Genomic DNA, 115,343 nt, shown 5'->3' with positions numbered 1-115,343 from the left:
CCGGATATGCTCGACCTCTTCGTCACGCCGTTTCTAGTCGTCGTCATTTCGACTTTTGTCGCCCTCTTCCTCTGCCAGCCCGTGGGTGGCTATCTGTCGGAAGCCATCGGCTATGCCGCGACGGAATCCATCGGCACCGGCGGCGCTGTGACGGGCTTCATCCTGGGCGGGACCTTCCTGCCTATGGTCATGGTCGGCATCCATCAGGGCCTGACGCCGATCCATGCAGAGCTCCTGTCGCGCTACGGCGTGACCATTCTCCTGCCCATCCTGGCCATGGCCGGCGGCGGTCAGGTCGGCGCCGCCATCGCCGTCTATGCCAAGACCAGGAACAAGGCCCTGCGCAAGACCATCGCCTCGGCCCTGCCCGTCGGCCTCATGGGCGTCGGCGAACCGCTCATCTACGGCGTCACCCTGCCCCTGGGCAAGCCGTTCATCGGCGCCTGTATCGGCGGAGCCTTTGGCGGCGCTGTCCAGGCGGCTTACATGGTCGGTGCCGCGACAATCGGTATTTCCGGCCTGCCCCTGGCAGCCAGCACGGACAACATCCCCATGTATTTATTAGGACTCGTTACGGCCTACGCTGCCGGCTTCATCGCAACCTGGCTCTTAGGCTTTGACGACCCGAAGGAGGGAGAATAAATGGAAACGGGTATTTCTGTCTATCCCGGTCTGGGCGGGACGATTCAAGAAAAGACGGCCCGCATCGAACGGGCTGCCGCCCTGGGGATGACGCGTCTCTTCACGTCATTCCACATCCCGGAAACGGACCCGGCGGCCTTTCGCAAAGAGCTGCAGGCCGTCTTGGAAACGGCCCGGCAATTTCAGTTCGACATCGTCGCCGACGTATCACCAGCCTCGGCAGCCTGCCTGGGCATGGACCGGTTCGACCCGGAAGCCATCGCCAAACTGGGCATTACGACTGTCCGCTTTGACGACGGTTTCGATGCGGCCAAGCTTGCCATGTACAGCCACCTCGTCCGCGTCCAGGTCAATGCGTCGACGCTGAGGCAGTCCGATTTAGAAGATCTCCAAAAAAACGAAGCCCAAATGGATTACATCGACGGCCTGCACAACTTCTATCCCCGTCCTCACACGGGCCTGGACTTGGATTATTTCAAGGCCCAAACCGACCTGCTCCACGCCTATGGCCTGTCCGTCGGTGCCTTCGTACCCAGCCAGTCCGGCCAGCGGGCGCCGCTGTATGAAGGCCTGCCGACACTGGAAGACCACCGCCATCAGGATGTCAGCCTGGCTGCACGCCATTTGGCGGCCTTAGGCGTCCAGTCCGTCTTCATCGGCGACGATAAGCCGTCGGATAAGGAACTGCGCGACCTGGCCCGGACCGGCCGGGAAGAAACGGACGTCGTCGTCATCAAGGCCAAGCTCCTCAGCCGGGAGCCACACATCCAGGACCTGTTGTCCTATACCTTCACGGCCCGGCCCGACCCGTCGCGGGACGTCATCCGCACCAGCGGCAGCCGGGCCCATCTGGACGGGCGCATCATCGACCCGGACAGTGATATCTTCCGCAGCCTCCACCGCGGCGATATCACCCTGGATAACGCCGATTTCCTGCGTTATATGGGAGAAGTCCAAATCGTCAAATGCGAACTGCCCCCAGAAGAACGGACCAATATCGTCGCCAAAGTCGTTCCGAACGAAGAATTTCTCCTGGACTACATCACGCCGGGCCGGAAATTCCGCTTTGAATTTATCCGCTAGGCTTCTCTTTTTTCGCCAAGAGTATGACCGCTCCCAGAATACAGACGATGCCGGCGGCTCCCGTCAAGGTCAGAGCTTCATGGAAAACGGCGATGCCCACGACCGTCGACGTCAAGGGTTCGACAGACGCCAGGATAGAGGCCCGGCCCGCTTCCATATGCTGGAGGCCGGTCGTATAGAGACCAAAGGGCAAAGCCGTCGACATCAGCCCCAGGAGGGCAAAGAGAAGCCCCGTATAAGGCACCGATATGGCCAGGGACGCCATCATGCCGAAATGACAGAAGGGCAGGAGCCCCAGGGATGCGATGATGAAGGTCCAGACCGTAACCGTCAGCGGTTCATATTTGGCCAGCGCATAATGGCCGAAGACGGAATAAAGGGCATAGCCGAAACCGCTCCCCAGGCCGGCCAGGATGCCAGCGGCCTCGACATGGCCCAGGCCCAGGCCGCTGACCAGGACACAGCCGGCAAAGGCCAGGACCAGGCATAACCCCTTGCGCCGCGTAAATCGTTCATGAAAGAGGAAGATGGAAAACACCATGACGATGCTCGGCGCGGTATAGAGCAAAATGGCCGCGACAGACAACGTCGTCAATTCGATGGCTGTAAAATAGCAGATATTGAAGAAGACGATGCTCCCCAGGCCGGTCCCCAGGAACATCCAGGCATCGCGCCAGGCAATGCGCAGTCTCTCCGGATACCGGCAGAGGATGAGGCCAGTCATGACGACAGCCGTCACCAGGGAACGGCCAAAAGTAATCTGCAGCGGCGACAATCCATACGCCGACAGCTGGCGGGTAAACAAGCCGATGATGCCCCAGCAGATACCCGCTGCGACGACGCAAAGAGGCGCCATACGTTCTATTTTCATCTGTACCACCTTCTAAAAAAAATAGGCCTGGCGAAGGATAAACGCCTTCGTTCGAGCCCTGGTTTTATTATAGCACAGTCTCAGCAGTTGATGATATAATAAAAAAGTAATGTAAACAGAGGTAATCAAATTATGAATCAAGAAATGAAACTCGCCGTCCTCATCGACGCCGAAAATATTTCCAGCAAATACATCGACGTCATCTTATCTGAAGCGAACAATCTCGGCGATGTCATCTACAAACGCATTTACGGCAACTGGACGACGCCCCAGATGGCGTCGTGGCGCAACACCATTTTAGATAACGCCATCCAGCCCGTCCAGCAGTACAGCAACACGATCCGCAAAAATTCGTCGGACTCGGCCCTCATCATCGACACGATGGATTTATTGTACCAGAGCAATCTCGACGGCTTCTGCATCGTTTCGTCAGACAGCGATTTCACCCGTCTGGCCTCGCGCCTGCGGGAATCGCAGAAATACGTCCTGGGCATGGGCGAAAGCAAGACACCCCGTTCCTTCATCTCGGCATGCAATAAGTTCCTCTATCTCGATGTCCTTTGGGAAGAAGCAGAAGAACACGAATCCGAAGTCCAGGAAAACGAAGGGCACGACGAAACACCGTCTCAGGAAACGGCCAGCCATAAAGCAGAAAAAGGGGAAACTCCGGCAGCCCATCCAGTAGGACCGGCTCCCATCCATACGTTGACACCGCCGGAATCACCGACGGCGCATGGCAAGACGCCGGGCAAAGATTTTTCTACGATCCGCCAGGCTTTGATCAAGTTGACCGAAGAAAACTCCGATGACAACGGCTGGATTTTCTCGGGCACCCTGGGAAATCTCCTGAGCAAGCAGTTCTCCGACTTCGACGTCCGCAATTTCGGCTATAAGAAATTCGTCCCCTTCATCGAATCGCTGAAACTCTTTGACGTCAACACCTTCACGGACGAAAAGAACCGCACAGTCAAACACAACTACTTCAAGCTCAAACAGGCACCGAAACGACCGCGGCGCACCTTCCGCCCTTATTATAAACAGCGCGGCCGTTAATCAGTCGATTCACGGAGGATACCTGCCATGGATACGAATACACAAAAGGCGCTGGAATCACTGCGCCGGCGAAAAGTCAATGCATCCATTGCCATCGCAGCCGACCTGGCCAACGACAACTTAAACAGTATCTGCCGCCTGGCATTGGCCTGGATCAGTGACGGCAACGTCCACGGCATTTCCTATTTTATCAAGCCCCGCGAAGGGCCGGTCCAAGCACATAACCTGACCGAAGACATGCTGGCTGACAGCAAGCCTTTCGACGTCGTCTGGGATGAAGACATTGCCTTTCTCCTCAAAGACGCCGTCCTCTCTGCCTACCGCTCGGAACGGCTCTTCCCAGCCATCAAGGCCAGCTACGAAGCATCAGGACGGGAACTGCCCCTGAAGGATGTCTACATCAGGGACTTGAAATTCCTGGCTTCGACGTATATGCCCAACTTGGCCAACGACTCCTTATCGTCGATTCTGCACCGCATGAAGATTCCCGTCGATATGGACAATGCCCTGAGCCGGGCTATGGCCTGCATCTGTGGTCTGAGCTGGCTGGAAAACCTCTATCCCATTTCCAGCTACGGTATCCCTTTATCGGCTATCCTGGCTGGCGCCTTGCAAGGGCAGCCAGAAGAAGTCGTCGAGACGCGGGAAGAACGGGAAGCACGGGAGCAGAAAGAGGCAAAATATGCCAAACTGACGTATTACACCAAAATGCTATTCCTGCCCTTCGTCATCTTCTGCCTGTTCATCACCATTTATTATGTCCACCGTTATGGTGAAGCCGCGCAGTCCAATGTCAACTTCTCCCGCTATTCGACGAGCGGCGTCCCGGAACTGAGCGATTCCGAAAAAGAAGCGCAGCAGGAAAAGACGCGCCTGCCTTCGAGCAGCGGCCGCTACCTCATGATGCGCGGGACCTACGTCATCCCCGACGAAACGACGATACCCACCTTCCTCAAGGCCAGCCACGACCGCGATATGGAAACCATCCGGTCCCTCGTCCGGTCCGATAAAATCCTGGTCTTTGCCAAGCCGACACGTATCCAGATCACCGGTGACAAAGACAAGAACGGCTTCGTCCCCATCCAAATCCTGGAAGGCGATTATGCCGACCGCACCGGATTCGCTCCGGATGACATGATAAGTAAATAAAAAAGGGCTTGTCGCATGACGACAAGCCCTTTTTGAGTTTGAAGTTTGAAGTTGAAAGTTTGATGTGGATGGGACAAAATTTAAAAGCCACCGCCTCAAACATCATACATCAAACTTCAGACATTTAAGAAAAAGGAGTCTCGCATGATGACAGCGTGCGATGGCTCTATTTTTATGGTATAATTTAATTGAAATATAATTCAATGAATTATGTTTCAATGAATTATATTTCAATTAAAAAGGAGGGAATCTTTATGTATCAACCATTTATTGGCAGAAAAGAAGAGCTAGATGCTCTAGAAAAACTATATGAAACAGAGGGATTCCAAATGATGGTCGTTTACGGACGTCGGCGCATTGGTAAATCCACGTTACTTAGTCATTTTATCCGAGGAAAAAAAGCTATCTTTTACACGGCAGCCCGCAATGGTCTCCAACGGAATTTACAACTCTTGAGCCGGCGAGTCCTTGACGTCTTGGCTCCTGACTTAAATACGTTAACCTTTTCAACGTATGAAGAGTTATTCGCTTTTCTCTCCAACAAATGCCAGGAAGAACGCATTATTTTCATTATCGATGAGTTCCCTTATCTTGCAGAACAAGCTCCAGAACTATTATCCATATTACAAAAATATATCGACACCGAATGGATGCAAGGAAATATGTATTTGATTCTTTGCGGCTCCTCTATCAGCTTCATGGAAGAAGAAGTATTGAGCGAAAAAAGTCCTCTTTTCGGCAGGCGGACAGCCCAATTACAGGTCAAACCGTTTTCTTATCGCGAAGCTGCTGATTTCGTTTCCTCCTATACGCCCGCTGAAAAAGCCGTATGTTACGGGATTACGGGTGGTGTCGCAAAATACTTATCCTTACTGCGGGATACGAAATCTTTAGACGAAAATATAGTCAGCTTATTCTTCGCAAAAACCGGTTATATGTATGAAGAGCCATCCAATCTGCTGACACAAGAATTTCGCAATATTACGACATATAACGCCATTATCGAAGCTATTGCATCAGGACGAACGAAACAAAATGCGATTGCAGACCTCACCCATTTAGAGCCATCTACGACAAGTCATGCCATACAAAATCTTATTAAAACAGGAATCTTAAAAAAAGAATATGCTATTACTGATGAACGGAATAAGCGCAAAGTCCGCTATACTTTTGCCGATCACATGTTCCGCTTCTGGTACCGCTTTCTGCCAAATGGCATTGATGCCATTGAACTCGGTCACGGCGACGCATATTATCAACATGTCGTAAAACCAAGTATTTCAGATTATATGGGCGACGTCTTTGAAGATATGTGCCGCCACTATACTTTATATATGGGATTGACAGGAAATCTTCCTTGTATGATAACCCGTGTGGGCAAATGGTGGGGAACGGACCCCCGAAAGAAAGAAGAAACGGATATTGACGTTGTCGGCTTGGATACCATAAAAAAAGAAGCCATTCTAGGAGAATGTAAATTTAAAAATGAACGGCTCGACAAATCCGTCTATGAAGCTTTGCGCAACCGCACAGGACTTATAGACCATCATTATCGAACCGTCCAGTATCTGCTTTTTTCAAAAAGTGGTTTTTCTGATTGGATCCTGACCCATCAAAAAGAAGAAGCTATCATGCCTATTGATTTAATGCAAATGTATACGTCACATTGACAAGATTTTTTGGTAAATCTGGTGGTCCCGGAGTGCTGCCCGTCCGATGCCGATGAGGTCAGCCTGGCCTTTTTCCAGGAAGGTTTCCGCTTCAGCGCCGTCAGCAATGCCGCCAGTCAGCATGACGGGAAGGGTCGTCCCCGTTTTAGCCGCTTCTGCCAGTTCGGCAAAGTATCCCGCTTCCGTATGACCTGGACGGAAGAAGAAGCTCATGCCGCCAGAAAGGCTGAGCATATCGAGGCCGGCAGCTTCAAAAAGCTTCGCGGCTTGGCCGACTTCTGCACAGACAGCGCCGCCATCCATGTAATCACTGCCGCCTAAGCGCAGGGAAAGGACAAAATCTTTCCCCAGGCGACGGCGGATAGCCTGAATGATTTCAACCTGAAGCCGCGTCCGCCCTTCCAGGGTACGGCCCGTATAATCATCGGTCCGCCGATTCGTCAACGGCGAATAGAACTGGTCCAGCAGATAGCCATGGGCTGAATGGATTTCCACGCCATCGTAACCGGCCTGCTGTGCCCGGGCAGCGGCATCGACAAAGGCCTGGATGATGCACTGGATATCGCCTTGCGTCATTTCCCGGGGAAATTCTGGCTGACCGTGGACCGCAGCGGCCCGTGACGGATTGGGAACAGCACTGGCACTGATGACTTCCTGGCCGGTAATAGCCCGATGGGCTGCACTGCCGGCATGGCTGATCTGTGCCAGAATCGGCACGCCCTGCGCATGGACAGCCGCCGTCAGGCGCTGCAGACCGGGAATATCCGCATCAGCCGCCAGCGACACCTGGTTGGCACTGGCCCGGCCGTCAGGCGAAACGAAACTGTGTTCCTGGATGATCAGCCCCGGGCCGCTGCGGGCCATGTCGCCATAATAGGCAATCAGGCCATCCGTTACCTGGCCTTTCGCCGACTTTTCCGTCGCCATCGGCGGCATGACCAGGCGGTTCTTTAAAACAATGGAGCCAACTTTCAGCGTTTCATGCAATAATGGATACTTCATAAAATCCCTTCTTTCGTAAAAATAATTAAAAGCGGTTCGTACATTCAAGAACCCCTCAGTCCGCCTTCGGCGGCCAGCTCCCCTTCGCAGGAGAGCCTTTCGGACCTCAGGAGCTCAATGACGCGGTCAGATCCGCGCCGGATTTGTCAGGCTGGCAAGGAGAAAAACGCAGGCATAGCGGGGCTCTGTCGAGGCTTTTCGACGCAGCCAGCCCGGCAAAGACAAGCGAAGATGACTGCACGAATTGAGCTTCTGCGGTCCGTCAAAAAGCATCCCATTCGGCGAAGCGTTCGTTCATGCGTTTCTTCTTGATTTTCTTGGCTTCCGGTTCGCCTGCGGCAAAGGGCATTTTTCCGGCGGCAATGGTCCGCTTATAAAAGAGTTCTACCGCTTGTTCTTCTGTCAGTCCCAGGCGTTCAAAGATGGCCCGGGCTTTTTCTCTCGTTTCTTCATCCATTCGTTTCATCTCCTTTTCGGCGGTCGTAGCGGTCCTGAGCTTCCTGGTTGATGCCGTCCAGGGTCGCCATGTGACAGACGGCATACATCATAGTCTTCATGAGAGTGACGCCTAAGACGGCCCCTGTCCCTTCCCCCAATGAGAGGCCCGCCTGGATGGGGACTTCGTATTCATCGATGCCGCACAGGCGCAGGGCCTGAGCCATGCCGGGCTCCCGGGAAATATGGGACGGCAAGGCATAATCGCGGACGGCAGGTTTCATGGCAATGGCACAGGCCAGGGCCGTCGCCGTAATGAAGCCGTCGATATAAAAAGGTATTTTTTCATCAACACAGGCCATCATAGCACCGCAGAGTGACGCCAAATCAAAGCCGCCGACGCAGCGCAGGGCATCGGCCGGTGTCTGGAGTTCTTTTTCATAGGCTTTGATAGCTGCAGCAATGACGCGCCGCTTGTGGAAGAGCAGTTTATAATTACCCCGGGCCGAACCAAAACCGGTCAGCCAGGACATCTTTTTCGGAGACAAGGCGGTGAGAACAGCTGCTGACGTCGTCGTATTGCCAATGCCCATTTCGCCAAACGACAGGAGATTGATTCCCTCTTTGGCAGCTGCCTGTACCCGTTCGCGTCCCGTCGCCATGGCTTGTACCAGTTGTTCCCGGCTCATAGCCGGTTCGACGGCGAAATTTTTCGTTCCCCTGGCGATTTTACGGTCTAAGCCGACGGCATCGGCACTGTCGATACCGACATCGACGACTTCATAAGGAATGTCCTGGCTACGGCAAAAACAGGTCACAGCCGACGTTCCTTGGACCATATGGCAGCTCTGCATATAGGTTATATCCGCTAACTGAGCGACGACACCGGCTTGGACAACGCCATTGTCGGCGGCAAAAATGATGTGTTTGGGCCGCAGTTCCCGATGAAAAGTCCCCCAGGCCAGTAAAATCTGCTTGGCCTGCTTTTCCAAAAGTCCCAGGCTGCCCGGCGGCTTAGCCAGATTGTCGATCTGGTGCAGGGCCTGGCGCCGGTAATTTTCATAACTCACAGTCATACCCTCCCTCTTTCCTCGTCTGAATCGATTCTATTGTACCATGATTGCCAAGGATTCGCGAATGACACTAAAAATGAAGAATACTTGTTCATCTTCATGGTGCGGTGGAGACTCGTGACTTTAGTCATGAGAGGAGCCGCACCTCCCCTCCTTTCAATAAAACACAATAGATTTTTAGTAAAAATAGTTCTATAATAATTTTGATGAAGTAATATATATTTAGAAAGGAAGGTGAGAAATAGTGTCTAACCTAACTAAAACGATAAAACTTCGTATACATGCTACTTCTGAACAAGAGTTTCTGTTCCGTCAGATGACGGAACAATACCGTCAGGCTTGTAACTTCGTGTCGCAGTACATCTTCGACAACCGATTTAACATGGCCTACCAAAGTCTTAACAGAGAACTGTACAGGGACCTGCGCAGCCAGTTCGGTCTGAAATCGCAGCTGGCCCAGTCTTCTATCAAGACGACGATTGCCAGATATAAGACGGTAAAACAACAGCTCTTCCAAAATCCTTACAGATATAAGGATGAGAATGGCAACTGGCAACGCATCGCCAAGACATGGGAATGGCTTTGGAAGCCGATATTCTTTACTCGTCCGCAAGCTGATTTGGTCCGTAACCGAGATTACAGTTTCGTGGATGATGGTCAAATCCTATCTATCAATACACTCGGAAAAAGAACCAAATGCACTTTTGAGGGCGAACATTTCGCTGAATACCTTGATGGCGCTTATGACCTTGGAACAGCAAAACTGGTCGAACTCAAAGGGTTATGGTATCTCCATATTCCCGTAACCCAAGCTGTCGAAGATTTTCAGAAAGAAAACGTCCGTCACGTTGTCGGTATTGACCGCGGATTACGTTTTCTTACTGTTAGTTACGACGAACAGGGCAAAACTGAATTCGTCTCTGGTAAGAAGATGGCTACTAAACGCCATAAATTTCAGGAAGTCCGCCGTCAGCTCCAGTCTAAAGGTACAAAATCAGCAAAGCGTAGGCTCAAAGCCATTTCTGGACGAGAGAACCGTTGGATGTCTGATGTAAACCATCAGATTTCTAAGACACTCGTTGAAAAATACGGCAAAGATACGCTGTTTGTGCTTGAAGATCTGACCGGTGTTAGCTTCGAAGAGTCCCATCTTTCAAAAACTGCTAAACAAAATTGCGACCTGCGCAGCTGGGCGTTCTATCAGTTGGAACAATTCTTGACTTATAAAGCTCATGAAAATCGTTCCGAAGTTCTGAAGGTATCTGCTAAGTATACCTCTCAACGTTGTCCCAAATGCGGTACTATCCACAAGGAAAATCGTGACCATCACAAACACTTATATCGTTGCCAGTGTGGTTACAGATCTAACGATGACCGTATCGGAGCTATGAATATTCAGCTCCTCGGAACTATGTGGATTTCTGGAGATAACCATCCTCGTTACAAAAGAATAACAACTGCTTTGGAGTAAACTCCTTAGCAAAGCGGGTGTTGTCAGCCACCCGATGATGTAGGCGGATTTAGGGAGACGTCTTTTGATGCCGTTAGTACCTATGTAGTTCCGACTTACAAGTTCCCGACTTTAGTCGGGAGTAGTTGACCCTGTAACACAGATTTCCTTGAAAAAACGTTTAATTTATGTCAAAATAAAAGCAAGAGTGGAGGTGGCCATCGTGTCCACAATTAAAGACATTGCCAAAGCTGCTGGCGTTTCCATCGCCACCGTTTCCATCGTCTTGAACGGTAAAGGCCGGGAACGGAAAATCTCACAGGAAACACAACAGCGTATATACAAAATTGCACAAGACCTGAACTACGTCCCCAACCAGTCGGCAAAAAAACTGCGGTCGGCTAAAAAGGACAGCTATGCCATTGCCTTCTATTGGGCAACGGACTTCCGTATCAACTACCTGGCCCGTATCACCCTTGGGATCCAGGAAGAAATCATGAAGCAAGATAAGGCGATCCATCTGACCGTCGTCCCATATAAAGTCGATCAACTGCAAAAACAGCTCGACGCGATGCAAAACGAATTTTTCAACGGCATCATCATTGCAAACATGTCGAATAAAGATATGGACTACCTGAATTCCATCCATATCCCTTGCCCGGTCGTCCTCTTTAACCGGGAATCGGACAAGTACAGCAGCGTCACCATGGACAACTATACAATCGGCTGCAACGTCGCCAAGCACTTCATCGATAAGGGCATTTTCGATGCCGGCGTCCTGACTCATGACACGTCGTTCCCGATCATGCGCACGTGGATGCAGGGCTTCCTCGATACGTTCGCAAAGGCAGGACACCCTGTTCCGGAAACGAACATCGTTCTCTGCGATACGTCGTCTTCAAGTGCTGTCGAAGCGACGAAGAAACTCTATGCAGAAAAGCGGATGCCCCGGTCCCTGTTCTGTGAATCCGACGTCCTGGCCCACGGCGTGCTTTACGCCTGTCATGAACTGGGCGTAGCCATCCCGCAGGACATGGAAGTCTTTACCATTGGGATCAACATGGCCGAGTTCAACGACTATGCAATTCCCTCGCTGTCCCGCGTCGACATCCCCATGGGTGAAATCGGCCAGCACTGCCTGCACCTCATGGTCGACCTCATTGAAAAGAAAAAACCGAACCCTACAGTCCAATTCGTAGAAGGAAAAGAAATCATAGGCCAATCGTCACCGCGGTAAGCGGGGTGTAAAAAGGCGCTGTCGCATAAAGACAGCGCCTTTTTGAGTATTAAGTTTACAGTTTGTAGTGAAGTTTTTTAATTTAAATTCCTCTTCTACAAACAATAAAGCAACGGCCCGCTCATACATGATGGCTGAAACCTTCACGCGACGCTTAAACTCCCAACGCTTCCCGCACGATACGAGAGGCGTCCTGGAGTTCGTCATCGCCGAGGGTGCGCAGGGACAAAACGACGGCGTTGTACTGGACGCGGACGATGACGGGCAGGTCGGCGTGACGCAGGCGGCGTTCCATTTCTTCCGGGGTCATGCCATCGGCTTCTATGGCCAGGGCCCAGCCCGGCAGGACGACATCCGGGCAGGCACCGCCGCCGATGCAGTCGTCTATCGGACGCAATGAGACACAGGCCGGCAGGTCATCGGTATGCAGGAATTGTAACAGCCGTTCCGCCCGTTCCTTTATCTCGTCCTCTGTCTGGGCCAGGCAGCGCAGGGTCGGGATCTGACGGGCCGCCGTACCGTCGCGATAGGACTGGAGCGTCCCTTCTAAACCGGCCAGGGTCATCTTATCAACGCGCAGGGCCCGCAGTAAGGGATGGTGTTTCATGGCATCCAGATAGGCCGCTTTTCCGACGATGATACCCGCCTGAGGGCCGCCCAGGAGCTTGTCGCCGCTAAAGGTCACGACGTCACAGCCAGCCGCCAGTACTTCGCCAACTGTCGGTTCATGAGGCAGGCCAAAGGTTTCTAAGTCCACGAATAAGCCGCTGCCGGCATCGTGGAGACAGGGCAGGCCGTGGTCATGGGCCAGTCCGGCCAAGGCTGCCGGCGAGACGCTTTCCGTAAAACCGATGATACGGTAATTACTGGTGTGGACTTTCATGAGGGCCGCCGTATCCTCGCCAAGGGCCCGTTGGTAGTCGGCCAAGTGGGTCTTATTGGTCGTCCCGACTTCACGGATACGGCCACCACTTTGCTCGATGACGTCGGGGATGCGGAAAGACCCGCCGATTTCAACGAGTTCCCCCCGCGAGATGATGACTTCCTTCCCCGCAGCGAGGCTGGACAAAGTCAAGAGGACGGCAGCGGCATTATTATTGACGACCAGGGCATCTTCAGCGCCGGTCAGGTCACAGAGGAGCCCCCGGACATGGTCGTACCGCGACCCCCGCCTGCCCGAAGCCAGGTCATATTCCAAGTTACTGTAGTGGCAGGCCAGTTCGCCAATGTGCCGGGCCAATTCCGGGCTGAAGACAGACCGCCCGAGGTTCGTATGCAGAATGGTCCCCGTCGCATTGATGACCCGGCGCAGATGGCCCCGTCCTTCAGTCTGCAGGCGGGAAACGACAGCCTGGTCGAAGACTTCGCCGGAAAACGGCTGGTCCCACTGGCCGGTCAAGATGGCCTGGCGCCGTTTATCCAGCTCAGCCCGGACGGCATTGCGGACGGCCTGACGAGACTTCCGTTCCTGCCAGATCTGTAAGGCCGGCCGCTGCAATAAATGATCTACATCCGGCAGCTGACGCAGCAGCTGCTGCCGTGTTTCATCCATGGTCAGATTCCCCTTTCCCTTCATATCTCCGAGCCTGCGGTCCGGCCAGGCGCCCGTCACGGACGCGGCAGGTGATTCCGCATCGGTCCATATACTCCAGGATGAGCAGGGCCTGGCTGCGGCTGATGGCCAGGGCATCGCGGAAATCACCCAAAGTCAGGAGATTCCCGGTCTGCAAAGACTGGCAGGCCTTTCGGGCAGCTTCCGTCAGGAACCGCTTGGACAAGACGAAATCTTTCGATAAAAAGACGAGGCTCTTACCACTCAGGGCGTCGGCAACAGCAGGCGCTTCCTTGCCCAGCGCCAGGATTTCCCGTACAGGGACCGGTACATAGCCGCTGTGGTCCAGCTTCTTTTCAATAGCCGACTGCAATTTCCGCTGGGACGGGGAAAAAGTAATTCGGAATTGTTTTGCCGCCACGCATTGTCGGGATAAGCGGCAGACGCCGCCAGCCGTCAACAGCCGCAGCAAGGCCGTCCCGTCATTTTCATCGAGGCCCAGGCGGCTCCGGAAAACCGGCTGGGGAATCCCCGGCTGTAACGGTTTTTCTTTATGATAGGCCAAGAGGACTTGCAAGGCCTTGGCCTGCCAGGCCTTATAGACGTCACGATGGATATAGCCTTGACGGGTCCGGCGGACTATCCCGGCTTGGCGTAAATGGTCCAGAGCGATTTCCACCTTATCCAAAGGCAGGTCCACCGCTCCGGCAATGACGCCGGCCTGTGTAAAGGGGACCTGGCGCAGGCGCAGGAAACCGGCGACGACATCATTTGTCAGGCCAGCATCGCGAGCTTCCAGGCTGGTCACTACGTCATCTTTGAAGCGGCGGTGTTTTTTAGGGTGGGCGTCGAGGATTTCCCCGCCGGCTACGGTATGCATAGGCGAAAAAGTCCGCAAAATGAAGCGGTCCCCGGCCTTTACATAGATTTCATCCGCTTCCAGGCGCAGCTGTAAAAAGCCATCGGTCCCAGGCGCAATCTGTTCGGCCCCTAAGGGCACGATACGGGCCATGACTTCCCGCGTCCCTACGAGGAGGCGCATGCGCTGCCATAAAAAGAGTGGCTCTGCATCGGCCAGACAGGTCACTTTGGCATCGATCATCCGCGTCGCAGCAAAATCCGCTGCCGTACAGAGGACATCGCCGCGATGGATGGCTCCGCTGGAAATGCCCGCCAGGTTCAAGGCCGTCCGCTGCGGCGGCTCTGCCTGCCATACATCCCGATCATGGACCTGCATGTTGCGGATACGCAGGCGACGGCCGCCAGGATAGAGCCAGACCTCACCACCATTAGTCATGGGACCGTCGATGAGAGTACCCGTGACAATCGTCCCGAAGCCCTTGATGGAAAAAGACCGGTCCACATTGAGGCGCCCTGTCCCCCGGGCTGTCTCGCCGGGTAAAGACGCGGCCATTTCCTGGATTTCAGCGACCAGTTCTGTCAGCCCGCGGCCGCTGATGGCATCAGTGACGACGATAGGCGCGTCTTCCGCTGCCGTATCGGCCAGGTTCTGGCGGATATCCTGCAGGGCCAGGCCGAGCAGGGTTTCATCGACGGTATCGGCTTTAGTGACGACGATGATGAATCGATGTACGCCAAGAAGGGTCAAGATGTCGAGATGTTCTTTCGTCTGCGGCATGACCCCTTCGTTAGCATCGACGACGAGCAGGACCAGATTGAGGCCCGGCAGGCCGGCGACCATATTCTTGATGAACTTTTCATGACCGGGTACATCGACGATACCGGCCCGCGTACCATCTGGCAGGTCGAGCCAGGCAAAGCCCAGGTTGATCGTCAATCCCCGTTTCTTTTCTTCGGCTGTCGTATCCGTCTCGATTCCGGTCAAGGCACGGACCAGCGTCGTCTTGCCATGATCGACATGACCGGCTGTGCCGATAACGATATGTCTGGCCATCTTATCATCCCTCTTTACATTTAGTATAGGTGACGCGCAGCCCCCGGCGGCAGGCATGATATAAAGCGGCCCATGCCAGCCCCTTCTCATCGAGGAGGGCTGTCAGGGCCGCTTCATCAGCCAGTTCATAGCGCAGGGAAAAACCGCACGATGCGTCGAGCTTCCCCGGCGTCGGAATGATGCGCACGGCTAGTCCGGCGGCTTTGGCAAGCGCTTCACCTTCCATGGCCTGCCGCGTCGACGGGACCAGGGCGATGCCATACGTTTCCCCAGCCATCAGGCGCCCTGTTTCAGGGCCTGTTCTACGGCGATGGCCAGCTGATCGGCGCAGGAGGTCCCGCGATCGCCACAGGGATTCCCTTTCAAGAGCTTCACAGCCCGGGCCGCATCGGTATCTTCCAGCAATTTGCTCAGGGCCAGGGTATTGCCGGGACAGCCGCCTGCGAAATGGACGTTATGCAATTTGCCATCTTCCAGGCTGAAGGTAATCTGACGGGCACAGGTTCCCTGTGTCGTATAGGAATAATTTTTCATGAGAATCCTCCTCTGGCGCCGCTCCTTATCTGAGCAAAGCGTCTAACTTTTCTTTCAATACATTATCCGGAACGACGCCGATGACGCGGTTGACGACTTTCCCATCTTTGAAAAAGACCAGGTTCGGAATCGTGGCTACATCATACGTCTGGGCTACGCCCGGATTTTCATCGACATTGATCTTGCCGATCTTGATTTTGCCGGCATATTCTTCGGCCAAGTTGGCGATGACCGGTCCCATCATCTGGCAAGGGCCGCACCAGTTAGCGAAAAAGTCGACCATGACCGGCTGACTGCTGTTCAAGACTTCCTGCTGAAAATTATCGGCTGTGAATTTATATTCCATAAGAGATTCCACCTTTCCTTTTGACTATTTGCCTTTTATGACTAATTCCATTATATATTACTATACCAAAGCAGTCAAGTTTTCCCGGCAAATTGCGAAAAAAGCTTACAGCTCTGAAATGTCCTGCAAGGCCTGCACAGCGGCCCGGACATCTTCTTCCGTCGTGAATTGGGAAAAGGAAAAGCGCACCGTTCCCTGGACGGCCGTCCCCAGGGAACGGTGGATGAGGGGCGCACAATGGTAGGCCGGACGCGTCGCCATGTGGTACGTCTGCCAGAGGACGTCGCTGACGACAGCCGATTCTGCCTCGCCCACATTGAGGCTGTAGACGCCGACGCGGGGGCCGGAAAAATCGCCATACAGGCGGATACCGGAAATCGCCTGGACGGCGGGGACGAAAATCCGGGCCAGCTCCTGCTGATGTGCGGCGGCAGCGGCGACGCCTTTGTCCAGGATATATCGAATCCCGGCATCGAGACCGGCAATGCCGGCGACATTGGCCGTCCCCGCTTCAAAGACGCCAGGGATAGCCCCTGGTTGTTCCCGTTCAAAGGAATGGACGCCGTCGCCGCCGGTGATGTACGGCGTCACGACGGCATCGCGGCGGATGACAATGCCTCCCGTCCCGCCGGGACCATACAGCGACTTGTGGCCCGTAAAACAGGCCGCCGTCACGATGCCGTCGGACAAGTCGACGTCAATGGCACCGGCCGTCTGGGACACATCGACGATGAGTCCCAGATGGTGGCGCCGGCAAAAGGCCTTGATGCGGGGCAAATCGAGGACATTGCCGGTGACATTGGAAGCGTGGTTGCAGACGAACCATTTTGTCTGCGGCGTCAGCAGAGCTTCCATCGTATCGTACTGCAAGGCCCCGCTGGGCTGGTCGCTGCCGATGAAAGCCAGGGATACGCCTTCTTTTTCCAGCTGATACAACGGCCGCAAGACGGCATTGTGCTCCCACGACGTCGTCAAGACGCCATCGCCCGGACGGATGAGTCCTTTGAGGACCATGTTCAAAGCCGCCGTCGAGTTGTGCGTGAAAGCGACGTCGTATTCCGGCCCGCAGTGAAACAAGGCCTTCACGTCGTCCTTGGCCTGCAAGACGAGGCCATAGGCCCTGAGGGCATATCCGTGGGCCCCGCGGGACGGGTTGCCGACGGTCCCTGAAGACAGGACCTGGTAAACAGCCTTGGCAACACAATCCGGCTTCTGCGCCGTCGTCGCCGCATTATCGAAATAATACATAAAATCACCTCCCGTGGGATTTGTGGTCCGTGGTCCGTGGCTCGTGGCTCGTGGCTCGTGGTTCGTAGGGGCCGCCCAAAGGGCGGCCCGCCTCTCTATCAGGAGAGACTTTCGTTGATGCGGATTTCCGTGACAGCAAAAAAAGGGCTTGTCGCACAACGGCAAGCCCTTTTCTGTAGGGGCGGGCTCGCCACGTGCGAGCCCCTACAATTGATTCTTAAATTCCGAAACGTGCGAAGATGGTGTCGACGTGGCTGAGCATCTTCTTGACATCGAAGCAGCCTTCGATTTCTTCTGCCGTCATGTATTTCGTGACGTCTTCGTCTTTCTTCAGGTTTTCCAGGAAGTCTTCCCCTTCGAGCCAGCGTTTCATGGCATTGCGCTGTACCCAGCGGTAAGCCTGTTCGCGGACAGCGCCCTTTTCAACGAGTGTGTTGAGGATGATCGGGCTGTAGATGAGGCCGCCTGTGAGGTTGAGGTCTTTCATCATCTTGTCCGGATAGACCAGGAGCTTGTCGATGACGCGGGTGAAGGTCTGGAGCATGTAATCCAGGGCGATCGTGCTGTCCGGCAGGATGACGCGTTCGACAGACGAATGGGAAATATCGCGTTCGTGCCAGAGGGCGACGTCTTCCAGGGCTGCCTGGGCATTGCCGCGGATGACGCGGGCTAAGCCACACATGCGTTCACAAGTGATAGGATTACGTTTGTGAGGCATGATGGAAGAACCTTTCTGCTTGGGGCTGAAATATTCTTCGGCTTCGCGGACTTCCGTGCGCTGGAGATGACGGATTTCCGTAGCCATTTTATCGATGGAGCTGGCGATGACAGCCAGGGTCGTTACGTATTCGGCATGGCGGTCACGCTGCAAGGTCTGGGACGAAATCGGCGAAGGAGCGATGCCGAGGTGTTCGCAGACATATTTTTCAACAAAGGGATCAATGTCGGCATAGGTACCGACAGCACCGGAAATCTTGCCGACGGAAATCGTTTCCTTAGCATGTTTCATGCGGTCGATGTCGCGTTCGATTTCAGCCATCCAGTTGCACAGCTTGAGGCCGAACGTCGTGGCTTCGGCGTGGATGCCATGAGTACGGCCGATGCACGGCGTGTACTTAAATTCAACGGCACGGCGGCGCAATACGGCATGGAAGTTTTCCAAGTCCTTGATGAGGATATCCGAAGCCTGTTTGAGCATGTAGCCAAGAGCCGTATCTTTGACGTCTGTCGAAGTCAGGCCGAGGTGTACATATTTGCCGGCTTCACCGATGTTTTCCGAAAGCGTCGAGACGAAAGCCGCAATGTCATGGTGTGTTTCCGCTTCGATTTCATGGATACGGTCGACAGAAAAAGCAGCTTTTTCGCGAATTTCTTTAGCCGCTTCTTTCGGGATGTTGCCCAGTTCGGCCTGTGCTTCACTAGCCAGGATTTCGACCTGTTTCATCGTATCCCATTCATTGTATTCTGTCCAAATATGACCCATTTCCGGTTTCGTATAGCGTTCAATCACAGTTGATCTCTCCTTTGTAGTTGACATGAGTACGGTAAAAAAACTCACCAGTTTTATTATACACTATCTGAGGCGCCGAAGGTAGCCGTTTTTACAAGTTTTATCGTAATTTCGCCAGAAGCTCCCTTCCTCTTCGGCATGGGAATCTCCCTATGTATTTTTCTGTATTCTGTCGACCAATGCCATCAACATTAAGCAGTCCTTCTTAGCTGCACTGATGTGCCGGGGATTTTTAAAATATTATATCGAGAAATTAGCAAAAACCGCGTCACTCATTGGAGAACGCGGCTTTTTCTTATCGAGATTCTGTTATTTCACAGCCTATTTTTTCAGGATTGTTTTTTTTTACAGTCTTAATATTCAATTTAATTGGTTCTATTTTCTGGATAACAAACAGGATAATTGCTGCAGCAATTGCAATCAAGCCGCCCGCCACGACCAGGGCCATTTGGAAGGAGCCTGTCATTTCCACGATGAGGCCTGTTACTGTGGGTGCTAAAACGCCAGCGATAGCGCCGACAGTATTCATAGCGCCGGTAACCGTTGCCGACATGCCTAAGGGAGAAACTTCACTAGCCATAGTCTGCATCATACCGCCAATCGTAGAAGCCGCCGCTATATTAATGGTCAGGATCAGCATAGCAATCATCGGGTCTTCAACAAACGCTACCGCAATAATGGTGGCTGATAATGCCTGCGCAGCTACAAGTACGCCTTTACGGGCAATGGTCTTACTAAATCCTTTGCGGATAATGAAGTCTGAGATAAAACCGGTCAAAGGTTGTGTAATAAACGCTACGACAAAAGGAAGGGATGCGTAAAAACCCATTTCTAATACAGAGAAGCCCCGTTCCATGACCAGATAAGCTGGAATCCATGTCAAAAACATGAAGTACAAGTAATTGGCGCCAAACTTGGCAACAAATAACCCGAGGATCGTGCGGTTTGTTACTAATTGCAGCCAAGGAACTGGCTGCTTTTCCATCTGCACCTTGCTTTCCACAGATTTGCCAATAACACGACCTTCATTTTCATCATACCAGAAGAACCAAAACAGACAAAATAACAAGCTGCCAACACCCGTAACAATGAAAGCCAGACGCCAGTTGAACTGAGCAATCAGGAAACCGATGACTACGGGAGTCAATGCATATCCTAAGCGGGCGCCGGCCAGATAACATCCTGTCGCCGTTGCTCTTTCCCGACCGGGGAACTGTTCAGCAGCAATTTTAGCCATCGTGGGAAAAACGCCGGCTTCGCCAACGCCAACTCCCATACGGGCTATCATCAGGCCAATAAGATGGGGCATACCCCCGGTAAGGGCAGACGCCACTGACCAGATAGCGGCAGCACCACCTAGTACTTTTTTCGCACCAAATCGGTCAGCTAACCGGCCAGCCGGAATATTGCAGATTGTATAGGACCAAAAGAAAGCCGATAACAACAATCCCATCTGAGTGGGAGCAATGTCCAGTTCGTCCATGATAACTGGGGCCGCCACACTTATGCTGCTGCGATCCAACCCCATGACAACCATACAAACAAACAATACAGCAATTAATTTTACACGATATGTTTTTATTTTAGAAGCATCCTGCATAATGATGCACTCCTCTCCAGGACAATTCCATCATTCTGCAGGAATTCTCCTTCACGTTCTGTTGAAAAAAGGCGGTTGTCCTCGGCCTTACTTTCAATCCCGTTCATAAAAATAATGTTAGGATTGCCTATTAAAAATCAAACATGCCGACCGGTTTCTTATCAGGAACACGGACATCCGTGTATGTCGGTGCTGTCGTATAATCAATATCATGAATCGGCCAGGTCGGTTCTTTGCCTTCATATACTTCTTCGATGCCCATCGCAGAGAAGTACGAAGCCCGGTGGGCCGCTTCCACAGAGTTACCGCCGATGTGCGGATAAATGATGACATTATCCAGTGTCAGCAGTGGATTGTTAGGATCAACTGGTTCATGGGCAATAGCGTCGAGTCCGGCGCCTGCGATAATTCCATTTTTGCAGGCCTGATACAAATCCATTTCATTGACACAAGCGCCACGAGCCGTGTTAATCAGGAAGGCTGAAGATTTCATCATAGCCAGTGTTTCCTTGTTAATCATCTGACGGGTAAGCGGCGTATTCGGCGTATGCACAGATACATAATCACTTTCCTTAAAAATCCGGTTCAAGTCGCGTACGACTTCGACACCTTCCGGAAATTCAGCTGCCCGTTTATACGGGTCGTATGCCAAGACGTTCATTTCCAGCCCTAAAGCCCGCTTTGCTACACGGCTGCCGATATTGCCACAACCAATGATGCCTAAGGTCTTGCCATTAAGAGTTGTTTTGTGAATCTTCAGTTTTGCTTTATAATAGTCTTGAACCCAGGTCTTACGCAGTTTCAAGACATTGCGGCTACATTCAAACATAAGCATGATGGCTGTTTCAGCAACAGAGGTACTGTTCGCTACAGGAGCATATAAAGTCTGTACCCCATTATCATGGCAAGCTTTGACATCCAATGCATCAAAGCCGGCACCGTGACGGGCAATAACTTTCAGATTCGGATTCGCTTCAATGACTTCGCGGGTAATCGGGGTAATACGTACGATCATCGCATCCGGTTTATATTCCTTCATATCTGCCAAGACGTCCGCTGTTTCAAAACCTCTGCCACGGATCAGTGTATGGCCAGCATCTTTCAACAACTGCGCTCCTTCTTCCATGATTTCCTGAGGTAATAAAATTTTCCATGCCATAATGCGTCTCTCCTTTTATAAATCAATTGTAATAATTATATGTAATGTATATCATGTCTTTTGTTTACAACTACATTATATTTTAAAATCATATACAAGTAAAACTATGAATTTTATTATTTTTTACAAAATATTTTTGTGAGCACGTGTTTTCTAATTTTATATTTCCATGAACAACATAAACAAAAATACCGACAAGCAACATCATGTTACTCATCGGTATTTTTGTATCATCCGTTGTATAGATTACGGTTAGGCACGGTAGTAGTCATCAATAATTTCACAGCCTTTAGCTTCCAGGGCTTTATCAACCCAGGATTTATCACGTCGGCCATTCGCAATTTGTTCCAGACTAGCTGCTTCAGTCTCATGCTTCTTCCACGCTTTAGCGGCGATTTCCTTAGCCTGTTTAGGTGGCACAATGACGACACCATCAGCGTCACCAATGACAATATCACCGGGGTTTACGACAACACCACCACAGGAAATGGGCACATTGATTTCACCCGGTCCATCTTTGAAGGGACCTTTCGGCATGACGCCACGAGCATAAACGGGCATATCCAGTTTTTCCAGATCAGCTTTATCGCGTACGGCGCCATCAATGATGACCCCAGCAATACCCAAAGACTGGCATTCCGTCATCATGATATCGCCACAAAAGGCATTGGAGATATCACCATCGCCATCAACGATGATAACGTCGCCTGGCTGAGCCATTGCGATGGCTTTATGCAGTAATAAGTTATCACCAATGCGGGCACGAACAGTAAAAGCAGTCCCCAGCAACGGTTTGTTATTGAACGATTTAATCGCCGAATTCACACAGAAGAAACGGCTCATAACATCGGCAACATTGGCTGCCGGAAGTCCTTTGAATGCTTCTATGAGTTCTTTTTCAGGACGATTGATTTTAGTGAAAATACGAAAACCTACACACATGATGAGTTCCTCCTATATACCAATAATTGATTATATTTTCTAAATATGCGGAATTGATTTCTTATTTACGATCTGGTTCGTAGATGTAATCAGGCGCACAATATACAATCTGTCCATCTTTGATGGTCATCTCTGGCTTCAACTGCTTCGTGCCAACAAATTTTTCACCTTTCCAATCTAAATAAGTTTGATGCAAATCTATCCAGTCAAAGATAGCAATATCTGCATGGGCTCCTTCAGAAAGGCAACCGATAACACCTTCCATCTTCATCAGTTTAGCCGGGCGAGCTGTCGACATTTCTACGACTTTCTGCATCGGGATGCCCATGCAAATATAACGGGACATCAGATTAGGAAGGGAAAAAATAGAACGTCTGTACATGCTGCCGAGAACCAGGTCCGTACTGCACATATCCGCGATGAATCCTTGTTCCATAGCTTTCCTCATAATCGTGAAGTCACCATGTTTGCGGCCTTCAGCAGTATCGAAGATAATACCTCGTTTCCTGGCTTCTATGACACAGTCATAGAGCTTTCCATTATCATCAAGAATTGTATTTTTAGCTCCTTGGTAGACGTGTTCAAAAATATCACCGGGACGAAGTACATCTAATACTTCTTTCGTCGGGACCGGAATATTCGTACAATGGACCTCTACAGGGCAGCCAATTTTATTCGCAATGCGGACGGTCTCTTTCAACGGTTCAATTCCCAAACCCTGAGCCAGTTCTTCGCTTTGCCGGATTTTCAGACCTAATATATTATCTTCATTTTCATGGTAAATGCGATCCATTTTTTCAGGATTGAAATATTTAGGATTGATATTTTCATGATAGCTTGTCGTGACCAAGCCAGCAGAACAAACTTGCAAAAAGCTCTTAATCGTTACTTTACTACGGGCAATAATAGTCTTGCGAAATAAATTGTAATTCGCTACGCCACAGGAGGCATCTACGGCGGCGGTTACACCGGTCGGCAAATAGGCTAAATCTGGATAAATCCCAATTTCCGTACCTTCAGCAAACATATGGGCATGGGAGTCAATTAAACCGGGAAATACATATCGCCCCTGAGCATCAATCACATGTTTAGCTTCTTCGCCTTTTTCGTAACGCGTAATCTTGCCATTATATACTGCAATATCTTTAACTTCATCTACCCCATTAGCCGGGTCGATGACATGTCCATTCGTAATCAAATAATCCAACATAGATTTTCATCCTTTCTACCACAGACCAACCAGTTTCCAATACGGTACACCAATGCCGAACAAAATAACCAAGGACATAGCCACCATCGTCGTGCCAACCCGCCAGAAATCTTTCTGCGGTACATAACCAGAGGCAAAGGTAATCAAACCGGCACCATTGCCATAATGCGTGAGAAGAGCACCCAGGGGCGAGCAGAAAGCGAGCAGCAGTCCAACAACCATCGGGTTTGCCTGAGTTCCCAGGGTCAGGATGAACAATACTGGGTAAAAAGAGGCAACAAACGCACTATTCGATACGAAGAAATAACGAACAGCCAGGCTGACGAATACAAGAACAGCTGTAACGGTCATACCGCTATATACGGACAAGTCAATGATGCCACCAATATAATCAGCCAGCCAGGTGTAAAAACCAGCAGAAGAAAGGGAAGCGGCAATACCATAGAAGGCGCCATACCAGATAAAGATATTCCAAGCCCCTTTAGCAGCGATAACATCATTCCAGTCCAGGACTTTAGTAATCAGGACCAGGGCCAAGAAGACAAAACCTACATACTGCATCTTCAAGTTAACAAACGGAATCATCGGACCAAACATCCATCCAAGGATAGCCAGGATAAAGAGGCCTAACAACGTTTTTTCAGCTGTTGACATGGGACCTAATTCCTGCAATCCTTTAAGAGCCAACGGTTTCACTTCGGAAAGAGATTTCATTTCCGGTGGGTAAATTTTATAGATAACAAGCGGCGCTAGTAAAAGGATCAAGCCAACAGGAACGGCTGAAGCCAGTACCCAGGTTCCCCAGGTCATATTGATACCAAGCATTTCGCTCATAAGAGCTACAGTAATAGCGTTAGTAGCCATCCCCGTAAGGAACAGGGCCGATGTTGTTTGCGAGCTGGCATACATCAAAACTTCAAGGAACGCTCCCAATTTGCGCGGTGCTTTTTCAGCTGTCGAGCCGATGCCTTGGGCAATATTCTGAAAAATCGGATAAATAATGCTGGTACGTGAAGAATTAGAGCCAGTTGCCGGACTCAAGAGCAAGTCTGTGATGACCATGATATATCCCAGCCCCAATGTAGAGTTACCAGCCCGGATCAGCAAATTATAAGCAATTCGTTTTCCCAACCCGGTCTTGATGAACGCTGTACAAACGATAGTAACCGTAGCGATGAACCAAGCCATATCATTGCCATAGCCGCGCAGGAGAATCGAGCTTTTCATAAACATCGAAGCCAGACCAACGATGATCAACGTGACAACCGGTTCCGAGAAGGGCCGGAATACCAGCCCCATCAACAATCCAAGATACAAAGCAACAATATGCCATGTTTCGGCTTCCAACCCTGTCGGCACAGGACCATTCCATATGCCTATCATGACAGCTGCAATAGCTGCTATTTTTAACAATCGTACTTTATCCATGATATATCCTCATTTCTGAAATTAATCGTCTCTATTAAAAATCAAACATGCCGACCGGTTTCTTATCGGGAACACGGATATCCATGTATGTCGGTGCTGTCGTATAATCAATATCATGAATCGGCCAGGTCGGTTCTTTGCCTTCATATACTTCTTCGATGCCCATCGCAGAGAAGTACGAAGCCCGGTGGGCCGCTTCCACAGAGTTACCGCCGATGTGCGGATAAATGATGACATTATCCAATGTCAGCAGTGGATTGTTAGGATCAACTGGTTCATGGGCAATAGCGTCGAGTCCGGCGCCTGCGATAATTCCATTTTTGCAGGCCTGATACAAATCCATTTCATTGACACAAGCGCCACGAGCCGTGTTAATCAGGAAGGCTGAAGATTTCATCATAGCCAGTGTTTCCTTGTTAATCATCTGACGGGTAAGCGGCGTATTCGGCGTATGCACAGATACATAATCACTTTCCTTAAAAATCCGGTTCAAGTCGCGTACGACTTCGACACCTTCCGGAAATTCAGCTGCCCGTTTATACGGGTCGTATGCCAAGACGTTCATTTCCAGCCCTAAAGCCCGCTTTGCTACACGGCTGCCGATATTGCCACAACCAATGATGCCTAAGGTCTTGCCATTAAGAGTTGTTTTGTGAATCTTCAGTTTTGCTTTATAATAGTCTTGAACCCAGGTCTTACGCAGTTTCAAGACATTGCGGCTACATTCAAACATAAGCATGATGGCTGTTTCAGCAACAGAGGTACTGTTCGCTACAGGAGCATATAAAGTCTGTACCCCATTATCATGGCAAGCTTTGACATCCAATGCATCAAAGCCGGCACCGTGACGGGCAATAACTTTCAGATTCGGATTCGCTTCAATGACTTCGCGGGTAATCGGGGTAATACGTACGATCATCGCATCCGGTTTATATTCCTTCATATCTGCCAAGACGTCCGCTGTTTCAAAACCTCTGCCACGGATCAGTGTATGGCCAGCATCTTTCAACAACTGCGCTCCTTCTTCCATGATTTCCTGAGGTAATAAAATTTTCCATGCCATAATGAATCTCTCCTTTGATGAATTAGTATAATCAGTTCATATTTTGTATTTCCTGTTCTCTTGCTTACAACTAGATTATATTTCAAAACTTTCCACAAGTAAAACTATTAAATTTATTATTTTTTACAAAATATTTTTGTAACGGAGATGATATCCATGAACATAGACAGTCTGTACTATTTTGCAGAATTAGCTAAAGATCTACATATAACCCGCACAGCTGAACGCATCCACATCTCTCAGCAAACATTGAGCAACCACATTATTCGTTTAGAGGAATACTACGGTGTTAAACTACTTAATCGGCACCCCAAACTTTCCCTTACCTATGCCGGGTCATTTGTACTTCGTTATGCACAGCAATTAATCCGGGAAAATGAAAACTTACAAGACATCCTGGCTGACATAAAACATTCAAAGCGAGGCCTCATTTATTTTGGAGCCAGTATTTTACGTTCAAACGCCTGCCTGCCTTATATATTACCAATTTTCACCACCAAATACCCGCTGATTGAACTTGAATTAAAAGAAGCGACGACAACCGTTTTGGAAAAACTCGTTCTGGATGGCGATTTAGATCTGGCCATTGCTTTATCTCAATCAGAAAATCCGAACCTCGTCAAACAACACATGATGCGGGACCAGGTATATCTTTGCATCACCGATAGTCTCCTGAAAAAAACATTTCACGAGGATAGCGAAAAAATCAAAAAGAAGTCTCTCCAAGGCGCAAACCTGGCTGATTTTGCCCAATTGCCATTCTGCATTTTACAGAACCGTCTTGGCGAAACCATTCAAAACATCTTTAAAGATGCAGGCATTACTCCCATTACCTATATGACCAGCCAGTATATACAAATCGCTACGGCAGTCGGGGCCAGCGGTGTCGCCGCATTTTTTGCAACCCGCGCCAGTCTCATTAACCAGAAAGAAAATTTTACTGAGCCAGTCAACGCCTTTCCGTTAATTGTAAAAGGTACTCCTTTCGTTCAAAATCTTCAGGTTATCTACCATAAAGATCGCTATTTATCTAAGGCTTGTCTATATTTCAAGGATTTGTTATTACAATATGGTAAAAAGATTGAATCTATGAACATTGAAGAATTAACCGCCATAAAATAAGTATAGCGATGGATTTTGCAGGTTCGATACCTGTGAAATCCATCGCTATGTCTTTAAACAGCAATGTTCTCCAATCTCTCCCGCTACTATAAGCGTAAGAGATTCAATCGATGACGATGGAGTAGTTCTCCCGCCCGGTCACATAGCCGACGACGGCCGCACAGGGAATCGTGTCTTTCAGGGCCCGTTCCAGCTTCGCTGCGTCTTTTTCGGCGACAGCGATGAGCAGGCCGCCCGAAGTCTGTGGGTCATAGAGGACATCCATGAAGCGCTTATCGGCGCTGCCCGTATCAATCCGGCCGGCGACGAAATCACGGTTGCGGTACGCTCCGGCCGGGATCAGCCCCATGGCCGCCATGTCCAGGGCCTCTTTATGATAGGGAATGGCATCGCCTTGAAAATGAATCGTCGTCCCGCTGCCATCGGCCATTTCACAGGCATGGCCCAACAGGCCGAAGCCCGTAACGTCGGTACAGCTGTGGACGTCATAGCGGACCATGATGTCCCGGGCCGTCTTATTGAGCTGGGCCATCTGGTCATAGAGCTGCTGCAGGAGCGGCGCTTCGACGAAATCGCCCTGGGCAGCTGTCATCAAGATACCCACGCCTAAGGGCTTGGTCAGGATGAGGACGTCGCCAGGCCGGGCCGACGAATTGCGCAATAATTTCTGCGGATGAACGAAACCGGTCACGGACAGGCCGTACTTCGGCTCCTTATCTTCGATGGTATGGCCGCCGGTGATGATGACCCCGCCTTCATAGGCCTTTTGGTATCCCCCTTCGAGGATAGCCCGGATGGCTTCGCGGCCCATGGACAAATTGACGCACATGATGTTCATGGCCAGTTTCGCCTCGGCCCCCATGGCGTAGACGTCGCTCAGGGCATTGGCCGCTGCAATCTGACCGAATAAATAAGGATCGTCGACGATAGGCGGAAAGAAATCGACCGTTTGGACGACAGCCAGATCATCGCTCACCTGGTAGACCGACGCGTCGTCGCTCTTATCATAGCCAACGAGGAGGCGGTCATCTTTATGTGTTGGAAGCCCGTCCAACAATTGAGCCAGTGTCCCTGGCCCTAACTTAGCGCCTCAACCGGAGCAGGACGCCATTTGAGTCAATTTCAAACGTTCATCGTTCATGATCGATACCTCACTCTCTATTATATAAAACATGGCGGACTCGGCGGGCGCCCCACATGGGCGCCCCTACAGCCTGCAAACTACAAACTACAAACTACAAACTACAAACTACAAACTACAAACTCATTATACAACATTTATGTAATTCTTACGGCCTGGTTTAGCTCGATTTTAGATTTATCCCTTATACTGTCTTCGTAGTCAAGAATCAGTGATTGAAGACAGGAGGAATTTATCATGACCCAGGAAAAATGGCAAGATACACTCATTTCGATCAAACATAAAGTCCGCACGGCCCGCAATGCCAAAATCGCCGCTGCTTTCTGCGTCGTCTGCGTACTGGCGACGGCAGGCGGCCACTACTACCTGTACCGCCAGCACACAGCCCGTCACGCCGAACGGGTCGAAGCCATGGCCCAGATGACCAAAGCCCAGGCCGAACAACGCAACGTCTCCCTCATCAGCGAAGACCAAGCCTGTGCCGCCGCAGCCCAGGCCATCGGCAAGGACGAAAGCGACCTGGATTTCAAAGAAGTGGCCCTCTTCGATATGAATAGCGCCAAGCACGGTCCTAAAGACGGCCGCAAAGGCGACCGCAAAGACAAAGTAAAAGAGAGAGACCGCAAAGACCATGAAGCAGGACGCCCGCAGGGACCGGAAGGCATGAAGCCCGGCCGTCCGGGTGAAGAAAAAACCGATGCCGCTGCCGGGGCTACGGCCAAAGCCGCTCCGAATGGCCAGGCCGATACACAAGGCGTCCCCCCCATGGCACCGCCCCAGGGCCAGCCTGACATGAAAGGCCAGCCGCCGCAGGGCGCTATGCCGCAGGGCGCTATGCCGCAACGCGCTTTCCACCCCATGTATAAAGTCCGCGTCACATCGGGTTCCGTCCGCTACGACGTCTTAGTAGACGCCACCAACGGCTCCGTCATCCATACAGAAATAGAAGAATAGGCCTCCTTTCAAAAGGGCTTGTCGCACGTGCGACAAGCCCTTTTAAGTGGTTAGGGGCTAGCAGTTAGTGGTTAGCGGATGGTTTTAAATTTAACCACGAGCCACGAACTACTAGCCACTAGCCACGAATCACTCTATAATAAAACTATCACTATGAAAGGATGTCCTGCTTATGCTGCGTATACGTGACATTTCACTGCGGCACCGCCTGCTCGTTGCCAATTTCACGATGGTCTTTGTTCCCATCGCCATCTTGACGGTCCTGGGTTTCCTGCTCATCTCGGGTCTCCGTTTCTCTTCGCCTCACAATGACTTGACGACGTTGTGGCCGGAAAAAGGGCCGGCCCTGTCCATCCAATATACGGTCAGTTCCCTGCGCGTCAAAGCCGAACGGCCCGGGCCGTTAAAGGTCAAGGATATGCGTGAAGACTGCCAGGTCCTGGAGGAGCTGGGCATTGCCACGGCCATCATCCGCAACGACCAGGTCGCTTATGTCACGCCGGGCATCGACTTCCGCAGCCTGGCCGACCGGGTCTTGTGGAAGGCCCATGGCCAGCAGACGGTCATGACCTGGGACGGCGACGGCTTCTTCTTCCGCTATACGTCCCCCCACAGCGGGACAACGGTCATCGCTGCCGGCAACACGCCGTTCATCGCCAAGAGCGGCATCCGTGAAGGCATGGCCAAAAGCGTCATCCAGACCCTGCTCCTCTTCATCGTCGGCACAGCCAGTGCCATCATCATTGCCTGTGGCCTCATCGTGTCCCGCGTCCTGTCCCGTCAGATACTGACGCCTTTGGCGGCACTGCGGACGGCGGCAGCCGAAATCGAAAAAGGCAACCTCGACTATGAACTCACCCTGTCATCGCGCGATGAGCTCGGCCGGACCTGCGAAGCCTTCGACCACATGCGCCGCCAGCTGCGCTCGGCCCGCCTGGCCCAGGAAAAGTATGAGCAGAACCGCAAGGAACTCATCGCCGGCATTTCCCATGACCTGTCGACGCCGCTGACCCTGCTCAAAGGCTATGCCAGCGGGATACTGGTCGGCATCGCCAAAACCGCCGAAAAGCGCCATCATTATGTCGAACTCATCTACCAGAACGCCTGCACCCTGGAAAAACTCGTCGACAGGCTGTTCCTCTTTTCCAAGCTCGACTTAGGCCAGGTTTCCTTTACCATGGAACCAGTTTCACTGCGCGATTATTTCGCCGACTTCACCGCTGAAAATACAGCCCGCCTGGCCGAGCGGGGCCTCATCCTGCATTACACGCCGCCATCCGGGCCGGCCCGGACAGCCATCGACAGGATGCAGTTCCAGCGGGTCCTGGACAATCTGCTGGAGAATGCATTGAAATACAAGCAGTGCCCTACAGTGAACCTGGACCTGCGCCTGGCCGAAACAGGGCATTCCGTCGTCCTGACCGTTGCCGACGACGGGCCCGGTGTCCCGGCAGCCGACCTGCCCCGCCTATTCGACAGTTTTTACCGGACCGATGCTGCCAGGACGGATGTCAAAAAAGGCAGCGGTCTGGGTCTGGCCATTGTCAAACAAATCATTACGACCCTGCACGGCCAGATCCATGCAGAAGAAACGCCAGGCGGGGGCCTGACGGTCGTCATCACCTTGCCACAAATAGAGGAGGCCTATCATGAAACGCATCTTGATCATTGAAGATAATATAGAAATTGCTGAACTGGAACGGGATTTCCTCGAAGCCAGCGCCATCGAAAGCGTCATCGAAACGGACGGGACGAAAGGGCTGGAACGGGCTTTACAGGAGGATTTCGACCTCATCCTGCTGGATATCATGCTGCCTGGGACCGATGGCTTCCACATCTGCCGCCGCATCCGTGAAGAAAAGGAAGTCCCCATCCTGATGGTATCGGCGAAAAGGGAAGACATGGACAAGATACGCGGCCTCGGCCTCGGTGCCGATGACTACATCATCAAGCCCTTCAGCCCGACAGAGCTCGTCGCCCGCGTCAAGGCTCACATCACGCGCTACGAACGGCTGACGGGAAAGGCCCAGCAGAAAGCGGCCGACGGCGAAGTCCTCCGCAGCGGCGACCTGGAAATCTACGTCGACAAACACCGGGTCTACGTCAAAGGCCAGGAAATCTCCCTGACCAACCGCGAATTTGAGCTCCTCGTCTTTCTGGCCAAGCATCCCGGCCTGGTCTTCAGCCGGGACCGCCTGTTCGAACGCGTCTGGGGCCTCGACGCCGAAGGCGATACGGCGACGGTCATGGTCCACATCAACCGCATCCGCGAAAAAATAGAACCGGACCCGGCCAAGCCGATCTACATCGAGACCGTCTGGGGTGCCGGATACCGGTTCAAAGAATGACAGATTACGTTTCTTCCCGCCGCAAAATTTCCTGACCGACAGTTACACCTGCTGCCGACGCCTGTACCAGGCCGCGGGTGATGCCGGCGCCGTCGCCGATGGCAAAGAAATTGGGAATCTTCGTTTCCAGGACGTGGCTCAATTCCAGGCGGTTGGAATAGAACTTGGCTTCTACGCCGTACAACAAGGTATGGCGCGAGTTGGCCCCAGGAGCGACGGCATCGAGGGCTTCCAGCATTTCCTTGATGTCCAGCATATGGCGGTACGGCAGGACCAGCGATAAATCACCTGGTGTCGCATCGGGCATGGTCGGCCGGACGAGGCCCCGCTGGATCCGTTCCGGCGTCGACCGGCGGCCATCGAGGAAGTCGCCCAGGCGCTGGACGATGACGCCGCCGCCGAGGATGTTGGCCAGATTGGCGATGTACTTCCCGTATTTAATCGGTTCATGGAAGGGTTCCGTGAACTTCTTGGAGACGAGGATGGCGAAGTTCGTATTTTCACTCTTCTTGTGGGCATAACTGTGGCCGTTGACCGTGAGCAGGCCATCGTTATTCTCTTCGACGACGAAGCCATAGGGATTCATGCAGAACGTGCGGATCCGGTCGTCAAAGGATTTGCTGAAATAGATGAGCTTCGATTCATAGACGACGTCGGTAATCGTTTCCAGGACTTCTGCCGGCATTTCTACGCGGACGCCGATGTCGACGGCATTGGACGTCAGTTTGAGGCCCATCTTTTCGACTTCATGGACAAACCATTCCGACCCTTCCCGGCCGGGAGCACTGACCAGATAACGGCAGGCATAGAACTGGTCATCGATGAGGACGCCTTTGATTTCGCCTTTCTCTTCCACGATATGGTCTACAGCCGTATCGGCCATGATGTCGACTTTCCCTTCCAGGAAATCGCGCATGTTAGTCAGGATCTGAGCGTTGACGTCGGTCCCGAGATGGCGGATACGGGCCGGGATGAAACGCAGGTCCGCTGCGGCAGCTTTGCGCTTGATGTCGCGGATGTGGTCTTTGTTTTCATCGCCATAGACTTTACGGCCGGCACCGCCGAAACGGCAGTAGACGTCATCGACGTAACGAATCTTGTCCATGAGGTCGGCCTTGGACATGTAGTCGTCGAGGTTGCCGCCGTATTCCGTCGTCAGCGTCAATTTTCCGTCACTGAAGGCACCGGCACCACCCCAGCCACAGACGACATTGCGCATCCGGTCTTTGGGCAGGGCCTTCTTGTTCAGGCTCGTCGCAATGCGCTCCCGTATGTCCTGCCCCTTTTCGACCATGAGAATCTTAAATCCTTTATCGGCCAGTTCCAGGGCCGTAAAAATACCGGCCGGACCAGCCCCGATGATAATGACATCATATGTCTTTACTGCATGCATAATCACACATCCTTTTACGTTTGAAGTTAAAAGTTTGATGTTTGATGTAAATGGTTTTAAATTAAAAAACCGTATTCCCAAACATCAAACGTCAAACATCAAACAAAGAGAGTAAAGGTCCCATCGTTAATGACGAACACCTTTGTACGGCGGCCCTTACCTCCTCACGCTATCATAATGTTGAAAGAAAGTCAACCTATGCTATAATGAGACATAATGCTATAGAAAGGATGATGACTCATGTCTCGTCGTAACCGCCCGGCTGTCCCTGATGATTCCAGCCAGGATTTGAAACGCCAGGAAGGGATTTTCCTCAGCACCTTTGCCCTTATGCTCCTCGTTCTCGTATCCTCATATCTGCCCCTTCCCTTGATCGTCCCCATCGTACTGGCTGTCGTCCTCGTCACCTGGACCATCGCCATGTACGTCAAATTCCACGATTTCTATAAGATGCGCGACCGCGGCCAGCGGACGTGGTGCGTCACCATTTCCATGTACGCCAGCCTCATCCTGACCCTGGCCTGTGCCTGGTACTTCACCAAAGACGCCCCGCTCACAGACGAATACGCCTTGGTCTTCCTCTTCGGCTTCATGTTCTTCACCTACATGGTCTACCGCACCCTGAGCCCGACCATGGTCGTCGGCAACCGCCGCGTACGGTATAAATGATCGTTCGTCGTTGGTCGTTCATCGTTCATCGCTGTAGGGGGCGCCTTTCACTACAAAAAGGGATTGTCACACGAAGGCTTTTGCCATCATGCACAATCCCTTGGTTCACGTCGTTTGCCGTGGGTCGTGGCTCGTTTGCCGTGAAGGTTTAAAATTTTTAACAATCTGCTGTATGCAGATATCATTTTTCTTGCAGCTGCGAGAATTTTCGGCAAACGGACCACGCCAAACGAAATCGAGTAGGAGGGATTTCTGAGTAGAAATCCCGACCTCTCACACCACCGTGCGTACCGTTCGGTACACGGCGGTTTCCTAGTTTTCGCATACTTGCTTGTAATAGCTCGTCATGGTTATGTAGCCAAGGCGGGCTATTTCTTTATTCGTAAGAACTGAGTTCAGCATTGCCGCTGCTCGCCACGGACCTTTTCGGCAGTTAGCCATTTCCAACACTACCCACTTGGGCGCGCCGTATTGGCTTATCATCCGGTGTTTCGTCCGTACCTTCTTCCATTGTTTCCAGTATATGGTTCGTATTTTGCGTCGAATCCATCTGTCAATTTGAATTAGCAGTTCCTTCATATTCGCTAGTTTAAAGTAATTCACCCATCCCTTTATGAATCGTTTCAATAGAAGGGCTCTCACTTCGTTTCCTTTTCCATTGCTTCGTTTCAATATAAACCGCAAACGGTCTTTCATCTTAGTAATGGATTTCGGATGCACCCGGAGTCGGCATTTTCCATTCTTTCGGTAGAAGCCATATCCCAGATATTTAACATAGCGGATGTGGGCTACGTGCGTCTTATTTCGATTCACCTTGAGAAATAATTTCTTCTCAATATATCGAGTGATGCTTTCCAAGGTCCTTTCGGCACTTCTTCTGCTTTTGCAGAGTATCATGCAGTCATCTGCATAGCGGACAAATTTATGTCCGCGCCGTTCCAGCTCCTTATCCAGCTCATTCAGCATGATGTTACTCAAGAGCGGACTCAATGGCCCTCCTTGGGGAACCCCCTGTTCACTTCGTTCGAACATCCCATGCCGGATAACACCAGCATGGAGATATTGGTGTATCAGCGAGATGACCCGGCCGTCTTTTACGCTCCTTGACAGAACTTCTATCAATTTGCTTTGGCAGACATTGTCGAAAAATTTCTCCAAGTCCATGTCTACGACGTAGACATAGCCCTCATCTGCATAGGCCTGGCATTGTTTCAACGCATCGTGGGCGCCCCGTTTGGGACGGAACCCGAAACTGCTATCTGAAAACTGTGGCTCGTAGATAGGCACAAGAACCTGCGTAATCGCCTGTTGTATCATGCGGTCTACGACCGTAGGGATTCCTAATTTCCGGAATTTCCCTTTTTCCTCTTTGGGTATTTCAACCCGACGGACTGGCTGGGGCTTATATTTCCCATTCCGTATTTGCTGAAGGAGGTCCAGGCGATGTTCCCGCAGGTAGGGTAGAAGTTCATCTACACTCATCCTGTCGACCCCGCCGGTTCCTCGATTAGACTTTACCTTCTTATAGGCACCATTTAAGTTGTCTCGTGATAAAATCTGCTTCAACAGACTGTCCGCTGGCAAGCTTGCAATGATGTCGTTGTGTTCAGCAATCCTCGCATGGGCAGACGCTTCCACATATCCCGGTTGTTCCGCAACCTCTTTTTGTGGACAGCCTTCTTGATGAAGTTTTCTGTCTTTCATTCCATGATTGGTTACTTTCATTAACTAACATCTCCTAGGATTCGGCCCTTTCCTCATGGTCTATAGCCCATAAGGTACTATGGCCTCGGCTGACTCCTCATGATAAATCTTATTTCAACCATGATGTCCAATCTATATGGCACCATCATGTCCATGAGGCCTCCCCGGGTAAGAACGCACTCTTTCTCTCCATGTGTCTGCCACATCTACTATTCATGGTTCCGTGTAGCTATGGGACTTCAACCTGTTAGGCGGCCTTATCCCCATGACTAGCCTTATGTGATTTCTGTTCGTCAGACCAGAGATTTGCCTCGACCTTCCTTCAGATTCCATCTCACGATGGACACCCTTGGTTCTGGCTATAGCCTTCCCGCTACCGGGCGGCTTAGGGACTTTCACCCATTAGAGTGCGCCCATGCCGGGCGCACCTACAAAAGGGGCTGTTCGCTTAATGCGACAGCCCCTTTTTTAATTCAGCCAGCAATTACTGCTGCTGAGCACGTTCTTTTTTGTAGAGGTCAGCTGTGATGGCATCGGAGCAGCATACAGCGACGACGTCAGCAACGTCTTCAGACGAGCAGCCACGGGACAAGTCGAGGATAGGTTTATCCAAGCCCTGGACCAAGGGGCCAAGAGCCGTTGCGTTAGCGAAACGCTGAACCATCTTGTAACCGATGTTAGCAGCATCGAGGTTCGGGAAGATGAGGACGTTAGCATGGCCGGCAACTTTGGAGCCCGGTGCTTTGTGTTCGCCAACTTCCGGTACGAGAGCAGCGTCAGCCTGGAGTTCGCCGTCGAAGTCGAAGTCGACGTTGCGTTCTTTCAGGATTTCAACAGCATGGCGTACGTTGTCGACGGATTCGCCAGCGCCAGAACCTTTGGTGGAGTAGGAAAGGAAAGCAACTTTCGGATTGAGGATCTGAACGGTACGACGAGCACGTTCTACGCAGATGCAAGCGATATCAGCGAGCTGTTCCGACGTCGGGTTGGGGATAACGCCGCAGTCACCGAGTACGAGGATACCGTTATCACCATACTGCGGAGTGTTGGTCAAGAGAATGAAAGCGGAAGATACGGTTTTGTTGCCAGGACGGGGGCCGATGACCTGAAGGCCAGCGCGGATAACTTCAGCAGAAGTCGTAGCAGCACCGGATACGCAGCCGTCAGCTTCACCGAGAGCAACGAGGCCAGCTGCGAAGAAGGTGTAGTTGTTGAGCATGATTTCACGAGCTTTTTCCAGGGTCATGCCTTTCTTTTCACGACGTTTTGCGAAGTAAGCGCAAAGTTCGTCCATACGATAGTAAGTTTCAGGGTCGACAACTTCGACACCGGTGAGATCGATCTGGAATTTAGCAGCATCTTTCTTAATCTGTTCCAGTTTACCTACGAGAACGATTTTAGCAAAACCATCAGCCAAAACGCGTTCAGCAGCTTTCAATACACGACGGCTGTTCGTTTCCGGAAGGACGATTTTTTTCTGTGCTTTGGAAACGCGGGCTTTCAAATCTTCTGTAAATCTCATTTGGGTACCACTCCTTGTAAGTTCTTAGAAAATAATTAGGAATATGTCCTTAGGCTAAGGAAAATATCCTATCGCTACCATCCATTATAATACAAAACTTATAGGAATCAAACATATTATTACGCATATATAAAATGAGCAGAAGAAATAGATTATGCAAATTGTGCAATCCGCAGGCTAATGTGATACGTATTTTATATTGTTCACTGTAGGGGACGCCCAAAGGGCGGCCCGCAGACCGCAGGCCGCAGGTCGCAATCCGTGGCGGCAAATCACTCGTCATGGGCAGAACCCCTCAGACGCCTGCGGCGCCAGCTCCCCTTCACAGGGGAGCCACTAGCCACTAACAACTAACAACGCAAAAAGACCTGTCACAAAGTGACAGGTCTTTTTTTCTGGTGGGCGATAACAGGATCGAACTGCTGACATCCTGCTTGTAAGGCAGGCGCTCTCCCAGCTGAGCTAATCGCCCATGGTGTGGTGACCCCTACGGGATTTGAACCCATGTTCTCGCCGTGAAAGGGCGATGTCTTAGACCGCTTGACCAAGGGGCCACGTAATGTGGAATGTGGTGATCCACCCGAGATTCGAACTCGGGACACCCTGATTAAAAGTCAGGTGCTCTGCCAACTGAGCTAGTGGATCATGTTTGGCAGGGGTAGTAGGATTCGAACCTACGAATGACGGAGTCAGAGTCCGTTGCCTTACCGCTTGGCGACACCCCTGTATGGCTCCTCAAGTAGGACTCGAACCTACGACAAATCGGTTAACAGCCGATTGCTCTACCAACTGAGCTATTGAGGAACAATAGCTTCCCGAAGGAAATGGAGCGGAAAACGAGACTCGAACTCGCGACCCCCACCTTGGCAAGGTGATGCTCTACCACTGAGCTACTTCCGCATGACGACTTGTTAAGTATATCACATCGGGATTGATATGTCAACGCTGTATTCCGGCGGGCCTTGCGCCCGTCACAGTACTTGATTATAATACCATGACGTCAGAGATTTGTCAAGAAAAAAATGCTGGCCGCATATGCGGTCAGCATTTTTTCTGTAGGGGACGCCTAGAGGGCGTCCCGCCATGGCAGCGGAATCAGGCGGGCCGCCCTTTGGGATGGCCCCTATGATGAACGGCGAACGATAAACGATAAACGACGAACGAACTACGAAATATCTTCCGCCTGTCCGATGAAGCCGCGGACTACGTTGGGGATGGTCAGGTCTTTCGTACCAGCCCCGTAAGCTACGGTATCATAAACGAAATCTTTCGGGCGGACGCCGGCATGGGCCAGGACTTTCACTAAGGCCGCGCCGGTCGGCGTGACCAGTTCTCCTTTGATGTCCGTAGCGTACCAGGGAATCCCGGCCAGGAGTTCCGCCGTTGCCGGTGCCGGTACGGGCATGATACCGTGCGCGCAGCGGACAAAGCCGCTTCCCGCATGGATAGGCGATGCGGCAACCTGTTCGATGCCCAAATACTTCAAGCACCACACCGTACCGACGATGTCCAGGATGCAGTCGATAGCGCCGACTTCATGGAAATGGATCTGGTCGACCGGCACGCCGTGTACCTTGGCTTCGGCTTCAGCCAGGGCCTGGAAGACGGCCAGGCTCTTGGCCTTGATATCTTCATCGATAGGGGCGCTTTCGATGATCTTCGTGATTTCCGGCAGGCCCCGGTGCTGATGGTGGTGATGATGGCCTGTCGTATCGACGAGGTGGCCCTGCCCTTCATCATGATGCTCAGGGTGTTCATGATGGGCGTGTTCATGGCCGTCATGGTCATGATGATGGTGATGTTCGTGGCCATGACCTTCTGATTCGAGGAGAACATTATAATAGATAGATTGGATTCCCAGCTTATTGACGCTGCGGCATACGAGATCATAACCCGTCAGATTCAGCGAAGCCATGGCCTGTTTAAAGGCTTCAAAGGGTACGCCGGCCTGGATGAGCATACCGATGAACATGTTGCCGCTGATGCCGGAAAAACAATCAAGATATAAAGTTTTCATGGAAATCACTCCTCACTTTAAATTTTCATTCATCATCTGGACCGATGCGTCGAGCATGGTCAGTCCCATGGCCGAACCCATGCCCTGGTCGAGGTTCTGGTCCATTTCGACAAAAGGCTTGAGGCCCAGCTTTTTCATCTGCATCTGATGGACCGGTTCCAGATAACGGGCCGAAGCACAGACATAATCATCGATTGTCGGGCATAAGGCGCGGGCGATGAGGACGGCCGAACCCGTAACAGCATTGTCGAAGATGACGAGCAGCTTACGTTGGGCCGCCGAAAGGATGAAGCCGACCATGGCAGCGATGTCCGGAGCCCCGGCGCGGCGCAGGAGGTCCAGCGGATCGGACGCATCGAAGTGGCGCTGGTCGATGATTTGCTTTAATTTCTCTAATTTCTGACCAGACTTCATGTGTTCCGGCAATTCTTCCAGCTGATCCCGGAAAAAGACAGCCGTCAAAATGAAAGCCGTCAGCAAGCCCCGTTCGCCGAGGTTCCCCAAGCCTACAGCCGTATAGCCTTCATCGGCCAGATTCTGGCCGATCTGGAGGCCGCTGAAAAGGGCATCCATCATTTCATCTTCGCTCATGGCATCCTGGCGGGCCCAAAAATGGCTCCCGTGCATGACTTTGAGGTCCTGGACGCCTTGGGATTCGGGAATGTCTTCTTCCAGTCCCATGTCGAGGAGCATGACGCCGGCGCCGATGCGGTGAGCCACCTTATTGATGGGTCCCCGGCCCGTAGCGATTTCCAGGGCATCGGCCTTGCTGTTCTTGCCGTTAGTCTTGTTTTCCCCGCCATCGACAGCATGGTCGGCAGCAAAGACGACGACGGCTTTCTGCAATTTTTCCGGATGCAGCGTCCCTTGGACGCCGGCGATACGGCCGGCCAGGTAGGACAACTTGCTGTCCTGACGAATCGTCAAGCTGGCCAGGCGCTGGTAGCACTCTGCCGTCTTCGCCAAATCCATCGGTTCGATGGCACTGATGATTTGTTCTAATACTTGATCCATAATCCCCTCCGTAAAAGAGTTGAAAAGGAGCTGTCGCAATAAGACAGCTCCTTTTCGAGTTTGTAGTTTATAGTTTTTAGTTCTTTTACTGCAAACTACAAGCTCTATTCTACAAACTATATCTTATATAAAATTCATTATACACGAAAATGTCCAGCATATAAAGTATTATAACGAACGGCCAAATTCGTCTGCATCCATGATGGCCTTTTTGAAGACCTCTTTGGTCATCGGTTCAGGGACGCAGGTCCATTCGGTCAGGGCCGGTGCAGCATCGACGATGGAGTCGACTTCGTCGGCTTTGATGTCGAGGTCAGCCAGGGTCGTCGGATACTGGCACTTCTTATAGAGAGCCGCTACTTGGTCGCGCAGTTCGAACTGCTTGTCGTATGTCAGCAGGACCAGGACGCCAAAGGCGACGATTTCGCCATGGAGATGACCTTCGACGACTTGCGGCAGGACTGTCGAAGCATTGTAGAACATGTGGGCCAGGGACGAATTGTAGTAGTACTCACTACCACCGGTCGTGCAGTTAGAGACGAGGCCCGTACTGATGATAATGTCCAGGACGACCTGCTGCAGGGCATAGGTGATTTTATTGGCCTTGAAATCGTCCAAAGCCTGTTCGCCATACTGCAAGAGCGGTGCCGTGCAAGCCTTGCCGATAGCCCGGCCGAGGAGGACCGTGTGGAAATGTTCAGCTGCACGGCTGGCCAATTCCGATTCACATTCCTTACTCATGGCGTCGCCAATACCAGCCCAGAAGAATTTAAACGGCGAATCGGCAATGATGGCCATATTGATGAAGGTATGGACCGGCGGCTGATTGAGATAATAGTAGCCAGCAAAGGATTTATCGGCCTTGTACATGACTGCCAGGGCTGTCGACGGCGCACAGTTGGAAGCCAGTGTCGGGAAGGCAAATAAAGCCTTATCGGCCCGGTCGGCTACGACTTTACACGTATCGATAGCACGGCCGCCGCCGACGCCAAAGATGAGGTCTGCATCCTGGACGGCCTGTTCACGGAGCAGGCGGTCGACGTGTTCATAGGTAGCATCGTCGCCATACCAGAGCACGCCGAGGACTTGCAAATCCGTCTTTGCAATGGCATCGAGGAGCGGCTGTTTGGCTTTTTCCAGGGCCGTCTTGCCGCCGATGATGACGACTTTCTTACCAAAATGCCAGGTAATCTTGCCGATGGCATCATAAGCATGGACGCCAATGGTAAAAGCTGGCAGAACCAGAGTATAGTCAGATTGAGACATGATAAAAACCTCCTGTGATAATGGAAAAAGATGAGTTCAAATGCTATGGTTATTATAGCATTGTCCACTGTCCGTGGCTAGGGTAAAAGGTTTAACTTTTCGATTCGCAATACCTATGAAAAATCGCTATGTCGGTATTTATTTATATGACTTTTAGTAATTAAATACATCATTTAGTATGTAAACTAAGCATTTATCTCTATATATGGTATGAAAACGCTTACTATAACAAATTATAATTTAATAATGCATTTTGAGTTATAGTAAATCAGTATACTATGCTGGGTGTACATCTTGCAATTCAGAGAAAGTGCTCTATAATAAGGGAGCGTAATGTAGTGTATACCATTTCCAAGCATTGTACGTCGGTATCATTTTGTTTCATACGGAAAGGGTTGCACGCATACTATTTCTCAAAGGAGGTTCTTTTTGTATGAACGGTTTGTATCTCGTTATTATTTCAGCCTTAGTGTTCGTACTGGCTTACCGTTTTTACGGTGCGTTCATCGCTGCCAAAGTCTTGACGCTGAACCAGTACAAAGTCACACCGGCCTTCCGCTTTGAAGACGGTCACGACTACGTACCGACCAACAAGTACGTCGTCTTCGGCCATCACTTCGCCGCTATCGCCGGTGCGGGCCCGCTCGTAGGCCCGGTCATCGCCGCCCAGTTCGGTTATCTGCCCGGCGCCTTATGGATTCTCATCGGTGGTGTCCTCGCCGGTGCTGTCCATGACATGGTCATCCTCTTCTGCTCCATGCGTTACGATGGTAAATCCATCGCCGAAATCGCAAAAGCACAGATTGGCCAGAAGACAGGCGTTGCTACTTCCTTCGCCGTCCTCTTCCTGAATATCCTCTGCATGGCTGGTATGGCCGTCGTTATCGCCAACGCCCTGGCTAACAGCCCGTGGGGTACTTTCACCATCGGCATGACCATTCCTATCGCTATCTTCATCGGCCTCTACATGCAGTTCCTGCGTCCTGGCAAAATCAAGGAAGGCACCATCATCGGCGTTGTCCTCACCTTGCTGGCTGTCGTCGCTGGTCCTGCCGTCCAGGCTTCGCCGACGCTGGCTCCGCTGTTCACGATCAGCCACAACGGCATTTGCATTGCCTTGATCATCTACGGTTTCATCGCAGCTGCCCTTCCGGTATGGCTGCTCCTGGCTCCGCGTGATTACCTCTCTACGTACATGAAAATCGGTACTATCGGTGCCCTGGCTCTCGGCATCCTCATCGTAGGCCCGCAGATCCAGATGCCGGCAACGACGCAGTTCTGCGCTGGCGGCGGCCCGGTCATCACCGGTTCAGTCCTTCCGTACATCTTCGTCACCATCGCCTGCGGTGCTGTTTCTGGTTTCCATTCCATGATTTCCACCGGCACGACGCCGAAGATGCTCATGAACGAACGCTCTATCCTGCCTGTCGGCTATGGTGCTATGGTTACTGAATCCTTCGTCGCTATGATGGCTCTGATTGCAGCCTGCGCCCTCGTACCGAACGATTACTTCGCCATCAACTCTTCGGCTGCTCATTTCCAGGCCCTGGGCATCCAGGTCGTCGACCTGCCGCACCTGAACGAAATGGTCGGTGAAAACGTTGCTCATCGTCCGGGCGGTGCTGTTTCCCTGGCTGTCGGCATGGCTTACATCTTCTCCAACCTGCCTGGCCTCGACCATCTCATGAACTACTGGTATCATTTCTGCATCATGTTTGAAGCCCTCTTCATCATGACCATCATCGATGCCGGTACCCGTGTCGGCCGTTATATGCTCCAGGAACTCGTCGGCCACGTATGGCCGAAATTCGGTGACCCGAACTGGAAACCGGGCGCTATCGTAGCCTCGGCTTTGATCTGCGCAGCATGGGGTTACCTCGTATTGAATGGCAACTTGTCCACCATCTGGCCGATCTTCGGTGTATCCAACCAGCTGCTGGCCATCATCGCCCTCTCCATTTCGTCGGTTGTCATCTGCTCCATGGGCAAAGCCCGTTACCTCTGGGTTACAGGTCTTCCCTGGGCTTTCCTGATGGTCATGATTTTCTGGGCTGACTTCCTGAACATCTTTGAAATCTATCTGCCGAAAGGCGAATGGACGATGTTCACAGTCTCCATCATCATGGCTGTCCTGGTCATCATCGTAGCTATCGGTGCTATCCGTAGATGCATCTACCTGGCTAAGACCGTACCGGCCAGCTATGACACGACAGAAACTGTCGAAGCAGAAGAACTCAAACATCTCCAGGAACTCGTTAAGACGGATAAAGCCGCTCAGCGTTTCCAGGAACTGACGATTGCTCATCACTAAGAGCGAGTATAAAAAGGCTTGTCGCGTATGCGGCAAGCCTTTTTTAGGTGCGCCCGGCATGGGCGCACTCTAATGGGTGAAAGTCCCTAAGCCGCCCGGTAGCGGGAAGGCTATAGCCAGAACCAAGGGTGTCCATCGTGAGATGGAATCTGAAGGAAGGTCGAGGCAAATCTCTGGTCTGACGAACAGAAATCACATAAGGCTAGTCATGGGGATAAGGCCGCCTAACAGGTTGAAGTCCCATAGCTACACGGAACCATGAATAGTAGATGTGGCAGACACATGGAGAGAAAGAGTGCGTTCTTACCCGGGGAGGCCTCATGGACATGATGGTGCCATATAGATTGGACATCATGGTTGAAATAAGATTTATCATGAGGAGTCAGCCGAGGCCATAGTACCTTATGGGCTATAGACCATGAGGAAAGGGCCGAATCCTAGGAGATGTTAGTTAATGAAAGTAACCAATCATGGAATGAAAGACAGAAAACTTCATCAAGAAGGCTGTCCACAAAAAGAGGTTGCGGAACAACCGGGATATGTGGAAGCGTCTGCCCATGCGAGGATTGCTGAACACAACGACATCATTGCAAGCTTGCCAGCGGACAGTCTGTTGAAGCAGATTTTATCACGAGACAACTTAAATGGTGCCTATAAGAAGGTAAAGTCTAATCGAGGAACCGGCGGGGTCGACAGGATGAGTGTAGATGAACTTCTACCCTACCTGCGGGAACATCGCCTGGACCTCCTTCAGCAAATACGGAATGGGAAATATAAGCCCCAGCCAGTCCGTCGGGTTGAAATACCCAAAGAGGAAAAAGGGAAATTCCGGAAATTAGGAATCCCTACGGTCGTAGACCGCATGATACAACAGGCGATTACGCAGGTTCTTGTGCCTATCTACGAGCCACAGTTTTCAGATAGCAGTTTCGGGTTCCGTCCCAAACGGGGCGCCCACGATGCGTTGAAACAATGCCAGGCCTATGCAGATGAGGGCTATGTCTACGTCGTAGACATGGACTTGGAGAAATTTTTCGACAATGTCTGCCAAAGCAAATTGATAGAAGTTCTGTCAAGGAGCGTAAAAGACGGCCGGGTCATCTCGCTGATACACCAATATCTCCATGCTGGTGTTATCCGGCATGGGATGTTCGAACGAAGTGAACAGGGGGTTCCCCAAGGAGGGCCATTGAGTCCGCTCTTGAGTAACATCATGCTGAATGAGCTGGATAAGGAGCTGGAACGGCGCGGACATAAATTTGTCCGCTATGCAGATGACTGCATGATACTCTGCAAAAGCAGAAGAAGTGCCGAAAGGACCTTGGAAAGCATCACTCGATATATTGAGAAGAAATTATTTCTCAAGGTGAATCGAAATAAGACGCACGTAGCCCACATCCGCTATGTTAAATATCTGGGATATGGCTTCTACCGAAAGAATGGAAAATGCCGACTCCGGGTGCATCCGAAATCCATTACTAAGATGAAAGACCGTTTGCGGTTTATATTGAAACGAAGCAATGGAAAAGGAAACGAAGTGAGAGCCCTTCTATTGAAACGATTCATAAAGGGATGGGTGAATTACTTTAAACTAGCGAATATGAAGGAACTGCTAATTCAAATTGACAGATGGATTCGACGCAAAATACGAACCATATACTGGAAACAATGGAAGAAGGTACGGACGAAACACCGGATGATAAGCCAATACGGCGCGCCCAAGTGGGTAGTGTTGGAAATGGCTAACTGCCGAAAAGGTCCGTGGCGAGCAGCGGCAATGCTGAACTCAGTTCTTACGAATAAAGAAATAGCCCGCCTTGGCTACATAACCATGACGAGCTATTACAAGCAAGTATGCGAAAACTAGGAAACCGCCGTGTACCGAACGGTACGCACGGTGGTGTGAGAGGTCGGGATTTCTACTCAGAAATCCCTCCTACTCGATTGGCTAGTGGCTAGTGGCTAGTGGCTAGTGGCTAGTGCGAGAGCCCCTACGAGCCACGAACCACGAATCATGAGCCGCTGGCAATAATGCATAAAGGGCATTATTGCCCATTGATAATATATTCAAAATGCCCTTTACGCAAGGAAAACAGCTATTTTATAACGTTCCATTATATTTATTATGAATTTTATTCATGATATTTATGTAATCTTTACTATAAGTAACTTGAATTTTCCCTTCCTTTGTCCTATAGTAAATGTATAAGTACAGTGTATACTTTATTTCTCGTGCGATACACAATTCATATTATACCCATAAGGAATAAGTATAGCTTCGGATCCGTGGGAAGTAGAGTAACCCTACACACAATTTTATAAAGGAGGGATTGTTTTATGAATGGTTTGTATTTAGTTATCATCTCTGCATTAGTATTCGTACTGGCCTACCGTTTCTATGGCGCTTTCATTGCCGCCAAAGTCTTGACGGTCAACCAGTACAAGGTCACACCGGCCTTCCGCTTCGAAGACGGTCACGACTACGTGCCGACCAATAAGTACGTCGTCTTCGGCCATCACTTCGCCGCTATCGCCGGTGCCGGCCCGCTCGTAGGCCCGGTCATTGCCGCTCAGTTCGGTTATCTGCCCGGCGCCTTATGGATTCTCATCGGTGGGGTCCTCGCCGGTGCCGTCCACGACATGGTCATCCTCTTCTGCTCCATGCGTTATGATGGCAAGTCCATCGCTGAAATCGCAAAAGCCCAAATCGGTGACAAAACTGGTCTGGCAACGTCCTTTGCCGTCTTGTTCCTCAACATCCTGGCCATGGCCGGCATGGCCGTCGTCATCGTCAACGCCCTGCACGACAGCCCTTGGGGTACATTTACGATCGGCATGACCATCCCTATCGCCATCTTCATCGGCCTCTACATGCAGTTCCTGCGTCCTGGCCGCATTAAAGAAGGCACCATCATCGGTGTCGCCCTGACTTTGCTGGCCGTCGTCCTTGGCCCGGCCGTCCAGGCTTCGCCGACGCTGGCACCGCTGTTTACGATCAGCGCCAAAGGCATTTCCATCGCCCTCATCATTTACGGCTTCGTAGCTGCCGCCCTTCCGGTATGGCTGCTCCTGGCTCCCCGTGATTATCTTTCGACATACATGAAGATTGGTACCATCGGCGCCCTGGCCATCGGCATCATCATCGTCGGCCCGACAGTCCAGATGCCGGCTATCACCCAGTTCTGCGCTGGCGGCGGCCCGGTCATCACCGGCCCTGTCCTGCCGTATATCTTCATCACCATCGCCTGCGGTGCTGTTTCCGGCTTCCACTGCATGATTTCTACCGGCACGACGCCGAAGATGCTCATGAACGAACGCTCCATCCTGCCTGTTGGCTACGGCGCTATGCTGACGGAATCCTTCGTCGGCATGATGGCTCTGATCGCAGCCTGCTCGCTCGTACCGAACGACTATTTCGCTATCAACTCGTCGGCTGAACATTTCCAGGCCCTGGGCATCCAGGTCGTCGACCTGCCCCAGCTGAATGCCATGGTCGGTGAAAACGTCGCCCATCGTCCTGGCGGTGCCGTTTCCCTGGCTGTCGGCATGGCCTTCATCTTCTCCAACATCCCTGGCCTCGACCACCTCATGAACTACTGGTATCACTTCTGCATCATGTTTGAAGCCCTGTTCATCATGACCATCATCGATGCGGGTACCCGTGTTGGCCGTTACATGCTCCAGGAACTCATTGGCCGCGTATGGCCGAAGTTCGGCGATCCCCATTGGCTGCCTGGCGCTATCATCGCATCGGCTCTGATTTCCGGCGCATGGGGTTACATCGTCCTCCAAGGGAACTTGTCCACTATCTGGCCTATCTTCGGGGTATCCAACCAGCTGCTGGCCATCATCACCCTGGCCATCTCGACAGTTGTCATCTGCTCCATGGGTAAAGCCCGCTTTGCCTGGGTCACCATCATCCCCTGGGCTTTCCTGACCGTCGTTATCTTCTGGGCTGATTACCTCAACATGTTCAACATCTACCTGCCCAAGCAGGAATGGCTCCTCTTCATCGTATCGGCTATCATGGCACTCCTGGTCATCATCGTCAGCATCTCCTCCATCAGAAGATGCCTGTACCTGGCTAAGACCGTACCGCCTAGCTACGATACAACTGAAACCGTAGAAGCAGAAGAACTGAAACACCTGGAAGAACTCATCAAGACCGACCCGGTCGCCAAACGCTTCAAAGAACTTACAGTTGATCATCATTAGAAAAAAGGCTTGTCGCACAGCGGCAAGCCCTTTTTGAGTTTGAAGTTTGAAGTTGAAAGTTTGATGTGGAGGGGACAAAATTTAAAAGCCATCGCCTCAAACATCATACATCAAACCTCAAACATTTAAGAAAAAGGGCCCTTGCATGATGGCAGAAGCCTTCGTGCGACAACCCCTTTTTAGGTTGTTCGTTGTTCGTTGTTCGTGGCTAGGGGCTAGGGGTTAGGGGCTGACTGCTAATCCCTAACTGCTAAAACGTCTTGCCTAATCATTTAACGTTTAACCTGTTTTATTTTTAAAATTTTATTGCAATATGTCTTGACATCGGTCTCCAAATTGCGTACAATGTGTTCAAGCTTCAAGGAACAAACCGTGAAGCGAAATATTTGTAAATCTAATGACGAGAGAAAGTAGTCTGGACCATTGCTTTCCAGAGAGCTGGCGGCCGGTGCGAGCCAGTACGGTGATACAGATGAAGCTCCTCTCCGAAGATCGACGCTGAACTTTATTAGGCGCCGACGGCATTTCACCGTTACCAGAAACGCGTATGTTGGTACGTTGTAGAGAGTCCGGCTGCAGTAATGCACCGGGAATCAGGGTGGTATCGCGGAATTATACTCCGTCCCTTACAGAAGGGGCGGAGTTTTTTTGTTGGCCTCTTTTGACAAATCTCTAAATCCCAACGATAAAATTTTTATTTTATTCCAAAGGAGATATGTTATCATGGCAAAAGTATTTTATGATCAGGATGTAAACTGGGATGTAATGAAAGGCAAAAAAGTCGCAATCATCGGTTATGGCAGCCAGGGCCATGCCCATGCGTTGAACCTCAAAGACAGCGGCATCGACGTCGTCGTCGGCTTGTATGAAGGCAGCAAATCCATCGCTAAAGCCAAAGAAGCCGGCCTTGAAGTTAAATCCGTTCCTGAAGCTGTAAAAGACGCAGATATCACGATGATCTTGATTCCGGACGAAAAACAGGCTGACGTCTATGCAAATGAAATCGCTCCGAACTTGAAAGACGGCAGCGCTCTTGCTTTTGCTCACGGCTTCAACGTCCACTTCAAACAGATCGTTCCTCCTTCCACAGTCGACGTCTTCATGGTCGCTCCGAAAGGCCCGGGCCACCTCGTTCGCCGTACTTTCACAGAAGGCGGCGGTGTTCCTGACGTATTCGCTGTCGAACAGGACGCTACAGGCAAAGCTTTCGACATCGCTTTGGCTTACGCCCGCGGCATCGGTGGTACCCGTGCCGGCGTCATCCAGACGACCTTCCAGGAAGAAACGGAAACAGACCTCTTCGGTGAACAGGCAGTCCTCTGCGGCGGCATTTGCCAGCTCATCACCAACGGTTTCGAAACCCTCTGCGAAGCTGGTTACCAGCCGGAAATCGCTTACTTCGAAACCTTCCATGAAATGAAATTGATCGTCGACCTCATGTATGAAGGCGGCATGGCCAAGATGCGTAAATCCATCAGCGACACGGCTGAATACGGCGACTACACCGCTGGTCCGCGCGTCATCACCCAGGATTCCAAGAAAGCCATGAAAGACGTCTTGACCGACATCCAGACCGGTGCTTTCGCTAAAGATTGGCTCCTGGAAAACAAAGCCGGCGGCCGCGCTCACTTCCTCGCTATGCGCCGTCAGCACGCTGAACATCCGATTGAAAAAGTCGGCGCTAAACTCCGCGACATGATGCCGTGGCTCCACAACAACGACCAGAACGACTAAGACATAGTTTGAAGTTTGATGTTTGGAGTTTGAAGTAAGTTTCAACATCAAACTTCAAGCATCAAACTCAAGAATATAATTGATAGTAATTAACTTTTCTGCAAGTATGAGTAAGGCTAGAGGTGAATGATGATGAGAATGACAGGGGCAAGGGCTGTGTTGGAATGTTTGAAGCGGGAAGGCGTCGACGTCGTCTTCGGCTATCCCGGAGGGGCTATCCTGCCGCTATACGAAGAAATGTATAAAGACAACTTCCGGCACATCCTTACCGGTCATGAACAAGGTGCGGTCCACGCTGCCGACGGTTACGCCCGCGTTACCGGCCGGCCCGGCGTCTGCATCGCCACCTCCGGGCCTGGGATCTGCAACATGGTTACAGGCATTGCCACAGCCAATATGGATTCTATCCCCATGGTCATCATCAGCGGCCAGGTCCCGACGAACCTCATCGGGCGCGACTCCTTCCAGGAAGCCGATATTTCCGGGATCACGTCGCCCATTACCAAGCACAATTACTTGGTCAAGAACGCCGCGTCTATCCCGCGGGTCCTGAAAGAAGCCTTTTACATTGCGTCGACAGGCCGTCCCGGACCTGTCCTCATCGACATCGCCAAGGATGCCCTGGAAGCAGAAATCGACTTCGAGTATCCCGATACGGTCCACCTGCCCGGATACAGAGTAGAAAGCAAAGGGCAGACCTATGACATAGACCGGGCCGTCGCCATGATCCGCAACAGCCAGAAACCGGTCTTCCTCGTCGGCGGCGGCGTCATCTTGTCGGAAACGACGAAGTATCTCGAAGACATCGTCGATACGACAAAGATTCCCGTCGTCACGACCCTCATGGGCAAAGGGGCCCTGCCAGACTCCCATCCGCTCCACTTGGGAATGGGCGGTATGCACGGCGCTTACGCATCGAACAAAGCCATTTCCGGCTGCGACCTGCTCATCGCTTTAGGCGCCCGCTTTGACGAACGCCTGACCAGCCGGGCCGATACGTTCGCCCCCAATGCCCAGATCATCCATTTTGAAATCGATGATGTCGAAATCGACAAGATCATCGACATCGACTTAGGCGTCAAAGGCGACCTCCGCTGGTCCCTGCCTATTTTCGCTCAGAAATTGAAAGAAGGCTCCTTCGATTACGAAACGGCCTTCTCTGAATGGCGTCAGCACGTCCTGATCCTGAAGAAAGACCACCCCTTCGCGACGCCGCCGCGTCCAGGCTGCATTTCACCCCAGTCAATTTTCGCCGCCGTCCGGGCCATTACCCGCGATGACGACACCGTAGCCATTACCGACGTCGGCCAGCATCAGATGTGGGCCGCCCAATTCTTCACGACAGACGAGCCGAAGCACTTCATCACTTCTGGCGGACTGGGCACGATGGGCTTCGGCCTGCCAGCTGCGGCAGGAGCTAAAGTCGCCTGTCCTGACAAAACAGTCGTCCTCTTTTCCGGTGACGGCAGCATCCTCATGAATTGCCAGGAATTTGCGACGTTATCCCAGTACGACATCGACGTCAAGGTCATCGTCTTGCACAACGATACGCTGGGCATGATCGTCCAGCTCCAGGACTTCTTCTACAACCAGCATTATTCCCAATGCCGGCTCAATAAGAAAAAGGATTTGCCTATGCTCGCCGAATCGATGGGGGTCAAAGGGTACCACATTGAAAAACAGGATGAGTTAATCCCCATCCTAATCGAGGCTTTCGCCCACCAGGGGCCGGCCTTGATTGATATCCGCATCTCTAAGGACGAACGGGTCTACCCGACCGTTCCTGGCGGCAAAGCACTGAGTGACATGATTTTAGGAGGTGACGCCTGATGAGGAAACAGCATCTGGCTATTTTGTCCGACAACAAACCGGGCGTATTGACACATATTGCCGGCCTGATCAGCCGTAAGGCCATCAACATCGAATCGTTGACCGTCGGTTATACGGAAGAACCGGATGTGTCACGCTTCAACATCGTCATCAGCATCGAAGACGACAAAGAATTGAAGCAGACCATCAGCCAGCTGGCCAAGCTCATCGACGTCATCAAGATCATCAACCTCGATGAAGCACCCTTCATCAGCTACGAACTGGCCATGATCAAGGTCCGTTATGATACGCCGCAGGTCCGCGACGAACTGGCGAGCCTGGCCAATCTGTTCCACGCCAAAGTCGTCGACGTAAACCTAAATTCACTCATCCTCCGCGTCACAGGGCGCGAAGACCACGTCAATGCCCTCATCAATGTCTTGACTCCTTATGAAATATTAGAAATCGCCCGGACCGGGACCATTTCCCTCTCACGAGGACTCGTCCCCGTCAAGGCGATGTGAAAAAAGAGGCTGCCGCATCTGCGGCGCCTCTTTTTTCCGTAGGGGCGCCCACGTGGGGCGCCCGTCCACACAAATCGGCCACGGGATTCTTACATATGACCGGCGGGCTCGCCACGTGCGAGCCCCTACAAACTACAAATTATAATGCACCTTACCAGAAACACCCATGCGCCATTTTCATCAAATATGCTATAATAAGATATCGCATATTTGATGAAAATGGAAAGGAAGTGAGGCGCATGTCAGCTATCGTATTGACGACGGCTTCTTTTTTATTATCCATTTTACCGCCGACGTGTATACAATACCTCGCTTTCCGGCCGATTTTGCAGGAGCCGCAAAAAAGCCGTGTGTGGCGCAGTTACGCAGCTATCTTCGTAGCTGAAATCGTCCTTTTCCTGGCCTTTTTCCAAACAGGCTGGCTGGAATTCCGCTTCTTATCGTACAAGAAGCTCCTCCTGTCTTACTGGATTCCTTATTTTCTGGCTTTTTCCTTGATTTCCCGTCCCTATGCCTATCAGAACCTGTTTGTCGCCGGCATGCAGGGCATCTACACGACGACTATTCACGCCGTATTGATGAATCTGACGCTGCTCGTCATTCCACGCAGCGCTTTCTTTGCCCATCTGCCCATTTATCTGATACTGTACACAGCCTTATATGTCCTTTTTTCCCCCTTGCTGCTGATTTTCTTCGACCGCAATTCCTGAAATACCGTTCGCTCCCATTACTCGCCTTTTGGAAATATGCCGCCTGGCTTCCCATCTTGCTGAGCATGTACACTGGCGCCTTGTCCCTCAAAGACGGGCCGCTGGCCCATGAATACCTCATTCCCCGCGTCTTCCATATCTTAGCGGGCCTATTCATCGCCATCATCATCTACAAGGGGATGAAACTCATTGCCCATCAGGTCGACTTGCAGCGCAAGAACCATTTACTGGCCGCCCAGATGGATGCCTTGAGCAATTATACGAGTCTCTTGCAGGACGCCCAGAAGCGCATGTCCATCTTCCGCCACGACAGCCGCCACCAGCTGCGGCTGCTTTCGGAACTCATTGGCCAGGGAGATGAGAAGGCGGCACTGGCCTTTTTAAAAAGTATCGATACAGAACTCGCCCAGACCCAGCTGCAGCAGTGGACGAAAAATAAAGCCATCAACACGGCGGTCACACCGGGCCTGGAAAAGCTGAAGATTGCCGGCGCAAAGATCATAGCCGACCTGCCCTTCCCCCAGTCTCTGCCGTTTGAAATAGACTTGGGCCATATCCTGGCTAAAGCCCTCAACCTATCGGCCCAGATTCTCTTATCCCTGCCCAAAGACCAGCGCCTGCTCATCATCGGCGCTACGCCGATACACCAGGGACTGCTGGTGTACGTCAAACACCAAGTACCTCCGGAAATCCCCGACAATAAGCCAGACCTTCTCCGGGAAGAACTGTATGGTCAGCTCGTTCCGGACCTCAATGCCTTTTCCCTGACCTATGAGGCTACCTTCCGTTATGACCTCCATGAACACCTGGCCAGCCTGTACATAACGATACCCTATCAAATGGATGGGAAGTGATCTGCCATGCTTTACAATATTCTTACTGTTTTCCTGATGACGACGGCTCTCATGCCGCCAGCCATGCTCCAATATTATGCCTTTGAGCCCTTGCTGTCCCAGACGCAGAAAATCCGCGTCCTGGGCGGATATGCCACCCTGTATCTCATCGAGCTCCTCTTCTTCCTCTACATGTTCATCTGGGGGCCCTGGGACCACAGCTTCACCCTATACAAAAAGATTTTCGTCGTCGCCTGGATTCCCCACTTTCTCTGGGCTATCGCAACCATCCGGCCCTATTTATTCCGCCATCTCTACGTCTTTTCCATCCGTGCGGCCTGCACCATTCTCATCCATACCCTGTCTGCCTTGATTCTCCTGGCCCTGTTCCACGACCCGGGCAGCCGTCCCATCCTGCCATCCCTGATATACCCGGCGCAATGGCTGTTCTATATTCTCTGCTACCTGGCCCTGCTTCCGGTCCTGCGCCAATATTTCAACGAAGTCTTCGTAAAATATCGCTATTTGACGACTCACAAATACTGGAAATATATCAGCATGCTGCCGCTGTTCCTGCTGCTGGACATGTACTTCATCCTGGCCCATACGGAGGACCTCATCATGGACCAGATGCTCCTGCTCAGGATGATTCTCCTCCTGGCCCTGATCATCATCGCCGTCAGTATCCGTGTCGGCCTCCGGCAGGCAGACCGAACCTTGAAGATGTATGAACGCGTAGAGAATATGACCGCCCAGATTGAGGCCAGCCGCGACTACACTCATTCCCTGCTTAATTCGCAAGATCAATTAAAGGCCTTCTACGATAGCCGCAAAGCCTACCTGGATAAATTGGAAGGGCTCATTTCATCCCACCAGCCCCAAGAAGCCCTGCAGTTCATCAAGGAAATCGGCACCCAGTTGGATCAGACCAAGCGAAAACAATATTGTCAGAATCCCTTGGTCAACGCTGCCTTGTCGACGTATCTGGCCAAGGCAGAAGCCCTGCACATTCCCATTACGGTCAAAGCCGTCATCCCCAAGGAAAACGCAGCCCTCAGCTCCGACCTTGCCATCGTCTTGTCGAACCTCATCGAAAACGCCATCCATGCCAGCGAAAAGCAGCCTGACAGCCACCGCGCCCTATCCTTGCTTACCCTCTGCCAAGGCGATGTCCTCAACATCTGGGTCAAGAACCGCTTCGACGGGACCGTAACCTTCGATGAAGACGGTCTGCCGACGACACAGGCCAAAGGGCACGGCATCGGCATGAAATCGCTGGGCCACTTCCGCGACACTTATGATGCCAGCGTCCTTTGTACCTGTGAAGACGGCTGGTTCTCTACGTACATCCGCGTCCCCTGGGGCGGCGCAGCATGAAAAATTTCTCTGCCATCGGGCAATCCATTTTATCATGTCGTTTGTCGTGGGTCGTTCATCGTTTGTCGTGAAGGTTTGATTTTTGTAGGGGCGACCGTGTGGGGCGCCCGCGCGAATCTCGTGAATAGCCTCATCCTGTATTTGCGCGAAATTTCGACGAACGACGAACGCCAAACGAACTACAAAACGCCTACACCCCCGTCCCGTCGAAGGCGGGGATGAAAGCTTCGCTGGCGCTGTCTTTTTCCTGGACGAAGCCGTCTTCGATGCCGCTGTCGAAGAGGTACTGTTCCGCTTCGTCGTATTCTTCGTCCGTCAGGCGCCGATTGATCTCCGGATAGTCCGCAGCCCGACCGCAGGGCACGTACTGGCGCATTAAACTGAATAAGACCTGGCCGTCATCGAAGTGGTCCCGCACCCAGTCGATGACGGCTTTTGTATTGTCCAGGCAGCCCGGTAAAATGAGGTGACGGATGACGACGCCCTTCTGGAGGAGGCCGTCATCGTCCAGTTCGTAAGGGCCAATCTGGTCGTACATATGAAGGATGGCTTCCGCTGCGACCTGGGGATAATCTTCAGCCGCACTGTAGCGCTTAGCCAGGGCCGGATCGAGGTATTTCAAATCGGGCAGATAAATCTGGACCTTGCCCTTGAAAGCGTCGATGGTCGCTGTCGTTTCATAGCCGCCGCAGTTGTAGACAACAGGCACGGTCAGGGGCTCTGCCAGACTTTCGAGGATGGCCTTCTTGTACGGCGTCGGCGTGACGAGGTTGATGTTATGGGCGCCCTTTTCGATGAGCTCGCCGTAGATATCCCGCAGGCGCGCCGCCGTAATCGGCACGCCCGTACCGCCCATGGAAATCGTCGTATTCTGGCAAAAACAGCAGCGCAGATTGCAGCCTGTAAAAAAGACGGCTCCCGAACCGCGGGAACCGCTGATGCACGGCTCTTCCCACTCATGCAGGGCCGCCCGGGCCACAACAGGCTGGAGCGGACTGTGGCAAAAACCGGGCAGTACCTGTCCTTCCTGCCGCACTTCTGCCCGCACGACGCCGCACTGGCGCGGACAGTCATTACAAATATATTCCATTTGATTTCCCTCCTACATGCATTTATGTTGGGCTTTTTCATTTTTAGAACAATTTCCCAGGATTCAAGATACATTTAGGATCCCAAGCTTTTTTCAGGGCCTTCATCAATTCCAGGGCCACGGGGTCTGTGTATTTGGCGAAGAGGGCTTTGCGGGACTGGCCGATGCCGTGTTCACCGGAGATGGCGCCGCCCATTTCGTAGACAGCCGCGCAGGCCTGGTCTTCGAAAGCTGTGATTTTTGCCTTTTCATCGGCTTCGTCGGCAAAGCCCCGGCGCAGGACGTCGAGGTGGATATTGCCGTCGCCGGCGTGGCTGACGCCACGGAAGACGACGCCCGTCTGCGCGCCGATAGCTTTCAGCGACTGCAGAAGGTCTTCCAGCTTATCCGGCGGCACGACAAAATCTTCCATGGCCGCTACCGGGCATTCCGCTGCCGACGCTTCCGTAAAGGCCTTTCTCGCCTTCCAGACCTTGTCGGCATCGGCCATGAAGACTTCCACGGCACCGAGGCTGCGGCAGAGTTCATCAGCCGTGACGCAGTCTTCATCGAGGGTATCTTCGTTCTTGCCATCGAGCTGGATAATCATATAGGCGCCGCCCTCTGGACAGGGCTGCTTTTCCTTGAGCCAGTCCTGGACGACGGCGATGACGTCATAATCCATAAATTCCAGGCACGTCGGCGTGATACCGGCTTTCGGCAGGGCCGTGACCAGGGAAAGGGCCTTTGCAGGCGCCGGGAAGACAGCCAGGAGATTGGCCGTGCACGGCGGCAAAGGCACGAGTCTCAGCGTCAGCTTGGTGATGATGCCCAGCGTCCCTTCGGAACCGATGACGATTTTTTCCAAAGGATAACCGGCAGTCATCTTGTGCAGGCGCTTGCCGAGATGGGCGATTTTCCCTGTCGGCGTGACGACTTCAATGGCATAGATTTGATCCCGCGTCGTCCCGTATTTGACGGCCCGGTTGCCGCCGGCATTGGTCGCCCCGTTGCCGCCGATACAGCAGCAGTCGCCGCTGCAAGGGTCGCCGGCATAGAGCAGTCCCCGCTTGCGGGCTTCTTCCTGGATGACAGCCGTAATGACACCGGCTTCGACAGTCATATACATGGCGTCTTCATTGATTTCCAAGATGCGGTCCATCCGTTCCGTACTGACCATGATGCCGCCGCGGCTATCGGCAACGGCACCGCCTTCCAGGCCCGTCCCGGTCCCCCTGGGAATGAGGGGGATGACAACGTCATTGGCCAGGCGGACTACGGCCGCCAGTTCTTCTGTCGTCGCCGGCAAGACGACGACATCGGGCAGACAAGGCTGGCCCGTCCCTTCATCCTGACCGTAGGGAATCCGTTTATCCCTTTCGGTCCAGACATATTTCTCACCGACAATCTGCTGCAAAGCCGCTACGACTTCCGGCGTTACCTGATTATACTCCATGACTCACTTCTTTCTCAGGCATCCTGCCCGAAGATAAATTTAAGATACGATTCTTGGAACTGGCGGTATTTCCGCTTGGCTAAGGGAATCTTATGCCCCTGGATCTCGATATATTCGCTCTTGATGAGGCGAATCGCCGACTGATTGACGACGTAGCCTTTCCCGGGCGATACGAACTGGCCCGGTGCCATGGATTCCAGCATATCCAGGATGGCGGCCAAGGGCTGCCGCGTTTCCAGGACGGAATGGTCCGCCGTATAGACTTTCTGGATATGGCCTTCGCTTTCGATATAGAGGATGGCATTGATTTCTTCCACTTGGATGCCGCCGCCGACGAGGCGGAACACCATCTTGCCGCTGTGGCGCTGGCGGAGGCTGTCCATGACCCGGTCCATGGCTTGCGCAAAGGCCTCCTGTGTAAAGGGCTTGACCAGGTAGTGGGCAGCCCGGACGGCAAAGGCTTCGACAGCAAATTCTTCGCTCGTCGATAAAAAGACGATTTCTGCGCGGCTCTTTTGCTTCCGCATCTCTGCAGCAATATCCGTCCCCAACAAGCCGGGCATACAGATATCCAGCAGAACAATGTCGAAATTCCCCTTTTTTTCAAAAGCATCGACGAAATCCATGGCGTTCTCATAAGTAAAAACCTCTATCGGTTCTCGTTTATCCTGGAAATACAGCTGAACTGCCTTCCGGATAAGTTCCAATTGTTCCCGTAAATCATCACAAATCGCAATTCGTACCATCATGACGCCTCCTTTCAATAAACGAGTGTTCTACAAGTCTATTATATCATCACATTTGCCTCAAGCCGTCCGATATGTCACGAAACAGCGCATTTTTGACGTGTAATGGCGTCCGCCAGCATATGCATGAATCCCGTTATCACCGATTGGCGTGAACGGGCTCGCCACGTGCGATCCCCTTTTGTGGTTCGTTTGGCGTGGTTCGTTTGCCGAAAACTCTCACAGCTGCAAGAAAAATGATATTTTCATACAGCAGATTATTAAAAAATTTAAACCTTCACGGCAAACAAATCACGAACCACGGCAAACCACGTGAAAAAAGGGATTGTGCATGACGGCAAAAGCCTTCGTGCGACAATCCCTTCCCCACACTACAGCACGATGCCCCGCAGGAGCGGCACGATCGTGAACTGATATAATTTCAAAAAGCCGAAGACGCAGATCCCGATGGAAGCCCCGACGATGGCACCGTTGATACGGATCCAGGCCAGGTCTTCACCGACCTTGCTTTCCAGGAACTGATTGAACCGTTTCTTGTCGAAACTGGACAGGACGTCGCGGACGGCGACGGCGATAAGGGAATGTTCATGTTCCAGGATGACGTTGCAGGCACGGCGTATCTGTTCATCGAGCCAATCCTTGATTTCCGGGTAGGACCGGCAGTATTCCAGGTAATGGATGAACTGTTCTTCCAGCAAGTCCTTCAGCTCTTCCTTGCCCTGGTCGCCTTTGGTGAAATAATCCTTGGCCGAATTTTGCGTCGCCGTCAGCCACTGCTCGATAGGCAGGGAGTCGACGAACTGGTCCTGCCAGTTCTGGACGCCAAAGACCAGCTGACCGTTCATGGAGTAGAGGAAGAGTTCCAACTTGCGGCACAGCCATTCGCGCTGTTCCCCTTCAGCCTGTTCCCACTGGTCGAGCCATTCGACGATGCCCAGCTTGATATCGCGGGCAATTTTGTGGGTGTCGACGATGCCCAGGACCTTGGTCAGGGTGAGGCTGGACATGGACGAATGTTGTGATTCTTCACGCCACTGGATGATAAGCTTTTCCAAAAGGCTGTCGAAGTCGTCACTGTTGACCAGTTCCCGCACGAGGCCGATGGCATCGTTGAACATGTGGCTGTTCGGATCTTCCAGGAGGGAAATGAGGCGGTCCTGGAAAAAGCTGACCAGAGGCTGCTGTTTCAAGTACTTGCGGATATGCGAGGCAATGGACGCCTGTGTGCCGCCCTTCTGGGCATAGCGGTAAGCCCGCTGCGCCACTTCATAGAGGACACTGCGGAACTTTTCCCGGCCGTTCGGGCCGCGCAGCCAGCCGACGAGCTTGTCGATGAAAGAAATCTGATAGAGCTTATCCTGCCACATATTGGGCTGGAGCAGTTTTTCCGAAATGATTTTCGTCATGCTGTCGATGATTTCATCGCGGTGACGATAGAGCAGTTCCGTATGATACGGGAAACCCAGTGGTTTTTCAAAGAGTGCTGTAACGGCGAACCAGTCGGCGATACTGCCGATGAGGGCCGATTGGATGACGAAGAACAGCAATTCTTCCCAAACCGAGACATCATGTGTATACCACCAGAGGAAAATGGCGATGAAGCAGACGAAGGACAGGCCTAAAATCGTATTGGCACGCTGTCTGTATGTCATAAGATAGCCCCTCCCTTCACGGCGTACATGACCAGGTAAATGACGGCGCCCAGGATGGCCCCGACGAGCGAACCGTTGACGCGGATCATCTGCAGGTCATACCAGACGCTGTTTTCCAGCTGTTCCGCTAAATAATTGCCATCGTATTTCAGGATTTCCTGTTCTGCCGTCTTGCCGAACCAGACCTGGAGGCGTTTCAATTCACGGGCTGCAAAGGCCAGGGCCTGACGGTTCATCTGTTCTACCTGATCCGGGCTTTCACGCCACGATTCCAGCTTGTTGATGACGTAATTGGCAGCCACCTTGCAGACCCGCTTCTGACGGTCCGGGTCCTGGACGTAGCGCTGCCAGGCTTCCTTGGTGTCAGGCCGCGTGACCAGGCTGTTGTACATGCGGTTCTTATAGCTGTCGATGCGCTGGCGCCATTCTTCGTTAAATTCGATTTTATCCGTCTGTTTCCATAAATAGCGCAACGCCTGCTGGCGCTGGAGGGAATTTTCTTCCTTGGCTTCTGCCAAAAGGCCCAGGCATTTATCCTGCAAGAGGCCGGCGACGTGGTCCGGCTGGAAGACTTCCATCTTCAAGGCCGCTTTGATGGCCCAGCCGAGGAGGATATTGTGTTTGGCGTACTGGCGCAGGGATGCTTCGTAGATTTCACCGACATAGCGCTTCATCGTTTCGCTGCGCACGAGTTCTTCCAGGTTGAGGATCATGAAATCGAGGAAATCCTTCCCCGATTCGCCGCGCAGGCCGATTTTGATGGCCTTGCTCATGATCGGCGCCAAGTCGACTTTCTCGATGGCCTGGCCGCCGATGCCGGCAAAGGCCTTGACGACGGTCTTCATGTCGATCGTATACAAGAACGTATTGAGTATCTGACCGAAGACGCGTTCTGCCGACTGGAACCCTTTTTCCGTATGGAGATAGTCCAGCGTCGCTCCCAGGATGGGATGATGCTTGAGGACATTGTACATATTGGAAACGGTCAGGATTTCATATTCGATCATATGCCGGGCCATTTCAGCAATGCGTTCCTTACTGTTCGGGATGAGGGCCGTCTTAAAGGAGATGCCCAGCGGACGGCGGAACAAGGCCGTTACGGCATACCAGTCTGCCAGGCCGCCGATGAGGGCTGCCCCGGCCAGATGGGTCAGCAGCCCGCCGACAAAAAAGTCTTGGAAGGGGTAGGCCAGAAGCAGGATGACTGCCGCCGTAATCAGGATATAATTGGCAATCTGGCTGCGTCTGCCCCCATTTATATTACTCGCCATAACTCCTCCTTACTGCCCATCGATGATGACATCGTCGCCATCATGCTGGGGAATCCACAAGGGTACGTCGGGATAGGCCTGTTTGAAGGCAGATGACGGTGTCCAGGGCGTCCCGAAATAATGCATGGGAATGAGGCATTTTGTGACGGAAACGTCTTTGAGGAAACCCGTGACGCCCCATTCACGGGCGCCTTCCAGGCGGGCGTCGACAGGGAAAAAGACGATGTCGAAAGTCTGCCCGGCAAGGTGCTTCATTTCGCGGTCGAAGTTTCCCTTGGCTTCGGCATTGTTTTCATCCGTATCGCCGAGCCAGTGCCACCAGTTCAAGTCGCCGGCATGGAAAATCTTCAAGCCGTCCGTTTCCACCAGGAAAGACCCGCCTTCATCGGTCGACCCGTACTGAGTCACTGTCGTATCGCCCAATTCCAGCGTGTCATACAGCTTCATGGCATGGAACTTGTCGGCAGGAATCTCCTTCAGATGCACATCTTCATTGACGATGTACTGGGCGCCGCCAAACTGGCCGATGCTGCTGTTGAAATGGTCTTCATGCCAATGGCTGACAAAGAACCACAACGGCTTCTTGCCGACGTGGCTGTAGGCCTTGACCGTCCCCGACGGATCCTTGTAATAATCAAAGACCAGCACTTTGGAATCGGTTTCAACGGCAAAGCCGCTGTGATTCAAAAAAGTAATCTGTACACTCATATAGTAACCCCCTTATCGGATGTTTAATGGCTATTGCATACTTTTTATTATACCATATATGCGTCATCCGTGTACATGCCGGGAAGGGCTCGTGGTTCGTGGCTAGAGGCGATGGCTTTAAATTTAAAAACATCCACATCAAACTTTCAACTTCCTACTCAAAAAGGAGCTGTCGCGATGCGACAGCTCCTTTTTACTTTCCCTATGCGATCAGCCCTGATGGAATTCTACGCCCATAGCGCCTTTCGGATGTTTCCAGCTCTTTACGCCTTTGCCGCCGGAAATGACGCGGCACGTACCACATTCGAGGCAGCCTTCGTGACTGAAGACCAGTTTGCCGTCATCATAGTGATACAGGTTGGCCGGACATGCCATGACTAAGCGTTTGATTTCTGCTTCGTCATGATAATCTTCGTTGATCAAGATATGGGATTCGTGTTCATCGGTCACGAACTTATCGAAACCCAGTTTATCGTCTACACTCATCTTTGCCATCTTACATCGCCTCCCAAGCTTTCTTACCTAAATCGAAGAGATTAGCCAAGCCGCCGTTGTTTGCCAAGACTGTCAGAGCAATCATCGGCAGAGCGACCGGTGCGCCGCCGTCTACTTTGTAGACCATGCCGGCAAATTCGTCGGCCATCTTCGGGAAATCGTTGAAGATGATATGATCTTCCAGGAGGCCCGGCAGGTTCTGATACTGTTTCATGAGCTTCATGATGAAGCTTTCTTCTAACAAGGTCTTGTAAATCGAGAGGCTTTCAGCCGAGAAGTCGTTGCGGTTCTTCGCTTTGATGACCGCTTCGCCAGCCAGACGGCCCGATTCGATAGCCAGGTCCATGCCGCGGACGGTGTAACCGAGGTTGACGACCATAGCAGCCGCATCACCGGCGACGAGGACGCCGTCACGGACGAGTTCCGGCATCATCTTGAGGCCGCCTTCGGTAACGAGGTGAGCCGAATATTCTTTCAGTTTCCCGCCTTTGAGGAAGGGAGCGATTGCCGGATGAGCTTTCATGCGTTCAACCATATCCGGTACACTGACATCGACGCGGCCGATATCGCTGATGGTCGTAACGATGCCCAGGGACAGGCTGTCTTTGTTGGTGTAAATGAAGCCGCCGCCGAGGTTGCCGCCCGTCGGGTCGCCAGCCATCATCCAGGCTGCGCCGTCATTGCCGGTCAGGCCGAAACGTTCGTTGATGACGTCTTCACCGAGTTCGATGACTTCTTTGACGCCGACAGCAACGTCTTTCTGTTCCAGTTCCTGTTTCATGCCGATCTGCTGTGCCAGCAGGGAGTTGACGCCATCGGCCAGGATGACGACATCAGCGTCAAATTCTTCGCCGCCTGTCATGACGCCGACGACTTTGCCGTCTTCGACAACGAGTTCATCGACGAGGAAGCCTTCCGTCAGCATAACGCCGGCTTCTTCAGCTTTATCAGCCAACCATTTATCGAATTTGGAACGCAGTACCGAATAGGACGGATATTTGAGGTTTTCCAGTTTATCCGAACCATACTGGAAGCTCAGTGCACCGCCTTCAGTCATGAGCGACAAGCGTTCCTGCGTAATCTTACGTTCAATCGGAGCTTCTGCTGCGAAATTCGGAATCAATTTTTCCAAGCTGTGTCCATAGAGACGGCCGCCGCTGGAGTTTTTGGAACCGCAGAACTTACCGCGCTCCACCATCATAACATCTAAACCAGCTCTGGCCATTGTCAAGGCTGCAGCAGAACCAGCTAAACCGCCGCCAACCACGATGGCATCAAATTTTTCTTCACTACTCATGTTCTTACCCTCCTTAACCATACGGTTTGCTATCTTAAATTTCCGTTCGTATCTATCGTAACGTCATTGTAAGTCTTTTCATATATCCTTCATTCGACCGCAGGCTTCTTCCCCTTGTGGAGCACGCAGGCCCCGAATAAGCGGCTTTTCATCTGCCTGTCAATCAATCCGGCTTGTCCAAACAAGTCCAGGAGCTCCTTCTTCCTGAGAAAATCCTGTGTCGACCGCCACAGCCAGGTGTATTCCTGCCGATGGCGGAAGCCACCGCCCAGGAGGGGCATGACATACCGGAAGTACACCGAATAAAAGGGCCGGATGACCAGAGAATCGGGGACAAAGGAGTCGAGACAATATACCCAGCCGCCGGGAACGACGACGCGGGCCATTTCCTGCAGGACGCGCAGGTAGTCCGAGGTGTTGCGAAGCCCGAAGGAGATACAGGCTGCCGAAAAGGTATTATCCTCAAAAGGCAGGTTCATGGCATCGCCTTCCTGCCAGACAACGTTCGCCAGCGGCGTGCCTTTTTTACGGGCTACGTCGAGCATAGCCGGGGAAAAGTCAAGGCCTGTGACCTTGAGATCCGGCCGATGCGCTGCCAGGGAAATAGCGATGTCCCCAGTGCCACTGCACACATCCAGGACACGGCTGCCTTTCGCTGCCTGCTCACAGACAGCTTCGATGAGGCAGTCCTTCCAACGACTTTCCATGCCAAGACTGATGCGGCCATTGGCGCTGTCATAGGTCTGGGAAATCTGCTGGAATACACGATATACCTTCTCCCGTTTTGAAAGCTCAGCCAAAGGTACCACCTCCGAAGAGGACCATCGCGAGTGCTAACAGATAGGCACCGTTGCCAAAGAGGTTGGCAGTGATGATGCCTTTCATCTGTTTCACCCGCCCCTGCGGTTCCAGAGGCGACTGAAGCAGATTGACAAAGGTATGTCGGGCAAACACGATAAAGAAAGCCGGGCTGATGAGGCCCCACCAACCGATATACCATACGGGCAGGAGGCAGATGAGTGCCATCCAGATCCATACGGCAGCCCGGTACAGGCGGACAGCCTTAGTCCTTCCCAAGAGTGCCGGTAAGGTCCGGCGCTTGGCCTGCCTGTCCTTTTCAATATCACTCGTATTATTGGTCATCATGATGAGACCGATACTGATGATGAAGGGCAGAGCCGCAGGCAAAACGGAAAAATCGAAGGTACTGCTTACGGCGGCGACAATTCCCATAGGGATGAGGCCGCCCATGACAAAGCCCGAAACGAACTCGCCAATCGGCAGATAGGATATCGGCAGGATACCACCGGAATAGGTCCATACGGCGATGGCTCCGATGACGCCGATGATCAGCGGCGCCGGTCCGGCTGTGACCAGTGCCGGCAAGGCCAGGAGACCGGCTGCAACTAAGTAGCCAAGTCCCAAAGCCAATGCCTGTCCAGGCTTGATGTTTTCATAAACCAGGACGGCGTCGCTCACCTCGACGTTGTCGTCGGCAGTGTCCGTGCCTTTTACAAAATCAAAATAATCATTCAGCGTATTGACGGCGGACTGCATGAAGACGCAGGCCCAAAAGAGGGTGATGGCCAGCGTCCCCGTAAGGGGGTAGCCCTTCAGAAGGCAATACAGTTCACCGAATACGGCGGGATATACAGAAGCCAGCCAGGTGTGCGGTGCAGCCAGGCGAACGGCCAGCTTAGGTGTCAAGCAATGTTGCTGTTCCATTCACACGGCCCCCAGCTTACGTACGATCTTGCCGAGCTGCAGGGAAATATCACTTGACGGCAGGGCTTCGAGGATGTCCTCAGCCCGTTTCTGGTAGGTGTGGATCTGGTTCCACGCGCCTTCCAGGCCGCCCAGGGCTGCGACGATTTCTTCCATGCGGCAGATATCCGCATGAGTCAGCGTCCCTTCGGCGCTCCGTTCCATATAGGGGTGGAGGAGCCGGCGGCCGCCGGGCTGTTCCCGTGCCAGGAGGACCGGCAGGGTATAGATTCCTTCGCGGAAATCCTGGTGGGCTTTCTTGCCAATCATCGAACTATCGGGTACGAAGTCGAGGAGGTCGTCGCGCATCTGGAACATATAGCCCAGACATTCGCCGAAGGACTCGAGCATCCGCGATACCCGTTCGTCACAACCGCTTTCCATGGCACCGATGCGGCAGCAGGCGCGGAACAAGGCGACGGTCTTGCCGTGGATGTTCTGCAGATATTGGTCAATAGTGACGTCCTCTTTATAGCGGCACATGGCCTGGCCGATTTCGCCGGCACACATTTCCTCTACAGCCTGGGCGATGACCATACCTGCCCGGTTCAATCCCTCGCGCATCAAGTAGAAGGTGATGCGGCTCATCAGGAAATCGCCGGCATAGACGGCTGCGTTCTTCCCGTACTTGCTCTGCACCGACGGCTTGCCGCGCCGGACCGGTGCATCGTCGACAATATCGTCATGGATCAGTGAGGCCAGATGGGTCATTTCCACTACGGCCGCCAGTTTATACAACCGCTCCCGCACATCGTCGCGGTCTGTTCCGAACGAGCCGGCCATCAGTACCAGGCGGGGACGGATCATCTTCCCCTGCGAAGAGGCTGCATCATCGAGGACGGCCCCCGTGGCCGTACCTCCAAAGGGATGCTTTGTATATAATTTTATATACTCTTTCACTCTGCGGACCTGGTCATCGCTGATACCGGCAAACAATTTGGGCATAAACTTCCGGGCGCTGGTTTCTAAGAGTGTCTGTTTTATCATCATGCTCTATTTACCTTTCCGGCCAACGTTATTGCCTATTTTTTTTCGCGTTTTTCAACGACGATCTGTGCTGTGTGTTTAACCTGAATATTGTTCAAGCCGCGAGCATCGAGGCCGCCACGGATCTGGAGCAAGCAGCCCGGGCAGTCGACAGCGACGACATCTGCGCCGGAAGCGACGATGTTGTTGATCTTTTCTTCGAGGATCGGAGCCGACATTTCAGGGAATTTAACGGAGTAAGAACCACCGAAGCCGCAGCATTTATCGCAATCGTGCATTTCGATGAGTTCGACGCCCTTGGTAGCTTTCAAGAGTTCACGCTGTTCCTTGGTGACGCCGAGGTAACGGTTCAAGTGGCAGGAATCGTGATAGGTGACCTTCATCGGTACGCCATCGCCGGTATCCGGCAAGCCGCCGAGCATGGAAACGAGTTTGCAGAAGTCGAAGGTCTTGCTGCGGAGTTCTTCCGCTTTCTTGAGCATTTCCGGATCGTCCTTGAAGAAGTCGACGTAATCGCGGAGGGCATGCGTACAAGTCGGGCAAGCCGATACGATGTAATCGTATTTTTCAGCTTCCATAGCATTCAAGTTCAATTCAGCAGCTTTCTTGGCGTTTTCAACATCGCCCATATAGGTAGCCGGAGCACCGCAGCAGGCCTGGCCAAGCGGCATTTCTACGATATAGCCAGCCATGTTGAGGGCTTTGACGACGTCCGTTGCGATGTCGACATAGACGAAGTCGAGGAGGCAGCCCGTGAAGATAGCGATCTTGCCCTTCGGGTTAGGAACGTCCTGTTTGATCGTCGGCAGGATGTCGCGGAACGGCTGCGGAGCAATGCTCGGCAGGCTGCGGCCTGCTGTCAGACCGGACAAGAACATCGGCAGATGACGGATCATCGGCTGACCTTTAGTAATCATGCCCTGAGCCACCGAAGCGATACGCAGCATGGAGTGGAAGAGGTGACGGTCAGCAACCGTATCGAGACAGAATTTATGGACCGGATTGAGGCCATCTTCCTGAGCGAATTTCGTACGTAATTTCAGGATCATGCCGGCAATATCGAGTTTGCCGCCGCAGACTGTGTTACACGTACCGCACTGGAGACAGATGTTCTGGATATCTTTACCGCGTTCACGGCTGTTGAGGAAGCTCGTGAGCAGCGTGCCGATACCGCCGGTATAAATGGAGCCGCCATAGACGTGGCCGCCGACGAGGCGGAAGGCCGGACATACATTCAAGCAGGCTGCGCAGCGGATGCAGCAGAAGATGTCTTTGTAATCTTCACTGGCCATGATCTTACGGCGTTCTGGCGTATCGAGGATGATCATGTGGAAGTTCTTGTCTTCCTTGGTATCGTTTTCCGGATCCGTAACGACTTTCGTAGCGCCCGTGTAGAAGGAGAGGTATGCCGTGATGTTCTGAGCTGTACCGTTACGAGGCAATACCTTGAAGATGTAGCGGATATCGCTCATCTTAGCGACGAATTTTTCAATACCAAAGATATATAAGTGCGTTTTCGGAAGGGTTGCGACCATACGGCCGTTGCCTTCATTCGTCATGGTAATGACTGTCCCCGTTTCAGCGACAGCGACGTTGGCACCGGAAACACCCATTTCAGCGCTGAGGAATTTCGGGCGCATGACGCGGCGGGACGTCTTGACTTCTTTCGTGATGACCGGTTCTTCCGGCTGTTTCGTATACGATTCAAAGAGGTCGGCAACGTCTTCTTTAGAATAATGGATAGCCGGCATAACCATGTGGGACGGCGTATCACCAGCGATGGAGTTGATGAATTCACCTAAGTCCGTTTCCTGAGCCGTAATGCCAGCTTTTTCATAGTTCTGGTTGAAGTGCATTTCTTCTGATGCCATGGATTTCGATTTAACGCAAAGTTTTACGTTGTTGTCTTTAGCCAGTTTCAAAGCATAGTCCATAGCTTCTTCCGGAGAATGGGCAACGAATACATGAGCCCCGTTGGCTTCCGCATTCTTGATGAATTCGGCCATGACTTCATCCAGATGGTCACGAGCATAAGATTTGACTTCATGGACTTTATCACGAAGTGCTTCAAAGTCATATCCTTTGTAAACTTTCGCACGGTTGCCAGGATAGGCCGTCGTAAACTTCTTTAACGCCTTCTGCAAAGGCGCGTTATCCATGGCGCGCTCGATTTCTTGCTTCAGTAATTCGTTAGACATGTGCTGTTCCCTCCCTTACTCATCTTCTACGACGATGACCGAATACTGACGCGGGCCATGAACCCCTACAGTACCGACGCATTCGATATCAGCTGTCCGGCTCGGGCCGGTGATGATACCAGCGAATTTCGGGAACGGCTTCGTTTCGGCCATGATGTCGATCATGTCATCGAAAGTATCGACGATCTTAGAAAGTTTGACGATGCCGACATAGACGTCCGATACCGTTTCAACGATACGACAGTCGATGTCGTCCTTCATCTGGACAATAGAGCCCAAGTTAGCGATGCCATAATCGGCTTCGGTAACGCCGCCTTTATCGTCCGGGGCATTCTTGCGGAAGTGATCCGTATCCACTTTGATGCCTGCGGCTTTCAATGCGTCTACAGCGCCGATTTCTTTCAGGAGCGGCGTTTCAACGAGGGCAACTTCATGTGTGTCCTTGTCCTGGAAAATTTTGGTGAGAGTTGCAGCAACGTCTGCTTTTTTAGCGATGTAACTTTCGCCGTTGACGCTGGTCAACCCTTTCTGGAATGTTTCATACAATTCTGTCTTTTCCATTTTCACACCTCTTTACTTATAAATTACAACTACAACGAATACTATGAAGTAAAGTATTTACCATAAGTATACCATTTCATGCGTAAAGTGCAATAAGTATAGAAAAATGAGTAATACAAAATGAGAAACCTTGAATATGTACCTATGCTTTTTAGTTATATATCCATTCATTACTAATATGGTATTCTTTTAGTACTCTATGCTTTTTATAGATAAAATTTTTATAAAAACGGCTTATTACCGCCATATACTTTATTCAACTACACTAAAGCATGTGTTTTTGTAATGATATTTTTAGATTTTTAAAATTACATTAAATCATATTAAACTCATTTTGCTTTATATTATACCATTGATTGGAGCGAATACAGTTCATGTCTACCAAACATGGATATTGTATGCAGACAAATTTAATCAAAAATGATGAGTCTTTATGTATCGACAACCAACAAAACTCCCACTGCTACAAACTACAAACTGCAAATGCCCTTATATAGATATATAAAGAAAGCGATTCTAACGGCCATTTTGAATAAGATACCAATTTTGTCATCTTTTTAGGATCTTTCTATTGACAAACGTCCTATGAAGGGGTATCATGTGTTCAACACGAAAACAAAAATGCAATGACCAAAACAAGTACACACAGGATAACGGCACAGAGAGTAAGGGCCATCGGCTGAAAGCCCCTATCGAAGTTGAATGTGATGGAATGCCTTTGGGAGCAGGATGATTGAACGCGAGTAGGTCATCCCGGTTGCCGCCGTTACGGGTATTGAGTGGCAGTCTAAGGACTGCAATCAGAGTGGAACCACGGACCACCGTCTCTGTATGACGGCAGGTCTTTTTTATTTACTTTTTTCACATCACAGGAGGGCGCTACGCCATGTTCAAATCACTTCGCAACGACATTCGCGTCATCAAGGACCGCGATCCAGCTGCTAAGAATACGCTGGAAGTCTTGCTTTGCTATTCCGGCCTTCATGCCATCTGGGCCCATCGCCTGGCCCACTTCTTCTACAAGCATCAGTGGTTTGTCACGGCCCGCATCATTTCCACCATTTCCCGCTTCTTCACGGGCATCGAGATCCATCCCGGCGCCCAGATTGGCGAAGGCCTGTTCATCGACCATGGCATGGGCATCGTCATCGGAGAAACGACGGTCATCGGCAACAACGTTTCCCTCTATCAGGGCGTGACCCTCGGCGGGACGGGTAAGGAAAAAGGCAAACGCCATCCGACCATCGGCGACTACGTCGTCGTCGCCTGCGGTGCCAAAGTCCTCGGTTCCTTTACCGTCGGCGAAGGCGCAAAAATCGGCGCCGGTTCCGTCGTCCTCAAAGAAGTGCCGCCGTACTCGACAGTCGTCGGCATCCCGGGCCGCGTCGTCGTCCAGCAGGGCAAACGCATCAAAGCCAGCCACAGCGAACGCGACGTCGACCTCAATCACAACCGCCTGCCCGATCCCATCGAAGACCAGATTATTGCCTTGCAGCATCAGGTAGCCATCCTGCAGCGCCGCGTGGAAATGATGGACCAGCAGCATGATGAACGCTGCATCGGCAAAATGAGGCCTTTGAAATAACCAAATTCGTTGTCACCCCTATACGGAAATGAAAAATCCAGTATAGGTGTACATAAAATCTATACCCAATTGGTATACCTTACTATATTTTCAATATATTTTGCATTCATCGGGGGATGAATCATAGGAAAAGGAGAGATTCTCATGAGCAAAATCTACACATCTATGTTACAGTTGATCGGCAACACACCGTTATTGAAACCGGAACGTTACAACAACGCCGCTGGCGTCGCTGCTAACCTCTTAGTCAAACTCGACGCTTTCAACCCGGCTGGCTCTGCCAAAGACCGTATCGCCAAAGCCATGATTGAAGACGCTGAAAAGAAAGGCATCCTCAAAGAAGGCTCGGTCATCATCGAACCGACCAGCGGCAACACCGGCATCGGCCTGGCTGCCGTCGCAGCTGCCAAAGGTTACCGCGCTATCTTCACCATGCCGGAAACCATGTCCATCGAACGCCGCAACCTCATCTCCGCTTATGGCGCTGAAATCGTCCTGACACCAGGCAAGACCGGCATGAAAGGCGCCGTCGACAAAGCCAACGAATTGGCTAAAGAAATCCCCGATTCCTTCATTCCCGGCCAGTTCACCAACCCGGTCAATCCGGAAATCCATCGCCTGACGACAGGCCCGGAAATCTACGAAGATACAGACGGCGCTGTCGACATCTTCTTAGCTGGTGTCGGCACAGGCGGTACCCTCTCCGGCGTCGGCCAGTACCTCAAAGAAAAGAAACCGTCTGTCCAGATCATCGCTATCGAACCGAAAGATTCGCCGCTCCTCTCCGAAGGCCATGCCGGCCCGCATAAACTCCAGGGCATCGGCGCCAACTTCGTACCGGAAACCTTGGACACCAAGATTTACGACGAAGTCTTCACGGTCACGACAGAACAGGCTTATGAAACGGCTCAGAAATTCACCGAATCCGAAGGCCTCCTCATCGGTATCTCCGGCGGGGCTGCCCTCTATGCCGCTTCGGAAGTCGCAAAACGTCCGGAAAACGCCGGCAAGACCATCGTAGCCTTCCTGCCGGATAACGGCGACCGTTACCTCACGACGCCGGGCTTCATCCAGCAGAAAACAAAATAAACAAACCATTTTCCAACCAATACCAAAAAAAGGACATGCCGCCATGCGACATGTCCTTTTTTAGCAGTTAGCAGTTAGCTGCGTAGGGGCCGTCCCAGAGGGCGGCCCACTGTGAGATTTTACCATAGCCCATTCGATATAGTGCTGATTATTTTAGCAACGAAGCGATAAATCAAGCAAATACTACTTCGTACTGCAAACATTATACTACAAACTCGAAAAGGAGGCTGCTATAAGGCAGCCTCCTTTTCGGTATATGTAAGAGGGAATATATTGGTACCTATTATTCTTTGCCCATATCGCGGCTGGCCACGATATCTACGCCGAGACCCAGGATATCTTTGACGATGACGTCGCCTGTATGGACCGGGGCTTTGACTTCGACGCTGCGCAATGCTTCGGCACAGTCGAGGATCTTGCCTTTCGGCAGGGTCGTCTTGGATACGACCGGCAGGAGCGGCAGTTCGCCGCCTTCGATGCGGACCGTCGAGGTCAGCATGCGCTGCGGGTCCGTCAGTTCCTGATGGGCATATTTTTCACCGCGCGGGCACGTATTGCCGGTAACGCTGGTAATTTTACCGTCTTCCAGGGTAACCGTAAGCAAGCAGCCCAGCGGGCAGTTGATGCAGTTCAGTTGTTTCGTTTCTACACTCATGTTATGCTTCCTCCTTTACGGAAACGGTCCAATCCGCATGATGGCCTTTGGCTTTTTCAGCCGGTACGTTGACGGCGATCATTTCACTCGGTTTGGCGACGGGGAGGACTTTCGTCAGCAGCGTATCGTCACCGCTCTTGACCGTAAGGCGGACTTTCTTCATCGGTTTGCGGACACGCATGAACAAACGGATTGTTTCGCCGTCTGCCGTAGCGCGGACATGCTGGGGAACGCAGGTGCGGACTTCGTCGATAGCTTCGACTTTTACGTCAGCTACGTCTTCCGGCAGCTGTTCCTGAGCCTTGAGGGCCGCATATTTGCCGGCGATTTCAGCTTCTTCCGATACGAAGTCTACCAGGTCATGGACATGGACGACGTTACCGGCTGCGAAGATGCCAGGGATACTCGTTTCACGATGCTGGTCGACGATAGGACCATTGGTGAGCGGATGCATAGCCAGCCCTAAGCCGCGGGACAATTCATTTTCCGGGATCAGGCCGACAGACAAGAGCAGCGTATCGCAGTCGATATCGAATTCCGTGCCCGGAATCGGTTTCATATGGTCGTCGACTTTGGCTGCCGTAATGCCATTGACCCGGTCTTTGCCATGGATGGCCGTAATGGTGTGGGACAGATATAAAGGAATATCATAGTCATACAGACATTGTACCATATTACGGGTCAAGCCGTTCGAGAAGGGGCAGATTTCCAGGACAGCCTGGACTTTGCAGCCTTCGAGGGTCATACGGCGGGCCATGATGAGGCCGATGTCGCCACTGCCGAGGATGACGATTTTCTTGCCCGGCAGATAGCCTTCCATGTTGACCATGCGCTGTGCTGCGCCGGCCGTGAAGACGCCAGCCGGACGGTAGCCGGGGATGCGGATGGCACCGCGCGTCCGTTCACGACAGCCCATGGTAAGGATGATCGTCTTGCCCTGGACTTTCATCAAGCCGTGTGCCGGGCTGACAGCCGTAACGGTCTTGTCGGGATTGACGCTGAGGACCATGGTATCGACGAGGATTTCGATTTCCGGTTTATCTTTGACCAAGTCATAGCAGCGCTGTGCATAGCCCGGGCCCGTCAGTTCTTCTTTGAAGTGATGGAGGCCGAAGCCGTTGTGGATGCACTGCTGGAGGATGCCGCCAGCTTCGCGGTCACGTTCGAGGACGAGGATTTTTTTAGCGCCATTCTGCCAAGCGCTGTAGGCAGCGGATAAGCCTGCCGGGCCGCCGCCAACGATGATAATATCATAAAGTTGTTCACCCATTATGCTTTACCTCCGCTTTCTTTATCATAGAACATATAAGAATTACGCATTTCTTTCCGTACTTCCGTAACGGGGATGTTCAATTCACGGGACAAGATCTGTGTGACACGAGGTCCGCAGAAGCCACCCTGGCAGCGGCCCATGCCGGCACGGGTGCGGCGTTTGACACCATCGACGGTGCGGGCGCCGACGGGACGATGGATAGCATCGACGATTTCGCCTTCCGTAATCGTTTCGCAGCGGCAGATGACGCGGCCATAGCGGGGATCCTTGGCGATGAGGGCTTTCTGATCTGCTTCAGCCATCATGCGGAAGCAGGGCTGAGCCGGACGGCCTTTCTTGTAATCGGTCTTGGCCGCAGCACCGGTTTCAGCGACGATGCCGTCGACGAGGTACTTGGCAATAGCCGGAGCTGAAGTCAGGCCCGGCGACTGGATGCCGGCAGCCTGGATGAGGCCTTTCGTCTTTTCCGACGGGCCGAGGATGAAGTCACCTGTGCTGGATACGGCGCGGACGCCGACAAATTCCGTAATCGTAGCGCCGACGGGGATGTTCGGAACCAGGCGGCGGGCTTTGTCCAGGATGTCGTCCATACCCGGAATGGTAACAGCCGTGTCGTCTTTTTCACTGTCCGGCATATCCTGGGCGTTCGGGCCGACGAAGACGTTGCCGTGAGTCGTCGCACAGACCAGGATACCTTTGCCCATTTTCGTCGGTGTCGGGAAAATCGGCGAGTAGACCAGATCTTTCTGAGCCGTCTTATCAAAGAGGATGTATTCACCACGGCGCGGATGGATCTGGAAGGAATCATCCCCGGCGAGGCGGCTGATTTCGTCGGCGTGGACACCGGCGGCATTGATGACGTATTTCGTTTCGATAGTGCCCTTATCCGTTTCGACAGCTTTGACAGCGCCATCTTCTACGGTGATACCCGTAACCTGACATTCACGGATGACTTCGGCACCGTTGATGACAGCGTTTTCCGCAAAGGCCAGGGCCAATCCGAAAGGCCAGCAGATACCGGCAGTTGGAGCCCAGAGTGCGCCTTTGATGTCTTTGCTGACATTCGGTTCTTCTTTGCGCATTTCATCGCCGCTGATGATTTTCAGTCCCGGAACGCCGTTGGCATTGCCCCGTTCGAGGAGTTCTTGGAGGACGGCCATCTGTTCATCATCGAGAGCGGCTACATACGAGCCAGACCAGCGGATGTCCAGATCCAATTCGTCTTTCAAATCATGATACATCGCATTGCCTGCGACGTTCATGCGGGCTTTCATACTGCCCGTAGGCGCATCGAAACCTGCGTGAAGGATGGCACTGTTGGCCTTTGTCGTGCCGGCAGCCAGTTCCGGTTCCTGTTCAACCAGGACTGCACGAAGATTGTACTTCGCCAATTCGTGCAAAATGGCTGTGCCGGTAATACCGCCGCCAATTACGACGACATCTGCTTGTTTTGTCATGTTCACAACCTCTTTCTCTGTAAATACCAAGTATCACTATCTTTGATGCCCTTATTATATAAGTTTGTGAAAATAATTGCAAGTCTATTTTTACATATTTTCACATTGTCAACTTATACAATTTTTTCATGGGAAAATATAGAAATATTACCTTTAATGAACGATGAAATTATGTTCAAAATAAATAAGCAAATTTGTAAATCGAGGTAAAGGAGAGGGCTTGCCGAAAAATGACAAGCCCTTTCCTAAAACCATATATAAATAGATTAGAAGACATTCAAAGCCATCGCCACGACGTAGGCAGCAAAGGCACCAGCCAGCGGAGCCAAGACAGGGATCCAGGCATAAGCCCAGTCCGAGCCGCCTTTGCCGGCAATCGGCAGGATAGCATGGGCAATACGGGGACCCAGGTCTCGAGCCGGGTTCATGGCGTACCCGGTAGGACCGCCAAGACTCATGCCCAGAGCCCAGATGAGGATACCGACGATGTACGGCCCAAGGCCAGCAGGCATTGCACCGACTTTATTGGAGAAGATCATCCAGATGACGAACATCAGGAAGAACGTCGCAATAAATTCGCAAAGGAAGTTGGCCGGATAGTTACGGATAGCCGGAGCCGTGCAGAAGATACCGAGTTTTGCCGATTTATCTTCCGTTTCAGCCCAGTGCGGCAGGTATGCCAGCCAGACAATAGCTGCGCCGAGGATACCGCCCAGGATCTGAGCGATGGACGTAGCGAAGAACTGAGGCACCGAATAAATCCCGATCAGGGTCTTGCCCAAGGTAACAGCCGGGTTCAGGTCGCCCTGCGGAGCGCCCAAGGTCGTTGCCGTGTAAACGCCGAGGGTTACGGCAAAACCCCAGGCTGCGGTGATGCAGATCCAGCCGCCATTCTGGCCTTTCGATTTGGTCAGCGTGTTGCAGGCGCAGACGCCGGCCCCAAAGACGATGAGGACCATCGTCCCGAGAAACTCTCCTAATAAGTTGTCAAACATCATGATGCTAGCACCTCTCTCTTAGTCTTCATCGCTGAGCCAGTGCATTGCATGCTTGACAGCTTTGCGCCAGCCTTTGTAGTAACCTGCTGCTTTTTCCGGTTCCATGGTCGGTTCAAAACGGTTCTGGAGTTTCCAGCTCGATACGAGTTCTTCTTTAGAATCCCAGACGCCGACAGCCAGACCAGCCAGATAAGCGGCACCGAGAGCCGTCGTTTCGATGACCTGAGGACGGTCGACAGGAACGCCGAGGATATCGGCCTGGAACTGCATGAGCATGTTGTTGGCAACGGCACCGCCGTCGACTTTGAGGGCAGCCAGTTTGATGCCCGAGTCCGCTTCCATGGCGCCGAGGACGTCTTTCGTCTGGTAAGCCATAGAATCGAGGGTAGCCCGGACGATGTGTGACTTCTTGGTGCCGCGGGTGATGCCGATGATCAAGCCGCGGGCATCCATATCCCAGTAGGGAGCGCCGAGGCCGACGAAAGCCGGTACGACATAGACGCCGTCCGAATCGGGAACGCGTTTAGCGACCCATTCCGAATCGGGAGCCGTATCGATGAGGCGCAGGCCGTCGCGGAGCCACTGGATGGCCGAACCGGCGACGAAGATGGAACCTTCCAGGGCATATTCGACTTTGCCGTCGAGGCCCCAGGCGATGGTCGTAACCAGGCCGTTCTTGGAAGGAATCGGTGTCGTGCCCGTATTCATGAGCATGAAGCAGCCTGTACCATAGGTATTCTTAGCCATACCCGGTTCATAGCAGGTCTGGCCGAAGAGGGCTGCCTGCTGGTCACCAGCGATACCGGCGATGTTGACCGGACCGCCGAGGATGGCCGGATCCGTGCAGCCATAGACTTCACTGGACGGGCGTACTTCCGGGAGCATGCATTTAGGAACGGTTAAATATTCAAGAAGCTGGTCGTCCCACTTCAGTTCTTTGATGTTGAACATAAGTGTACGCGACGCATTGGAGTAGTCTGTGATGTGGACCTGGCCGCCTGTCAGTTTCCAGACCAGCCAGCAGTCGATGGTCCCGAAGAGGAGGTCGCCTTTTTCAGCTTTTTCCCGGGCGCCTTCGACGTTGTCCAAGATCCATTTGACTTTCGTGCCCGAGAAATAAGCGTCGATGACCAAGCCCGTCTTGTCACGGAATTCATCGACCAGGCCGCGGGCCTTGAGGTCTTCGCAAATCGGGGCGGTCTGACGGGACTGCCAGACGATGGCGTTGTACACGGGGTCGCCCGTGTTCTTATCCCAGACGACTGTCGTTTCACGCTGGTTGGTGATGCCGATGGCCGAGATTTCACTGGCTGTCATATTGGCCTGTGCCAAGGCTTCGCGCATGACTTCGACCATGCTGTGGAAAATTTCATTGGCATCGTGTTCGACCCAGCCCGGTTTCGGGAAATACTGGGTGAATTCCTTCTGGCTGACGCTGACGATATGCGATTCATTATCGAAAATAATAGCACGATTACTCGTGGTGCCGGCGTCCAAGGCCATAACATACTGCTTCTCTTGCATAATAAAATTGCTCCTTTCGTCAATGACACTGATATTTTCTTTCGCTACCTGCATAGAGGATTTTCCGTAGGTTCATCATACATCAGACGGCACATTTTTTCAACAAAATATTAACATATTTTCACATTACGTATAGTCGTTGTGAAGGCTATAATTTTTATGCAAAATATAGTATACATAAAAAGTCATATTTGCAGATTGCTTTGCATTTTGCCTTGCATTTACCTGAACAAAAATGCGATAATGAAAAAGAATATATTTGTATTCGCTACTACTTTTTCGTCAGAGGATTATATAAATTTACCATTTTATCTTAAGGATGGATTTGTATGCAACATAATAAGAATAAACTAGCCATCAGCGCAGCCAAATTATATTATCAGTCAGGCTTTAGCCAAGCCGATATCGCCAAGGAATTGCAGCTGTCCCGACCGTCCGTTTCCCGGCTCTTGCAGTACGCCAAGGACATGGGTTTCGTGCGCATCGAAATCTTCGACCCCATCGAAGACCAGGGCCAGCTGGCCCAAAAAGTGGCCTCGGCCTACGGGCTGCGCCAGGTCTGCATCGCCAACGCACCCATCGAAGATGAAGAAGAAGTCAAGAAATATATCGGCCAGCGCGGCGCAGCCTATATCAATGAAATCATCCAGGACGGCGACATCATCGGCGTCGGCTGGGGCACAACCCTCCACAGCCTGTCCCATCAGCTCATCCCCCACCCCCTGAAGGGCGCCCAAATCGTCCAGCTCGAAGGGGGCATCACCCTTTCAACGAGCGAAACCTACGCCAATGAAATCCTGGAAAAATTCGCCAAGAACTACGAAACTATCGCCCAGTACCTGCCCCTGCCGGTCCTCTTCGACTCCAAAGAAGTCAAGGAAATGGTCTACCGCGACCGCCACATCAAGCGCGTCCTGGAACTGGGGCGCAATGCCAACATCGCCATCTTCAGCGTCGGTACAGTCCGCGACAACGCCCTATTCTTCCGCCTGGGCTATGCCGATACCCAAGAAAAAGCCTACCTCAAGAGCCACGCCGTCGGCGACATCTGCTCCCGCTTCTTCGACAAAGACGGCAACATCTCCAGCCAGGAATTGAATGACCGCACCGTCGGCATCGCCCTGGATGACCTGCGCAACAAAGAATACAGCATCCTCCTCTCCGGCGGCGAAGGCAAAATCGCCAGCATCCGCGCCGCCCTGAAAGGCGGCTACGCCAACGTCCTCATCACCGACCAGTTCACAGCCAAGCGCTTGCTGGAGGAGGTGTAAAAAAACGCTGTCGCATAATGCGACAGCGTCTTTTTAGTGGTTAGTTGTTAGTGGCTAGGGGTTAGTGGATGGTTTTAAATTTAAAAGTAGGGGCGCCACAGGGTTATCGGCCCGCTTACGAACCACGAACCACTGGAAAGGGCGTCAGCCCTTTCCCTCACTCCCAGGCACTATCGGGTAATTCCGTGATGCTGGCCCAGGCGTTATTGATGGCGGCGGCCATCATTTTTTTGCCCGGTGGGTCGAGATGGAGGCCGTCCAGAGCCAGTTCGGTCTTGAGTTCGCCGTGGCTGTCAGCCATGCCCGGCGTGATGTCGATGTGGACCTGCGTGTCGATGTAGTCGTTGACTTCGGCAATGGCGCTGCGCCAGTCATCGGCCGTATCCTGGTCGAAGGCGGCCTTGATGTTCTGCGGGTTAAGCGGCGGAATGGTCAGGAAAACCGGTTTGATGCCGTGGCTCAGGCATTTTTTCTTCAGCGTCCGTAAATCAGCAATGACTTCGCCTGCCGGCACGCCGGCCCGGAGGCTGTTGGAGCCGATGAGGATGATGACATACGAGGGCTTGAAAGGCAGGACATCGCGGTCGAAGCGTTCGACGCCCATGGCGCTCGTGTCACCGCTCTGAGCCAGGTTGATCGTCGGGAACATGAGATACGAAGCGTAGCTGAAATCCCAGTCCGTCGGCGAATAAGAAATACTGCCACCGCCATGGCTGATACTGTCGCCGAAGATAGCGACGACGCCCTGTTCGGCAGCCGGATCCAGTTCGAAAGGCAGGGCATCGGAATAGCCGCCGATGGGATTCCCCGCCCCGTCCAGGGCCAGGACGCGCCAGTAGAACGGCTTGTCGCCCATGCGGGCCTTCTGGTCATACTGCTGAGCATACTGAGGCGTATAACTGTCGATGCGATGGATTGACGGTGCCGTGCCGTTCGGGTCTTCCGGCAGGTCGTTGAGGATTTCCACCTCATACTTGGCCGCCCCGGGTACGGCAATCCAGTCGTAGACCGGGTAGAGCAGGGTCTGTCCCGGTCCCTGGTTGAAAAAGGACAAGGGCGTCGGCTTTTCCGTAAAAGGCTGGAAAATATCGACATGTACTTCTTCGACATCCGAGAACTCACTGACGGGACGCCCCTTCAAATCGAGGCCGCGGACGCGCCAGTAAAAGACCTGTCCCAGGAAAGTATCGGGCAAATCCAGTTCCAGTCCTGTCGTATAGGCCTTCTGGTCATCCATGAACGGTTCATAAGACGTACTGGGTTTCCCGTCCGCGTCCTTTTCTTCTTCCTTCTTCAATATCTGCACGTCATACATGACAGCCCCGTCGACACGGCTCCAGCGCAGGATGGGATGGGCATCGGCCGGATCCGTCGCCGGATAATGAAGAGTGACCTGCGGTTTTTCCCGCAAGGCTGGCACGTCATCGCCATCAGTCGTCGCATGCTGCCGCGCTTCTTCCAGGGCCACATCGACGCCATGAGAGTCCGTCGACTGGCGGGCACCGGCGAGGATGCCGACGCCCAGGGTCAAGGCCATGAGGGCCGTGACAAAAGCTATTTGTTTACGCATTTTTCTCCTTCTTCTGTTTCTTATAGCCATACTTATGGGTCCAGGCTTTATTCTGCTTCTGGATTTCCTTCTTGTTCAGCATGGCCGGTTTGGCTTCCAGGGCCGACTGGATATTCTTGACGATGACCGGCTGGTTATCGCCGTCGGCACAGGTCATGACGCGCAAGCCGTTGACGTAGACGTCATCGCCGCGGGACGACACCTTCCACGACGGCTGCTTCTTGTTCATCGCTTCGGTGACGACTTTATCGTCTTTCGTCGCTTCGCCGTAGACATCGTGCGTAGCCCGGGCCAGATTGCCGGCGACCAGGAAAGCCCGACGCCGTGACGAATAGGTTCCGGACACGGCCGGCGTAACAACAGGCTGTGCGTTGACATATACCGTGTTGCCGCCGACCTGGACGTGGTTGCCTGACCACAAGCTCATGCGTCCGGCCAGCTTTTCGATACGGCTCGACATCTGCGGATGGTTGTTCGGGCTGATGATGCGTTTGAAACCTTCCTGCCACAATTCGCCATACTGTTCATAGACGTACTGCATGGACGAAGCGGCACCACCGACATTATATGCCGTGTTCTTGAAGACATTGAAGCCCGTCGCATCAGCCTGTTTTTCCTGGTCCATAGTGACAAATTCATTGTCGATGTAATTGACGGCTACACTGCCCAAGAGGATGTCCAGGACATCGGCATTGCCGCCGAGGGACACGTCGACGAGGGTCGAAATACCGATACTCTTGAGGACGCCGTTGATGGCATGGCGTTTTTCACCGTGCTGCATTTCATGGCACAGCGTAAAGGCCAGTTCGTCATCATTGAGGGCATCGAGCATCCCCTTATTGACGGAAATGACGCCGCCGATCGTTTCAAAGGCGTTCAAATCCGTCGAGGGATTGGCATAGACATCGTAATTGCGCTTAATCAGGCCCGTCGCCACGAGATTGCGCTGGATATTTTCCAGGCGGTCGCTGTAGGCTTCATTATTGACGACGCCCGTCTTGGCCTGGGTATTGGCCAGCATCTGTTTCTGGTTATTGTTGTCCATCTGGAGCAGCTGCTGTTTTGCCAGGACCATCGTCGCGGCCCCGTAAAGCAAGATCTGCGCCGTCGAAGCGGCCGAAGCCATCGCTGCCGGTGCGATACAGAGGGATAAACTGGCAACGATTGTCGTCAGCCATTTTTTCCATAGTTTCATTTCGATCATCCTTCCTCATCCGTTACGGAAAGCTGTTCCCGGCAGAGCTTCTCCTTCTTCTTTCTCGTCCACTGCTTGATCTGCCATTCCCAATGCATCGCTTCGTGTTTTGTAGGAAAACCCTGGCACCAGGCCAGGGTCACAGGGCGACGGGAACGGGTATACTTGGCCCCTCTGCCGTCATTGTGCGCTGCCACCCGTTTGGCTACATCCAGCGTCCAGCCCGTATATAAAGACTGGTCGGCACAGCGCACCATATACGTATAATACAACATGAAGCACTTAGGCTTCCGTTACGATTTTCACCGTGTTCAAGACGACATCTTCCAGGGGTTTATCTGCAAAATTCGTTTTGACTCTGCTGATACCTTCGACGACATCGTAATCTTTGACGACCTTGCCGAAAATCGAATGATGGTTCTGGAGCCACGGCGTCGGGACAACAGTCACAAAGAACTGAGAGCTGCCCGTATTGGGGCCGGCATTGGCCATAGCCAGGATACCGGGTTCGCTGAAATCAAGGCCCGGACCAAATTCATCAGGGATCGTCTGCTTCGAGCCGCCGCAGCCCGTACCCGTCGGGTCGCCGCCTTGGATCATGAAATCGGCAATGATGCGATGGAAAATCGTGCCATCATAAAAACCGGATTTTGCCAAATTGACAAAATTTTCGACCGTAATCGGAGCTTTGTCCGCAAAAAGTTCAACCGTAAAATCGCCGCGGTTCGTCTGGAACACAGCATAAGTTTTATTGTCTGCCATAGTAAAAGCCTCCCATTTGCATATAATAAGATTAGTATACGTTTATATTACCGTAGAATAGGCAATTCCGCAAGTAGTTAGGGCGCTAAAGCGCCCCAATCGGGGCCTCCGTAGGGGCCGTCCTAAGCCTTTTTGACCCATCGGGTGCCGACCAACGGAAGGCGCAAGACGGTCGCCAAAACGGACAGCAGAGGCTGGACGCCTTGACAGGACGTCCCCTACGAAATCGCATACAGGCGAAAAAAAAAGAGGCTGTCGCATTGGACAGCCTCTTTTGAGTTTAAATCTCTCTTCTACAAACTATAAACTACGGCCTCTTATCCCAAAATCTTTTTGAGGTCAGCTTCCGGCGTGCTGGTCGGAGTGATGTTGAAGTTTTCTACCAAGTAGTTGAGGACATTCTTGGAGACGAAGGCCGGCAGTGTTGGTCCGAGGTAGATGTTCTTGATACCCAAGGAGAGGAGGGTCAAGAGGATGCAGACAGCCTTCTGTTCGTACCAGGAGAGAACCATGGACAAAGGCAGGTCGTTGACGCCGCAATCGAAGGCTTTTGCCAAAGCGACAGCTACCTGGATAGCGCTGTAAGCGTCGTTGCACTGGCCCATATCCATGATGCGCGGCAAGCCGCCGATGGTGCCGAGGTCGAGGTCATTGAAGCGGTATTTGCCGCAAGCCAAGGTGAGGACAACCGTATCAGCCGGGGTCTGTTTAACAAATTCCGTGTAGTAGTTACGGCCCGGACGAGCGCCGTCGCAACCGCCGACGAGGAAGAAGTGTTTGATAGCGCCAGCTTTGACAGCATCGATGACTTTGTCAGCTACGGAGAGAACGGTACCATGACCGAAACCTGTCGTTACCGTGCTGCCGCCGTTGATGCCGGTGAAGTGCTGGTCTTCGCTGTAGCCGCCGAGTTCCAGCGCTTTTTCGATGACCGGTGTGAAGTCTTTGTCTTCGCCGATGTGAGTTACGCCGTCAAAGGAAACGACTTCCGTCGTGAAGACGCGGTCGATGTAGGATTTGCGAGGCGGCATGAGGCAGTTCGTCGTGAACAGGAAAGCACCGGGAACGCCATCAAATTCTTTCTGCTGGTTCTGCCAAGCCGTGCCGAAGTTGCCCTTGAGGTGTTTGTATTTTTTCAATTCCGGATATGCATGGGCCGGGAGCATTTCACCATGAGTGTAAATGTTGATGCCTTTGCCTTCTGTCTGTTTAAGGAGGAGTTCCAAATCTTTCAGGTCGTGGCCAGTAACGACGATGAACGGGCCTTTTTCAACAGTCAAAGGAACCGTCGTCGGAACCGGTGTACCATAAGTAGTCGTGTTGGCTTCATCGAGGAGGGCCATGCAGGTCAAGTTGACTTTGCCTGTTTCCATGACAATCGGGAGAAGTTCATCCATGCCCCAGTCTTCGCCGATAGCCGATAAGCCTTTGACAAAGAAGGAATCGACTTCTTCACTCGATTTGCCGAGCATGAGAGCGTGGTAAGCATAAGCAGCCATGCCGCGCATGCCGAAGAGGATGAGCGATTTGAGGGAACGGATATCTTCGTCAGCGTTCCACATCTGGTTCATGTCGTAGTCAGCTGCGGGAGTGGACGAAAGAGCAGCGGCTTCAGCATGGACTTTATCGACCATAGCCTGGGTCGTCGTCGTATTGAAGTTGACGTTGGTAATGGTCGTGAACATGCCTTCGAGGATGGTACGATAGGTCTTAGCCGTCGGAGCGGCAGTCTGACAGGTACGGGCCAAGCCGACGAGAGCGCCGGTCAAAACATCCTGCAAGCCAGCTTCAACAGCCGATTTGCCACAAACGCCGGCACAACCGGTACAGCCAGTACCCATAGCGGTCTGTTCACACTGGAAACAAAACATCTGTTTTTCTTTTGTCATGGGGAAAACCTCCTATATTATGGACATATAAATGAATGGGTGATTCAAAATTCGCAGCTCTTATCGAGTACACGTAAAGTATAACAAAAAGAAAGGAATATTTCTGTTGCATTTACAACCAAAAGAGAAATTAGTGGCTCGTGGTTCGTGATTCGTGGCTCGTAAAAGCCTGCCATTATACTCGAATGGGCTGTAATGAAATCTCACAACGGGACTCACAAGGCTCCCTTTATAGGGGAGCTGGCCGCCAAAGGCGGTCTGAGAGGTTAAAGGTCGGCCCCTACGCATACTACGCACAAGGCCGTTGGCCGTGTTTTTTTGCGGCCTGCCTCCCAAAATCCACATTATCACATCAAACATCACGCATCAAACATCAAACATCAAAAGGCCCCGCATGATGGCCGGAACCTTCACGCGAAGCCTTCTGGATGGCACTATTTCTTGCCAAGTGCCTGCTGAATCATTTCGCCTTGCTGGGCTACGAGAGCTTCCAGTTTAGCAATCTTTTCGTCTTGTTCTTTCATCTTAGCATCCTGTGCTTTCAGGAGTTCATCTTGTTCTTTAATCTTCTTGGCCATGACCGTCTTGGACGTCGTGATACCGCTGCCACCGCTGCCGAGTTTGAAGCTGACACCGGCGTTGATCATATTTTCACCGCCGCCGAAGCTGCCACCGATGCTGAACATGGTGTTTTCGTTCGGACGATAGTAGGTACCGATAGCGACGGCATTAGCGCCAGCATAGTTGCCGTAACCAGCTGCGAAGTCCCACTTGTTGTCCGGGTCAAAGTCGAGCGGGTGGAGGGCTGCCAGCGCGGCTGCACCAGCACCGACGCGGTTGATGCGGCTGTCCAGCTTGTTGAGCGAATGGCTCAGGCTGTTGATGTTTTCCGCATTGGCAATGACGGCCTGGTTCGTGTTGTAGAGCTGACCGCCATTGACGGCATCTGTCGACGTTTCGGAGATATCTCCTTCAGCCAGGTTGATGATCTTCTGGCTGTTCATGTCGATACCGCTGCTATTGATGGTCGGACCATTGTTGACGGTAATATTTTCAACATTGGTGATGCTCTTACCATTCATGTCGATACCAGTATTATTAATGGTCGGTCCACCATTGTTGATAGTAACACTATCAACTTGAATATCCGGTTTCAGGGAAACGGATATGGTATCCATGCTGCCTGCTCCAGTAACGTTAGCTTTCGTCGAGATATTCGTACCATCACCAGCAATCTTAATAGTTTCACCATTTACGACACTGGCAGCCTGGTTATCATCAGCTTCAAGCTTGATATCTTCCGGAATACTTTCAATTTTCATAGGTTTACCGGTATCTGTTGTCGTTTCTGGAGCAACTTCATTAGATTCTGCCCGATACATGAGGTCCATGACTTTGAACTTCTTAGCGCCCGACGAACCGGATTCGGAACCACTTTCTGTCGAAGTGCTGTCACCTGTCGAAACCGTTACTTTGCCTTGGTTATTGGTAACGCCTTCAATATTAACATTGATTGTGTACTGGTTACCCGTCTTAGCGACACTGATGCCATCACCAGCCTTGATGGAAACTTGCGAATCGCGGATAGCCGATTTGAGCTGACCGACGTTGACTGCATCCATATCATCTTTCCCAGCTAAGACATTGGTGATTTTATGTTTATTGGCATTGATACCACTGGCACTGATATAGGTCGAACCGTCAATTGTGAGAGCATTTGCCGTCAGGGACAAGTTACCGACCTGGAGAAGTCCATCTGTCAATGTCGTATTTTTACCGACTTTGACGCTGCCTTTATTAGCTTCATTCTTGGTTAGGTCGAGATTATCACTGAGGGAGAACGAGAGATTTGCGCCAGCATTGCTGATGATCAGATTGTCATTGCTGCTGGAGAAGTCTACCGTGCCGTCCGGAGCGATGTTGGTCTTGCTAGCTTCTTTACCGTTAGTCGTCAGATTCCAGCCTTTGCCAGCCGTTTCGATAGCTTCGCCAGCTTTGCCTGCAACTTCCTTCAGCTGTTCTTCCGTAGCTGCCCGGCCACTGCCGTTTGCAAAACCGGTGTACTCCGTCGTTTTATTGGTCAAGCCAGTAATCGTAGCCGTTCCGCTACCACCGTTGACCAAGACACTGCCGATACGAGCCGTCGAACCGTTGATGATCGTCTGGTTACCCGTACCACCATCGACTGTAATCGTAGCTCCATCGATTCTCGTTTCATTGGTCAAGCCATTCTTAGCCTGCGAAACCGTCAAGCCGCTGTTGTTGAAAGCCAGCTGGGCTCCGCCCGATTTAGCACTGATGGAACCATCGGAACCGTTGAGCTTAATGGCATTGTCGCCGAGAACGACATCTGTTGCCAAGCCTACGGTATACGTGCTGCTGCCATCATCTGCTTTCGCTTCGTCGACAGTGATATTCTTGCCGTTAGTGACCGTCGTCTTTGCGGCTGCCGCTTTGCTGTCGACTTCTTTCAGCTGTTCTTCCGTTGCGGCCCGGCCACTGCCGTTTGCAAAGCCGGTGTAATCCGTCGTTTTATTGGTCAAGCCAGTAATCGTAGCCGTTCCGCTACCACCGTTAACCAAGACATTACCAATTCGGGCCGTCGAGCCTTTAATCGTTGTCTGGTTACCGATACCGCCGTCGACCGTAATCTCAGCTCCATTGATTCTCGTTTCATTAGTCAAGCCATTCTTAGCCTGGGAAACCGTCAAGCCGTTGTTGTTGAAAGACAACCTCGCGCCGCCCGATTTAGCACTGATGGAGCCATCGGAGCCATTGAGCTTAATGGCATTGTCGCCAAGAACGACATCTTTTGCCAAGCCTACGGTATACGTGCTGCTGCCATCATCTGCTTTCGCTTCGTTGACAGTAATGTTCTTGCCGTTAGTAACCGTCGTCTTTGCTGCAGTCGCTTTGCTGTTGACTTCTTTCAACTGTTCTTCCGTTGCTGCCCGGCCAGATGTTGCAAAACCCGCGTACTTCGTCGTTTTATTGGTCAGGCCACTAATCGTAGCTGTTCCACCACCGCCGTTGACTAGGACGCTGCCGATACTAGCCATCGAACCTTTGATAGTTGTCTGGTTACCGATACCACCGTCGACCGTAATCTCAGCTCCATTGATTCTCGTTTCATTAGTCACGCCATTCTTGGCCTGGGAAACCGTCAAGCCGTTGTTGTTGAAAGACAACCTCGCGCCGCCCGATTTAGCACTGATGGAGCCATCGGAGCCATTGAGCTGAATCGTATCGCCCAAGTTGACATCTTTATTGAGATTGACTTTGTATTCCACAGGTCCATTATCTGTCGTCGAAGTTTCAACGGCCGTGTTCGTCCCACCAATAACTTTCACAGCATTTTTAGCAATATTCTTGATAACGGTATTTCCTTTATTGGTGATATTCGACAGATCCGACTTGGCGATGCCCGTAATCTTGGCCGTGCCATCAATTGTATTGCCATTGCCATCGACGTAGGTCATGGTAACGGAACCATCATTACCTACCGTATAGGTATCGGCTTTGATATGGACATCTTCGCCTTTAGCGATGTTTTGAATCTTTGTTACTGCCGTGTTCGTGATATTGGTGAGGTCCGTATCTGCCAACCCAGTAGCTTCAAATTTAATCTGACCATCTGTTCCGGTAACGGTAATATGGTCACTTCCAACAAAGTTGACTTTCTGATTGACAGCATTGACGTCCTTACCGCCAGCCTGGGCAGTCCAGCTGACATCCGGTTTAATCGTGTAATCGACACCATTAATCGTCAGTCCTGTTGTAGCATCAGTTGACCCAATGGCGCTGACTTTCGAGCCTGTCGTAAAGGTCTTAGAAACTTCTTGTCCATTCGTCGTGTTGGAAATACGGACATAGGTGTCCTTACCACCTGTGCCGCCACCATTAGTAATGGTCAACGTTCCATCGACAGCAGGATTGCTCGTACCATCACCATTACGCATGAGGGAAATGGTTGCCGAAGAATCGTTCGTGCTCATATCTACGGACTTAATATCGTTATGATAGAGGGCAAAGTCATTGTCCCGCAAGACGTTGAGGTCTTTCTGGTATTCGGCTACCCGATAGGTATCCATCGTAGCGCCAGCGTCATTGACTTCAGCGCCCCAATAGCTGTAATAGCTGCCATCAGATTTCTTGACAGTCATCAAGACTTCATTATTTTTACCAAAGACTGTTCCTGTATAGACTTCTGATTCCGAAGCGTTGGTGAAGACACCGATTTCCCCATCAATGACATAGATATTGCTATAATCGACAACTTTTCCATTATACGTATATGCGCTAAGGGTAGCGTTCCAAGCTAATTTAGAGCCAGCATCCGTAGTTCTGACAAAGCCCCTAGGCTTGCCACTAGAAACTAAGTCAGCATACCCGTTGCGATAATTCGAAGCGTCGACAACGCCTTTCCAACTGGAGTCTTTGACGATGTAATTCCATTTGCCGTTAACCTCTGTTCCATCAGAATTGCTCACACCAGCATAGGTTCCAGCATTGACTTGCTGCAACGTTTCGCCAACATTGGTCGTCACATTCGTTTGGACATGAGTCGAAGTAACGCTTTCTAAGATATCCGACGGTTTGGCATTTGCATCATCTGTCCAGCTGACATCAGCCCGGCGGCCATTGTCCGACAAGGACGTATAAGGCTGGCCGTCGACTATGGTCAGCGAATAGCCGTTGCGGACCCAATAGATAATAGGCTGATTATATTTATCCTTCATACCACTGTCAACCGTATCGTAGTTTTTTCCATTAAAAGTAGTATGCCATTGACCATTCTGGTATTCAGCTCTTGAATCGCCATCATCAGGACTAGAGAACCTCAATGCGACGTATTGATTCTTTGCCGTTACAGCTCCCGTGCCATCCGCCGCATACGCCGGGACCACTCCGCTTCCTAAAGCCGTCATCCCGCAGAGCGCTAGTACGGTCAAAGTAACTTTCAAACTCGAAGACTTGCCATTCGATGCGCTATGTCTGCCCGATTTCGAGCTAATCAGTTCGGATCCGACTACGTAACAATTGCGAACTGTATTCCATACTACCTTGTAAATCTTATTCATAAATGTTCGCCTCCTTTTTTTCAGCTCCAGAATATTTTACCGTAAAAATGCTTTAATTATTTTTTATTTGTATAGACAATTGTCTTTCTCACTTATAATATAATTAATATGATATAAAATTGTTTCGCTAAATGTTATACTTCCACATGTTCTTTAATAATGTTTGATAAAAATATCAGTTTTAATAACTTCATCCCTTTCTATTTTAGGTTTACATTTTTACATTTCATACATTCGTTATATGGGTTTCTTATCTACTTGCATTATACGATATAAAACGAGGGGATAAGACAAACTTGTCCTAAAATGACGTTTTTTTGTCGCAAGTGGTCATTTTTGTAATTAAAAGATAATGACACTCAAGTACATGGGTAAAAAAGCCGTTCATCGTTCATCGAATCGGGGACCTGACGGTCCCGCCGGTCGCCTCAGACTCAGATGCCGCTGCGCGGCGTCAAACTCAAACTGAAGACATCGCCTCGAGTAACCCTCGGCTCGTGAAAAAATAGTGGCTCGTTGTTCGTGGTTCGTAAAAGCCTGCCATTATACTCGGATAGGCTGTGGTCGAACATCACATCGGGCCGCCTTATCCAGGCGGCCTGCGTCTTTTCCATGTTATAATAAAGTTACCATGAAGAGAGAGGAGTCATCACCATGAATGAAGATATAGAACGTTATGTGCGGGAGCACCGCTGTGATTTTATGGAATTACTTTGTCAGATTATTTCGCTGCCTTCGCCGACGGGTCACGAACAGGCCAAGGGGGAATGGATTCTCCAATATTTACATGGCTTGGGAGCTAGCAGTGCCTATCGCGATGAAGCCGGCAATATTCTCTATCCCTGCCATATAAAAAGCGGTGAAAAGGTCGCCCTTTACACCGCTCATATAGATACTGTATTTAAAGATTTACAGGAAATCCCCATTCATCAGACGGGACACATCTTGTCGGCACCGTCGTGCAGCGACAACAGTGCCAGTATTGCCGGTTTATTATTCATCATCAAAATGTTTTTCGATTTACAGCTCATGCCGCCGCAGGGCCTGCTTTTCGCCTTCGATGTCGGCGAAGAAGGCCTGGGCAATCTCAAGGGGATGCGGCAGGTCATGGCCGATTGGCACGACCGGATTTCCGAAGTCGTCGCCGTCGACTGTACTTTCGATACCTTCGTGACGACTGCCGTCGGATCCCGGCGCTATGCCGTGACGGTCGAAGCTGCCGGCGGCCACAGCTGGATGCATTTCGGCCAGTCCAATGCCATTGCCGAAGCGGCCCGCCTCATCAGCCGTCTCTATGGGCTGTCTGTACCGTCCCAGCCGAAGACGACGTACAATGTCGGCACCATCGCCGGCGGTACGACCATCAATTCTATCGCTGCCAAAGCGAAGTTCACTGTCGACTTGCGTTCGGAAAATGCCGACGAACTGGATAAACTGGACCAGGCCTTCCACGCCATCATAAAAGCAGGAGAACGGGAAAGCGTCCACATCGGGACAACGCTCCTGGGCGAACGTCCCTGCAGCCGACTGGACGCCAATCCCCTGGCAGACCGCATCACGGCAATCCGTCAGCGCCACAGCCTGCCGACAACCTGCATTGCCGGCAGCACCGATGCCAACATCCCCATGAGCCAGGGCATCCCGTCCATTTCCTTCGGCTTCTGCCGCAGCCGCGGTGAACACACTTTGCAGGAATCCTTGGACATAAACACGTTCCCAGCCGGCATGATACAAATGCTGGAATTTATGGGGATGTGAAAAAAGGGATTGTCGCACGAAGGCTTTTGCCGTCATGCACAATCCCTTTTTTCACGTGGTTTGCCGTGGTTCGTGATTTGTTTGCCGTGAAGGTTTAAATTTTTTAACAATCTGCTGTATGAAAATATCATTTTTCTTGCAGCTGTGAGAATTTTCGGCAAACGAACCACGCCAAACGAACCACAAAAGGGGCTTGTCGCTTAATGCGACAGCCCCTCCTATCAGGGTGATGCTTATCGTGCGTTGGCTTCGCCGCGGAAGATGGTGCCGCGGCTGGCGTCTACGGTGACGATTTCGCCATTTTCCAGAGTGTCTACGGCATGAGCTGCGCCGACGACGGTCGGGATGCCCAAGGTGATGGCGACGATGGCTGATTCACTGGTCAGGCCGACTTCTTCGGAGACGATGGCGCTGGCCCGTTTCATATAATCGACGAAATCAGCGCGGGCCGAACGGAGGACGAGGATGCAGCCGTCGCTGAAGTTCTTTTCCAGGTCTTCTTTCGATTCAGCGACACAGACTTTGCCGATGGCCGAATTACGGCCGATACCGGTACCGCGGAGGAGGACGTCACCGACGACCTGGACGCGGATCATGTTGGTCGAACCGGCTTTGGCAACGGGGACACCGGCCGTGAGGACGACGAGGTCGCCGGCTTTGATGAGGTCGTTGTCGAGGGCTGCGAAGATAGCATTATCGACGACAGCGTCGGTGTCGTTCGCTTCTTTGCCCGTGACGGCCTGGACGCCCCAGTTGAGCTGCAAGCGGCGGACGATGGCTTCGTGCGGCGATACGGCCACAATCGGGCAGGCCGGGCGGAATTTAGAAATCATCTGCGCTGTGCCGCCGCGTTCGGTCGAAGCGATGATAGCCGCAGCGTGGAGGTCTTTGGCAATCTTGACGACGGCTTTGCCGATGGATTCCGTCGTCGTTGTCGATTCGGCGTCGACATCTTCATAGGACTTCGGCGTGAAGTTGCTTTCCGTAAAGGTTGCGACGCGGGCCATAGTTTCTACGGCTTCTACCGGATAGAGGCCACCAGCCGTTTCGCCGCTGAGCATGATGGCATCGGTGCCATCGAGGATGGCGTTAGCAACGTCGCTCGTTTCTGCCCGGGTCGGACGCGGGTTGTTGCACATCGATTCCAGCATCTGCGTCGCCGTAATGACCGGTTTGCCCGCAGCCTGGCATTTATGGATGAGGACTTTCTGGAGCATCGGTACTTCTTCCGCCGGGACTTCGACGCCGAGGTCACCACGGGCAACCATGATGCCGTCGCTCATCTTAATGATATCGTCGATATTGTTGACAGCTGCCTGACATTCGATTTTGGAGATAATCTTCATGTGGCTGTCGTGTTTTTCCAAAATCTTGCGGATCGTCAGGACATCTTTGCCGCGCTGGATGAAAGAAGCGGCAATCCAGTCCATATTCATGCGGCAGCCAAATTCGATGTCAGCGGCATCGGTTTCAGAAACGGCCGGCAGGTTGATGGCAATGCCCGGTACGGCAACGCGCTTGCGGTCGCTCATCTTGCCGCTGTTGAGAATCTTCGTATGGATATCTTCGCCGTCGACGCTGACAACTTCCAAGTTGACCAGGCCGTCCGACAAGAGGATGTGGTCGCCGGCTTTGACGTCCTGCGGCAGTTCTTTATAGTTCATGGAGGCAATCGTTTCGTCGCCTTCGATGTCACGGGCCGTCAAGGTAAAGTCCTTGCCGGCTTCCATCATGATCGAGCCATTCTTAAATTTGCCCAAACGGATTTCCGGGCCTTTCGTGTCCAGGAGCAGTGCCACAGGGATACCCAGTTTCTGGGAGGCAGCGCGGACCATGTCGATGCGCTGTTTATGTTCTTCATGAGAACCATGGGAGAAATTAAAGCGGGCAACGTTCATGCCGGCTTTAATCATCTTTTCGATAATTTCCGGGGTATTGGAACTGGGGCCTAAGGTGCAGACGATCTTTGTTTTTTTCAGCATACAGATTTCTCCTTTTCTACTCACGTACACGTTACGATTGACATTTCTGTTCCAGGTGGTACATTTTTTGTCCCACTAGTGCAATATACAGCTATTGCTCACTGCGATTGTACCGTATTCCCAAAGATAATGCAAGGATTAGTTGTGTAAATACTTTATGAGAACGCAGGCCGCAGGTCGCCGTTCGCAGGCCGCCATAACAAGGACACCCTGCGAACCACGAGCCACGAGCCACGAGCCACGAAAATTCTACCACAAATGGACGCGCTTCTGCGGTTCGACATACATGCCGTCACCGGGCTGGATGCCGTAGGCCGTATAGAAGCCATTGGTCGCCGACAGGGCGCCGTTGACGCGGGCTTCTCCCGTCGGGTGTGGATCGTTCTGGACCAGGTAGAGCAGCAGCTGGTCCGTCATCTTAGTGGCAAAGACCGTAGCGAAGGTACGATACAGGTCGCGCAAAGTCCCTTCATCGCCATGGGCCAATTCTGTCGCGACGGACAGGCCGCCGCAGTCGGCAATAGCTTCATTGCTGACGAGCTTGCCATTTTCATGGAGTCCTTTGCCAAGGGTATAGCTATCGTAATAAGGGCCGAAAGCAGCGGATAATTTTTGGAACGCTTCGTAGTCCTTCTTGTTCCACCAATTCTTCAGACGGCCTTCACTATCGTATTTGCTGCCGTTCGGGTCAAAGGCATGGGAAATTTCATGCCCGATGACGACGCCGATGCCGCCCAGATTGGCACCGCGCGAAGCCTTGGCATCATAAAACGGCGGCTGCAGGATGCCGGCCGGGATGGTGATACTGTTGTTTTCCGGAATGTAGGCGGCATTGACATCCTGGGGATCAAAGGCATACCACTTATCGGGATTGAACTCCTTTCCCAACAGGGCGTGGACCTGTTGTTTCTCCAGGACGCCGTTATGCATGACATTGGCCAGTAAGTCGCCGCCGTCTTTCGGGGAAATGACATCAGGCATACTTTCGATGATCGGCTTGTCATCGGCAGCAGGGCCTCCAACAAAGACACGCAGGCTGTTAAGTTTATCGACAGCCTTGCCGCGCGTTTCCGGGCTGAGCCAATTATTGGCTTCCAGCCGCAGTTTATAGACATTGCGGATTTCGTTGACCATGTTCTTCACGTCGTTGATGATGGCCGCCGTACAATGGTTCTTCATGTAAATCTGGCCAAACTCATAAGACAACATGCTCTGGATCATGCGGCTCGCCGTTTCCTTGTCGTCCCGGGCCTGAGCGATGCCGAAACGCTGGAGGGCGTAATTGCGCTGCAAGTCCCGCAATTTAATATCCGCACTGGGCGCAAAGCCGCTGTAAACCTGATAGACGGCGTAACTCTTGAGCAAATCGAGGTTCTGAGGGACATAAAGGGCGTCGAATTGCTGCAAATAGTCCGGATTAGATAAGAAGAATTGTTTTTCTTTATTCAGGCCCAAGTTAGTCAGGACCGTCCTGCCACCCATGTTGGGCATGAGTTTTTCCAATTTTCCCCGCGACATCAGGCGGTTCTGGACGGTCACATCGTTGCGCTGTTCACTCGTCAGTAAATGAGGCCCCAAACCCTTTTCCATATCGAAGATGGCCTGGCTGTGTGCCGTCGCCTCATCCGGCGTTTCACCGGCTTCCTGAAGGATATGGGCGACGTACTCCCGATACGCCTTCCAGGCACCGGGCTGAGGTTCCTTTTCCAGTTCATCCCGCGTAAAGGACGGCGTCACCGTCAAGATGCGCGGCACATAGCGCAGGCCTGTCGGCAGGCGGTCGACAGTATAGCCGACGAAGATATCCGTACCCGTCTTGGCACTGACAGCCTGCAAAGCCGCCGTCAATTCCGGCAGGGTCCGGGCCTTTTCGATGGGCCCCGTCAGTTCCTGTAAATGGGCACGGGCCGTGGTGTTGCGCTGCTTATTGTCGATAGCACAGGCATAGAGGTCGGCGATTTTCTGTTCCGGCGTCCCCTTGGCATAGGTGCCTTCCTTGGCCGCGACAGCTTCCAGTTCCTTGCCTAAAGCCTGTTTATTTTCCAAAGACCGTTCAGAGAACCAGGACCATGACGCTTCCGTCGGCCGGATTTTCTTGGTCGCTAAAGTCTGGCCATTGACGGCCTGATAAAAATTATCCTTTTCAGACACGGCTTCACTGGCGCTGACCGTCCCAAAAGCCATGAGGGCCAGCAGGACCATCGTCGTCAGCCGCGTCTTCACTTTATATTTCATATTTAATATGCCTCCCCGTTTCAGTCTTTCACGGCAATGCCGGATCCTTGACGCCATTGGCGGCAAAAGCAGCCGCCCGGTCGCGGCAGGTCCCGCAGACACCGCAAGGGGTATCGCCGCCTTCATAGCAGCTCCAGGTCAATTCATAAGGGGCTCCCAGGCGCAGCCCTTCTTTGACGACACCCGCCTTGTTCCACGACAATAACGGCGCTTCCAGATGACAGGTCCGGCCAGAACCTTCATAAATGGCCGTATTCATGGCCGTTTCAAATTCCGGCGTGCAATCCGGATAAGCCCGCCCGGCGGCATCATCGGCATGGGCACCGTAATAAATGACTTCGGCACCGACACTGACGGCTACAGCAGCTGCAAAGGATAAGAATAAGCCATTGCGGAAAGGCACATACGTATCGACGGTCCCTTCGCCGCCTTTTTTAGCCAGCTGATCGGCATAGGATTCATGGGCGATTGGCTTATGACTGCCCTGGAGAAGAGAACAATCACTCAAAGAGAAAGCCTGAGATAAATCGACTTCCTGTTGTTGCACCCCGTAATGCGCCGCTACCTTACGGGCCGCTTCCAATTCCTTGGCATGTTTCTGACCGTAATAAGCCGTCAGCGCCAAAACATCATCTTTTTTATATTTCGTCAAAGCCATGGCCAGACACGTCGTAGAATCGACGCCGCCACTGAGCAACACAACACACTTCATGTGGAGACCCCCTTTATGATAAACTATATACCCCATAGTATAACACAGAATCAGTGACTCGTGGCTCCATCGCCTATATGCGATACCGTAGGGGACGCCCAAAGGGCGTCCCGCTACGCGCTGAGGGTTTCCCGAAGCGTCGTTGTCAGTTTGAGTCTGTCGCCGCGGAACGCCGCATCCGTAGGGGACGCCCAAAGGGCGTCCCGCTACGCGCTGAGGGTTTCCCGAAGCGTCGTTGTCAGTTTGAGTCTGTCGCCGCGGAACGCCGCATCCGTAGGGGACGCCCAAAGGGCGTCCCGCTGCGCGCTGAGGGTTTCCCGAAGCGTCGTTGTTAGTTTGAGTCTGTCGCCGCGTAGCGGCATCTGAGTCCGAGGAAAAGCAGTGGCTCGTGGTTCGTGGCTCGCAAAAGCCTACCATTATACCAGAATAAGGCTATGGCCGAATATCACAGCGGGACGCCTTTCAGGACGTCCCCTACAAAACCCCGCTTGGGGCATTTTTAACATCGAAAAAGGCTGTCACAGAGTGACAGCCTTTTTCTGTATTGGTATTGGATTGGAAAGCGGATTAATGATTCGCCGGATGGCCTTCCTGAGCAGCTTGTTCAGCCGGTGCAACAGCGCCCGGGACGGGAGCTGCGCCGAGCTGACCGCGGCGAGCCTGGGAGATGATGCTGTGGTTATAGCCATAGCCGAAGTAAATGGCCAGGCCTAACAAGAGCCATACGACGAAGCGGATCTGTGTAACCAGGGGCAGCATGTAAATGAGAACACCGCAGAAGGCGATAGCCAGGAGCGGAACCAAGGGAACGAGCGGACATTTGAAAGCGCGTTCCTGATTCGGGTTCTTCTTGCGAAGGACGATGACCGCAGCCGAAACGATGATGAAGGCACAGAGCGTGCCGATATTGGTCATTTCAGCGACGATGTTGATGGGCAGGAAGCCGGCCGTAATGGCGGTAACGACGCAGACCAGCAGGGAGCTGCGGGCCGGAGTCTTATATTTCGGATGGACATGACCGAAGAATTTCGGAAGCAATCCATCACGGGACATAACGAAGAGGACACGGCTCTGGCCAAAACTCATGACCAGGAGGACCGAAGTGAGGCCGCAAATAGCGCCGACGGAAATGGCTGCAGCGCCCCAATGATAGCCGACGGCCTGGAGAGCGAAAGCAACCGGAGCCGCTGTCGTCTTAAATTCGAGGTACGGAACCATCCCGGTGAGGACAGCCGATACGGCGATGTACAGGACCGTGCAGATGATGAGCGACAAGATGATGCCGCGGGGCAAATCTTTCTGCGGATTCTTGACTTCTTCAGCCGCCGTAGAAACAGCATCGAAACCGATGTAAGCGAAGAAGATGATGGATGCGCCGGCAAAGACACCCGACCAGCCATAAGGCATGAAGGGAACCCAGTTGGCTGCATCGACATGGCTGAAGCCTAAAGCCAGGAACAAGGCGACGACAGCTAATTTGATGGCAACGATGATGTTGTTGACAGTTGCACTCTGGCGGACGCCGTGAATGTTGATGAAGGCGATGACACAGAGGATGAGGACAGCCGGCAAGTTGACGATACCACCGTCATACGGAGCCAGTGTCAAAGCTTTCGGCAGGACGATGCCCAAATTGGTCAGGATATTATTGAAATACCCGGACCAGCCAATGGCGACGGCTGATACAGCAAAGGCGTACTCTAGTATCAGGTCCCAGCCGATGACCCAGGCCCAAAATTCACCGAGAGCGACATACCCATAGGTATAGGCACTGCCGGCAACTGGGACCATGGCGGCAAATTCAGCATAACAAAGGGCGGCACAGCCGCAGGCCAACGCTGCAATGATAAATGAAATGATGAGTGCAGGACCGGAATAGTTGGCAGCGGCAACGCCAGTCAGGACAAAGATGCCTGTACCGACGATAGCGCCGATACCGAGCATAGTCAGGCCAAAAGTACCGAGGACGCGGTTCATACCGCCGTCTTGTTTCGTTTCCGAAATAAACTCACTGATACTTTTGGTTCTAAAGATGTGTTTCGTCATAGAACCTCTCCCCTTATGATTGTAAAGTATCGTTGACTCCCCTATGGATTGACGGAATAATCTGCCGGTCAATCGTTCAACTGCCTTTTATTATACTCGTTCATTTTAATTTGTAAAGCTTTTATCGTTATTTAATTATATTTTTATATTTAAATTTAAAAATAACAAAAATATATTCAATTCAAAAGTTCGTCTAAAATATAATATTAATACACTTTAATCATAGTTATTTTAATCCTTGTTTATTTAAAAAGATTAAATCTTTCTGGTAATCTATATCAAATAATTCATCCGTCTTCTTTGGCCGATAAACCCAGGTCTGGGGACTGCGCAGGAATTGGCGCCCGCCAGTATCACCGTGCAACCGAAGCAATTCCGGCCCATAAATACGGCGGAAAATAGCGGGACTGCAACGGCGTTCGCCGTTATGCATACAGCCCAAAGGTGCACCCGAGGCCAGGAACTGCCGGAGAAAATCGGTAACCGTCTCTGACGTCAGCAAGGGTTGGTCGGCTGGAAAAAAGGCCCAGGCGCCGGCGTCATGACAGGCTTCGACAGCACAGCGCAGCGATGCCGCCATGCCTTCACCGGCCTGGTCGTTCCACACGACGTCGATGCCCTGATCCCGGCAGGCCGAGGCAATGGCCGCATGGGCTGTCACGACGGTCACCTGGCAATCGATGCCGGAACATGGCAAAAAAGCCTGTGCCGCCTGACACAGACTTTTCATTCCATACGTATATAAAGGGCGGCCATGAACGAGTATTTCTAATTTATGGCCGCCAAAGCGCCGGCCAAAGCCGGACGCCATCAAGATCAATGCTATCTTCATTTCGATTCCCTCATTTCTGCTGGATACGCCGTCAGTTTCCCCGGCCGGGACAGCTTCTTCAAGATCCGCTTCCCTGCCTGGCACAGTGCCTCGTCATCGGCCTGGTTGAGGACGACGGTCGTCTTGTCTTTCCAGTCTCCGATACGGGCCAGGCAGCCGGCTTCCACGATATAGGCCAGGAGGCGTTCGGTCACGACCGTTTCCGGATCCAGATTCAAGAGCTCCCAGCGGAAACAGACGTCCCGGACCGGTCGGCCCAGGGCAGACAGCCCGGCCAAGCAGTGCACTTCGCAGGTATTGGCTGGAATGACCGGCTCATGGGGTCCCATGACCTTCAGGGGCAGGCGCCGCGATCCGTCCCCTTCGACGAGGACGACGTCAGCTGCCGTGCATAAACGAAAGTAAACGTCGTCTCCAGGCCAGGTAATTTTCCCATCCGCTCCGTCCTGCCCGACGACGACGATGCCGTCGCGCTGCCACGGGTCCTGCCACCCTGCTGGCAAATCAGCCGGGACAAACCATCGGTCCGGCCGCATCATATGGGTCGTCGTCACGACAGCCACGCGCCGGCCTGCCTCCTGTTCCTGCCGGGCCCGGCTGTAAATCGACGTGGTCTTACCGCCAGCCCCGATATACGTATAGACCGCTGCCGTCATGGCTTGTGGTAGCGGCTCTTTTCTCGGCCTTCCCGCTTGGCCCGGATGGCAATGAGTTCCGCCGCGATACTGATGGCGATTTCTGCCGGTGTCACGGCCGAAATGGCCAGGCCGATCGGCGCGTGGCAGGCGTCGATTTCTGCGGCCGTAAATCCGTCGGCCAGGAGCTTTTCTTTGACAAAGGCCAGTTTACGGCGGCTGCCGATGACGCCGAGGTAATAGGGCTTGATAGCCAGCATCTGGCGCTGGACATCGTAGTCGCCGACATGGCCGCGGGTCATGATGCAAACATAATCGTCCGGCGTCACGCCCAGGTCTGCCGGAAGGGCCTCATAATCGGCCTCATAGACGGCTTCTGCTTGCGGGAATAAGGCCGGGTCGGCAAATTCAGCCCGGTCATCGACGACGGTGCAGGAAAAGCCGATACTGGCCAGGACCGGGACCAGGGCCTGGGAAACGTGCCCGCCGCCGAAGATGAAGACCCGCCCCGGATAGGCCAGAGGTTCACTATACCAGCGGCGCTGGCCGTCGCCGGCCATGCCGGCTACGTTCTGCCGGCACCAGGCGGCATCGACAGCCTGCAAGGAGCCCATCTGGCCGCAGCCTTGTACAGCCCCTTCCCGTACCAGGGCCATGCCCCATTGCCTTTCATCGCTGACATCGAGAGCCAGCCACGACGCCGTCTGCTGGCGCAGGGCCTGAAGGATGACTGACAGCAGGTCCAGCAGCCCCGGTTCAGCCGGGTCGAGATATTGGCAGAACACAGTCAATTCGCCGCCGCAGGCCGCGTTGATGTCTTCTTCGTCGTTGGGATGGAGGATGAGGCGGCGGAAAGCCGATTGCTGCTGGGCCAGGCATTGTTTCCCGGCCTGGATGGCCAAGTATTCCTGATAGCCGCCGCCGACGGTACCGGCCGTCGTCCCGTCAGCAAAGACGGCCTGATGGCTGCCGATGCCCCGCGGCGTCGACCCTTGGCTGGCGACGACGGTCAGCAGGACAGCCGGCTGGCCGGCCTGTAATTCATGATAAAGTCGGTCAAATAAAGTTTCCATAAATATCACCTGTATAAGAGTAAAATATCTTCGCCCCTGACAGATAACCGATCCGGCAGGACAGCCGGCCGTTCCGGTTTGGCAAAGCGCCACCAGAGAGCCTGTGCCCCCGCCGTCTGACCGGCATAGCGGAACTTGACGATCCATTCAAAGGGCTGTTCGATTTCTTCAGTCACGACGATGGGCCGGGCATTTTCGCCGTCACCGCCGTGAAAAGCATGGCCGCGGATGCCGATAGCGCAGAGGTCGTCGCCAACGGGCCGTCCCGTCTGTAAGGTCACCTGCCACGACGGGACAAAGACCGTATCCGCCCCAGCCTTGCGGGCTGCTGCGATGTTCTTGCATCCCGTCAGGACCGCCGCCGCCCGAGACTTGGGGTCGGCAAAGAGCTCCTTCGTCGGCGCACAGGCTGATACGCAGCCGTCATCGAGGACGGCAATGGCCTGACAGAGCTGATAGGCCTCATCGCGGCTGTGCGTTACCAGGACGACGTCTTTCGGGAATTGCTGTAATAAGTCCTTGAGTTCGGTCATGACTTTTTCTTTTAAATAACTGTCCAGGGCGCTGAACGGTTCATCCAGGAGCAGGATGTCCGGTTCATTGACCAAGATGCGGGCCAGGGCGACGCGCTGCTGCTGGCCGCCGGATAACTCAGCCGGTTTCTGCCTTTCCAGTCCCGTCAGCCGCAGTCGTTCCATCATATCCCGGACCTGCTGGCGGGCTTCTCCTTTCGGCGACGCCGTACGGACACCACAGCGGATATTTTCTTCGACGGTCATATTGGGAAATAAGGCATAGTGCTGAAACAGATAGCCCACGCGCCGCTGCGGGACAGGGACGTTGACCTGCCGTTCGCTGTCGAAAAAAGTCCGCGTCCCGACGACGATTTTCCCGGCATCAGGCCTTTCGATGCCGGCAATACACTGCAAGGTCTTACTCTTGCCGCAGCCCGAAGCGCCGAGAAGGCCGAGGATGCCACCTTGATGGCGAAGCTGCACGTCGAGGGAAAAAGACCCCCAGCGTTTATGGATATCCAGTTCGATCATGCCAGGTGTCTCCTTTCGCGGCTGCGCTTTTCAAAGAGATTGACTGTCAGCAGGACGACGGCACTGATAGCGAGGTTCACCAGGACCCAGATGAAGGCGCTGTACTCGTCATTGGTCCGCCATAACTGGTAGACCGTCGTCGAAATAGTCGCCGTATTCTTGGGAATATAGCCGATGAGCATACTCGTCGCCCCGTATTCACCCAAAGCCCGGGCAAAGGCCAGGACCGTCCCGGCGATAATGCCCTGCTTGCAGTAGGGCAGGCGGATGCGCCAGAAAATGAACGTATCCGACAGGCCTAGGGTCTTACCGCTCCAGGCCAGGGTTTCATCGAAACTCTCAAAGGCCCCGCGGGCCGTGCGGTACATGAGGGGAAAGGCGACGACAGCCGACGCCAGGACGCCGCCATACCAGGTCATGACGAAGCGGATGCCCACGTCGTTGAGAAAGATGCCGACCGGGTGCTTCAAGCCAAAGACCAGGAGCAGCAGCCAGCCGCAGACCGTCGGCGGCAGGACCAGGGGCAACGTCAGGACGACATCGAAGAGCCCCTTGAGGACCCGCGGCAGGCGGGCGACGTAATATGCCAGGGCAAGACCGCTAAAGAAGACGAGGACGCAGGAAATAGCGGCAATTCGCAGGCTGTTCCAGAGAGGATACCAGTCCATAAGCAGCCATCCTTAGCCGACGGGGCTGAAGCCGACGCGCTGGAAAACCGTCATGGCTTCTTGGCCCTTGAGGTAATCGAGGAAAGACTGCGCTTCCTGCGGATGCTTGCTGTTCTTCATGACGGCCGCCGGATAAATGACCTGGCCGCACATGGCTTTCGTCGCTTCGTCGACGGGTTTCAATTTGGCACTGAAAGCATCGGTCGCATAGATGACGCCGCAGTCGGCACTGCCCTCGCGGACCTGGGTCGTCACTTCTTTGACATTCGAGCCATACGTGATGTGGCCGGCCTGGGCGATGTCCTGTTCATCGAGATGGTAGAACTTCAAGATTTTCTGTGTATACTGGCCGACAGGGACATCGCTGTTACCCATGACCAGGCGGATAGAGCCGTCCTTCAATTTCGCTGCCATATCGGCAAAATCCTGGATACCCTTGGGATTGCCTTCTGGCGTCACCAGGACGACTTTATTTTCCAAGAGGTCGACGCGGCTGCCGTCCTTGACGAAGTCCAGCTTGTCCGGATTGGCATTGGCGTCTTTCGAGGCGTCGAGCTGGTTCATCTGCTTCTGGGCTGCCGAGATGAAGAGGTCGCAGTCGGCGCCGTTCTGGATCTGCGTCTTCAATGTCCCCGACGAATCGAAGTTAAAGGAAATTTCCACATCCGGATGTTCTTTCTGATACTGGTCAGCAATCTGGTTCATCGTTTCTGTCATGCTGGCCGCCGCAAAGACCGTCAGATGGACTTTATCGCCGTTCCCGCCAGCCTTGTCGCTCTTCTTATCCGGCCCGCAGCCGGCCAGGGCAAAGGCCAGGGTCCCGGCCAAGACCGCTGTGACTACTTTTTTCCACGTCATCATCATGCATCTCCTTTACGCAAAGTAAACTAGTTTATCTATATTTACTTGCGACCGCAATCCCGGACTTCACCGCGCAGCAAATCGAGGCCATGAGGAATCGTATCGAGGAAGACATCCATACATTCCTGGCAGGCCTTGGGGCTGCCGGGCAGGTTGATGATCAGGGTCTTCTTGCGGATGACGCTGACAGCCCGGGACAACATGGCCCGCGGCGTAATCTTCATGGAAGCCGCCCGGATAGCTTCGGCAATGCCCGGTGCCTGGCGGTCGGCAACGGCCAGCGTCGCTTCGGGCGTGACGTCGCGATGGCCAAAGCCCGTACCGCCTGTCGTCAAGATGAGGTCGGCCTGGCGCTGGTCGGCCAGTCGACAGAATTGTTGTTCTAGCGGCCCTTTGCCATCGGGCAGGAGAATCTGTTCAATGACTTCAAAACCAGCCTGTTCCAACCGCTGGGCAATCAGGGGACCGCTAGTATCCTTCCGCAATCCTTTACTGCCTTTATCCGACAAGGTGATGACAGCAGCCTGATAAGGCCGTTTCCCCTTTCGCTGCACTTCGACCATCCTGTCGCCAGGGCGGATGATACCGCCTTCGAGGACGCGGGCAAAAACGCCTTCTCTCGGCATGATGCAGTCGCCGACAGCTTCATAGACGGCACAGTGATTATGACATTCTTTGCCGATCTGAGTGATTTCCAAGAGGACATCCCCACAGCGAAGCAGTGTCCCGACAGGGAGGGACGAAAAATGGAAGCCGTCGACGACGAGATTTTCGCCAAAAGCACCGAATTCCACGTTACCGCCGCGGCGGCGAAAAGCTTCGATACATTCCAAACCGAGCAGGCTGACCTGGCGGTGCCAGTGTTCCGCATGCGCATCGCCTTCGATGCCCCAGTTTACTACGAATTTACCTTCTGGCACAGCCTGTTTGGCAATGCCGCGAATCGTACTGATACAAACAGCATGGACTTTTCCCATTTTTTATCCTCCGATCTGATTCATCGTTTTATGTTCACTAATATGATTCTTTTCAGCAAAACAATGCTTCGCCGGTTTTTCGTAAATAGCGCCGGCTATGGCCCGCTGCAATTCCTGAAAAATAAGATTTTCACGTTGGCCGCTGCGGACAATAGCCCGCAAATCGACGCCGTCGTCATAGCAAAGACAAGGTTTCAAAAAGCCCGTACTCGTCAGGCGCAGGCGGTTACAGGACGAGCAGAAACCATGTGTATTGGCGGCAATGAAGCCGATACGGCCTTGCAGATACCGGCTCTGGTAATACGAAGCCGGCCCATTGCCCCGCCGTTCTCCCGTCGCGGCCAAATCAGGATAGGCCCGGACCAGAAGGGACAAGGCTTCGGCTTCCGATATGCCGTCCAAGGTCGTCCCGAAGCCGATGGGCATGAGTTCGATGAAACGCACATCGATAGGATATGTTCGGGCTAGTTCCGCCAATGGCAAAATCTGATTCCGCGTTTCCGCCAGCAAGACGGCGTTTACTTTGATGTTTACACGCTGAGATATGGCTTCTTTCAAAGCTTGTAATAGGACAGACAAATTTCCGCCGCCTGTTAAGCAAGCGTACTGGCTTGCATCGAGAGTATCTATGCTGACATTGATGCCATCAATGCCGAAGCGTACCAAATCGGGCAGCACTGCCGATAAGAGAAGGCCATTTGTCGTCATGGTGACGGAACGGACACCGTCCATGTCTTTAAGAGACTGCATAAAAGATACGGCCCCCTTCCGCACCAGCGGTTCACCACCAGTAATCTTGAAACGGTCGATGCCCAAAGCCAGAGCCGCCCGGCAGATGAGCATCATTTCTTCATAGCGCAGGACCGCGTCATGGCCGACACTGTCCAAGGCTTCAGGCATACAGTAACGGCAGCGCAGATTACAGCGGTCCGTCAGGGACAGGCGCAGGTAGTCAATCGTCCGACCCCATTTATCCTTCATGCTTTTTCCCTCCGTCATATTGGAAATGGCCGCTCTTGCCGCCGATTTTTTCGACGAGGTGGATATCCTTGATACACATGCGTTTATCGACGGCCTTGCACATATCATAGACCGTCAGCAAGGCCACGGATACACCCGTCAGGGCTTCCATTTCGACGCCCGTCTTGCCATCGCATTTGACCGTACACCGGCCTTCGATTTCCGAGGTATCGTCATGGAACATAAATTCGACGCCGCATTTAGTCAAATTTAGGATATGGCAGAGTGGAATAAGGTCGCTCGTCCGCTTAGCTCCCATGATGCCAGCAATGCGGGCCACGCCGAGGACGTCGCCCTTTTTCATGGCGCCGGCTTTGACGGCTTCATAACAGTCACGGCTCATGGCGATACGGCCGCAGGCCACAGCCGTCCGGGCCGTTATCGCCTTGCCGCTGACGTCGACCATGACGGCATCACCCTTACTGTCGATATGAGTAAACTTGTTCACCAGACCACCTACTTTCCAAAACCGCAATTCGGGAAGGTACAGACGTGGCAATTCAGGCACAGGCCGCCTTCACCGAGACCGGCCAGGTCTTCTGCCGTTACCGGGACGTCGGCTATGAGTGACGGCAGGACGAGGTCGAAAATCGTCCGCTTGGCGTACATGACACAGCCCGGCAGGCCGACGATGGGGCGGCCGTCGCCGGCATAGGCCAGGAGGAACATGGCTCCCGGCAGGACCGGAGCGCCGTAGGAAACCATGCAGGCACCGGTATTCTTGATGGCCAGCGGCGTCTGGTCATCGGGGTCGACGCTCATGCCACCGGTACAAAAGACCATATCCATGCCCTGAGCCAGCATATCCTGGATAGCCGCCGTGATGGCCGCCGGGTCATCGGCCAAGGTCGTGTGCATGGCCATGACGGCCCCGTATTCAGCCAGCTTGCTTTCGATGACCGGCGTAAACGTATCTTCAATGCGGCCGTGAAAGACTTCATTACCCGTCGTGACGACGCCGGCCTTTTTTTGACCGAAGGGATGGACATCCAGGAGCGGTGCCGGACCGGCCGCTTCCTTAGCCGCTGCCATCTTATCCTTCTTGATGACCAGGGGAATGATGCGCGTACCGGCCAGTTTATCGCCCTTACGGACCGGGAAGCCGCCATGGCGGGTGGCAATCATCATTTCTCCCAAAGAATTGACGGCTTTCAATCCGTCGCGCCGGATGGTCAGGACGCCGTCGCAATCGGCGATGAGTTCGATTTTCCCTTCTTTCGGCTCACTGCCATGCATATTCGTCCCCAGGCAGATATCGCGCAGGATGGCCGCGGCTTCATCTTCATGGAGCAAGGTATCGTCCTTTTCCCAGATGTAGACGTGGTCCTTGCCGACAGACAACAGGACCGGGATATCTTCCTTAGTAATCACATGGCCCTTGCGGAAGACCGGGCCTTTGGTGACGCCGCGGATGATCTGGGTAATATCGTGGCAGAGGACATGGCCGACAGCCTCTTCGGTTTTCATCATTTTCATAACTATCTATCCTTCCATTGTTTGTAATTTCTGCAGTTCATCGTCATTGAACCACTGCTGGAACTGACGGTCTGCCATGGCGTGCAGGGCTTCATCCATCTGTTCATACCGGGCCAGGATGATCTCAGCCTGCCGAGTCAGGACCGACCGGCCGCCGTCTTTGCCGCCGACATAACGGCGGATGAGGGGAAATCCCCAGATGGCCTCAGCATTACGCATGATCGTCCAGGCCTTGGAGTACGACATCGCCATTTCCCGGGCTGCCCCCTGCAGGGAACCGTGACGGCGGACACCGTCCAGCAGTTCTGCCACGCCGGGGCCAAAAGCCCGCTTATCCCCCAGGAGACACAGCGTCACCTTGCAGTGCAGCTTCTCTTTGGCCATAACCCCACCTCCTTCAAGCGTTATTCGTATCTGAAAATAACGATTGTACTTAAACTTATTATACATGAAAATTTGTTAGCTGGCCATACTTTTTTTGTAATTGTATATCCGTCAGTACTCATCATGTTATAATGTACTTATTATGTGTAAAGGATGTGATAGGATGTCAAAAACACGTCGTTCCCCGTCACTGGGCCTGATTGTCCTGGCTGGCGGCCTCAGCACCCGGATGGGCCGCGATAAGGCAGGCCTTCCCTGGCATGACACGGATTTGCTGACAGACCAGCTCCTGCGCAGCCAGGCCTATCCTTTTTCAGAACGCATCATCGCCATCAATCGGCCTTATACACCGCATGAGCTGCCTGCGAAATTAGGCCGCACGGTCCATCTCGTCGCGGACAGTTATCCCGGCTGCGGCCCCTTAGGCGGCCTGGAAGCCGCTTTGCACAGTGGTACCAGCGAGTTCTACCTGGTCCTCTCTGTCGACCTTCCCTTTTACAACTTTGCCCCCGTCCCGGACCTAGTCAAGTTACTGCGGCACCAGCCTGACCTGCTGGCTGTCATTCCCAGGACCGAAAACAAGCAGGACCAGCCCTTGGCCGCCTTATACAGCCGCCAGCTCCTGCCGGCCGTCGCGGACCATCTGCAAAAGGGCGAATACCGCTTACGCCGCCTCTACCAGGCCGTGCCGGCAGCCTACGTGGATGAATCCTTCCGGCCTGCCTTATACCTCAACATCAATACGCCCGAAGCTTATGAAGCCGCCAAAGGGCGCGATGCCAACAGTTGCCGCCAAGTCCCGGTCGTCACCCTGACAGCCCCGGACTCCGGCGACGGCAAGACGACAGCCGCCACGGCAGCCATTGCTGAATTGACGCGGCGCGGCTACCAGGTCGCCTATATCAAGAGCACCCACCATATCGTCACCCGCCAAAAGATTGGGTCCGACACGGACCGGGCCCAAAAAGCCGGCGCCGTCTCGGTCTGTCTCTGCGGCCCGGCCGATGTCCCCGAAGGCCTGTCGAAAGAAGACTATATCCTCGCCCTGTCCCAGCAGCAGCTGGCCGACCTGGTCCTCGTCGAAAGCCGCAGCCACGGACCATTCCCGCGGATCGACGTGACACAGGCCGACACCGGGACACTGGTCGATGACATCTTATTCCTCACGGGCTACCGTTCGTCGGCGATATAATCGTTTTGTTCTTTTCTTCCTTGCACCTCCACAAAAGAAGTCCTACACTGAGACTAGTAAAGTATATCTTATCCGTGGTATACTAAAAATCTCCAGTTTATTTTTAAGTGAGGTGTTACTATGTGTGCCTATAAAAAAATAGACACCGTCTGTCCCTACTGTGGCACAGGCTGCGTCATCACCTGCACGGTCGACACGGAAGAGAACCGGGTCATCGAAGCCAAAGGCTCGCCGCGCGGTGTCAACAACGAAGGCCGTCTCTGCCTGAAAGGGCTGTACGGCTGGGACTACCTGAACGACCCTCAGATCCTGACTAAGCGGATCCGTAAACCGATGATCCGCAAAAACGGCAAGGGTACGCCCCTCGTCGAAGTATCCTGGCAGGAAGCCATCAAATACGCTGCGACCCGCCTCAAGGCAATCATCAAGGAATACGGCCCGGATGCCGTCATGGGCGCCGGTTCGGCCCGCGGTCCCGGCAATGAGGCCGCCTATATTACCCAGAAATTCATGCGCGCCGTCGTCGGTACGAACAATGTCGACCACTGCGCCCGCATTTGACACGCTCCATCGGTTACCGGACTCGGTGAGTCCGTCGGTGAAGGTGCTATGTCTTTCAGCGTTCCCGAACTCGAAGATGCAGAAGTCATTTTCGATATCGGCTATAACGCGCCGGTCTCGCATCCCCTCGTCGCCCGCCATATCGTCCGGGCCAAGAAGAAGGGCTGCAAGATCATCTGTGTCGATCCGCGCCTGACAGAAACAGGGCGCATCGCCACCATTTATCTGCCTATCAAGGGCGGCACGAACATGCTCTTCCTCAACGCCATGGCCCATGTCATCGTCACGGAAGACCTGGTCGACCACGATTTCATCGAAAAGCATACGACAGGCTTTGCCGACTATGCCAAAGAAGTGGCCCAGGAAAAATACGCTCCGGAAGCCGTCGCTGCGGCAACCCATCTCGACCCCGGCGACATCCGCCGGGCTGCGCGCCTGTTCGCCTCGTCCAAGCACACCATGACCCTCTGGGGCATGGGTATCACCCAGTTCTCGCAAGGCGTCGAATGTGTCATCGCCTGCTCCAACCTGAGCCTCATGACCGGCAACTACGGTCATTACGCCACCGGCGTCGGCCCCGTCCGCGGCCAGAACAACGTCCAGGGGACCTGCGATATGGGCGTCCTGCCCAACCAGTATCCCGGCTATCAGGATGTGACCGATGACGCGATCCGCCATAAATTCGAAAGGGCCTGGGGCGTCTCCCTGCCGGCCCATGTCGGCCTGCCCTTGACCTACGTACCGGATAAAGTCCTGCGCGAACCGGACCCGAAAAAACGGATCCATGCCTATTACATCATCGGCGAAGACCCGGCCCAGTCCGACCCGGACCTGCCGGAAATCCGCCGCACCTTGTCGGCCATCGACCTGGTCATCGTCCAGGATATCTTCTTCAACAAGACCTGCGAATATGCCGACGTCGTTTTCCCGGCCACGGCCTGGGGCGAACACAACGGCGTATACACGGCCTGCGACCGCCGCTTCCAGCGTGTCCGCAAGCTCATCGAACCTCAGCCGGGCTGCAAGACGGACTGGGAAATCCTCTGCCTCATGGCAACGGCCATGGGCTATCCCATGCACTATGACAACACCGAACAGATTTGGGATGAAATGCGCTCCCTGTGCCCGAAATTCGCCGGCGCCAGCTATGAAAAAATGGTCGAGAACCACGGCGTCCAGTGGCCCTGTACGGAAGACAGCCCGGACGACACGGGGACGCAGTATCTCCATAAAGACGCCCAGTTCGCCACGGCTGACGGCAAAGGCCATTTCTACTACTATCCCTGGACCCCGGCCAAAGAGCTGGAAAGTCCCGAATACCCCCTGTCCCTGTCGACAGTCCGCGAAGTCGGCCACTACTCCGTCCGTACCATGACCGGCAACTGCCGCCTCCTGGCCGATTTGGCCGATGAACCGGGCTACATCCAGATGAACCCGGAAGACTGCCAGGAACTGGGCATCGCCAACGGCGACCTGGTCCGCGTCGTCTCCAAGCGGGGCCATACCATCACCCGCTGCCAGGAAACAGACCGCGTATCCAAGGGGGCTACGTATATGACCTACCAGTGGTGGATCGGCGCCTGCAATGAACTGACGTCAGCAGCCCTGGACCCGAAGAGCCATACGCCGGAATTTAAATACTGTGCCTGCCGCGTCGAAAAAATCGACGACCAGAAACAGGCCGAACGCGATGTAAAAGCGCAATACGCCGCCATCCGCGCCCGCATGGGCATTGAAGTAAAGGAGGTGTAAACGATGTTTAAACACGTCAAGACAGACCCGGAACTCTGCATCGGCTGCAAGACCTGCATGGCCGCCTGTGTGGCCAGCCATACGGGCAAGGCCCTGTTCGCCCTCAAGCCGAAGAGCTTCGACTTCACACCGCGGGTCCATGTCGTTTACACGTCGAAGGTCACCAAAGCCGTCCAGTGCCAGCAATGCCCGAAGCCGCGCTGCATGGAAGCCTGCCCCTTCCATTGCATCTCCCTGGGGCCGGACTCGGTCGTCATCGACGAAGATGCCTGCCGGGGCTGCGGGAAATGTTCCCGTGCCTGCCCCTTCCAGGCCATCAACATGACCAAGATCTACCACGGTGACACCAAAGGCCGCCCCTTCCGCATCGTCGCTTATAAATGCGACCTCTGCGCCAACACAGAAACGGGAGAACCGGCCTGCATCCCCGCCTGCCCGACGGAAGCCCTGAGTCTCTTCGACCCGGCTGTCGTCGCCGCCCAGCGGGCTAAATTGAAGGCACAAAAAGAAGCCGCCAAAACGCAGGCAGCTTATGAAAAAGCATTGAAAAAAGGAAAGCCATAACCATGGAAATCGTTACGATTACCGAAGCAAGGCGCCGTCTCGACGGCGCCTTGCCTTCCTATAAAGCGAAAATCGAATACGTTACACCGGACCAGGCCCTGGGCCGCATCACAGCCCGGGACATTACGGCGGCCCATGCCTATCCGCCGTACCGCAAATCGCCTTTCGACGGCTACGCCATCCATAGTCATGAAGGAACCACCTATGAAGTCGTGGCCACTATCGGCGCCGGCATCGTCTACGAAGGCCCCGTCGCCGCTGGACAGGCTGTACGCCTCATGACGGGCTGCGCCGTCCCCGGCGACTGCGATACGGTCATCCCCCAGGAATGCGTCGATCACCGCGGGACCCGTATAGAAGTGACAGAAACCATAAAACCCGGCAGCAACATCATCCCTGTAGGCGAAGAATGTAAGCCCGGCGCCATCATCATCCCGGCTGGGACCAAGCTCACAGCCGGCGCCCTGTCCGTCGCCGTGGGCCTGGGAAATGACCGGCTTCCCGTCTATGCCAAACCAGAGGTCCTCTTCCTGACCTCCGGCAGGGAACTGGTCATGCCCGGAGAAGTGCGGCACGACGGCCAGATTTACAACTCCAATGCCTATCTCTTCCAGTCTTTATTGGAACAGTACGGCGCAGCCGTCACCTTCTATCACGTATCCGACGGCCCGGATGACCTGGCCGATGAAATAGCTGCCGTCCGCCGCCTGGCTCAGGGCAAGGACCTCATCGTCAGCACTGGCGGCGTTTCCGTCGGTCTCTATGACACGATGCCCCAGATTTACGAAGCCCTCGGTGCCGTCCAGCTTTACAACCGCATCACCATGCGGCCCGGCTCGGCCTCTTACGGCGGCGTCATCGACGATAATGGCCATAGGATACTCATCCTCGGCCTGTCCGGCAATCCGTCGGCCTCGTTCAACGCCTTCCACCTCCTGGCCGTGCCCATCCTGCGCCGCCTCAATGGCGAAAGGGCCTGCGAATTTCCCCGAATTACCTGCCGCCTGGGCGACGCGATTCACAAGCAGAACCCTGTCGACCGCTTCGTCCAAGGTCTCCTGACCTACGAACAGGGTCAGCCCGTCTTTACGCCCAATACGACCTTGACGTCCAGCGCCCTGCTTGGCCTCGCCCATACCAACGCCTTGGCATACATAAAAAAAGGAACGCCCCCATTGCCAAAGGGCACTCCCATCGAAATAATATTGTTAAAAGCGGTTCCGTAATTTATAAATTTATAATAAACTATTTCCAGAGATAGCTTGATGATTCGGTTTTCCTCGCGAAAGCGGGGTGAGCTTTATGAAAGTATACGAAGCATTATCATTGATGATTGCTTTTGCTACGCTTGTCGTATTGATCATTTCAGTTTGCAAATAACATTGTAACCTGAAAAAAACCGCATACCAGCGGTACACGGTTTTCTTCAACCTACAAAATCAACAGGGAAAGCCGATGCACCACCATCAAGCTATCTCTTTTTATATTATAACAAAAAATGAAATCAAAAACTATAGCAAAACCCGTTCTGGATGGGCAAATATTTTGAAAGAGTCGGGCCGCAAGCCGCAGGCCAGGGTAATCCCGTACTGCTTGGCCAGGGACACGCCCAGGCTCGTCGGCAAGGCCCGCGATGCCAGGAAGCGAACGCCCATGCCGTGGACCTTTTCGATGACCGATTGAGGAACGCGGCCACTGAAGACCAGGACGGCCTGGCTGACATCGATGTGCTGTAACTCGACGAAGCCCCGCAGGCGGTCGAGGACGTTGTGGCGGCCAATATCCTCCGTATAGATGAGGACCTCGTCGCCCTGGACCAAAGCCCCTTCGTGGACGCCGTGCGAAGCATGATGGGCCGTCGACAAGCTATCCAGGAGGCCGCCATAAGAACAGAGCCGGTTCGCCGTAATCGGCACAAAGGGGGCCTTTTCGGGAACCGCTGCGGCTCCCGTTTCCGTCGTGACCCAGGCAGCCTCATCGTGCAGGCAGACATGGACCAGCTTACGGCCAGCCGGGACTTTCCCTTCAGCCAGGCAGTAGCCGGCGGCCAGGATATCCACATCTTCCGGCGAAGACACGAGGGTACTGATGCGCTGCCCGTCAAGGTAGAGCGGCGTCATCACTTCGACGGCAATAGACTGCTTTCTTTCCACAGCACCTTGATGATAGTCGATATAGGGTAATTCCCGGCACGACGAAAAATGCAAGTCCTTCTTATCATAATCCATCAAACATCCCCCCTGCCCATCCAGAGCAGTGCCGTCAGGACGGCGCCGCCGAGGTTCCGGGCCTTGTCAGAAATCGTGAAGCAGTTTTCCCGTTCATCATCCCGCGGATCGATGTCGGCCATCTTGAAGCCCTGGGGCACGTAATAACCGTCGCGGATCAAGCCCCGGACGAACCCCGTCAACGATGCCGGGACAGGGACCCCCATCGACGCCGACGCCGTCGTCCCAACAGGAATTGCTTCTTTTGTCAGGACAGCCATAGGCTGTCCTTTTTTTACTTTGTCGCCGATGTGGACCAGGCCGTACACGAAACCAGCCCGGGGACTGTGAATGACGCGCTCCTTGCCGTAGCCGGCAATCAATCCGGGTATCCCCGTATTGGCAATGGCCGTTCCCTGCCAGAGGATGCGCCCCAGCTGATGACCCCGTTTCGTTTCAATGACGGCATCGACATCGACACCAGCCGTGAACCCCGGGCCTAAGGCAACCGTATGAGGAGCCATTTGACGACTCGTTCCGAGATTTTTCTTAGCCAGGATGGCATCGACGACGGCCCAAGGCTTTAAAGTCGCAATCGATGTCCCCGAAGGATCCACGATGAGGGGAATGTCATCAGCCTCCCACACGGCCTGGACCTCAGCCAGCGACTGACAGCAACGGCACATCAGATTCTCGACCGTGGCCGTACCATCATAGACGGCTTCACAGAGCGCTACCTGACGCCGGATAGCCGACGGCCGCTCCACTTCCAGCAACAGCAGGCGGAACCCAGCCTCATACAAAGACTGGGCCACGCCCGTCGCCAGATCCCCGGCGCCGCGGATAATGACCAGTTTCTCTCTCATAAGACCACCTTTCCACATCAAATATCAAACATCAAACATCAAATATCAAACATCAAACATCAAATATCAAACATCAAACATCAAACATCAAACATCAAACATCTCTATTATAGTACAACTGCCTATACAAAAGACAGCTTTCATTTCTTTTTCCGGCTATACGGCGTCCCTTCTAAGGGCAATGTCGTCTGGAACTGGCCATTCCATCTATAGTAGGCCCCGGCTACGGCCGGAGCGGTAGGGATAGATGTGATTTCGCCGACGCCGATGGCGCCGTAAGCTACGTCGACGCCTTCTTTTTCGATGGGGATAGCTTCGACATCCGGGGCTTTATCGGCCCGGAACAGGCCCAGTGTCCCGAATTTCGCCGTCGGTTTGCAGTGGTCCAGGGGATATTGTTCCGTCAGGGCATAGCCGCAACCCATAATGGTGCCACCTTCAATCTGGCCTTCCAGGCTCTTACGGTTAACGACGCGGCCCACGTCGTGAGCGGCGACCATCTTGCGGATGGTTCCGTCTTCGTTGAGGATGCAGACATGGGTGGCGTAGCCGTAGGCGACATGCGATACGGGATGGGGGACGTCAGCGCCCATCTTGTCGGTCTTGCCCAGGTATTCGCCGACGTATTCCCGGCCGTTGAGGACATCCAGGTCGCTCCGGCTGAAGCGGACGGCTGCCGTCGCCGGCGATTCTTTTTCTACCGTTACGCCTTCCAGGTAATCACTGGCATGACTCGTTTCTTCGTAAGGCAGACCCTTGGCGGCAAAGAGGTCGCGCCGCAGCTGGACGGCGGCCCGCCGGGCAGCTTCCCCGGTCAGTGTCGTCTGCCGCGATCCCGACGTCGTGCCGGCATCGGGAGCCGTCGCCGTATTTGGCATATGCCATTTGATATCTTCAATGGGAAGGCCAGCTGCCTGGGATACCATCTGAACCAGGACCGTGCCAACGCCTTGGCCGATACAGGAAGCCGATGAATAGATGTGGACCATATCGTCCTTGATGACCAGGCGGCAGCGGCCATAGTCGGGCAGGCCGACGCCGACGCCGGAGTTCTTCAGGGCACAGGCGATGCCGACATAGGGACCGCTGTGATAATATACATCTTTGA

At 52.9% G+C, this 115,343-nt stretch carries 96 protein-coding genes, 6 tRNA genes, 1 pseudogene and 2 other annotated features (2 of these 105 running past the window's edge); of the genes and pseudogenes, 30 read left to right on the top strand and 73 right to left on the bottom strand.

The annotated features are described in order from the left end of the window. Both C6362_RS05060 and C6362_RS05055 read left to right on the top strand, forming a co-directional pair. A protein-coding gene (locus tag C6362_RS05060) for a PTS transporter subunit EIIC (RefSeq protein ID WP_014015665.1) crosses the window boundary here: on the top strand, positions 1–642 show its final stretch. 744 nt of this gene lie to the left of the window's left edge; the window shows 642 of its 1,386 coding nt (coding positions 745–1,386); the start codon falls outside the window, past its left edge; its stop codon occupies positions 640–642. Beyond that, on the top strand, positions 643–1,725 hold the full coding sequence (locus tag C6362_RS05055) for a DUF871 domain-containing protein (RefSeq protein WP_014015664.1): 1,083 nt from the start codon (positions 643–645) through the stop codon (positions 1,723–1,725). It begins immediately after the preceding gene. Here the strand turns inward: C6362_RS05055 and C6362_RS05050 are convergent. Then, positions 1,715–2,596: an EamA family transporter gene (locus tag C6362_RS05050; RefSeq protein WP_014015663.1), complete on the bottom strand. Its 882-nt coding sequence runs from the start codon at positions 2,594–2,596 to the stop codon at positions 1,715–1,717. The two genes, C6362_RS05055 and C6362_RS05050, sit on opposite strands and share 11 nt — an antisense overlap. A 132-nt stretch (positions 2,597–2,728) precedes the next feature. On the opposite strand from C6362_RS05050, the gene C6362_RS05045 reads away from it, so the two are divergent. From C6362_RS05045 to C6362_RS05030, 3 genes are all read left to right on the top strand, one after another. Beyond that, entirely contained in the window at positions 2,729–3,649 is a 921-nt protein-coding gene (locus tag C6362_RS05045; RefSeq protein ID WP_014015662.1) for an NYN domain-containing protein, read from the top strand. Between the two features lie 27 nt (positions 3,650–3,676). After that, positions 3,677–4,798: a 3'-5' exonuclease family protein gene (locus C6362_RS05040; RefSeq protein ID WP_014015661.1), complete on the top strand. Its 1,122-nt coding sequence runs from the start codon at positions 3,677–3,679 to the stop codon at positions 4,796–4,798. Positions 4,799–5,052: 254 nt separating this feature from the next. After that, positions 5,053–6,468, top strand: coding sequence for an ATP-binding protein (locus C6362_RS05030; protein WP_014015660.1), 1,416 nt, complete (start codon positions 5,053–5,055; stop codon positions 6,466–6,468). Here C6362_RS05030 and C6362_RS05025 read toward each other — a convergent pair. The 3 genes from C6362_RS05025 to C6362_RS05015 all read right to left on the bottom strand — a co-directional run bounded on the left by C6362_RS05025 (position 6,460) and on the right by C6362_RS05015 (position 8,981). Continuing rightward, a complete protein-coding gene (locus tag C6362_RS05025; protein WP_014015659.1) occupies positions 6,460–7,470 on the bottom strand; it encodes an oxidoreductase in 1,011 nt (336 codons plus the stop codon). The genes C6362_RS05030 and C6362_RS05025 overlap by 9 nt on opposite strands. Positions 7,471–7,732: 262 nt before the next feature. Further along, the gene (locus C6362_RS05020; protein ID WP_014015658.1) at positions 7,733–7,927 is read right to left on the bottom strand and encodes a type II toxin-antitoxin system RelB/DinJ family antitoxin; all 195 of its coding nucleotides are present in this window, start codon (positions 7,925–7,927) and stop codon (positions 7,733–7,735) included. Then, entirely contained in the window at positions 7,920–8,981 is a 1,062-nt protein-coding gene (locus C6362_RS05015) for a nicotinate-nucleotide--dimethylbenzimidazole phosphoribosyltransferase (protein WP_014015657.1), read from the bottom strand. Before C6362_RS05015 ends, C6362_RS05020 begins: the two co-directional genes overlap by 8 nt. A gap of 241 nt (positions 8,982–9,222) precedes the next feature. On the opposite strand from C6362_RS05015, the gene C6362_RS05010 reads away from it, so the two are divergent. Both C6362_RS05010 and C6362_RS05005 read left to right on the top strand, forming a co-directional pair. Next, complete coding sequence (locus C6362_RS05010) at positions 9,223–10,449, top strand: RNA-guided endonuclease TnpB family protein (protein WP_014015656.1); 1,227 nt, start codon at positions 9,223–9,225, stop codon at positions 10,447–10,449. A 202-nt stretch (positions 10,450–10,651) separates the two neighbouring features. Continuing rightward, positions 10,652–11,665, top strand: coding sequence for a LacI family DNA-binding transcriptional regulator (locus C6362_RS05005; RefSeq protein WP_014015655.1), 1,014 nt, complete (start codon positions 10,652–10,654; stop codon positions 11,663–11,665). Positions 11,666–11,819: 154 nt separating this feature from the next. Here C6362_RS05005 and selA read toward each other — a convergent pair whose 3' ends face one another. From selA to C6362_RS04940, 13 genes are all read right to left on the bottom strand, one after another. Then, positions 11,820–13,217, bottom strand: a complete 1,398-nt coding sequence (selA, locus tag C6362_RS05000) for an L-seryl-tRNA(Sec) selenium transferase (RefSeq protein WP_014015654.1) — start codon at positions 13,215–13,217, stop codon at positions 11,820–11,822. Next, complete coding sequence (gene selB, locus C6362_RS04995; RefSeq protein WP_014015653.1) at positions 13,210–15,132, bottom strand: selenocysteine-specific translation elongation factor; 1,923 nt, start codon at positions 15,130–15,132, stop codon at positions 13,210–13,212. The genes selA and selB overlap by 8 nt, the downstream gene beginning before the upstream one ends. Before the next feature lie 4 nt (positions 15,133–15,136). After that, on the bottom strand, positions 15,137–15,409 hold the full coding sequence (locus C6362_RS04990) for a DUF3343 domain-containing protein (RefSeq protein ID WP_014015652.1): 273 nt from the start codon (positions 15,407–15,409) through the stop codon (positions 15,137–15,139). Further along, positions 15,409–15,666, bottom strand: a complete 258-nt coding sequence (locus C6362_RS04985) for a TIGR03905 family TSCPD domain-containing protein (RefSeq protein WP_014015651.1) — start codon at positions 15,664–15,666, stop codon at positions 15,409–15,411. Before C6362_RS04985 ends, C6362_RS04990 begins: the two co-directional genes overlap by 1 nt. 25 nt (positions 15,667–15,691) lie before the next feature. Then, entirely contained in the window at positions 15,692–16,012 is a 321-nt protein-coding gene (gene trxA, locus C6362_RS04980) for a thioredoxin (RefSeq protein WP_014015650.1), read from the bottom strand. Between the two features lie 105 nt (positions 16,013–16,117). Further along, the gene (locus C6362_RS04975) at positions 16,118–17,260 is read right to left on the bottom strand and encodes an aminotransferase class V-fold PLP-dependent enzyme (protein WP_014015649.1); all 1,143 of its coding nucleotides are present in this window, start codon (positions 17,258–17,260) and stop codon (positions 16,118–16,120) included. 217 nt (positions 17,261–17,477) lie between these two features. Next, a complete protein-coding gene (gene purB, locus C6362_RS04970) occupies positions 17,478–18,770 on the bottom strand; it encodes an adenylosuccinate lyase (protein WP_014015648.1) in 1,293 nt (430 codons plus the stop codon). 295 nt (positions 18,771–19,065) lie between these two features. Further along, positions 19,066–20,370: an MFS transporter gene (locus tag C6362_RS04965; protein ID WP_014015647.1), complete on the bottom strand. Its 1,305-nt coding sequence runs from the start codon at positions 20,368–20,370 to the stop codon at positions 19,066–19,068. Positions 20,371–20,500: 130 nt separating this feature from the next. Then, positions 20,501–21,529, bottom strand: coding sequence for a hydroxyacid dehydrogenase (locus C6362_RS04960; RefSeq protein ID WP_014015646.1), 1,029 nt, complete (start codon positions 21,527–21,529; stop codon positions 20,501–20,503). A 252-nt stretch (positions 21,530–21,781) separates the two neighbouring features. Further along, positions 21,782–22,471 (bottom strand): RraA family protein, encoded by a 690-nt coding sequence (locus tag C6362_RS04955; protein ID WP_014015645.1) that lies wholly within the window; start codon positions 22,469–22,471, stop codon positions 21,782–21,784. Positions 22,472–22,532: 61 nt separating this feature from the next. Then, the gene (locus C6362_RS04950) at positions 22,533–23,681 is read right to left on the bottom strand and encodes an amidohydrolase family protein (RefSeq protein ID WP_014015644.1); all 1,149 of its coding nucleotides are present in this window, start codon (positions 23,679–23,681) and stop codon (positions 22,533–22,535) included. A gap of 15 nt (positions 23,682–23,696) precedes the next feature. Beyond that, positions 23,697–25,109, bottom strand: coding sequence for a DASS family sodium-coupled anion symporter (locus tag C6362_RS04945; RefSeq protein ID WP_014015643.1), 1,413 nt, complete (start codon positions 25,107–25,109; stop codon positions 23,697–23,699). A gap of 34 nt (positions 25,110–25,143) precedes the next feature. After that, a complete protein-coding gene (locus C6362_RS04940; protein ID WP_014015642.1) occupies positions 25,144–26,172 on the bottom strand; it encodes a hydroxyacid dehydrogenase in 1,029 nt (342 codons plus the stop codon). A gap of 156 nt (positions 26,173–26,328) precedes the next feature. On the opposite strand from C6362_RS04940, the gene C6362_RS04935 reads away from it, so the two are divergent. Beyond that, positions 26,329–27,294 (top strand): LysR family transcriptional regulator, encoded by a 966-nt coding sequence (locus tag C6362_RS04935; RefSeq protein WP_014015641.1) that lies wholly within the window; start codon positions 26,329–26,331, stop codon positions 27,292–27,294. 103 nt (positions 27,295–27,397) lie between these two features. Here the strand turns inward: C6362_RS04935 and selD are convergent, their stop codons facing one another. Then, complete coding sequence (selD, locus tag C6362_RS04930) at positions 27,398–28,435, bottom strand: selenide, water dikinase SelD (RefSeq protein ID WP_080596482.1); 1,038 nt, start codon at positions 28,433–28,435, stop codon at positions 27,398–27,400. A gap of 237 nt (positions 28,436–28,672) precedes the next feature. On the opposite strand from selD, the gene C6362_RS04925 reads away from it, so the two are divergent. The 3 genes from C6362_RS04925 to C6362_RS04915 all read left to right on the top strand — a co-directional run bounded on the left by C6362_RS04925 (position 28,673) and on the right by C6362_RS04915 (position 31,737). Then, the gene (locus tag C6362_RS04925) at positions 28,673–29,389 is read left to right on the top strand and encodes a hypothetical protein (RefSeq protein WP_014015639.1); all 717 of its coding nucleotides are present in this window, start codon (positions 28,673–28,675) and stop codon (positions 29,387–29,389) included. Between the two features lie 172 nt (positions 29,390–29,561). Next, positions 29,562–31,061, top strand: coding sequence for a HAMP domain-containing sensor histidine kinase (locus tag C6362_RS04920; RefSeq protein WP_014015638.1), 1,500 nt, complete (start codon positions 29,562–29,564; stop codon positions 31,059–31,061). Next, positions 31,039–31,737, top strand: a complete 699-nt coding sequence (locus C6362_RS04915; protein WP_014015637.1) for a response regulator transcription factor — start codon at positions 31,039–31,041, stop codon at positions 31,735–31,737. The genes C6362_RS04920 and C6362_RS04915 overlap by 23 nt, the downstream gene beginning before the upstream one ends. 4 nt (positions 31,738–31,741) lie before the next feature. On the opposite strand, the gene C6362_RS04910 is transcribed toward C6362_RS04915, so the two are convergent. Beyond that, positions 31,742–33,130, bottom strand: a complete 1,389-nt coding sequence (locus C6362_RS04910) for an NAD(P)/FAD-dependent oxidoreductase (protein ID WP_014015636.1) — start codon at positions 33,128–33,130, stop codon at positions 31,742–31,744. A gap of 240 nt (positions 33,131–33,370) precedes the next feature. Here C6362_RS04910 and C6362_RS04905 point away from each other — a divergent pair, with 240 nt between their 5' ends. Then, positions 33,371–33,799: a hypothetical protein gene (locus C6362_RS04905; RefSeq protein ID WP_014015635.1), complete on the top strand. Its 429-nt coding sequence runs from the start codon at positions 33,371–33,373 to the stop codon at positions 33,797–33,799. A gap of 312 nt (positions 33,800–34,111) precedes the next feature. Here C6362_RS04905 and ltrA (C6362_RS04900) read toward each other — a convergent pair whose 3' ends face one another. From ltrA (C6362_RS04900) to C6362_RS04845, 11 genes are all read right to left on the bottom strand, one after another. Continuing rightward, positions 34,112–35,503, bottom strand: coding sequence for a group II intron reverse transcriptase/maturase (ltrA, locus tag C6362_RS04900; protein WP_198407942.1), 1,392 nt, complete (start codon positions 35,501–35,503; stop codon positions 34,112–34,114). Positions 35,504–35,987: 484 nt separating this feature from the next. Next, entirely contained in the window at positions 35,988–37,025 is a 1,038-nt protein-coding gene (pta, locus tag C6362_RS04890; RefSeq protein WP_014015634.1) for a phosphate acetyltransferase, read from the bottom strand. Between the two features lie 396 nt (positions 37,026–37,421). Further along, positions 37,422–37,497 (bottom strand) — tRNA-Val (locus tag C6362_RS04885). A 6-nt stretch (positions 37,498–37,503) separates the two neighbouring features. Further along, positions 37,504–37,579: transfer RNA gene (locus C6362_RS04880), tRNA-Glu, on the bottom strand. Between the two features lie 15 nt (positions 37,580–37,594). Then, positions 37,595–37,670 (bottom strand) — tRNA-Lys (locus C6362_RS04875). Positions 37,671–37,675: 5 nt separating this feature from the next. Beyond that, positions 37,676–37,750: transfer RNA gene (locus C6362_RS04870), tRNA-Gln, on the bottom strand. Positions 37,751–37,753: 3 nt separating this feature from the next. Then, positions 37,754–37,829: transfer RNA gene (locus C6362_RS04865), tRNA-Asn, on the bottom strand. A gap of 21 nt (positions 37,830–37,850) precedes the next feature. After that, a tRNA-Gly gene (locus tag C6362_RS04860) sits at positions 37,851–37,925 on the bottom strand. Between the two features lie 265 nt (positions 37,926–38,190). Continuing rightward, the gene (larC, locus tag C6362_RS04855) at positions 38,191–39,042 is read right to left on the bottom strand and encodes a nickel pincer cofactor biosynthesis protein LarC (RefSeq protein ID WP_014015633.1); all 852 of its coding nucleotides are present in this window, start codon (positions 39,040–39,042) and stop codon (positions 38,191–38,193) included. Between the two features lie 12 nt (positions 39,043–39,054). Then, positions 39,055–40,056: a nicotinate-nucleotide--dimethylbenzimidazole phosphoribosyltransferase gene (locus tag C6362_RS04850; protein ID WP_014015632.1), complete on the bottom strand. Its 1,002-nt coding sequence runs from the start codon at positions 40,054–40,056 to the stop codon at positions 39,055–39,057. A 168-nt stretch (positions 40,057–40,224) separates the two neighbouring features. Continuing rightward, positions 40,225–41,322, bottom strand: coding sequence for an iron-containing alcohol dehydrogenase family protein (locus C6362_RS04845; protein ID WP_014015631.1), 1,098 nt, complete (start codon positions 41,320–41,322; stop codon positions 40,225–40,227). A gap of 433 nt (positions 41,323–41,755) precedes the next feature. On the opposite strand from C6362_RS04845, the gene C6362_RS04840 reads away from it, so the two are divergent. From C6362_RS04840 to C6362_RS04805, 9 genes are all read left to right on the top strand, one after another. Then, positions 41,756–43,633, top strand: a complete 1,878-nt coding sequence (locus tag C6362_RS04840) for a carbon starvation CstA family protein (RefSeq protein ID WP_014015630.1) — start codon at positions 41,756–41,758, stop codon at positions 43,631–43,633. Positions 43,634–44,108: 475 nt separating this feature from the next. Beyond that, positions 44,109–45,500 (top strand): group II intron reverse transcriptase/maturase, encoded by a 1,392-nt coding sequence (ltrA, locus tag C6362_RS04835; protein ID WP_198407942.1) that lies wholly within the window; start codon positions 44,109–44,111, stop codon positions 45,498–45,500. A 470-nt stretch (positions 45,501–45,970) separates the two neighbouring features. Next, entirely contained in the window at positions 45,971–47,848 is a 1,878-nt protein-coding gene (locus C6362_RS04830; RefSeq protein WP_014015628.1) for a carbon starvation CstA family protein, read from the top strand. 388 nt (positions 47,849–48,236) lie between these two features. Then, positions 48,237–48,478: a binding site (T-box leader), on the top strand. Positions 48,479–48,571: 93 nt separating this feature from the next. Further along, positions 48,572–49,582, top strand: coding sequence for a ketol-acid reductoisomerase (gene ilvC, locus C6362_RS04825; protein WP_014015626.1), 1,011 nt, complete (start codon positions 48,572–48,574; stop codon positions 49,580–49,582). Positions 49,583–49,714: 132 nt separating this feature from the next. Then, positions 49,715–51,412, top strand: coding sequence for a biosynthetic-type acetolactate synthase large subunit (gene ilvB, locus C6362_RS04820; protein ID WP_041647418.1), 1,698 nt, complete (start codon positions 49,715–49,717; stop codon positions 51,410–51,412). Beyond that, complete coding sequence (ilvN, locus tag C6362_RS04815; protein ID WP_014015624.1) at positions 51,412–51,915, top strand: acetolactate synthase small subunit; 504 nt, start codon at positions 51,412–51,414, stop codon at positions 51,913–51,915. The genes ilvB and ilvN overlap by 1 nt, the downstream gene beginning before the upstream one ends. Positions 51,916–52,154: 239 nt before the next feature. Then, positions 52,155–52,625, top strand: a complete 471-nt coding sequence (locus C6362_RS12105; RefSeq protein ID WP_255411314.1) for a hypothetical protein — start codon at positions 52,155–52,157, stop codon at positions 52,623–52,625. Between the two features lie 56 nt (positions 52,626–52,681). After that, positions 52,682–53,479, top strand: a complete 798-nt coding sequence (locus C6362_RS12100) for a hypothetical protein (RefSeq protein WP_255411313.1) — start codon at positions 52,682–52,684, stop codon at positions 53,477–53,479. Positions 53,480–53,485: 6 nt separating this feature from the next. Beyond that, the gene (locus C6362_RS04805) at positions 53,486–54,835 is read left to right on the top strand and encodes a sensor histidine kinase (protein ID WP_014015622.1); all 1,350 of its coding nucleotides are present in this window, start codon (positions 53,486–53,488) and stop codon (positions 54,833–54,835) included. Between the two features lie 190 nt (positions 54,836–55,025). Here the strand turns inward: C6362_RS04805 and C6362_RS04800 are convergent, their stop codons facing one another. The 13 genes from C6362_RS04800 to C6362_RS04740 all read right to left on the bottom strand — a co-directional run bounded on the left by C6362_RS04800 (position 55,026) and on the right by C6362_RS04740 (position 69,039). Then, on the bottom strand, positions 55,026–55,925 hold the full coding sequence (locus C6362_RS04800; protein WP_014015621.1) for a radical SAM domain protein: 900 nt from the start codon (positions 55,923–55,925) through the stop codon (positions 55,026–55,028). Between the two features lie 43 nt (positions 55,926–55,968). Next, entirely contained in the window at positions 55,969–57,360 is a 1,392-nt protein-coding gene (locus tag C6362_RS04795) for an FAD-binding oxidoreductase (RefSeq protein WP_014015620.1), read from the bottom strand. Positions 57,361–57,374: 14 nt separating this feature from the next. Then, positions 57,375–58,109: a LytR/AlgR family response regulator transcription factor gene (locus tag C6362_RS04790; RefSeq protein WP_230579070.1), complete on the bottom strand. Its 735-nt coding sequence runs from the start codon at positions 58,107–58,109 to the stop codon at positions 57,375–57,377. A 368-nt stretch (positions 58,110–58,477) separates the two neighbouring features. Further along, on the bottom strand, positions 58,478–59,758 hold the full coding sequence (locus tag C6362_RS04785) for a DUF445 domain-containing protein (protein ID WP_014015618.1): 1,281 nt from the start codon (positions 59,756–59,758) through the stop codon (positions 58,478–58,480). Continuing rightward, positions 59,755–61,029, bottom strand: coding sequence for a DUF445 domain-containing protein (locus C6362_RS04780; RefSeq protein ID WP_014015617.1), 1,275 nt, complete (start codon positions 61,027–61,029; stop codon positions 59,755–59,757). Before C6362_RS04780 ends, C6362_RS04785 begins: the two co-directional genes overlap by 4 nt. Before the next feature lie 9 nt (positions 61,030–61,038). Beyond that, entirely contained in the window at positions 61,039–61,737 is a 699-nt protein-coding gene (locus tag C6362_RS04775) for an MBL fold metallo-hydrolase (protein ID WP_014015616.1), read from the bottom strand. A 210-nt stretch (positions 61,738–61,947) separates the two neighbouring features. Then, a complete protein-coding gene (locus tag C6362_RS04770; RefSeq protein WP_014015615.1) occupies positions 61,948–62,232 on the bottom strand; it encodes a ferredoxin family protein in 285 nt (94 codons plus the stop codon). Between the two features lies 1 nt (position 62,233). After that, positions 62,234–63,529, bottom strand: a complete 1,296-nt coding sequence (locus tag C6362_RS04765) for an FAD-dependent oxidoreductase (protein ID WP_014015614.1) — start codon at positions 63,527–63,529, stop codon at positions 62,234–62,236. Between the two features lie 89 nt (positions 63,530–63,618). Further along, positions 63,619–64,338, bottom strand: coding sequence for a ubiquinone/menaquinone biosynthesis methyltransferase (locus tag C6362_RS04760; protein ID WP_232501484.1), 720 nt, complete (start codon positions 64,336–64,338; stop codon positions 63,619–63,621). Beyond that, the gene (locus tag C6362_RS04755) at positions 64,322–65,254 is read right to left on the bottom strand and encodes a prenyltransferase (RefSeq protein ID WP_014015612.1); all 933 of its coding nucleotides are present in this window, start codon (positions 65,252–65,254) and stop codon (positions 64,322–64,324) included. Before C6362_RS04755 ends, C6362_RS04760 begins: the two co-directional genes overlap by 17 nt. After that, positions 65,255–66,280, bottom strand: a complete 1,026-nt coding sequence (locus C6362_RS04750; protein ID WP_255411310.1) for a polyprenyl synthetase family protein — start codon at positions 66,278–66,280, stop codon at positions 65,255–65,257. A gap of 35 nt (positions 66,281–66,315) precedes the next feature. Continuing rightward, positions 66,316–68,478 carry an L-lactate dehydrogenase (quinone) large subunit LdhH gene (gene ldhH / locus C6362_RS04745; RefSeq protein ID WP_014015610.1) on the bottom strand — a complete coding sequence of 721 codons (2,163 nt, stop codon included), beginning with the start codon at positions 68,476–68,478 and terminating at the stop codon, positions 66,316–66,318. A gap of 15 nt (positions 68,479–68,493) precedes the next feature. Continuing rightward, positions 68,494–69,039 carry a LutC/YkgG family protein gene (locus tag C6362_RS04740; RefSeq protein WP_014015609.1) on the bottom strand — a complete coding sequence of 182 codons (546 nt, stop codon included), beginning with the start codon at positions 69,037–69,039 and terminating at the stop codon, positions 68,494–68,496. A 617-nt stretch (positions 69,040–69,656) separates the two neighbouring features. Then, positions 69,657–69,871, top strand: a binding site (T-box leader). A gap of 54 nt (positions 69,872–69,925) precedes the next feature. Between C6362_RS04740 and cysE the strand changes: the two genes are divergently transcribed. Then, positions 69,926–70,624, top strand: coding sequence for a serine O-acetyltransferase (cysE, locus tag C6362_RS04735; RefSeq protein WP_014015608.1), 699 nt, complete (start codon positions 69,926–69,928; stop codon positions 70,622–70,624). Between the two features lie 144 nt (positions 70,625–70,768). Then, on the top strand, positions 70,769–71,713 hold the full coding sequence (cysK, locus tag C6362_RS04730) for a cysteine synthase A (RefSeq protein WP_014015607.1): 945 nt from the start codon (positions 70,769–70,771) through the stop codon (positions 71,711–71,713). A 283-nt stretch (positions 71,714–71,996) separates the two neighbouring features. Here cysK and C6362_RS04725 read toward each other — a convergent pair whose 3' ends face one another. The 5 genes from C6362_RS04725 to glpK form a co-directional block, all read right to left on the bottom strand. Further along, a complete protein-coding gene (locus C6362_RS04725; protein ID WP_014015606.1) occupies positions 71,997–72,368 on the bottom strand; it encodes a DUF1667 domain-containing protein in 372 nt (123 codons plus the stop codon). Between the two features lies 1 nt (position 72,369). Further along, positions 72,370–73,638, bottom strand: coding sequence for an NAD(P)/FAD-dependent oxidoreductase (locus C6362_RS04720; RefSeq protein WP_014015605.1), 1,269 nt, complete (start codon positions 73,636–73,638; stop codon positions 72,370–72,372). Further along, positions 73,638–75,098, bottom strand: a complete 1,461-nt coding sequence (locus tag C6362_RS04715; RefSeq protein WP_014015604.1) for an NAD(P)/FAD-dependent oxidoreductase — start codon at positions 75,096–75,098, stop codon at positions 73,638–73,640. Before C6362_RS04715 ends, C6362_RS04720 begins: the two co-directional genes overlap by 1 nt. Before the next feature lie 266 nt (positions 75,099–75,364). Continuing rightward, a complete protein-coding gene (locus C6362_RS04710) occupies positions 75,365–76,096 on the bottom strand; it encodes an MIP/aquaporin family protein (protein WP_014015603.1) in 732 nt (243 codons plus the stop codon). 18 nt (positions 76,097–76,114) lie between these two features. Further along, positions 76,115–77,620: a glycerol kinase GlpK gene (gene glpK / locus C6362_RS04705; RefSeq protein ID WP_014015602.1), complete on the bottom strand. Its 1,506-nt coding sequence runs from the start codon at positions 77,618–77,620 to the stop codon at positions 76,115–76,117. Positions 77,621–77,949: 329 nt separating this feature from the next. Here glpK and C6362_RS04700 point away from each other — a divergent pair, with 329 nt between their 5' ends. Further along, the gene (locus tag C6362_RS04700) at positions 77,950–78,891 is read left to right on the top strand and encodes a sugar-binding transcriptional regulator (RefSeq protein WP_014015601.1); all 942 of its coding nucleotides are present in this window, start codon (positions 77,950–77,952) and stop codon (positions 78,889–78,891) included. 157 nt (positions 78,892–79,048) lie between these two features. Here the strand turns inward: C6362_RS04700 and C6362_RS04695 are convergent, their stop codons facing one another. From C6362_RS04695 to C6362_RS12295, 7 genes and pseudogenes are all read right to left on the bottom strand, one after another. Next, a complete protein-coding gene (locus C6362_RS04695; protein WP_014015600.1) occupies positions 79,049–80,461 on the bottom strand; it encodes a GDSL-type esterase/lipase family protein in 1,413 nt (470 codons plus the stop codon). Next, a complete protein-coding gene (locus C6362_RS04690; protein ID WP_014015599.1) occupies positions 80,454–81,656 on the bottom strand; it encodes a M48 family metallopeptidase in 1,203 nt (400 codons plus the stop codon). The genes C6362_RS04695 and C6362_RS04690 overlap by 8 nt, the downstream gene beginning before the upstream one ends. A gap of 5 nt (positions 81,657–81,661) precedes the next feature. Continuing rightward, on the bottom strand, positions 81,662–81,931 hold the full coding sequence (locus C6362_RS04685; RefSeq protein ID WP_014015598.1) for a GIY-YIG nuclease family protein: 270 nt from the start codon (positions 81,929–81,931) through the stop codon (positions 81,662–81,664). A gap of 7 nt (positions 81,932–81,938) precedes the next feature. Continuing rightward, positions 81,939–82,418, bottom strand: a complete 480-nt coding sequence (locus C6362_RS04680; RefSeq protein ID WP_014015597.1) for a peptidylprolyl isomerase — start codon at positions 82,416–82,418, stop codon at positions 81,939–81,941. Between the two features lie 317 nt (positions 82,419–82,735). Further along, complete coding sequence (hcp, locus tag C6362_RS04675; protein ID WP_014015596.1) at positions 82,736–84,307, bottom strand: hydroxylamine reductase; 1,572 nt, start codon at positions 84,305–84,307, stop codon at positions 82,736–82,738. Positions 84,308–84,741: 434 nt separating this feature from the next. Beyond that, the gene (locus tag C6362_RS04670; RefSeq protein ID WP_041647097.1) at positions 84,742–89,046 is read right to left on the bottom strand and encodes a beta strand repeat-containing protein; all 4,305 of its coding nucleotides are present in this window, start codon (positions 89,044–89,046) and stop codon (positions 84,742–84,744) included. A 219-nt stretch (positions 89,047–89,265) separates the two neighbouring features. Continuing rightward, positions 89,266–89,388, bottom strand: a pseudogene (locus C6362_RS12295) (ESPR domain-containing protein); the annotation flags it as partial. Positions 89,389–90,042: 654 nt separating this feature from the next. Here C6362_RS12295 and C6362_RS04665 point away from each other — a divergent pair. Continuing rightward, positions 90,043–91,146, top strand: coding sequence for a M20/M25/M40 family metallo-hydrolase (locus C6362_RS04665; RefSeq protein ID WP_014015594.1), 1,104 nt, complete (start codon positions 90,043–90,045; stop codon positions 91,144–91,146). 233 nt (positions 91,147–91,379) lie between these two features. Here C6362_RS04665 and pyk read toward each other — a convergent pair whose 3' ends face one another. From pyk to C6362_RS04590, 15 genes are all read right to left on the bottom strand, one after another. Continuing rightward, positions 91,380–93,128 carry a pyruvate kinase gene (gene pyk, locus C6362_RS04660; RefSeq protein WP_014015593.1) on the bottom strand — a complete coding sequence of 583 codons (1,749 nt, stop codon included), beginning with the start codon at positions 93,126–93,128 and terminating at the stop codon, positions 91,380–91,382. 249 nt (positions 93,129–93,377) lie between these two features. Beyond that, the gene (locus C6362_RS04655; protein WP_014015592.1) at positions 93,378–95,363 is read right to left on the bottom strand and encodes a M13 family metallopeptidase; all 1,986 of its coding nucleotides are present in this window, start codon (positions 95,361–95,363) and stop codon (positions 93,378–93,380) included. Positions 95,364–95,391: 28 nt separating this feature from the next. After that, positions 95,392–96,075, bottom strand: a complete 684-nt coding sequence (gene queC, locus C6362_RS04650; RefSeq protein ID WP_014015591.1) for a 7-cyano-7-deazaguanine synthase QueC — start codon at positions 96,073–96,075, stop codon at positions 95,392–95,394. A gap of 567 nt (positions 96,076–96,642) precedes the next feature. After that, positions 96,643–98,121 carry an amino acid permease gene (locus tag C6362_RS04645; RefSeq protein ID WP_014015590.1) on the bottom strand — a complete coding sequence of 493 codons (1,479 nt, stop codon included), beginning with the start codon at positions 98,119–98,121 and terminating at the stop codon, positions 96,643–96,645. Between the two features lie 226 nt (positions 98,122–98,347). Continuing rightward, positions 98,348–98,953 (bottom strand): nucleotidyltransferase family protein, encoded by a 606-nt coding sequence (locus C6362_RS04640; RefSeq protein WP_014015589.1) that lies wholly within the window; start codon positions 98,951–98,953, stop codon positions 98,348–98,350. Further along, positions 98,950–99,609, bottom strand: a complete 660-nt coding sequence (gene yqeC, locus C6362_RS04635; protein WP_014015588.1) for a selenium cofactor biosynthesis protein YqeC — start codon at positions 99,607–99,609, stop codon at positions 98,950–98,952. Before yqeC ends, C6362_RS04640 begins: the two co-directional genes overlap by 4 nt. Further along, positions 99,606–100,661, bottom strand: coding sequence for an XdhC family protein (locus C6362_RS04630; RefSeq protein WP_014015587.1), 1,056 nt, complete (start codon positions 100,659–100,661; stop codon positions 99,606–99,608). Before C6362_RS04630 ends, yqeC begins: the two co-directional genes overlap by 4 nt. Before the next feature lie 5 nt (positions 100,662–100,666). Further along, positions 100,667–101,707 (bottom strand): sulfate/molybdate ABC transporter ATP-binding protein, encoded by a 1,041-nt coding sequence (locus C6362_RS04625; protein ID WP_014015586.1) that lies wholly within the window; start codon positions 101,705–101,707, stop codon positions 100,667–100,669. Beyond that, positions 101,704–102,375 (bottom strand): molybdate ABC transporter permease subunit, encoded by a 672-nt coding sequence (gene modB / locus C6362_RS04620; RefSeq protein ID WP_014015585.1) that lies wholly within the window; start codon positions 102,373–102,375, stop codon positions 101,704–101,706. The genes C6362_RS04625 and modB overlap by 4 nt, the downstream gene beginning before the upstream one ends. A gap of 12 nt (positions 102,376–102,387) precedes the next feature. Beyond that, complete coding sequence (modA, locus tag C6362_RS04615) at positions 102,388–103,236, bottom strand: molybdate ABC transporter substrate-binding protein (RefSeq protein ID WP_232501483.1); 849 nt, start codon at positions 103,234–103,236, stop codon at positions 102,388–102,390. A 41-nt stretch (positions 103,237–103,277) separates the two neighbouring features. After that, complete coding sequence (locus C6362_RS04610; RefSeq protein WP_014015583.1) at positions 103,278–104,213, bottom strand: MOSC domain-containing protein; 936 nt, start codon at positions 104,211–104,213, stop codon at positions 103,278–103,280. A gap of 3 nt (positions 104,214–104,216) precedes the next feature. Beyond that, complete coding sequence (gene moaA, locus C6362_RS04605; protein WP_014015582.1) at positions 104,217–105,194, bottom strand: GTP 3',8-cyclase MoaA; 978 nt, start codon at positions 105,192–105,194, stop codon at positions 104,217–104,219. Then, positions 105,184–105,681: a cyclic pyranopterin monophosphate synthase MoaC gene (gene moaC, locus C6362_RS04600; protein WP_014015581.1), complete on the bottom strand. Its 498-nt coding sequence runs from the start codon at positions 105,679–105,681 to the stop codon at positions 105,184–105,186. The genes moaA and moaC overlap by 11 nt, the downstream gene beginning before the upstream one ends. An 8-nt stretch (positions 105,682–105,689) precedes the next feature. Continuing rightward, the gene (locus C6362_RS04595) at positions 105,690–106,709 is read right to left on the bottom strand and encodes a molybdopterin-binding protein (protein WP_014015580.1); all 1,020 of its coding nucleotides are present in this window, start codon (positions 106,707–106,709) and stop codon (positions 105,690–105,692) included. 6 nt (positions 106,710–106,715) lie between these two features. Next, the gene (locus C6362_RS04590) at positions 106,716–107,093 is read right to left on the bottom strand and encodes a winged helix-turn-helix domain-containing protein (protein WP_014015579.1); all 378 of its coding nucleotides are present in this window, start codon (positions 107,091–107,093) and stop codon (positions 106,716–106,718) included. Positions 107,094–107,256: 163 nt separating this feature from the next. On the opposite strand from C6362_RS04590, the gene C6362_RS04585 reads away from it, so the two are divergent. The 5 genes from C6362_RS04585 (at position 107,257) to C6362_RS12290 (ending at position 112,542) form a co-directional block, all read left to right on the top strand. After that, positions 107,257–108,285: a molybdopterin-guanine dinucleotide biosynthesis protein MobB gene (locus C6362_RS04585; protein ID WP_014015578.1), complete on the top strand. Its 1,029-nt coding sequence runs from the start codon at positions 107,257–107,259 to the stop codon at positions 108,283–108,285. Positions 108,286–108,405: 120 nt separating this feature from the next. Continuing rightward, positions 108,406–110,598 (top strand): formate dehydrogenase subunit alpha, encoded by a 2,193-nt coding sequence (gene fdhF, locus C6362_RS04580; protein ID WP_080596481.1) that lies wholly within the window; start codon positions 108,406–108,408, stop codon positions 110,596–110,598. 3 nt (positions 110,599–110,601) lie between these two features. Further along, positions 110,602–111,162 (top strand): 4Fe-4S dicluster domain-containing protein, encoded by a 561-nt coding sequence (locus tag C6362_RS04575; protein WP_014015575.1) that lies wholly within the window; start codon positions 110,602–110,604, stop codon positions 111,160–111,162. Positions 111,163–111,164: 2 nt separating this feature from the next. Further along, a complete protein-coding gene (locus C6362_RS04570) occupies positions 111,165–112,388 on the top strand; it encodes a molybdopterin molybdotransferase MoeA (protein WP_014015574.1) in 1,224 nt (407 codons plus the stop codon). A gap of 76 nt (positions 112,389–112,464) precedes the next feature. Continuing rightward, positions 112,465–112,542 carry a putative holin-like toxin gene (locus C6362_RS12290; protein ID WP_222705726.1) on the top strand — a complete coding sequence of 26 codons (78 nt, stop codon included), beginning with the start codon at positions 112,465–112,467 and terminating at the stop codon, positions 112,540–112,542. Positions 112,543–112,673: 131 nt separating this feature from the next. Here the strand turns inward: C6362_RS12290 and C6362_RS04565 are convergent, their stop codons facing one another. The 3 genes from C6362_RS04565 to xdh form a co-directional block, all read right to left on the bottom strand. Then, positions 112,674–113,390, bottom strand: a complete 717-nt coding sequence (locus C6362_RS04565; protein ID WP_014015573.1) for a formate dehydrogenase accessory sulfurtransferase FdhD — start codon at positions 113,388–113,390, stop codon at positions 112,674–112,676. Beyond that, on the bottom strand, positions 113,390–114,235 hold the full coding sequence (gene yqeB, locus C6362_RS04560) for a selenium-dependent molybdenum cofactor biosynthesis protein YqeB (protein ID WP_014015572.1): 846 nt from the start codon (positions 114,233–114,235) through the stop codon (positions 113,390–113,392). Before yqeB ends, C6362_RS04565 begins: the two co-directional genes overlap by 1 nt. A 140-nt stretch (positions 114,236–114,375) precedes the next feature. Next, positions 114,376–115,343: the 3' end of a selenium-dependent xanthine dehydrogenase gene (gene xdh, locus C6362_RS04555; RefSeq protein WP_014015571.1), read on the bottom strand. It continues 1,723 nt past the right edge of the window; only the last 968 of its 2,691 coding nucleotides appear in the window; its start codon lies off the right edge, out of view — the gene reads right to left on this strand; its stop codon occupies positions 114,376–114,378.

It is taken from the genome of Megasphaera elsdenii DSM 20460 (genome assembly GCF_003010495.1).
GTDB lineage: Bacteria > Bacillota > Negativicutes > Veillonellales > Megasphaeraceae > Megasphaera > Megasphaera elsdenii.
Note: the sequence above shows the minus strand (reverse complement) of the source record. Positions and strands in the feature narration are given on the sequence as shown.

Excerpts from the sequence above, each read along its gene's own strand:
- C6362_RS05045 (WP_014015662.1), top strand. The coding sequence starts at position 2,729 with ATGAATCAAGAAATGAAACTCGCCGTCCTCATCGACGCCGAAAATATT.
- C6362_RS04955 (WP_014015645.1), bottom strand. The coding sequence starts at position 22,471 with ATGTGTGTAGGTTTTCGTATTTTCACTAAAATCAATCGTCCTGAAAAA.
- C6362_RS04630 (WP_014015587.1), bottom strand. The coding sequence starts at position 100,661 with ATGGAAACTTTATTTGACCGACTTTATCATGAATTACAGGCCGGCCAG.
- C6362_RS04975 (WP_014015649.1), bottom strand. The coding sequence starts at position 17,260 with ATGTATTATTTCGATAATGCGGCGACGACGGCGCAGAAGCCGGATTGT.
- trxA (WP_014015650.1), bottom strand. The coding sequence starts at position 16,012 with ATGGAATATAAATTCACAGCCGATAATTTTCAGCAGGAAGTCTTGAAC.
- C6362_RS04805 (WP_014015622.1), top strand. The coding sequence starts at position 53,486 with ATGCTTTACAATATTCTTACTGTTTTCCTGATGACGACGGCTCTCATG.
- C6362_RS04645 (WP_014015590.1), bottom strand. The coding sequence starts at position 98,121 with ATGACGAAACACATCTTTAGAACCAAAAGTATCAGTGAGTTTATTTCG.
- C6362_RS04725 (WP_014015606.1), bottom strand. The coding sequence starts at position 72,368 with ATGAGTGTAGAAACGAAACAACTGAACTGCATCAACTGCCCGCTGGGC.
- C6362_RS04680 (WP_014015597.1), bottom strand. The coding sequence starts at position 82,418 with ATGGCAGACAATAAAACTTATGCTGTGTTCCAGACGAACCGCGGCGAT.
- C6362_RS04695 (WP_014015600.1), bottom strand. The coding sequence starts at position 80,461 with ATGCGTAAACAAATAGCTTTTGTCACGGCCCTCATGGCCTTGACCCTG.
- yqeB (WP_014015572.1), bottom strand. The coding sequence starts at position 114,235 with ATGAGAGAGAAACTGGTCATTATCCGCGGCGCCGGGGATCTGGCGACG.
- hcp (WP_014015596.1), bottom strand. The coding sequence starts at position 84,307 with ATGACAAAAGAAAAACAGATGTTTTGTTTCCAGTGTGAACAGACCGCT.
- C6362_RS12290 (WP_222705726.1), top strand. The coding sequence starts at position 112,465 with ATGAAAGTATACGAAGCATTATCATTGATGATTGCTTTTGCTACGCTT.
- C6362_RS04670 (WP_041647097.1), bottom strand. The coding sequence starts at position 89,046 with ATGAAGGATAAATATAATCAGCCTATTATCTATTGGGTCCGCAACGGC.
- C6362_RS04765 (WP_014015614.1), bottom strand. The coding sequence starts at position 63,529 with ATGAGTAGTGAAGAAAAATTTGATGCCATCGTGGTTGGCGGCGGTTTA.
- C6362_RS04925 (WP_014015639.1), top strand. The coding sequence starts at position 28,673 with ATGACCCAGGAAAAATGGCAAGATACACTCATTTCGATCAAACATAAA.
- ldhH (WP_014015610.1), bottom strand. The coding sequence starts at position 68,478 with ATGTCTAACGAATTACTGAAGCAAGAAATCGAGCGCGCCATGGATAAC.
- C6362_RS04830 (WP_014015628.1), top strand. The coding sequence starts at position 45,971 with ATGAATGGTTTGTATTTAGTTATCATCTCTGCATTAGTATTCGTACTG.
- queC (WP_014015591.1), bottom strand. The coding sequence starts at position 96,075 with ATGAAGTGTGTTGTGTTGCTCAGTGGCGGCGTCGATTCTACGACGTGT.
- ltrA (WP_198407942.1), bottom strand. The coding sequence starts at position 35,503 with ATGAAAGACAGAAAACTTCATCAAGAAGGCTGTCCACAAAAAGAGGTT.
- C6362_RS04795 (WP_014015620.1), bottom strand. The coding sequence starts at position 57,360 with ATGGAGTATAATCAGGTAACGCCGGAAGTCGTAGCGGCTTTGCAGCAG.
- ilvB (WP_041647418.1), top strand. The coding sequence starts at position 49,715 with ATGAGAATGACAGGGGCAAGGGCTGTGTTGGAATGTTTGAAGCGGGAA.
- C6362_RS04785 (WP_014015618.1), bottom strand. The coding sequence starts at position 59,758 with ATGACATACAGACAGCGTGCCAATACGATTTTAGGCCTGTCCTTCGTC.
- C6362_RS04570 (WP_014015574.1), top strand. The coding sequence starts at position 111,165 with ATGGAAATCGTTACGATTACCGAAGCAAGGCGCCGTCTCGACGGCGCC.
- C6362_RS04780 (WP_014015617.1), bottom strand. The coding sequence starts at position 61,029 with ATGGCGAGTAATATAAATGGGGGCAGACGCAGCCAGATTGCCAATTAT.
- selA (WP_014015654.1), bottom strand. The coding sequence starts at position 13,217 with ATGGATGAAACACGGCAGCAGCTGCTGCGTCAGCTGCCGGATGTAGAT.
- C6362_RS05020 (WP_014015658.1), bottom strand. The coding sequence starts at position 7,927 with ATGGATGAAGAAACGAGAGAAAAAGCCCGGGCCATCTTTGAACGCCTG.
- C6362_RS04755 (WP_014015612.1), bottom strand. The coding sequence starts at position 65,254 with ATGGAACAGCAACATTGCTTGACACCTAAGCTGGCCGTTCGCCTGGCT.
- C6362_RS04715 (WP_014015604.1), bottom strand. The coding sequence starts at position 75,098 with ATGACAAAACAAGCAGATGTCGTCGTAATTGGCGGCGGTATTACCGGC.
- C6362_RS05050 (WP_014015663.1), bottom strand. The coding sequence starts at position 2,596 with ATGAAAATAGAACGTATGGCGCCTCTTTGCGTCGTCGCAGCGGGTATC.
- C6362_RS04965 (WP_014015647.1), bottom strand. The coding sequence starts at position 20,370 with ATGCAGGATGCTTCTAAAATAAAAACATATCGTGTAAAATTAATTGCT.
- C6362_RS12105 (WP_255411314.1), top strand. The coding sequence starts at position 52,155 with ATGTCAGCTATCGTATTGACGACGGCTTCTTTTTTATTATCCATTTTA.
- ltrA (WP_198407942.1), top strand. The coding sequence starts at position 44,109 with ATGAAAGACAGAAAACTTCATCAAGAAGGCTGTCCACAAAAAGAGGTT.
- C6362_RS04935 (WP_014015641.1), top strand. The coding sequence starts at position 26,329 with ATGAACATAGACAGTCTGTACTATTTTGCAGAATTAGCTAAAGATCTA.
- ilvN (WP_014015624.1), top strand. The coding sequence starts at position 51,412 with ATGAGGAAACAGCATCTGGCTATTTTGTCCGACAACAAACCGGGCGTA.
- C6362_RS04610 (WP_014015583.1), bottom strand. The coding sequence starts at position 104,213 with ATGGGAAAAGTCCATGCTGTTTGTATCAGTACGATTCGCGGCATTGCC.
- modB (WP_014015585.1), bottom strand. The coding sequence starts at position 102,375 with ATGGACTGGTATCCTCTCTGGAACAGCCTGCGAATTGCCGCTATTTCC.
- C6362_RS04690 (WP_014015599.1), bottom strand. The coding sequence starts at position 81,656 with ATGAAACTATGGAAAAAATGGCTGACGACAATCGTTGCCAGTTTATCC.
- cysE (WP_014015608.1), top strand. The coding sequence starts at position 69,926 with ATGTTCAAATCACTTCGCAACGACATTCGCGTCATCAAGGACCGCGAT.
- C6362_RS04985 (WP_014015651.1), bottom strand. The coding sequence starts at position 15,666 with ATGAAAAATTATTCCTATACGACACAGGGAACCTGTGCCCGTCAGATT.
- selB (WP_014015653.1), bottom strand. The coding sequence starts at position 15,132 with ATGGCCAGACATATCGTTATCGGCACAGCCGGTCATGTCGATCATGGC.
- C6362_RS04575 (WP_014015575.1), top strand. The coding sequence starts at position 110,602 with ATGTTTAAACACGTCAAGACAGACCCGGAACTCTGCATCGGCTGCAAG.
- C6362_RS04700 (WP_014015601.1), top strand. The coding sequence starts at position 77,950 with ATGCAACATAATAAGAATAAACTAGCCATCAGCGCAGCCAAATTATAT.
- C6362_RS04665 (WP_014015594.1), top strand. The coding sequence starts at position 90,043 with ATGAATGAAGATATAGAACGTTATGTGCGGGAGCACCGCTGTGATTTT.
- C6362_RS04640 (WP_014015589.1), bottom strand. The coding sequence starts at position 98,953 with ATGAAGATAGCATTGATCTTGATGGCGTCCGGCTTTGGCCGGCGCTTT.
- C6362_RS04685 (WP_014015598.1), bottom strand. The coding sequence starts at position 81,931 with ATGTTGTATTATACGTATATGGTGCGCTGTGCCGACCAGTCTTTATAT.
- C6362_RS04790 (WP_230579070.1), bottom strand. The coding sequence starts at position 58,109 with ATGATGGTACGAATTGCGATTTGTGATGATTTACGGGAACAATTGGAA.
- C6362_RS04920 (WP_014015638.1), top strand. The coding sequence starts at position 29,562 with ATGCTGCGTATACGTGACATTTCACTGCGGCACCGCCTGCTCGTTGCC.
- C6362_RS04565 (WP_014015573.1), bottom strand. The coding sequence starts at position 113,390 with ATGGATTATGATAAGAAGGACTTGCATTTTTCGTCGTGCCGGGAATTA.
- C6362_RS04915 (WP_014015637.1), top strand. The coding sequence starts at position 31,039 with ATGAAACGCATCTTGATCATTGAAGATAATATAGAAATTGCTGAACTG.
- C6362_RS04625 (WP_014015586.1), bottom strand. The coding sequence starts at position 101,707 with ATGATCGAACTGGATATCCATAAACGCTGGGGGTCTTTTTCCCTCGAC.
- C6362_RS04845 (WP_014015631.1), bottom strand. The coding sequence starts at position 41,322 with ATGTCTCAATCTGACTATACTCTGGTTCTGCCAGCTTTTACCATTGGC.
- C6362_RS04910 (WP_014015636.1), bottom strand. The coding sequence starts at position 33,130 with ATGCATGCAGTAAAGACATATGATGTCATTATCATCGGGGCTGGTCCG.
- glpK (WP_014015602.1), bottom strand. The coding sequence starts at position 77,620 with ATGCAAGAGAAGCAGTATGTTATGGCCTTGGACGCCGGCACCACGAGT.
- moaA (WP_014015582.1), bottom strand. The coding sequence starts at position 105,194 with ATGAAGGATAAATGGGGTCGGACGATTGACTACCTGCGCCTGTCCCTG.
- cysK (WP_014015607.1), top strand. The coding sequence starts at position 70,769 with ATGAGCAAAATCTACACATCTATGTTACAGTTGATCGGCAACACACCG.
- pyk (WP_014015593.1), bottom strand. The coding sequence starts at position 93,128 with ATGCTGAAAAAAACAAAGATCGTCTGCACCTTAGGCCCCAGTTCCAAT.
- C6362_RS04800 (WP_014015621.1), bottom strand. The coding sequence starts at position 55,925 with ATGGAATATATTTGTAATGACTGTCCGCGCCAGTGCGGCGTCGTGCGG.
- C6362_RS04655 (WP_014015592.1), bottom strand. The coding sequence starts at position 95,363 with ATGAAATATAAAGTGAAGACGCGGCTGACGACGATGGTCCTGCTGGCC.
- C6362_RS04590 (WP_014015579.1), bottom strand. The coding sequence starts at position 107,093 with ATGGCCAAAGAGAAGCTGCACTGCAAGGTGACGCTGTGTCTCCTGGGG.
- C6362_RS05030 (WP_014015660.1), top strand. The coding sequence starts at position 5,053 with ATGTATCAACCATTTATTGGCAGAAAAGAAGAGCTAGATGCTCTAGAA.
- C6362_RS04850 (WP_014015632.1), bottom strand. The coding sequence starts at position 40,056 with ATGGATCAAGTATTAGAACAAATCATCAGTGCCATCGAACCGATGGAT.
- larC (WP_014015633.1), bottom strand. The coding sequence starts at position 39,042 with ATGAAAACTTTATATCTTGATTGTTTTTCCGGCATCAGCGGCAACATG.
- C6362_RS04595 (WP_014015580.1), bottom strand. The coding sequence starts at position 106,709 with ATGAAAATGATGAAAACCGAAGAGGCTGTCGGCCATGTCCTCTGCCAC.
- modA (WP_232501483.1), bottom strand. The coding sequence starts at position 103,236 with ATGATGACGTGGAAAAAAGTAGTCACAGCGGTCTTGGCCGGGACCCTG.
- C6362_RS04750 (WP_255411310.1), bottom strand. The coding sequence starts at position 66,280 with ATGATAAAACAGACACTCTTAGAAACCAGCGCCCGGAAGTTTATGCCC.
- C6362_RS04990 (WP_014015652.1), bottom strand. The coding sequence starts at position 15,409 with ATGGCTGGGGAAACGTATGGCATCGCCCTGGTCCCGTCGACGCGGCAG.
- C6362_RS05025 (WP_014015659.1), bottom strand. The coding sequence starts at position 7,470 with ATGAAGTATCCATTATTGCATGAAACGCTGAAAGTTGGCTCCATTGTT.
- pta (WP_014015634.1), bottom strand. The coding sequence starts at position 37,025 with ATGAGATTTACAGAAGATTTGAAAGCCCGCGTTTCCAAAGCACAGAAA.
- C6362_RS04950 (WP_014015644.1), bottom strand. The coding sequence starts at position 23,681 with ATGTTGGATTATTTGATTACGAATGGACATGTCATCGACCCGGCTAAT.
- yqeC (WP_014015588.1), bottom strand. The coding sequence starts at position 99,609 with ATGACGGCAGCGGTCTATACGTATATCGGGGCTGGCGGTAAGACCACG.
- C6362_RS04905 (WP_014015635.1), top strand. The coding sequence starts at position 33,371 with ATGTCTCGTCGTAACCGCCCGGCTGTCCCTGATGATTCCAGCCAGGAT.
- C6362_RS04775 (WP_014015616.1), bottom strand. The coding sequence starts at position 61,737 with ATGAGTGTACAGATTACTTTTTTGAATCACAGCGGCTTTGCCGTTGAA.
- C6362_RS04585 (WP_014015578.1), top strand. The coding sequence starts at position 107,257 with ATGTCAAAAACACGTCGTTCCCCGTCACTGGGCCTGATTGTCCTGGCT.
- C6362_RS05040 (WP_014015661.1), top strand. The coding sequence starts at position 3,677 with ATGGATACGAATACACAAAAGGCGCTGGAATCACTGCGCCGGCGAAAA.
- C6362_RS04840 (WP_014015630.1), top strand. The coding sequence starts at position 41,756 with ATGAACGGTTTGTATCTCGTTATTATTTCAGCCTTAGTGTTCGTACTG.
- C6362_RS04710 (WP_014015603.1), bottom strand. The coding sequence starts at position 76,096 with ATGATGTTTGACAACTTATTAGGAGAGTTTCTCGGGACGATGGTCCTC.
- C6362_RS04940 (WP_014015642.1), bottom strand. The coding sequence starts at position 26,172 with ATGGCATGGAAAATTTTATTACCTCAGGAAATCATGGAAGAAGGAGCG.
- C6362_RS05015 (WP_014015657.1), bottom strand. The coding sequence starts at position 8,981 with ATGACTGTGAGTTATGAAAATTACCGGCGCCAGGCCCTGCACCAGATC.
- C6362_RS04960 (WP_014015646.1), bottom strand. The coding sequence starts at position 21,529 with ATGGCATGGAAAATTTTATTACCTCAGGAAATCATGGAAGAAGGAGCG.
- C6362_RS04945 (WP_014015643.1), bottom strand. The coding sequence starts at position 25,109 with ATGGATAAAGTACGATTGTTAAAAATAGCAGCTATTGCAGCTGTCATG.
- ilvC (WP_014015626.1), top strand. The coding sequence starts at position 48,572 with ATGGCAAAAGTATTTTATGATCAGGATGTAAACTGGGATGTAATGAAA.
- C6362_RS04770 (WP_014015615.1), bottom strand. The coding sequence starts at position 62,232 with ATGGCAAAGATGAGTGTAGACGATAAACTGGGTTTCGATAAGTTCGTG.
- C6362_RS04740 (WP_014015609.1), bottom strand. The coding sequence starts at position 69,039 with ATGGAAAAGACAGAATTGTATGAAACATTCCAGAAAGGGTTGACCAGC.
- C6362_RS05055 (WP_014015664.1), top strand. The coding sequence starts at position 643 with ATGGAAACGGGTATTTCTGTCTATCCCGGTCTGGGCGGGACGATTCAA.
- C6362_RS04720 (WP_014015605.1), bottom strand. The coding sequence starts at position 73,638 with ATGGGTGAACAACTTTATGATATTATCATCGTTGGCGGCGGCCCGGCA.